Genomic DNA, 100972 nt, shown 5'->3' on the forward strand with positions numbered 1-100972 from the left:
CAAGGCCGGGCTGTTGGCAATCACACCGCCCTGCATGCCTTCGACCAGCGCCGATGCCACCTGCCATAACGGGCTCAGGGGCGCGTTGCCGCACAGCGCTTCGAGGCGGGTGAAGACCTTGGCCAGGTAATCGAGGTTGGTGTCGTTGTCCTGCTCGCGCAGGAATCCGACCAGCGCCAGTTGCAGCATCTGCCGCAGCTTGCGCAGCACATTGGGCAATTCGTCCGGTTCCAGTTGCGCCAGTATTTCTGCGTCCAGCGCCGGCAACTCGGGCAATTGCGGGCTGAACAGGCTGGTTTCCGACAGCAGGCTTTCGCCTCGGGCGCTGCGCAGGTCGTTGATCAGGGGCAACACCACCAGTGGCAAGTCGCGGCGCGCGCCTTGCACCCGGTCCAGATAAATCGGCAGTTGCCCGAGGGCCTGCATCAGCAGGTGCAGTGCCTCGTCGCGATGGCTGACACGGTTGCCCTGCAAGGCCATGGCCAGTTGTTCCATCTCTTCGGCGAGCAGCGCCGCGCCGTAGAACTCGACCATCTGCAGACTGCCGTGGACCTGATGGATGCACGCCAGGCAATCATCCAGCGCGTGCGTCGCCTGCGGGTCATCGAGCAGGTTTTCGATCGCGTGATGAGCCTGTTTCAGCGTTTCGGCAATCTCGCCCTTGACCCACTCGAGGGCCACATAGTCGTGCCGATCACCCATAACCACTCCAGTTACCATTCATACACCTATGGGCGGTTCAAGCTTTGTCCACAACCTGTGCCTTGGCGTCCGGCAAGGTGAAACCGGACACCGAACGACGCAGCTGACTGGCCATTTTCGCCAGGTTGCCGATGCTTTCGGCAGTGGCGGTGGAGCCCGACGACGTCTGCGAGGTGATCTGCTGGATCACGTTCATCGTCAGGGAGATCTGACCGGCTGACGACGTCTGTTGTTGCGCCGCATTGGAAATGCTCTGGATCAACGCCGCGAGCGTCTTGGAGACGCCTTCGATTTCTTCCAGGGCCACACCGGCATCCTGCGCCAGCCGGGCGCCGCGTACCACCTCGGTCGTAGTCTGCTCCATGGAGATGACCGCTTCGTTGGTGTCGGTCTGGATCGCCCGCACCAGGGTTTCGATCTGCCGGGTGGCGGCGGATGAGCGCTCGGCCAGCCGCTGCACTTCATCGGCGACCACGGCGAAACCACGACCGGCGTCGCCGGCCATGGACGCCTGGATGGCCGCGTTGAGAGCAAGGATGTTGGTCTGGTCGGCAATGTCATCGATCAGGCTGACAATGTCGCCGATTTCCTGGGACGACTCACCCAAGCGCTTGATGCGCTTGGCGGTGTCCTGAATCTGCTCGCGAATGTTGTCCATGCCGTGGATGGTGTTGTGCACCACCTCGTTGCCCTTGTTGGCGATTTCCACCGAGCGCTCGGCAACCGCCGAAGATTCGGCCGCGTTGGCCGACACCTGGTCGATGGACTCGGCCATGTCGTTGATCGCCATGGAAGCCTCGGAAATCTGCTGGGCCTGATGCTCCGAAGCCTGGGCCAGGTGCATGGCGGTGGCCTGGGTTTCCTGCACGGCGGCGGCAACCTGGCCAGCGGTGAGGTTGATGGTCGCGACCAGATCGCGCAGCTGGTCGACGGAGTAATTGATCGAGTCGGCGATGGTCCCGGTAAAGTCTTCTGTCACCGAGGCGGTCACCGTGAGGTCGCCGTCGGCCAGGTCTTCGATCTCGTCGAGCAAGCGCATGATCGCGTTCTGGTTGCGCTCGTTTTTCTCGGCGGTTTCGCGCAACTGACGATTGGTTTCGCGCACCATCACCAGGCCAATCAGGATGATCGAAGCCAGCGCCAACAAGCCCAGCACATAGCCGCCTATGGTGTCGGTGGTGCGCCCGCCGACCATGTTTTCAAAACCGCTGGCCAAGTGCGAGGCTTCGTCGAGCAGGGTTTGCGAAAGGCTGAAAATGTTCGAGGCCGATTCGCGGACCTTGAACAGTTCCGGCGAGGTTTCGAGGATCTCGTCCACCGAGCCCGATACGAACTCGAACAGCTCGGAGATTTCCGCGAGTCGCGCACGGGCGTCGCGGTCTTCGACCTGGCTGACCTTGAGCGCCGGGTCGCCCTGGAGCATGCCGTTGAGCACCTTGCCGAACTGCGTCGCGTCACGTCCGAACGCATCGGCGGCCTGCTGTGAATTTTCGTCCCCGGCCAACACTGTGTTGACCGCGCCGAGGATCCGCTCGGCCAGCAACGACTGGCGCTGAGCCATCGCCACCTGGGCCGCCGGCGCGCCCCGTTGCAGGAGAATCTCGACGACCTTTTCATACTCGACCTGCAACTGAGGCACGGTTTCGGCCAGGGTCGCGGCAACCTGATGCAGCGACAGTACGGTTTGCTCGCTGGAGAGAATCGCGTCGGTGTTTTTCAGCAGGCGTTCCCAGTCCTGTTGCACCGCGCGCATCTCTGCACGCACGGTGGCGGGGGCAGGCGGCAGGCCGGTGGCCGGGTCGCCCTTCTTCAGATAACCCCAGCGCTGGGCAAAATCGTTGCGCGCATCACTGAGCAACTTGAACGCGGCAGCCTTGCCGGCGGCGGCTTCGGTGGCGTTCTTGGCGATACGCTGGGACAGCACGCGCAGCTCGCCGGCGTGGCCGATGTACTGTTTGTCGTAGGTAGCCTGGGTATTGAGGTAGGCGAAGTTGGCGAACAGCAGCATGATGAAGACGATCAGCACGATGAACAGCACGATAATCTGCGACCGGCTGCGCGACCCTTCCATTGGCTTGCCTGCTTTTGCTTTTATCATCGGTCCTCGCCTGTTAACCAACTTTTGGGCCTGCCCGGAAACCTGTGGGAGCGGGCTTGCCCGCGAAAGCGGTAGATCAGCCAATATCAATGTTGAATGGACCGCCGCCTTCGCGAGCAAGCCCGCTCCCACATTGGATCTCTCTTGTTCCTGTCACACCGCGACGTTCATGAACCCCTGCGACTGCGTCAATGTAAACGGGCTGAACACCTGCCAGCACTGTTCACGCTGAAACCGGCCTTTGACAAACGCCGCCATCGTCCCCTTCAGCTCATCTGCCGGCACCGGCTCCAGGCTGTCCTGGGCAAAGTGCTGGAGGCCGAAGACTTCATCGACCAGCATCCCGGTAAACACCTCTTCATGTTCCACCACCAACACCCGCCGCTGACGGCGCACCGCCGAAAGCTCGTGCCCGAAGAAGCCGCACAAGTCCATGACCGGCAGCAAACGCCCGCGCAGGTTGGCGACACCCTTGACCCAGGGTTTGACCCCCGGTAGCTGGGTGAGGCGCGGCTCGTGCAAGACTTCGCTGACTTCGCTCATGGGGCGACATACCAGTGCTCGCCCAGGCGAAAACCGATACCGCTCCAGCTGTCCCGCCGGGCCGGCTGGGACGGCAGGTCCGCCGCCAGCAAACGACAGCGCTGGTCGATTTGCAGCAGCAGCTCGAAAGCCGTCAGCGACTCGTTCATGGCCTGACGATCAACCGGCCAGCACGTTGTTCAGGGTTTTGATCAGGGTGTCTTCATCGACTGGCTTGGTCAGGTAGTCCCTGGCGCCCTGGCGCGTGCCCCAGACCTTGTCGGTTTCCTGATCCTTGGTGGTGATGATGATCACCGGGATATGCCCGGTCTCCGGGTCCTTGGTCAACTGGCGGGTCGCCTGGAAGCCGTTGAGGCCGGGCATGACAATGTCCATCAGGACCGCATCGGGCTTTTCCTGGCGGGCCAGGGCCACGCCGTCGGCACCGTTTTCGGCTTTCAACACTTCATGACCGTGCTTTTCCAGCATGCCGGTCAGTTTGTACATTTCGGTCGGCGAATCATCGACGATCAGAATACGTGCCATGGTCTTCCCCATTCTTGTCGACGCCAGGCCCGGTGGCCGAGCGTCACTGTGCGTGTCCTACTGCGGCAAAACGGCGGCGAAACCAGGAACATGGGCCTGGATCGCATCAAGCAATTCTTCCTTGCTGAAAGGCTTGGTCAAAAACTGGTCGGAGCCGACGATGCGCCCCTTGGCCTTGTCGAACAGCCCGTCCTTGGACGACAGCATGATCACCGGCGTGGACTTGAACGCGCTGTTGTTCTTGATCAGGGCGCAGGTCTGGTAGCCATCCAGGCGCGGCATCATGATGTCGACGAAAATGATGCCGGGGTGGTTGTCGGCAATCTTGGCCAGGGCATCAAAACCGTCGACGGCCGTGATGACCTCACAACCCACGCTCCTGAGCAGCGTTTCGGCGGTACGACGGATTGTCTTCGAATCGTCGATCACCATGACCTTCAAGGCGCTGGGATGCTGTGCCATAAAATGCTCTACCGTCGCCTTTGCGAAACTAATTGTCCGTTTGCCGGTTAACGCGGCTCGAAACCCTTGATGTTCAAGGGCCAGCACGACATGGCAGCCTTTTTAGCACAGTCTCCAAAACCAATCTATCGGCCGGCTCGCAAGGTGGTTTTTCCTTGACCGGGAACACACTCAGCGCCACTCTGACGCCACTTTTATACGCTGATCTTTTGTAGGAGCGAGCTCGCTCGCGATGGTCGTTAACGATAACGCTGGCTGTCTGGATGAGCGCGTTGTCCTGAAGTCCATCGCGAGCGAGCTCGCTCCTACAAAGATCGACATAGCCCCCAAATTTCGAGGAAACACCCATGAGCGTTCGCGTCGGGATTGTCATGGACCCTATCGCCAGCATTTCCTATAAAAAGGATAGCTCGCTGGCCATGCTGCTGGCCGCGCAGAAGCGTGGCTGGGAGCTGTTCTACATGGAACAGCGCGACCTGTATCAGGGCGAAGGCCAGGCGCGGGCGCGGATGCGTCCGTTGCAGGTGTTCGCCAACCCGGAAAAATGGTTCGAACTGGGCGCTGAAAGCGATGCGTTGCTGAGCGATCTGGACGTGATCCTGATGCGCAAGGATCCGCCGTTCGACCTGGAGTTCGTCTACTCCACCTATTTGCTGGAACAAGCCGAGCGCGCCGGCGTGCTGGTGGTCAACAAGCCGCAAAGCCTGCGCGACTGCAACGAAAAGCTGTTTGCCACGCTGTTCCCGCAGTGCACGCCGCCGACCGTGGTCAGCCGCCGCGCCGACGTACTGCGTGAGTTCGCCGCCAAACACGGTGATGTCATCCTCAAGCCGCTGGACGGCATGGGTGGCACTTCGATTTTCCGTCACCGCGCGGGCGATCCGAACCTGTCGGTGATCCTAGAAACCCTCACCGCCCTCGGCGCCCAGCAGATCATGGGCCAGGCCTACCTGCCAGCGATCAAGGATGGCGACAAGCGCATCCTGATGATCGACGGCGAGCCTGTGGATTATTGCCTTGCGCGGATTCCGGCCCAGGGCGAAACCCGCGGCAACCTGGCCGCCGGTGGCCGTGGCGAAGCCCGCCCGCTGACCGACAAGGACCGCTGGATCGCCGCACAAGTCGGCCCGACCCTGCGTGAAAAAGGCCTGTTGTTCGTGGGCCTGGACGTGATCGGCGAGCACCTGACCGAGATCAACGTCACCAGCCCGACCTGCATTCGCGAGATCGATAATGCATTTGGCACCGACATCGCTGGCCTGTTGATGGATGCCATCGATCAGAAGCTCAAGGCACGTTGATTAGCCAAACCAACATTGCGTTATCATGCGCGGCCTGTGAAAAACGCGATGTTGGTTTCCTTGTCATGACCCTCCCGTCCGATCTGCCTGCCGAACTCGCCCACCGTGGCGTGCGCCCGGCCGATCGCCTCGGTTTTACCCTGTTTCTGGCAGCGCTGATCCACCTGGCCTTGCTGTTGGGTGTCGGGTTTGCAGTAGTCGAGCCCAAGCAGATCAGCAAAACCCTGGAAATCACCCTCGCTACCTTCAAAAGCGAAAAAAAGCCTGAGAAAGCCGATTTCCTGGCCCAGGAGAATCAGCAAGGCAGCGGCACCCTGGATAAAAAGGCGATCCCCAAGACCACCGAGGTCGCGCCCTTCCAGGACAACAAGGTACAGAAGGTCACGCCACCGCCGGCCGCCAAGCCTGATGTGCAGGAAGCGCCACCGAAGGCAGCCGTGACCACCGTGGCGCCGAAGCCGAAAAAAGCCCCTGCCAGGACCGAGGAGCCCAAGACCGAGGTCAAACCCCAGGTCCAGGCGCCGACGTTCGACAGCGAGCAGCTGTCCAGCGACATCGCCAGCCTCGAAGCGGAACTGGCCGCCGAACAACAGCTGTACGCCAAGCGTCCGCGTATTCACCGCCTGAGCGCGGCCTCGACCATGCGCGACAAGGGCGCCTGGTACAAGGATGAATGGCGCAAGAAGGTCGAGCGCATCGGCAACCTCAACTACCCCGACGAAGCGCGGCGCAAACAGATCTACGGCAATTTGCGCTTGATGGTCTCGATCAATCGCGACGGTTCGCTGTATGAAGTGCTGGTGCTGGAGTCTTCCGGCCAGCCGCTGCTGGACCAGGCCGCCCAGCGGATTGTCCGGCTGGCGGCGCCATTCGCACCGTTTACCGGGGATTTGTCGGATATTGACCGGCTGGAGATCATCCGCACCTGGAAATTTGCCCGTGGGGACAGACTTTCAAGTAATTGAACACCGCCTAAACCCTGTGGGAGCGGGCTTGCCCGCGATAGCGGTCTGTCTGACACTTCAACTTTGAATGTTCCACCGTCTTCGCGGGTAAGCCCGCTCCCACAGGGATCTGAGTTATTGGCGGGTTTCGGGGAATTTCCCATGCATCCCCAGCTTGTCAGTTCGCCCCCCGAACGCCACACTAGCGCACATGAAAAACGTCAGCCCTACCTACCTCAAGCATCAATTCCTGATCGCCATGCCACACATGGCCGACCCGAACTTTGCGCACACCTTGACCTACATCGTCGAGCACACGGCCAATGGTGCCATGGGGCTGGTGGTCAACCGTCCGCAAGAGCTGAACCTGGCCGATATCCTCGAGCAATTACGCCCGGATGTCGAACCGCCGGCGCTCTGCCAGCATGTGCCGATCTTTATTGGCGGCCCGGTGCAAACCGATCGCGGTTTTGTCCTGCACCCTTCGGGCAAGACTTTCCAGGCAACCGTTGATCTGGAAGACGAATTATCCCTGTCGACCACCCAGGACATATTGTTTGCCATCGCTGACGGCGTTGGTCCGGAAAAAAGCCTGATTGCCCTCGGCTATGCCGGTTGGGAAGCCGGGCAACTGGAGGCCGAACTGGCGCAGAACGCCTGGCTGACCTGCCCGTTTGACGCCGACATCCTGTTCAACACCAGCAGCGAGCTGCGCCTGGAAGCGGCGGCCAAACACCTTGGCATCAACCTCAGCCTGCTCACCAGCCAGGCGGGGCACGCCTGATGGCCCTGCGGCTGATTCTCGGATTCGACTACGGCACCAAACAGATCGGCGTTGCGGTCGGCCAGGTGGTGACCGGCCAGGCCCGCGAGCTGTGCACCCTGAAAGCGCAGAACGGCATTCCTGACTGGAACCAGGTCGAAGCCCTCATCAAAGAGTGGAAACCCGATGCCGTGGTAGTCGGCCTGCCGTTGAACATGGACGGCACGCCCAGTGACATGTGCGCCCGCGCGGAAAAGTTCGCCCGGCGCCTTAACGGACGCTTCAACCTGCCCTTTTATACCCACGATGAACGCCTGACCACCTTCGAGGCCAAGGGCGAACGCCTGGCTCGTGGCGGCCAGAAAGGCAGTTACCGCGATAACCCGGTCGATGCCATCGCTGCCGCCCTGCTGCTGCAAGGCTGGCTCGACGAGAATGGCGCACTGTTCGAATCCTGAAGAGCCGCCATGCGACTCTATTAGCTACAACCCGAGCCACCTGCAGCAGCTTTAACCCAAAAGCAGGGCCCGGGCCCAAGAAGGAGCAACCATGAGCCTGCCCAATCCCGCCGAACTGATCAGCCAGATGGCGACCCGACTTGACGCTTATCTGGCCAAACGAGGCATCAGCGACCCGCGTTTCATCGGCATCCGCACCGGTGGAGTCTGGGTGGCTCAGGCCCTGCTCAAGGAGCTGGGCAGCGCGGAGCCCCTCGGCACCCTGGACGTGTCCTTCTACCGCGACGATTTCAGCCAGAGCGGCCTGCACCCGCAGGTTCGCCCTTCGGCGCTGCCGTTCGAGATCGAAGGCCAGCACCTGGTGCTGATCGACGACGTGCTGATGAGCGGCCGGACCATCCGCGCCGCCATGAACGAACTGTTCGACTACGGCCGCCCGGCCAGCGTGACGCTGGTGTGCCTGCTGGACCTGGACGCCGGCGAGCTGCCGATCCGCCCGAACGTGGTTGGCGCCACCCTGTCGCTGGCGGCCCACGAACGGGTGAAGCTGTCCGGACCGGAGCTCGCGCTCGAACTGCAAGACCTCGCCCTTTAATTTGCCCTATTGAGAGTCCCCCTTGCGATGACGCCTCTAGAAACCAAGCGCCCGCTGCAGCTCAATGATCAGGGCCAGCTGCGCCACTTCCTATCGCTCGACGGTTTGCGCCGCGAGTTGCTGACGGAAATCCTCGACACCGCCGACTCCTTCCTCGAAGTCGGCGCCCGGGCCGTGAAGAAAGTCCCGTTGCTGCGCGGCAAGACCGTGTGCAACGTGTTCTTCGAGAACTCGACCCGCACCCGCACCACCTTCGAACTGGCGGCCCAGCGGCTCTCGGCGGACGTGATCACCCTCAACGTGTCCACATCGTCGGCGAGCAAGGGCGAAACCCTGCTCGACACCCTGCGCAACCTGGAAGCCATGGCCGCCGACATGTTCGTCGTGCGCCACGGTGATTCCGGTGCCGCGCACTTCATCGCCGAACACGTTTGCCCGCAGGTGGCGATCATCAACGGCGGCGACGGTCGGCACGCCCACCCGACGCAAGGCATGCTCGACATGCTGACCATCCGCCGGCACAAGGGCGGTTTCGAGAACCTTTCGGTGGCCATCGTCGGCGACATCCTGCATTCGCGGGTCGCGCGCTCGAACATGCTGGCCCTGAAAACCCTCGGCTGCCCGGACATCCGCGTGATCGCGCCGAAGACCCTGCTGCCGATCGGCATCGAGCAATACGGCGTGAAGGTCTACACCGACATGGCCGAAGGCCTGAAAGACGTCGACGTGGTGATCATGTTGCGCCTGCAACGCGAACGCATGACCGGCGGCCTGCTGCCGAGCGAAGGCGAGTTCTACCGCCTGTTCGGCCTGACCACCGCGCGCCTGGCCGGCGCCAAGCCCGATGCCATCGTGATGCACCCGGGGCCGATCAACCGTGGCGTGGAAATCGAGTCGGCAGTGGCCGACGGCCCGCACTCGGTGATCCTCAACCAGGTGACCTACGGGATCGCCATTCGTATGGCGGTACTGTCCATGGCCATGAGCGGGCAGACTGCGCAACGCCAATTCGAGCAAGGCCAATTCGAGCAGGAGAAAGCCCAGTGAAGCTCAGCATTCTCGGCGCCCGCGTGATCGATCCGGCCAGCGGCCTGGATCAAGTGACCGATATCCATATTGAAGCCTGCAAAGTCGTTGCCCTTGGTGCTGCGCCAGCCGGTTTTGTCGCCGTCGACACGATTGACGCCAAAGGCCTGGTGGCCGCCCCCGGCCTGGTCGACCTCAACGTTGCCCTGCGCGAGCCGGGCTACAGCCGCAAAGGCTCGATTGTCAGCGAAACCCGCGCGGCGGCGGCTGGCGGCGTGACCAGCCTGTGCTGCCCACCGAAGACCAAACCGGTACTGGACACCTCCGCGGTGGCCGAACTGATCCTCGACCGCGCCCGTGAGGCCGGCAACACCAAAGTCTTCCCGATTGGCGCCCTGAGCAAAGGCCTGGACGGTGAACAGCTGGCAGAGCTGGTGGCACTGCGAGATGCCGGTTGCGTGGCCTTCGGCAATGGCCTGGAGAGTTTCCGCAATACCCGCACCCTGTGCCGGGCGCTGGAATACGCAGCGACTTTCGACCTGACAGTGATCTTCAACTCCCAGGATCACGACCTGGCCGAGGGCGGCCTGGCTCACGAAGGCCCTACCGCCAGCTTCCTTGGCTTGCCGGGCATTCCGGAAACCGCTGAAACCGTGGCTCTGGCCCGGGACCTGCTGCTGGTTGAACAGACCGGTGTGCGCGCACACTTCAGCCAGCTCACCAGCGCTCGCGGCGCAGCCCTGATCGCCCAGGCCCAGGCCCGGGGCCTGAAGGTGACCGCGGATGTCGCCCTGTACCAGTTGATCCTGACCGACGAAGCGCTGATCGATTTCAGCAGCCTGTATCACGTCCAGCCACCGCTACGTACCCGCGCCGACCGCGAGGGCCTGCGCGCCGCAGTGAAATCGGGCGTGATCTCGACCATCTCCAGTCATCATCAACCCCACGAGCGTGACGCCAAACTGGCACCGTTCGGCGCCACCGAACCGGGCATCAGCAGCGTCGAACTGCTGTTGCCACTGGCAATGACCCTGGTCGAAGACGGTTTGCTGGACCTGCCGACGCTTCTGAAACGCCTGAGCGTCGGCCCTGCCGAGGCCTTGCGCCTGCCGGCCGGCAAACTGGCGGTGGGTGGTGCGGCGGACATCGTGCTGTTCGACCCGACGGCCTCGACCGTGGCGGGTGAAAGCTGGCTGTCCAAAGGCGAAAACTGCCCGTTCATTGGCCACAGCCTGCCGGGCGTGGTGCGTTACACCCTGGTGGATGGCCGCATCAGCCACCAGGCGTAACTCCGCGTCGCCTGCATTCGCGAGCAGGCTCGCTCCCACATTGCAATGCATTCTCCTGTGGGAGCGAGCCTGCTCGCGAAGACTTACTAAAAGGCGCCGCGACTCTGTGCATTACGCAGTGAAACCTGGTCATTCGACGTCCAGAAGTCATATAGCCCTCCTGCCCCATCCTCCACTGCCTTTCCCAAAACAGCACAGCCGCATCAAGAACATTTCTACAAGCGATGGCGAAAAAAATTACCCAACAAACAGAAGCTTCTGACTTCTCATCATCTGTACGAAAGGAACTTCGCAACATACAGAAACAGCCTACAAAGTTATTGAATACAAATTCAACATCCATCATTTAGAATAATTACAGCGCAAGGGAAAACCTCTACAAATACCCTGAACACAAAGGCTGTACAAACAAGGAGCAACACATGAAAAATGGACTTACACTACCTCCAATCATAACGAAAGGAACAATGGGAAACTCAGGCGGATATACAGTTAACCCCGGGTTCAGCTGGGGAGTCTATGCGACTGCAGATTGGCAGGGCGCAGGTGAGGCCATCATCACCAACGACGGACAAACTTACTCACTCCCACTGTGCGATGGCCCTGTCATTTCCTCAGCCGAAATGGATATGTTCCATGATTGGCTAGAAATGAAAAGCGGTATAAAAGCCTTTACCTATGAGTTGCAAATGGCAGGCAGAGCAATTAATAACGATGCCCTTGGTGCTATTCAGGACCTTTGGAAAATCACGGAGAGTGACAACTACCTACTAAACAGCTCTTCGATCGTTACTCATGCCTATTTCAAGAGCAAACTCGTAAACTTCAGTCTTGCCGACGCCTTCGCTGCGCAACAAAAATTAAGCAGCCTAGACGCCCTGATCAAAGTAGCATCGGCAAATCTGTACAACATCAAGTATGAAACACAAACAACTGAACTATCAGGGGGAACATTTAGCCCTGTCAAAGCATTTGCTCACTACCTATGGGGCAATGGAGAGAAGCTGCGAGTCGACATAAACAATATAGGCCTTAACGTAAAGGCGAATGAAATTCCGCTATTAGCCAACAGCATAGCCAGCACCAGAGAATCCGGAAGGTATTATTTATCTGATCCCAAAGTACCTTATGCCACTATTGACGACAGCAATGTCACAGGAGCCTATCTAGGGCGGATAACATTGAAAATCGAAGGTGACTTCACTAGAGAAGAAAACGGATCCTGGGTTTTTGATGGAACTGCGAAAGCTTATACAGACACATACGACTTCGACAAAAGCAACAGATCAACACTACTCGAAATTTTAACCACAGCAGGCAGGGTGTTCTCAGGAACGAGTTATGAAATCGACATAGCTGGAGAACAAAAAATAAGACTGACTGGAACTGGCTTTCAGTCGGACCCGCACTAGAAAAATCCTTTAGAGTTTTCGACTATCGACTGCACTCAGGAAGAGCCAACATGAAGCCCTTTACAAACATCTTAACTACACCTACCCAGTGCTTTTAGTTATCACATCCAGCGTAGCGATATTTACAATATTTAAAAATTTGAGCGCAGGTATTTACAACACTGATCGAGACTCAATCGGAATACCAATAGGTGCAATCCTGATTGCGGGCTTAGTGCTATTCATATTTCACCTAATGCAAATATTTTTATACAGAAAAGCCCACCACACCAATTCAACCTTGATAAAAATATCAGCATTAATAATTGCAATTGCATCGCTTGCGATTCTCACCGACAGCATAAATTACTGGGCCACCCCAAACCACCTCATCATTTCAATATTCTACAGCTTCAGCACAATGGCATTTTTAACGCTTCAACTTCAATTACTGAAAGTATTTCAGTAACCACTCATAGGCCTTAACTCAAGCAAACGGATAGCTGGATCAGTCACCAGACAAAAACCCTGCAGCGAGAGGGCCAGCCCCTCGCCGCAGAAATCAGCGACTCTGTGCGTTACGCACGGAAACCTGATCATTCAACGTCCAGAAGTCATACAGCACACCAATAAAGAACAACCCGCCCGTCAGCAGGTACAGCAGCCCACTGATCCATTTCCCCTGATACATCCGGTGCACGCCAAACACCCCGAGAAACGTCAGCAGAATCCACGCCACGTTGTATTCGATCGGCCCGGCGGTGAACCGCAGGTCCGCTTCACGGTCCATGGACGGGATCAGGAACAGGTCGATCAGCCAACCGATCCCCAGCAAGCCAAAGGTGAAGAACCAGATCGTCCCGGTCACCGGCTTGCCGTAATAGAAGCGATGAGCGCCGGTAAAACCGAAAATCCACAGCAGGTAACCGATCACTTTGCTGTGGGTGTCTTGCTGCTGGACAGCCTGTTGATAGGGGTTCATGAATGACCTCGATTCGCACGATAGATAAATATTCTTCATTTCTTTGTGACTTTTATACAGGCACCCGACGTATGGCAGGTGCTACCTTCACGCCTGTCAAAGCCTTGTAACACCGGGCTTCTGTCGGACAATTGCGCCAATTTGCCGCTATTTTGCCGCCATTGTCCCCCAGGTTGAATCGACCAACGGCCTCGGAAGCGGCAAAAAAGCTGTTATAAAGTTGCGCGCTAACTTATTAAGAGCCTTGCCTAATGCGTTCATTTTTCAAGACATGGCTAACCATTTGCCTTTTGATGCCACTGGCCGCCCACGCCACCAATCGTGAGCAACGTCTTCCTAACGTTAATGGTTACACCCCAAAATCCCATGCCTCTGCTCCTTCGAGCAAAGACAAAAAATCCACCAAATATGCTCCGACCCTGGCCAGCGACAACAGTGGCCTGGTTCCACTGATGGGCACCAAGGAAAGCAGCAACGTGCTGAGTCGCGCTGTGAACGTTCTTGGCACTCCCTATCGTTGGGGCGGCAGCAGCCCAAGCAAAGGCTTCGATTGCAGCGGCCTGGTGAAATACGCGTTCAACGACGCCACGTTCGACCTGCCACGCACCTCCAACGCCATGGCCAGCGGTCATGGGGAGAAAGTCGATCGCGACGACCTGAAGCCGGGCGACCTGATTTTCTTCAATATCAAGAGCCGTCGGGTCAATCACGTTGCCATTTACCTGGGCAACGACCGCTTCATCCACGCGCCACGTCGCGGCAAGTCGGTGTCCATCGACACTTTGAAGAAACCGTACTGGGAAAACCACTACGTGGTTGCCAAGCGGGTTCTGCCGAAAGAGCCGAATCAGTTGCGGGTTGTTCAGCGCTGATTGGCTAGTGCTCACCTGAAGGTGAGCACTAGTGGCGAGGGAGCTTGCTCCCTCGCCACAGGTTGCATTGCAATCCTTAGAAGTCATCCGGCGACCGCGCCTTCTCCTGGGCATGATCACGACTGATCAAGCCCTTGGCCACCAAGCCCTTCAAGCTCATATCCAGCGTCTGCATTCCCAGCGCCCCTCCCGACTGAATCGCCGAGTACATCTGCGCCACCTTGTCCTCGCGGATCAGGCTCCGGATCGCCGATGTCCCCAGCATGATTTCGTGGGCCGCGATGCGCCCGCCACCGACCTTCTTCACCAGCACCTGGGACACCACCGCCAGCAGCGACTCGGAGAGCATCGAGCGCACCATCGACTTCTCGTCCCCCGGAAACACGTCGACCACCCGGTCGATGGTTTTCGCCGCCGATGTGGTGTGTAGCGTGCCGAACACCAGATGGCCGGTTTCAGCGGCGGTCAGCGCCAGGCGAATGGTTTCCAGATCGCGCATCTCCCCCACCAGAATCACATCCGGGTCTTCCCGCAGCGCCGAACGCAACGCGGTAGCGAAACTACGGGTATCGCGATGAACTTGACGCTGATTGATCAGGCATTTGCGCGACTCATGAACGAACTCGATTGGGTCTTCGATGGTGAGGATGTGGTGATGGCGATGGGTATTGAGGTAATCGATCATCGCCGCCAGCGTGGTGGATTTGCCGGAACCGGTCGGGCCGGTCACCAGCACCAGCCCACGGGGAGCGTCGGTCATTTTGCGAAACACTTCCCCCATGCCCAATTCGTCCATGCTCTGCACTTTTGACGGGATGGTGCGAAACACGGCGCCCGCGCCACGGTTCTGATTGAACGCATTGACGCGAAACCGTGCCACACCGGGCACCTCAAAGGAAAAGTCGGTTTCCAGGTGTTTTTCGAAGTCCACCCGCTGGGTGTCGTTCATGACGGAATGAATCAGCGCCTGCGTCTGCTGGTGATCCAGGGCTGGCAGGTTGATGCGCCGCACATCGCCATCCACCCGAATCATCGGCGGCAGGCCGGCAGACAAGTGCAGGTCGGATGCCCCCTGTTTGGCGCTGAATGCCAGCAGTTCGGTGATATCCATAGCGTCTCTCAATTCCAGTAGAATGCCGCGAACCTTCAGACCGCTGGCGCCTCTTGATGTCCACCATAGCAGACAACATTCTCGAAGTTAGTTCGCGCATCCATGCCGCTACGCTCGCTGCCAACCGCGCCGAAAACAGCGTCCAGCTGCTGGCCGTGAGCAAGACCAAACCCGCACAAGACCTGCGTGAAGCCTACGCCGCCGGCCTGCGCGACTTTGGCGAGAACTACCTGCAGGAAGCATTGGGAAAACAGCTGGAACTGGCCGACCTGCCCTTGATCTGGCACTTCATCGGCCCCATTCAATCGAACAAGACTCGTGCTATCGCCGAGCACTTCGACTGGGTGCATTCCGTGGATCGCCTGAAAATCGCACAACGCCTGTCCGAACAACGTCCCGCCGATCTGCCGCCGCTGAACATCTGCATTCAGGTCAACGTGAGCGGTGAAGCCAGCAAATCCGGTTGCACCCCGGCCGACCTGCCGGCCCTGGCCAACGCCATCAACGCCTTGCCGCGCTTGCAGTTGCGTGGATTGATGGCGATCCCCGAGCCGACTGAAGATCGCGCCGCCCAGGATGCCGCGTTTGCTGCCGTACAGAGCCTGCAAGCCAGCCTGAACCTGCCACTCGACACACTTTCCATGGGCATGAGCCACGACCTTGAGTCGGCCATTGCCCAGGGTGCCACCTGGGTCCGAATCGGCACCGCTCTGTTCGGCGCTCGCGGCTCTTCACCAATGCACGGCCAGCCATGAACCATGGCTGACACACTTCTGAATAAGGACCTGACATGAGCAAGACACGTATTGCCTTTATCGGTGCCGGCAACATGGCCGCCAGCCTGATCGGTGGCCTGCGGGCCAAAGGTCTGGAAGCCGCACAGATCCGCGTCAGCGATCCGGGCGAAGAAACCCGCGCCCGCGTGAGCGCTGAACACGGCATCGAAACCTTCGCCGACAACGCCCAGGCCATCGTTGGCGCCGACGTCGTCGTCCTCGCGGTCAAGCCCCAGGCGATGAAAGCCGTGTGCCAAGCCCTGCGCCCAAATCTCAAGCCCGACCAACTGGTGGTTTCGATTGCCGCAGGCATCACCTGCGCCAGTATGAACAACTGGCTCGGCGCCCAGCCGATCGTGCGCTGCATGCCCAACACCCCGGCGCTGCTGCGTCAGGGCGTGAGCGGTTTGTTCGCGACAGCCGAAGTGACAGCCGAACAGCGTCAGCAGGCCCAGGCGCTGCTGTCCGCGGTCGGCATAGCCCTATGGCTCGATGAAGAGCGGCAACTGGACGCCGTCACCGCCGTTTCCGGCTCGGGCCCGGCGTATTTCTTCCTGCTGATCGAAGCCATGACCGCCGCCGGCGTGAAACTCGGCCTGCCAGCGGACATCGCCGCGCAACTGACGCTGCAAACCGCACTGGGCGCCGCACACATGGCGGTCTCCAGCGACGTCGATGCTGCCGAGTTGCGCCGCCGTGTCACTTCGCCTGCAGGCACCACGGAAGCAGCGATCAAGTCCTTCCAGACCGGTGGCTTCGAAGCCCTGGTCGAAACGGCACTCGGCGCCGCCGCGCACCGCTCGGCCGAGATGGCTGAGCAACTTGGCCGCTAATCAGCTCTTACAAAGGACTCAATAATGCTAGGACTCAACGACGCTGCCGTTTTCATCATTAAAACCCTGGGCAGCCTGTATCTGCTGATCGTGTTGCTGCGTTTCATCCTGCAACTGGTTCGGGCGAATTTTTACAACCCGCTCTGCCAGTTCATCGTCAAAGCCACCCAACCACTGCTCAAGCCGCTACGCAGGGTCATCCCGAGCATGTTCGGGCTGGACATGTCGTCGCTGGTGCTGGCGCTGATCGTGCAGATGCTGCTGATGGCGGTCATCCTCACGCTCAAAGGCTTCGAGGTTGACTGGCTGCTGTTGGTGCCATGGTCGGTGATCGCCCTGTTCTCGCTGTTTTTGAATGTGCTGTTCTACGCGATGATCATCAGCGTGATTCTGTCCTGGGTTGCCCCGGGCAGCCACAACCCGGGGGCTGAGCTGGTTGCGCAGATTACTGAACCGGTACTCGCCCCGTTCCGCCGCATCATCCCGAACCTGGGCGGCCTCGATATTTCGCCGATCTTCGCGTTCATCGCGCTCCAGTTGCTGCAAAGCTGGCTGATCCCGCGTCTTGCGTACTATGCCTTCATGCCACAGGGCCTGCTCGGCCTGATCTGATGAGTTACTTCCGCTGGGACGGTGAAGATCTGATTCTGGAGTGTCACCTGCAACCGGCAGCCCGTAGCGATGATTTCTGCGGGCTGCACGGCGATCGCCTGAAAATCCGCCTGACAGCACCACCAGTCGAGGGCAAGGCCAACGCGTACCTGATGGCCTTTCTGGCCAAGGCCTTTGGCGTGTCCAAGAGCCAGGTCAGCTTGATCAGTGGCGAGTTGAACCGACAGAAACGGGTGCGAATCTGCTCACCGAAGATGTTGCCGGATTTGCCTGGACTGGTGCGCCCGACCTGACCTCAATGTGGCGAGGGGGCTTGCTCCCGCTGGGCCGCGAAGCGGCCCCAGACAAGTCGCCACAAGATCCCTGACAGACTCGGGCACCAGCTTTCAGGGCCGCTTCGCGCCCCAACGGGAGCAAGCTCCCTCGCCACAGGTACATCGGGGAAAAATCAGGCCCGGCCTTTGCTTGCCGCTAACCCCAGCGGTCTTTAGACTTACGCCTCATTTCAATGAGAGCAGGGTCGATGCCAGCTGCCTTCCCCCCCGATTCTGTTGGTCTGGTGACGCCGCAAGTGGCGCACTTCAGCGAGCCGCTGGCTTTGGCCTGTGGACGTTCGCTCCCGGCCTATGACCTGATTTACGAAACCTACGGCACGCTGAACGCCACGGCGAGCAACGCTGTGCTGATCTGCCATGCCTTGTCCGGGCACCACCACGCCGCCGGCTATCACAGCCCCGACGACCGCAAGCCCGGTTGGTGGGACAGCTGCATCGGCCCCGGTAAACCGATCGACACCCGCAAGTTCTTCGTGGTCAGCCTGAACAACCTCGGCGGCTGCAACGGCTCCACCGGCCCGAGCAGCACCAACCCCGAGACCGGCAAGCCGTTCGGCGCCGACTTCCCGGTCTTGACCGTCGAGGATTGGGTGCACAGCCAGGCGCGCCTGGCAGATCGTCTCGGCATCGCCCAGTTCGCGGCCGTGATCGGCGGCAGCCTCGGCGGCATGCAGGCGATGCAATGGAGCATCACCTACCCTGACCGCATCCGTCACTGCCTGGCCATCGCCTCGGCACCCAAGCTGTCGGCACAGAACATCGCGTTCAACGAAGTGGCGCGCCAGGCAATCCTCACCGACCCTGAATTCCACGGCGGTTCGTTCCAGGAACACAACGTGATCCCCAAGCGCGGCCTGATGCTGGCGCGGATGGTCGGGCACATCACCTACCTGTCCGACGACTCCATGGGCGAGAAATTCGGCCGCGGGCTGAAGAGCGAGAAGCTCAACTACGACTTCCACAGCGTCGAGTTCCAGGTTGAAAGCTACCTGCGCTATCAGGGCGAAGAGTTCTCCGGACGCTTCGATGCCAACACCTATCTGTTGATGACCAAAGCGCTCGATTACTTCGATCCGGCGGCGAACTTCGACGATAACCTGGCAAAAACCTTTGAAGGTGCCAAGGCCAAGTTCTGCGTGATGTCGTTCACCACCGACTGGCGCTTCTCCCCTGCCCGCTCGCGGGAACTGGTGGATGCACTGATGGCCGCACGCAAGGACGTCTGCTACCTCGAGATCGACGCACCGCAAGGCCACGACGCCTTCCTGATTCCGATCCCGCGCTATCTGCAGGCATTCGGCAATTACATGAACCGCATTACGTTGTGAGAAAGCCATGAGAGCTGATCTGGAAATCATCCAGGAATGGATCCCCGCCGGCAGCCGCGTGCTCGACCTCGGGTGCGGCGATGGCGAACTGCTGACCTGGCTGCGCGATAACAAGCAAGTCACCGGTTATGGCCTGGAAAACGACGCCGACAACATCGCCGAGTGCGTGGCCAAGGGCATCAACGTCATCGAACAGGACCTGGACAAGGGCCTGGGCAACTTTGCCAGCAACAGTTTCGACATCGTGGTCATGACCCAGGCGCTGCAAGCGGTGCACTACCCGGACAGGATCCTCGACGAGATGCTGCGCGTCGGTCGCCAGTGCATCATTACCTTCCCCAACTTCGGTCACTGGCGCTGCCGCTGGTACCTGGCGAGCAAGGGCCGGATGCCGGTTTCCGAGTTCCTGCCGTACACCTGGTACAACACGCCCAACATTCACTTCTGCACCTTCGCGGACTTTGAAGCCTTGTGTCGCGAACGTGAAGCGAAGGTCATTGATCGACTTGCCGTGGATCAACAGCATCGGCACGGGTGGGCCAGTAAGCTATGGCCTAATCTGTTAGGTGAGATCGGAATCTACCGCGTCAGCAGTCCGGGACTTTCCGACCACAAGGTCGCGGTCTGATCCACCCTATTGCAAGGAGAACGATCATGGGTCGTCTAGCGTTGTTTCTACTCACTGCCTGCCTGAGCGTTACCGCTATGGCCGCCGACGTCATCAAGGGCGAGCGCAAGGAAACCTTCGGTGACGTGACGGTGCATTACAACACCTTCAACTCCACCTACCTGACCCCGGACATTGCCAAGTCCGCCGAACTGATCCGCAGCAAGAACCAGGGCGTGATCAACATTTCGGTCATCAAGGAAGGCAAGCCACTGATGGCCCAGGTGAGCGGCTCGGTCAAGGACCTGACCAGCCAGACCGTGCCACTGAAATTCAAACAGATCACCGAACAAGGCGCGATCTACTACATTGCGCAATACCCGGTGGATCAGCAGGAAATCCGCACCTTCGATATCAAGGTGCAGACCGGCGACAAAATCAACACCATCAATTTCAACCAAGAGCTTTTCCCCGGCGAATGATTAACCTCACCCAACTCGTACTCGCCAGCCATAACGCCGGCAAACTCAAGGAACTCCAGGCCATGCTCGGCGAGTCGGTGCAACTGCGCTCGATCGGCGAGTTCAGCAGCGTCGAGCCTGAAGAAACCGGTCTGTCGTTCGTCGAGAACGCCATCCTCAAGGCCCGCAATGCCGCGCGCATTTCCGGCCTGCCGGCACTGGCCGACGATTCCGGGCTGGCGGTGGATTTCCTCGGCGGTGCGCCAGGCATCTACTCGGCGCGTTATGCCGACGGCCAGGGCGATGCGGCGAACAACGCCAAGCTGCTCGACGTGTTGAAAGACGTACCTGAAGCCGAGCGCAGCGCGCAGTTCGTCTGCGTACTGGCGCTGGTGCGCCACGCCGATGATCCGTTGCCGATCCTCTGCGAAGGTTTGTGGCACGGACGCATCCTGACCCAGGCCAGCGGCGAACACGGTTTCGGCTACGACCCGCTGTTCTGGGTGCCGGAGCGCGATTGCTCCAGCGCCGAACTCAAGCCCGGCGACAAGAACCAGATCAGCCACCGCGCCCGCGCAATGGATCTGCTGCGCCAGCGTCTGGAATTGAAATGACCTCTGAATCATCCGCGTCGCCGCTGATTTTCGGCGGCGCCGCGCAATCGCCCCGGGCGGCCTTGCCTGTGCTGCCGCCCCTGGCGTTGTACATCCACATCCCGTGGTGCGTACGCAAATGCCCTTATTGCGACTTCAACTCCCACACCGCCAGCCCCGTGCTGCCGGAAGAAGAGTACGTCGACGCCTTGCTGGCCGATCTCGATCAGGACCTGCACGCCGTCCATGGTCGTGAGCTGAGCTCGATCTTCTTCGGCGGCGGCACGCCAAGCCTGTTCAGTGCCGGTTCGCTGGGTCGCTTGCTCAAGGGCGTCGAACAACGCATCCCCTTTGCCAGCGACATCGAAATCACCCTGGAAGCCAATCCGGGGACGTTCGAGCAAGACAAGTTCGTGGCGTACCGGAAACTGGGGATCAATCGCCTGTCGATCGGCATCCAGAGTTTTCAGCAAGAAAAGCTTGAGGCCCTGGGGCGGATTCACAACGGTGACGAAGCCGTGCGCGCCGCCGGCATGGCGCGGCAGGCCGGGTTCGACAACTTCAACCTGGACTTGATGCATGGCTTGCCGAATCAGTCCCTGGACGATGCCTTGGCCGACCTGCGCACAGCCATTGCCCTGAAACCAACACACCTGTCGTGGTATCAACTGACCCTGGAACCGAACACGGTGTTCTGGAACCAGCCGCCAACGCTGCCGGAAGACGACACGCTGTGGGACATTCAGGAAGCCGGACAAGCGCTGCTGGCCGAACACGGTTACGTGCAATACGAAGTCTCGGCCTATGCCCTGCCCGGTCGCCCGGCGCGCCACAACCTCAATTACTGGAGTTTTGGCGACTTCATTGGCATTGGCGCCGGCGCCCACGGCAAGCTCAGTCACCCGGACGGACGCATCATCCGCACCTGGAAGACCCGCCTGCCCAAGGATTACCTGAATCCGGCGAAAAGCTTCAAGGCCGGAGAGAAAGCGCTGAGCAATGAAGAGATGCCGTTCGAATTCCTGATGAACGCGCTGCGCCTGACCGAAGGTGTCGAGTCGCGGCTGTACCCGGAACGCACGGGCATGACGCTGGACAGCCTCGCCGAAGGTCGCCGCGACGCAGAACAAAGCGGCCTGTTACAGGTCGAACCGTCACGTCTGGCGGCCACCGAGCGCGGACAGCTGTTCCTCAACGACTTGCTGCAGAAATTTCTGACATAAGGAAATCGAATGGATCTGATACTCGACCTGCTGGCCACAGTATCCCGCTGGAGCCGCAGCAACCTCTCGGAAATCGCCCTGGCCCTGGTGGGCTGCCTGCTGGTGCTGTTTGGTGCGGATTTCAAAGGCTGGGTCGAGCAGCGCCTGGGCAGCATCGCCGGTGCCTTGCGCGTGCCACTGATGTCCCTGCTGTGCATGATCGGCAGCGGTGCAGCGCTGATCTATGCCACGCCATGGGTCGTGCGCGGCTTGAGCCAGTTCAACAACTACAGCCTGGCGCCGGTGTTGCTGGTGGTGCTGGTGTTGATTGGCGTGGTAGCCGACCGCCGCTAATCCCGAAGACGCCCTAAAACAACTGTGGGAGCGAGCTTGCTCGCGATGAGGCCATCACATCCAACATCTCTGTTGACTGTCAGGCCGCCATCGCGAGCAAGCTCGCTCCCACAGGTTTACGCCAGCTTCTCGAACTTCAAATCCCACACACCATGCCCAAGACGTTCGCCACGGCGTTCGAACTTGGTGATCGGGCGCTCGGCCGGGCGTGGTACGCACTTGCCGTCTTCGGCAAGGTTGCGGTAACCCGGCGCAACGTTCATCACTTCCAGCATGTATTCGGCGTACGGCTCCCAGTCGGTGGCCATGTGCAGAATGCCACCGACCTTCAACTTGCTGCGCACCAGCTCGGCGAAGGACGCCTGAACGATGCGGCGCTTGTGGTGACGGCTCTTGTGCCACGGGTCCGGGAAAAACAGCATCAGGCGATCGAGGCTGTTATCGGCCACGCAGCGGTTGAGCACTTCGATGGCATCGCAATCGTAGACCCGCAGGTTGGTCAACCCCTGGGTCAACACGCCATTGAGCAGCGCCCCGACACCCGGACGGTGCACTTCGACACCGATGAAATCCTGATCCGGAGCTGCCGCTGCCATTTCCAGCAGCGAATGGCCCATGCCGAAACCGATTTCCAGCGAGCGCGGTGCCGAGCGACCGAACACCTGGTCGAAATCCACCGGCGCGTCGGCCAGCGGCAGCACGAACAGCGGCGCGCCCTGCTCCAGGCCGCGTTGCTGGCCTTCGGTCATGCGCCCGGCGCGCATCACGAAACTCTTGATGCGGCGGTGTTGGCGCTCGTCGCCTTCTTCCGTCTGGATAGGCGTGTCGTTCGATTCAGTCATCAATGGCTCTTACTTGATCAGACCATCCAGCGGCGAAGAGGCGCTGGCATAGAGTTTTTTCGGCATACGGCCGGCGAGGTAGGCCAGGCGGCCTGCGACGATCGCATGTTTCATGGCTTCAGCCATCATGACCGGCTGCTGGGCGTGGGCGATGGCCGAGTTCATCAGCACCGCATCACAACCCAGCTCCATGGCAATGGTGGCGTCGGAAGCGGTACCGACACCGGCATCCACCAGCACCGGAATTTTGGCTTCTTCGAGGATGATCTGCAGGTTGTACGGGTTGCAGATCCCCAGGCCCGAACCGATCAGACCGGCCAGCGGCATGACCGCGATGCAGCCGATTTCCGCCAGTTGCCGGGCAATGATCGGATCGTCACTGGTGTAGACCATCACGTCGAAGCCTTCCTTGACCAGCGTTTCGGCGGCCTTGAGGGTTTCGATCACGTTGGGGAACAGGGTTTTCTGATCCGCCAGCACTTCCAGCTTCACCAGGTTGTGGCCATCGAGCAGCTCACGGGCCAGACGGCAGGTGCGCACGGCCTCGATAGCGTCGTAGCAACCGGCGGTGTTCGGCAGGAAGGTGTAGCGATCCGGCGACAGCACTTCAAGCAGGTTCGGCTCGCCTTCGATCTGCCCGAGGTTGGTGCGGCGCACGGCGAAAGTGACGATTTCGGCACCCGAGGCTTCGATGGCCTGGCGGGTTTCTTCCATGTCACGGTACTTGCCGGTACCGACCAGCAAACGCGACTGGTAAGTACGACCGGCCAGAACGAAAGGCTTGTCGCTACGAACGATGCTCATGGGAAATCCTCTGTAGGGGTGAGGTTCTTGCAGAATTCCTTATTAACCAAACGCTGTGAAAACGTCGCGAGCGAAGGAAAGACAAGGCAAAAACAGGCGAGGAAGCGGAGTTTACGGGTTGTAAATGAGCATTCCGAGCCTGTTTTTAACGCAGTATTTCCGAGCGCAGCAGTTTTCACAGTGTTTGGGGCTAGCCGCCGCCGATGGCGTGCACCACTTCGACGTTGTCGCCGTCGTTCAACGTGGTGTCTGCGTGCTGACTGCGCGGGACGATATCCAGATTGAGTTCGACCGCCACCCGGCGTCCGGTCAGGTCCAGACGGGTCAGCAGGGCCGCAACGGTTTCACCGTCGGGCAGTTCAAAGGATTCGCCGTTCAACTGAATGCGCATGCCGGATGCCGCCATCATTTTTAGGGGCAGGCATTCTAGCCCGATCATGACCTAAAGGTCAGCAACAAGCGTCAGGCGGTCAGTGGCAAGCGCCAGGCGGCAAGGCCCAGGCAGAGCCAGCCCAGCAGAAACGCCAGGCCGCCGAACGGCGTGATGATGCCGAGCTTGCTGATACCTGTCAGCGTCAGCACGTAAAGACTACCGGAGAACAGCAGGATGCCGACTGCAAAGGATGCGCCGGCCCAGGCGTGCAAACGACCGGGAACCTGCGTGGCCAGCAGCGCCACGCCCAGCAGCGCCAGGGTGTGCACCAGTTGATAGGTGACGCCGGTATGAAAAATCGTCAGATATTCAGGTGACAGACGGCTTTTCAGGCCGTGGGCGGCAAAGGCCCCAAGGCCGACACCGGTGAAGCCGAAAAAAGCGGCCAGCATCAGAAAGCCACGCAGCATGCAGAACTCCAGTCAGACTCGATCAACAGGGTCTGTATAATGGCCCGCTCAACAGGTTCGGCCAAGCCATCTCTATGCTGCGTATCTATTTTCGTCTTTTCACCAAGGCCGTGCTCTGGTTCATGGGTGGCAGCGTATTGCTGGTGCTGATCTTTCGCGTGGTACCGCCACCAGGGACGGCGCTGATGGTCGAGCGCAAGATCGAATCCTGGATCGATGGCGAACCCATTGACCTGCAACGGACCTGGAAACCCTGGGACGAGATCTCCGATGACCTGAAAGTCGCCGTGATTGCCGGGGAAGACCAGAAGTTCTCCGAGCACTGGGGCTTCGATATCGGCGCGATTCAGGCGGCGTTTGCCCATAACGAGCGCGGCGGCTCGATCCGCGGCGCCAGCACCCTGAGCCAGCAAGTCTCGAAAAACCTGTTTCTGTGGTCCGGCCGCAGCTGGCTACGCAAAGGCCTGGAGGCCTGGTTTACCGCGTTAATTGAAGTGCTCTGGCCCAAGCAGCGGATTCTTGAGGTTTATCTCAATAGCGTCGAGTGGGATGAAGGGGTGTTTGGTGCAGAGGCAGCAGCCCGGCATCACTTCGGTGTAAGCGCCCGCTCCTTGTCCCGCCAACAGGCCAGCTTGCTGGCGGCAGTGTTGCCAAACCCGCGAGTGTGGAGCGCCAGCCATCCGACCTCTTACGTCGCACGGCGTGCGGGCTGGATACGACGGCAGATGAGTCAGCTAGGTGGCGATGACTATCTGGCAGGCCTCAACGATTCACGCCGGGCGCCGTGGTCTCAATAACACGACGCTCTCCCCTGTAGGAGCGAGCTTGCTCGCGAAAAACCCAAGTGCGCCGCCGGGCATCTGGTTTTACGCGTTATCGTTCACGACCATCGTCGGAACGCCGCCCGGAGCAGGCTCGCTCCCACAGGGATTGGGGCGTGAATCAGGAATAGCAGGCACAAACAAAAACGCCCCGATCAATGATCGGGGCGTTTTTTATTGCTTGCTCGCCAGTTACGCGGCGATCGACAACTTGAGCTTGTTCATCGCGCTCTTCTCAAGCTGGCGAATACGCTCGGCCGACACGTTGTACTTCTGCGCCAGGTCGTGCAGCGTGGCTTTTTCTTCCGCCAGCCAGCGCTGGTAGAGGATGTCACGGCTGCGGTCGTCCAGCACTTCCAGCGCTTCGTGCAGGTTGTGGTTGGAGTTGTCGCTCCAGTTGGCGTCTTCCAGTTGACGCGCCGGGTCGTACCGGTGGTCTTCCAGATAGTTGGCCGGCGACTGGAATGCACTGTCGTCGTCCGCTTCGGCAGCCGGGTCGAAGGCCATGTCATGGCCGGTCAGGCGACTTTCCATCTCGCGCACTTCCCGAGGCTCTACACCCAGGCTTTCCGCTACGCGATGGACTTCCTCGTTATTCAACCAGGCCAGACGTTTCTTCTGGCTGCGCAGGTTGAAGAACAGCTTGCGCTGGGCCTTGGTGGTCGCGACTTTCACGATGCGCCAGTTGCGCAGGATGAACTCGTGGATTTCCGCCTTGATCCAGTGCACGGCAAAGGACACCAGGCGCACGCCCATTTCCGGATTGAAGCGCTTCACGGCCTTCATCAGGCCGACGTTGCCTTCCTGGATCAGGTCAGCCTGAGCCAGACCGTAGCCGGAATAGCTACGGGCGATATGTACGACAAAACGCAGGTGGGCGAGCACCATCTGCCGAGCCGCCCCCAAATCCTGCTCATAATAGAGACTCTCGGCCAGTTCACGCTCCTGCTCCGGCGACAGCAATGGAATGCTGTTGACGGTGTGCACATACGCCTCCAGGTTCGCACCCGGGACCAGAGCATATGCAGGTTGCAAAGAATTGGTCATACGAAAAAACCTCCGACTTACAAACTCGTGCAGTTCAGCACTGCGAAAATTGACCGGAAACCGAAAGACAAGTTCCCAAAACCCATAAACGCTGAAAGGTCAATACGAGCAAAATGATACTACTTAGGCGCAAGCTCCCTCAGGTGGCGTGCGACTGCAATCCATGCACCGATATACCCCAACAGCACCGCGCCAAGCAAGAGAGACAGACCGTCGGCAACTGGCACTCCAGCCAGCGCAAAGTCACTGCCATACAAACCGGCCAGCCCCACCACCGCGTCGTTCAGCCAGTCAAGGCCGAACGCCAGTACGCCCCAAGACAGAATCCCCGCACCGAAGCCGTACAGCGCGCCCATATATAGAAAGGGCCTGCGTACATAGCTGTCAGTGCCGCCGACCAGTTTAATCACTTCTATCTCTGTGCGGCGGTTTTCAATATGAAGACGAATGGTATTGCCTATCACCAAAAGTAATGCAGAAACCAGAAGCACGGTCAGACCGAAGACAAAACGGTCACCCAGCTTGAGGATGGCGGCCAGACGCTCGACCCAGACTAAATCAAGTTGCGCCTGCTGTACCTTCGGCAACTCGGAAAGTTTTTGTCTTAATGCTTCAAGGGCCGGCTTGTCGACTTCGGTCGGCGTTACCAACACCACGCCCGGCAAAGGGTTTTCCGGCAGCTCCTTGAGCGCCTCGCCCAGACCGGACTGTTGCTGGAACTCTTCCAGCGCCTGCTCCCGGCCAACATATTCGGCATCGGCAACGCCAGGCATGCCCTTGATCTGCTCGCGCAACGCCTCGCCTTGCGCCGGGCTCGCCTCGATTTCCAGATACAGGGAAATCTGTGCCGCGCGCTGCCAGGAACCACCCAGACGCTCGACGTTACTTAGCAAAAGTGACAGGCCCATGGGCAAGCTCAGGGCCACCGCCATCACCATGCAGGTGAAAAAGCTGCCGATGGGTTGTGTGCCCAAGCGCCGCAGGCTGTCCACCAGGCTGGCGCGATGGCTTTCGATCCAGGCACGGAACAACGTGGCGAAGTCCGGCCCGTCGTCATCGTCGTGTTTTTTCTTTTGCGGCTGCGGGTCGGCGGCTTTCGGGGCCACGCGCTCGGAAACCTTCGGGCTGCGGGTAGCACTCATACGGCCGCCTCCCCGTCGCCAATCAATCGGCCGCGTTGCAGGGTCAGCATGCGGTGACGCATGCGGGCGATCAGGGCCAGGTCGTGACTGGCGATCAGAACACTGGTACCCAGACGGTTGATGTCTTCGAACACCCCCATGATTTCGGCGGCCAGACGCGGGTCGAGGTTACCGGTCGGTTCGTCCGCCAGCAGCAACGCCGGGCGATGGACAATGGCGCGGGCGATACCGACGCGCTGTTGCTGACCGGTGGACAGGTCGCCCGGGTACAGATCGGTTTTATCCGACAGCGCCACGCGCTCCAGCGCCGAATCCACGCGCTTGGCGATCTCGGCCTTGGATAGGCCCAGGATCTGCAAAGGCAACGCGACGTTATTGAACACCGTACGATCGAACAGCAACTGGTGATTCTGGAACACCACGCCGATCTGCCGACGCAGAAAAGGAATCTGCGCGTTGCTGATGGTGCTCAGGTCTTGCCCGGCGAGCAGCAACTTGCCGCTGGTCGGGCGCTCCATGGCCAGCAACAGGCGCAACAGTGTGCTTTTACCGGCGCCGGAATGGCCGGTGACAAACAGAAACTCGCCACGACGGACTCGAAAGCTCAGCTCATGCAAGCCGACGTGACCGTTCGGGTAGCGTTTACCGACCTGTTCGAAACGAATCATGAACGCTCCCGTTCGGCAAACAATGCCTGGACAAAGGGTTCTGCTTCAAAGGTACGCAAATCGTCGATGCCTTCGCCGACGCCGATGTAGCGGATCGGCAGGCCGAATTGCTTGGCCAGGGCGAAAATTACCCCGCCTTTCGCGGTGCCGTCGAGCTTGGTCAGCGCCAGGCCAGTCAGTTCGACGGTCTGGTTGAATTGCTTGGCCTGGTTGATGGCGTTCTGGCCGGTGCCGGCGTCGAGCACCAACAGCACTTCGTGAGGCGCATCGGCGTCGAGCTTGCCGATCACCCGGCGAACTTTTTTCAGCTCTTCCATCAGGTTGTCTTTGGTGTGCAGGCGACCGGCAGTGTCAGCGATCAGCACATCGATGCCACGAGCCTTGGCGGCCTGCACGGCGTCGAAGATCACCGAAGCCGAGTCAGCGCCAGTGTGCTGCGCGATCACCGGGATCTTGTTGCGCTCGCCCCAGACCTGCAACTGTTCCACCGCCGCCGCACGGAAGGTATCGCCGGCCGCCAGCATGACTTTCTTGCCTTCCAGCTGCAGTTTCTTCGCCAGTTTGCCGATGGTGGTGGTCTTGCCAGCACCGTTGACGCCGACCACCAGAATCACGAACGGCTTGTTCTGCGAGGTGACTTTCAGCGGCTGCTCGACAGGCTTGAGCATGGCGGTCAGCTCGGCCTGCAGGGATTTGTACAGGGCATCGGCGTCGGCCAGCTCTTTGCGTGCGACCTTCTGCGTCAAACGCTGAATGATCACCGAGGTGGCTTCTACACCGACATCGGCGGTCAGCAAACGGGTTTCGAGGTCTTCGAGCAGCTCGTCATCAATGACCTTCTTGCCCAGAAACAGGCTGGCCATGCCTTCGCCGATACTCGCGCTGGTCTTGGACAGGCCCTGCTTGAGGCGGGCGAAGAAACCGGCCTTGGTTTCTTCGGTGCGTACCGGCTCGGCCGGGGTTTCGACCGGAGCGGGGACGGAAGCAGCCGCTGCAACAATCGGGACTACCGGGGCTACGACGGGCGGGGCAACCGGTGCAGGTGCAGGCTCAGCCACAACGACGGGGCCCACCACCGGCTCGACCACAGGCGCATGGACCGGTGCCGGCTTGAACGCTGCCGGGGCCGGAATCGGCGGGGTCACATGAGGTGCCAGGTCATTCTCGACCAGCGCCACCGCCTCTTCCGCCACGGGCAAGGTCAGCCATGGCTCGGCAGCGGTAGTCAGCGGCTGCCCGATGATTTCGCGGGCAGGTTCGGCGACGACTTCGGCCTGCGATTGCAGCACCGGCTCGGCAGTCGGCAAGACCGCCGGCGCGGGCGCTTCATCTATTACCGGAGCCGCGGCAGGCGCTGGCTCAGGAACGGGTTGCGGCTGTTCGACGGCGGGTTCCTGCGGCTTTTTGCGCAGCCATCCGAACAGGCTTTTCTTCTCGCCAGCCGCAGCTGGGGTCTTCTTGTCGTCGTTGGAACCAAACATGGAGGACGGCTATCTCACGGTAGCGACGCGCCAATGGCGCCCCGGCAAATAAATATTCGATGCAGAACAGACTGCGATTGACCCAGCTTGTTCACGCGCAACATTTTGTCGAGGTGCTCATCGGCGCCTCAAGAAATCGACTTCTCATAGGACTAAAGCAGCAAAATCGGCGAAAAAGCAGAATTTAGTTGATAAATATCCACCTTCCGTCGCAAACCCATACAACCTGATCAAGCATAAAGGCCTGATAGGCGTGGCCGCCGCTAAAACGGATCAGTATCCTAGCACCCTCTCGCCCGCTGACGCTAAGAACAAGCGGGCAGCCCCAAAGGTTTGAAAACGAATGAATGCTCTTGCCCGCCGCGCCGCAGGCCTGCTGCTCAGCACAGTTTGCCTGCCCCTTTCGGCCCTGGCTGCCGACCCGCAACCCACCCACGAATTCACCCTCGACAATGGCCTGAAGGTAGTCGTGCGTGAAGACCACCGTGCGCCCGTGGTGGTTTCCCAGGTCTGGTACAAGGTTGGCTCCAGCTACGAGACACCGGGTAATACCGGCCTGTCCCACGCTCTGGAACACATGATGTTCAAGGGCAGCGAAAAAGTTGGCCCCGGCGAAGCCTCGCTGATCCTGCGCGACCTCGGTGCCGAAGAGAATGCATTCACCAGCGACGACTTCACCGCGTACTACCAGGTGCTGGCCCGCGACCGCCTGGGCGTGGCCTTCGAGCTGGAGGCCGACCGCATGGCCAGCCTGCGCCTGCCGGCCGACGAGTTCGCCAAGGAAATCGAGGTCATCAAGGAAGAACGTCGCCTGCGCACCGACGACAAGCCGATGTCCAAGGCCTACGAACGCTTCAAGGCCATGGCCTACCCGGCCAGCGGCTATCACACGCCGACCATCGGCTGGATGGCCGACCTTGAGCGAATGAACGTCGAAGAGCTGCGCCACTGGTACCAGACCTGGTACGTGCCGAACAACGCCACATTGGTGGTGGTCGGCGACGTGACGCCTGACGAAGTCAAGGTTCTGGCCCAGCGCTATTTCGGCCCGATCGCCAAGCGTGATGTGCCAGCCGCGAAAAAACCGCTGGAACTGGCCGAACCCGGCGAGCGCCAGATCACCCTGCACGTGCAGACCCAACTGCCCAGCCTGATGCTGGCCTTCAACGTGCCGGGCATAGCCACCACCGACGACAAACGCCTGGTCAATGCCCTGCGCCTGATCTCGGCGTTGCTCGATGGCGGCTACAGCGGGCGCATCCCGACGCAGCTGGAGCGCGGAGAAGAACTGGTGTCCGGCGGCTCGTCGAGTTACGACGCCTATACCCGTGGCGACAGCCTCTTCACCCTGTCGGCATCCCCAAACTCACAGAAACACAAAACCATCGCCCAGGCGGAAGCCGGTTTGTGGAAGCTGCTCGACCAGCTGAAAACCACGGCGCCTACCGCCGAAGAACTGGAACGGGTTCGTGCACAAGTCATTGCCGGCCTGGTTTACGAGCGCGACTCGATCACCAGCCAGGCCACCGCCATCGGCCAACTGGAAACCGTCGGCCTGTCATGGAAGCTGATGGACACCGAACTGGCCGACCTGGAAAGCGTGACACCGCAAGACATCCAGAAAGCCGCCAAGCTGTATTTCACCCGCGAACGTCTCAGCGTCGCCCATGTACTGCCTTTGGAGACGACTCATGAGTGAGCGTAAACCCTCCCGCCTGGCCTTGATCGGTCTGGTCGCCGTTGCCGTTATCGGTTCCGCCGCGTTCTATTTGTCTCGCCCTGGCCAAACCAATGCCAGCGAAGCCCTGGACAAGGCCAAGGCCAGCCAGAAACTGCAATCGCTCACCGAACTCAACGGCAAGGCACCGGACCACCGCAAGCTCGACGTGCAGACCTGGAACACCGCTGAAGGCACCAAGGTGCTGTTTGTCGAAGCCCATGAGCTGCCAATGTTCGACATGCGCCTGATCTTCGCCGCCGGCAGCAGCCAGGACGGTGATGCACCGGGCGTGGCGGTGTTGACCAACGCCATGCTCAACGAAGGCGTGGCCGGAAAAGATGTCGGTGCCATTGCCCAGGGCTTCGAAGGCCTGGGTGCCGATTTCGGCAACGGTGCCTATAAGGACATGGCAATCGCTTCGCTACGCAGCCTGAGTGCCAAGGACAAGCGCGAGCCGGCCCTGAAGCTGTTTGCCGAAGTCATCGGCAAGCCGACTTTCCCTGCCGATTCGCTGGCCCGCATCAAGAACCAGATGCTCGCCGGTTTCGAATACCAGAAACAGAACCCCGGCAAACTGGCCAGCCTGGAACTGATGAACCGCTTGTACGGTGATCACCCGTACGCGCACTCCAGCGACGGCACGGCGAAAACCGTACCGGCGATTACCGCGGCACAACTGCGTGCTTTCCACGAGAAAGCCTACGCAGCGGGTAACGTGGTGATCGCGCTGGTCGGTGACCTGTCCCGTGCGGAAGCCGAGACGATTGCCGCGCAGGTTTCCAGCGCCCTGCCCAAAGGCCCGGCCTTGCCGAAAATCGCGCAACCTGTCGAGCCCAAGGCTGGCATCAATCACATCGAGTTCCCGTCCAAGCAGACCAACCTGATGCTCGCGCAACTGGGCATCGACCGCGACGACCCGGACTACGCGGCGTTGTCCATGGGTAACCAGATTCTCGGTGGCGGCGGCTTCGGCACCCGCTTGATGAGCGAAGTGCGCGAGAAGCGTGGCCTGACTTACGGCGTGTATTCAGGCTTCACGCCGATGCAGGCGCGTGGCCCGTTCATGATCAACCTGCAAACCCGTGCCGAGATGAGCGAAGGCACCCTCAAACTGGTGCAGGATGTGCTGGCCGACTACCTTAAAACCGGCCCGACCGAAAAAGAACTCGACGACGCCAAGCGCGAACTGGCCGGCAGCTTCCCGCTGTCCACCGCCAGCAACGCCGACATCGTCGGCCAGCTGGGCGCCATCGGTTTCTACAACCTGCCGTTGAGCCACCTGGAAGACTTCATGCAACAGTCCCAGGACTTGACCGTCGAGCAGGTCAAAGCCGCCATGAACAAACACCTGAGCACGGACAAAATGGTCATCGTCAGCGCTGGCCCGACCGTGCCGCAACAGCCGTTACCGGCCCCTACTGATAAACCTTCCGAGCAGCCGCTCGGGGTTCCGGAGCATTAATGGCCCATCCTAAAAAACCCGCCAAAAACGTCCACAACGGCGTGAACCAGCTACGCATCATCGGTGGCGAATGGCGCAGCCGGAAGCTGAGCTTCCCTGACGCCCCGGGTCTGCGCCCGACGCCGGACCGCGTGCGTGAAACCCTGTTCAACTGGCTCGCGCCGTACGTGCCGGGCGCCAAGGTGCTCGACCCGTTCACCGGTAGCGGCGCGCTGTTCCTCGAAGCGCTGTCCCGTGGTGCGGCCATGGGTCAGGCGCTGGACGCCAGCAGCCTTGCGGTATCGAGCCTGAAGGAACACCTGGGCACACTGCGTTGCACCAACGGCCAGGTCCAGACCGCCGATGCCCTGCGCTATCTGGAAACCCAGACCGCAACGGCCTACGACCTGGTGTTCCTCGATCCGCCGTTCAACCAGAATCTGTTGCCCGCCGTTTGCAAGTTGCTCGAAGAGCGCCAATGGCTGGCCGAAGATGCCTGGGTGTACACCGAAAGCGAGTCCGCGCCTTCAACCCTGGGCCTGCCGCAGAACTGGCGCCTGCACCGGGAGCAGAAATCCGGGCGCGTCTACTACTCGTTGTGGCAACGTATGGCAGAGATCGCCGGTTAACTGACCGGCCTGAAAAAGGTGCGTACCCGCTACGCACCGCTGCATCGAGAATGATCGTGTCTCATCCGCCAGAACGCTTCACCCCCGCCTTCGGCCTCGGCAACCCGCACTTGCAAACCTTGTGGGGGCCGCTGTGGCGTAAAACCGTGCACATCGGCCGCGAACGCGAACGCCTGTGGCTTGAAGATGGCGACTTTCTCGATCTGGACTGGCACGGCCCGCACAGCGCCGACGCGCCTTTGGTTCTGATATTGCACGGGCTCACCGGTTCGTCGAATTCGCCTTACGTGGCCGGTATGCAAAAAGCCCTGGGCGACCGGGGTTGGGCCAGTGTCGCGCTGAACTGGCGCGGTTGCTCGGGCGAACCCAATCTGCTGCCGCGCAGTTACCATTCCGGCGCCAGTGAAGACCTGGCCGAAGCCATCAGGCACTTACGGGCCAAACGGCCTCTCGCACCGCTGTATGCGGTGGGTTACTCCCTGGGTGGCAATGTCCTGCTCAAGCACTTGGGCGAAACCGGCAGCGACAGCGGTGTGACAGGCGCCGTGGCGGTGTCGGTACCGTTCCGCCTGGACCAGTGCGCCGATCGCATCGGCCAAGGCTTCTCCAGGGTTTACCAGGCGCACTTCATGCGCGAGATGGTCGCCTACATCAAGAACAAACAGCGACAGTTCCAGCACGACGGACACGAGGAGGGCCTGGCAACCCTGGCGGCCCTCGGATCACTGGAGAACATGCGCACGTTCTGGGATTTCGATGGCCGGGTAACCGCGCCGCTGAACGGCTTCGCCGATGCCGAGGATTACTATCGCCGGGCCTCCAGCCGCTATTTCCTTGGCGAAATTCGTACGCCGACCTTGATGATCCAGGCCGCCGACGACCCCTTCGTGTTTCCCCACAGTCTGCCGCACGTCGATGAGTTATCCGCCTGCACGCAATTCGAACTGCAAGCCAAGGGTGGGCATGTCGGTTTCGTCGACGGCACGCTCAGGCAACCGGGTTACTACCTTGAACGGCGCATCCCCGAGTGGCTGGCCGCCGTAGGGCGCACTTGAATCATGGACGCGGACCAGGGCGAGTCGATCCACTTCTGGCAAACCCCGCCACTGGCCGGGGTCGAGTTGTTGTCCGCCCGTTACATCGATCATCGCTTCGCTCCCCATGTGCATGACGGCTATGTGATCGGCATGATCATGGCCGGCGCCCAGCGCTACCGCTATCGCGGCGCCGAACATCTGGCAGGCAGTGGCACGCTGGTGCTGATCAACCCCGATGAATTGCACACCGGTCACAAAGGCACCGAGGATGGCTGGCTGTACCGGGCGTTTTATCCAGACAGCGAACAGATACTCTCGCTATTGGCCGAGCTCGATCTGCCAACCCACAACCCGCCAGCCTTCGGCGCCACACTGTATCGCGACCAGGATCTGGTGAACGGTTTCTGTCAATTGCACCGCTTGCTGGAAAGCCCCGCCACCGCGCTGCAACAGCAAACCGCCTGGCGCGAGCTGATGCTGTCGCTGTTACAACGCCACGCGGCAGTCCCCGATGCCGCCAAACCCGGCAAGGAACATCGGGCCGTGAGCCTGGCCAAGGAATTGTTGCACGCGCAACTGGCATCACCGCCTTCACTGGAGACGCTGGCCGCGGCGGTCAACCTTTCGCCCTTCCATTTCGCCCGGGTGTTCCGCCGCGCCACCGGCATGCCGCCACACACCTGGCTGATGCAGCAGCGCATCGCCCGGGCGCGAAGGTTATTGCAAGGTGGTTGTTTGCCGCTGGAGGTCGCGACGCAACTGGGGTTTGCCGACCAGAGCCATCTGAGTCGGCAGTTCAAGCAGGTATATGGGGTTGGGCCGGGGGCGTATCGCAGTGCAAAACGGGGGCTTGAGGCTTAACGAGATCTCACAAACACCATCCATCCCTGTGGGAGCGAGCTTGCTCGCGATGGCGGCTTAACAATCAGCATCAATATTGAATGTAATGGCCCCATCGCGAGCAAGCTCGCTCCCACAAAGTTATGTGGTGTTTATTCGCCTGTGGCGATGCCTCGCGCAGGCTCATTGATCCATTCGCTCCACGACCCGGCATACAACGAACCCAACGGATATCCAGCCAGACACAACGCAAACAGGTTGTGGCACGCCGTCACGCCGGAACCACAGTACGCCACCAGCTCATTCGGCGAACGATCACCCAGTTTGGCTGCGAAGCGCTGCTTGAGCTGAGCGGCCGGCAGGAAACGCCCGTCACTGCCCAGATTGTCGGTAAATGCCGCGCACTGGGCTCCGGGAATATGCCCGGCTACCGGATCGATCGGCTCCACTTCACCCTTGAAACGCGGCAGTGCACGGGCATCGAGCAGGGTCAGTTCCGGCCTGGAGAGACGCTTTTGCAGCTGCTCGGCACTGATCAGCAACGCCATGTCGGGACTGCCGGTGAAGGAGCCACGGGCGATCGCCGGCGCATCCAGACTCAGTGGCAAACCGGCCGCATGCCAGGCCTTGAGACCGCCATCGAGGATGAATACACCGTCGCGCTTGCCCAACCATGCCAGCAACCACCAGGCCCGCGCCGCATAGGCACCCGGACCGTCGTCATACAGAACCACTTCGCTATCGGTATCGATACCCCAGGCTTGCAGGCGCTCGATCAACTGCTCCGGCTCGGGCAACGGATGACGCCCGGTCACGCCCTTGACCAAGGTGCCACTCAGATCACGCTCAAGGTCGGCATAGCTCGAACCGGCGATGTGCCCTTCGGCATAGCTGCGCTGGCCGTAATCCGGGTCTTCGAGGGCAAAACGACAATCCAGAATCACCAGCCCCGGCTGGTCCTTTTTCAGGTCCAGTGCTTGCGGGCTGATCAATTGCGCAATGGGCATAGCGGGCTCCTGTGATTTTTATCGGCTTTAGATCCTACGACACTTCCTCAAGTGCCTGGGCCAAGGGCACGTAAAACTCTTCGAACAAGGCGTTGACCGCATCGCGGGACAGATCCGTGACAAACCCGGCTTCCAGCACCAGCACCTGATACACCCCGCGCTTAATGGCCTGTTCGCTCAAGTGGCTGGAGTTCTCCCGCGTGGTGCACAGGAAACGTACCCAGGACGTGAGGATGATCCAGGCATTGAGCGTCAGGGATTCGATCTGCACCTTGTCCATCTTCAGGATGCCGGCAGCGACAAAACCTTCGTAGATCGCCGAACCCTGGATCAGGCAGCGCTGGGAGAAGCGTCGATAGCGGTCGGCCAGGTCCGGATCACTGTCGAGCAAATGTTCGAGATCGCGATGCAGAAACCGGTAGCGCCACATCGCCGCCAGCAGCTCCTTGAGGTAGAAGCGCTTGTCTTCCACCGTGGCGGCGCGCCCCTGGGGCGGGCGCAGGAAGCTGTCCACCAGGCTTTCGTACTCGCTGAACAGCACGGCGATGATCGCCTGCTTGTTCGGGAAGTGGTAGTACAGGTTGCCCGGGGAAATGTCCATGTGGGCAGCAATGTGGTTGGTGCTGATGCTGCGCTCGCCCTGTTGATTGAACAGTTCCAGGCTGTTCTGCACGATGCGCTCGCTGGTTTTGATCCGTGGGGCCATGGCTTGAGCTTTAATTCAGAGTGCGTTGACGAGCATCTTAGAGCTATCCGCGAGCGGATAAAACAAAGCTGTTCCAGGATGTCATTTGACTTTTTAGAGCATGGACTCTAAAAATTGCTTCATTACAATAAATCCGGAGCCGACCATGACTGCTGACATTTCCTACCTGCAGAACCAACAGCAGTCGCTGGAAGAGCTTCAGGCCCTGTTTGTCGCCCAGCGTGCCGCGTACGCCGCCAACCCTATGCCACCCGCTGCGCAGCGTCAGCAATGGCTCAAGGCGCTAAAGGATTTATTGAGCAATGAACGCCAGGCCCTGATCGATGCGATCAGCCAGGACTTCAGCCATCGCAGCGCCGATGAAACCCTGCTCGCCGAACTGATGCCCAGCCTGCACGGCATCCATTACGCCAGCAAACACCTCAAGGGCTGGATGCGCGCTTCACGGCGCAAGGTCGGTGTTGCCTTCCAGCCGGCTTCGGCGAAAGTGGTTTACCAGCCGCTGGGCGTGGTCGGGATCATCGTGCCGTGGAACTACCCTCTGTACCTGGCCATCGGCCCGTTGGTCGGCGCGTTGTCGGCGGGCAACCGGGTGATGCTCAAGCTCAGCGAATCAACGCCCGCGACCGGCCTGCTGATGAAGCAGCTGCTGGCGCGGATCTTCCCCGAAGACCTGGTTTGCGTAGTCCTGGGCGAGGCTGACATGGGCGTGGCGTTTTCACGCCTGCCGCTCGATCACCTGCTGTTTACCGGCGCCACCAGCATCGGCAGGCACGTGATGCGCGCCGCCGCGGAAAACCTTACCCCGGTGACCCTGGAACTGGGCGGCAAATCCCCGGCCATCGTTTCTCGCGACGTACCGCTCAAGGACGCCGCCGAACGCATCGCCTTCGGCAAGACCCTGAACGCCGGCCAGACCTGCGTGGCCCCGGACTATGTGCTAGTGCCGGAGGATCGCGTCGGAGATTTCGTCGAAGCCTATCGCACTGCCGTCCGCGGGTTTTATCCGACGCTGGCCGACAACCCGGACTACACCGCGATCATCAATGAACGACAACTGACGCGCCTCAATGGTTACGTCAGCGACGCCACCAGCAAGGGTGCGCTGCTGATGCCACTGTTCGACCAGGGCCAGGGCCGCCGCATGAGCCATAGCCTGCTGCTCAATGTCACTGACGACATGACGGTGATGCAGGACGAAATCTTCGGGCCGCTGCTGCCAATCGTGCCGTACAAGGATCTGGACCAGGCATTTGCCTACATCAACCAGCGCCCTCGCCCACTGGCGCTGTATTACTTCGGCTACGACAAGCGCGAACAGCAGCGCGTGCTGCACGAAACCCATACCGGTGGCGTGTGCCTGAACGACACGTTGCTGCACGTCGCCCAGGACGACATGCCGTTCGGCGGCATCGGCGCCTCGGGCATGGGCCATTACCACGGCCATGAAGGCTTCCTGACGTTCAGCAAAGCCAAGGGCGTGTTGATCAAACAGCGGTTCAACGCGGCGAAGCTGATCTACCCGCCGTACGGCAAATCCATCCAGAAGCTGATCCAGAAGCTGTTCATCCGCTAACGATCATCACCGTCGGGTAATAACAATAATGAACCCAAGCCTGTCCGATTCACCCGCGCTGTCACGGCGCGGGTTGCTTAAATTCAGCCTCGGCGCCACAGCTTTCCTTGCCACCGCCGGGCTCGGAGCCAGCCTCAGCGGCTGTTCGTCGAGCGTCCCGGCCAGTGGCCTCACCACGTTACGCAGCGGCGACCTGCTGTTTTTGCGGGCGTTGATTCCGGTCATGCTCGAGGGTGCCGTGACCTCCGAACGGATGCCCGAGGCTGTCGAAGGCACACTGAAAAGCCTGGATTACAGCCTCGCCCACCTGTCGCCGGAAATGCTCAAGCTGACCCGGCAACTGTTCGATGTGCTGGGCATGGCCGTGACCCGCGGACCGTTGACCGGAATCTGGGGCAGTTGGGAAAACGCCAGCGCCGACGATATCCGGCATTTTCTCGATCGCTGGGAAAACAGCTCGTTGAGCCTGTTGCGCATGGGCCACAGTTCCTTGCTGCAACTGGTGATGATGGCCTGGTACGGGGGCAAGGAGTCGTGGGCGCATTGCGGGTATCCCGGGCCTCCGACTGTCTGAAATCGAGTTGACCCCTTCGCGAGCAAGCCCGCTCCCACATTGACCGCGTGACCCTGTGGGAGCGGGCTTGCTCGCGAAGGCGTCAGTCCAGTCACCCCCAGTACCCAGACCACAATAAAAAGAGAACCCGAAAATGCCCGTACCCGATCCGTTCCGCGAAGGCATGGCCCGAGGCTGGAAAACCTACGACGGCTCGCAACTGACCCAGGACCTGACACTCGAAGCGGACGTGGCGATCATCGGCAGCGGTGCCGGCGGCGGCACCACGGCTGAAATCCTCAGCGCGGCCGGCTATAGAGTGCTGCTGATCGAGGAAGGCCCGCTCAAGACCAGCAGCGACTTCAAGCTGCTCGAAGACCAGGCCTACAGCAGCCTCTATCAGGAAGGCATCGGCCGCATGAGCAAGGACGGGGCGATCACCATCCTCCAGGGCCGGGCGGTGGGCGGCACCACACTGATCAACTGGACCTCCAGTTTCCGTACCCCGGAGCCGACCCTGGAACACTGGGCCAAAGAGCACAACGTCAAGGGCCACAGCCCGGCGGAAATGGCGCCGTGGTTCGAGAAAATGGAGCAGCGCCTGGGCGTCGCGCCGTGGATGGTGCCACCCAACGCCAACAATGACGTGATCCGCAAGGGCTGCGAGGCGCTGGGCTACAGCTGGCACGTCATCCCGCGCAACGTTCGCGGCTGCTGGAACCTCGGCTACTGCGGCATGGGCTGCCCGACCAACGCCAAGCAATCGATGATGGTCACCACCATTCCAGCCACCCTGGAAAAGGGCGGCGAACTGCTTTACCTGGCCCGCGCCGAAAAACTCATGATCAGCGGCGACCGGGTCACCGGCCTGCAATGTTCGGCGATGGATGAACGCTGCGTCGCACCGACCGGGCGCACCATCACGGTCAAGGCGCGGCATTTCGTGCTGGCCGGTGGCGGCATCAACAGCCCGGCCTTGCTGATGCGCTCCGCGGCACCCGACCCGCACAAGCGCCTTGGAAAACGTACGTTCCTGCACCCGGTGAACATGTCTGCCGCGCTATTCGACGAAGTGGTCAACCCGTTCTACGGCGCGCCGCAGTCGATCTATTCCGACCACTTCCAATGGCAGGACGGCACCACCGGCAAGATGTCCTACAAACTGGAAGTCCCGCCCCTGCACCCGGCGCTGGCCACGACACTGCTCGGTGGTTTCGGCCAGGAAAACTCGCAGCACATGGCCAATCTGCCCCATACCCACGCCATGCTGGCGCTGCTGCGGGACGGTTTTCACCCGGACAGCCCCGGTGGCAGCGTCGAATTGCGCAGCGACGACACGCCGGTGCTGGATTATCAGCTCTCGCCTTACGCCTGGGACGGATTGCGCCGGGCGTTCCATACCATGGCCGAGATCCAGTTTGCCGGTGGCGCCAAGGCCGTCATGCCGATGCACGCCGATGCCCGTTACGTGAAGACCCTCGCCGAAGCCCGCACGCTGATCGACGGCCTGAGCCTGGAGTTGTATCGCACACGCCTGGGCAGCGCCCATGTGATGGGCGGTTGCGCCATGGGCGAAAGCCCGGAAACTGCGGTGACCGACAGCCTCGGCCGGCATCATCAACTGGGCAATCTGTCGATCCACGACGGCTCGCTGTTCCCCACCAGCATTGGCGCCAACCCGCAGCTGTCGGTCTACGGACTGACGGCGCAACTGGCGACATCCCTGGCCGAACGTTTGAAAAATCCATGAAAATGACGATTATTCCCATCGTCTATAGTGCTTTCTTACCCAACAGGCGACTTGGCCGACCGGGAAGGCTGCGATACCATCCGACTCCCCAACGGATTCCCGCCAGGACGACGCGATGAACCGAGTGTTGTACCCAGGTACCTTCGACCCTATTACCAAGGGCCATGGCGATCTGGTCGAACGCGCCTCGCGCCTGTTCGATCACGTGATCATCGCCGTTGCCGCGAGCCCGAAGAAAAATCCGCTGTTTCCTCTGGAACAACGGGTGGAACTGGCGCGCGAGGTCACTAAACATCTGCCGAACGTTGAAGTCGTCGGCTTCTCGACGCTGCTGGCGCACTTCGCCAAAGAGCAGAATGCCAACGTGTTCCTGCGTGGTTTGCGCGCGGTGTCGGACTTCGAATACGAATTCCAGCTGGCCAACATGAACCGCCAGTTGGCGCCGGATGTGGAAAGCCTGTTCCTGACCCCGTCCGAACGTTACTCGTTCATCTCCTCGACGCTGGTCCGTGAAATTGCGGCCCTGGGCGGTGATATCACCAAGTTCGTGCATCCTGTGGTGGCGGACGCCCTGACCGAACGCTTCAAGAAATAAATCTGCATAACTGTAGGAGCGAACTCGCTCGCGAAGATCGTCAACGATGACGCTGGAAGCCTGGCACCCCGCGGCGCTCTCAGGTTTTTCGCGAGCAGGCTCGCTCCCACAGCGCCAATGCGGCACAATTAAGCGCATTGGTTTATTACGCCCGGGCCTGCCGCCCCGGCTGGAGTTAGCATGTCCCTGATCATCACCGACGATTGCATCAACTGCGACGTCTGCGAACCCGAGTGCCCGAACGCCGCCATTTCCCAAGGCGAAGAGATCTATGTGATCGACCCGAACCTGTGCACCCAGTGTGTCGGCCACTACGACGAACCGCAGTGCCAGCAGGTCTGCCCGGTGGATTGCATTCCACTGGACGAAGCCCATCCGGAGACTCAAGAGCAGTTGATGGAGAAGTACCGCAAGATTACCGGTAAGGCTTAAGTCATTCGGCGACTTTCAGGCCGCCTTCGCGAGCAAGCCCGCTCCCACATTTGGAATGCGCTCCCCTGTGGGAGCGGGCTTGCTCGCGAAGGCGTCATCAGCCTCACTGAAGCTGTAACTGACGATCAGCTCTGACAGCGTGGGCAAAAAACGCTGGCGCGCTGCCCAAGCTTCACTTCCCGCAGGCCCGTGCCACAGACTTTGCAGTGCTCGCCGCCGCGACCGTACACGAACAGTTCCTGCTGGAAGTAACCTGGCTGACCGTCACCACCGATAAAGTCCCGCAGCGTGGTACCTCCGCGTTCGATGGCGGCCGCCAGGATGCGCTTGATCTCGATTGCCAGCTTCAAGTAACGCGCACGGGAAATGCTCCTGGCTTCGCGGCGCGGGTCGATTCCAGCGGCGAACAACGCTTCGGTCGCATAGATATTGCCGACGCCCACCACCACCGCGTTATCCATGATGAACGGCTTGACCGCCATCGAACGTCCACGGGACAGCTGGAACAGGCGCTCGCCGTCAAACAGGTCGGTCAGGGGCTCCGGCCCCAGGCGGATCAGCAATTCATGATTGAGCGGATCAAGGCTCCAGAGCATTGCACCGAAGCGCCTCGGGTCGGTGTAACGCAGTGCCAGGCCCGATTCCAGTTCGATGTCCACATGCTCATGCTTGGCCGCTGGCAACCCGGCCTCCACCAAACGCAAATTGCCTGACATGCCCAAGTGGCTGATCAAGGTGCCGACCTCGGCATTGATCAGCAGGTACTTGGCGCGCCGCTCCACCAGTACGATGCGCTGCCCGGACAACCGAACATCGAGGTCTTCGGGGATTGGCCAGCGCAAGCGACGGTCACGCACGATCACCCGGCTGACACGCTGGCCTTCCAGGTACGGCGCGATGCCGCGACGGGTGGTTTCGACTTCTGGCAATTCAGGCATGGTGCTCTCGGATCAGGCTCATGGCCTGGAAGGTTCCGACACTCAGCGATGAGTGCCGAGGTCGCGGATCGTCTGCTTGAGGGTCTCGAAGTCGTAGTCCGAGAGGCCGACATAATCGAGCACCAGCGGCGCGATGCTGTTCCACTCGTGATCTTCGGTCTGATTGCCCAGCACCCGGTGCGACGCGCAAATGTGCTCGGCCATCTTCAGGATCGCCAGCAGGTTCTTCAACGAACTGTTGCGCGAAGATTCATCGCTGAAGATCGCCAGGGCATTGTGGTGATTGGCGATCGCAGCACTCACGTGCTCCGGCAGGCGCCAGGACTTGGCGGTGAAATACCCGACCACCGAATGATTGGTATTGAACACCTGATTCTCCGTATCCACCACCCGGCATTCGGCACTGGCGTTGGCATAGGCCTGCTCCAGAACACCCATATACTCGGGAAAACGCTGGAGCATCAAGGGTACGCCACAGTCGTGGAACAAACCCAGCGCGTAAGCTTCATCGCCGTTTTCAACGCCGATGCGCTTGGCCAGGGTCAGGCAGGTCATTGCCACGTCCTGGGCGGTGTCCCAGAAACGGTTGAGGGTGACAATGGTGTCGTCGTTCATCTCGCCCTTGATCGACTGCGCGTTGATCAGGTTGATGACCGACCGGCTGCCCAGCAGATTCACCGCACGCTGGATCGACGCGATCTTGTTGCTCAGCCCGTAATACGGCGAATTGACGATTTTCAGCAAGGAACCGGAAAGGCCCGGGTCCTGGGAGATCAGTTTGGCGATGACTTCCAGATCCGGGTCGGGCATGTACTGCTCCATCTGCAAATCCACCATGATTTGCGGCTGGGCCGGTACGCTGATGCCCTGCAGGGCTAGTTGGATCTGTTCGGAAGTCAGCTCTTGGGACATAAGTACACACTCTGGGTCAGGCGCAGATTCTAGCTTCTAACAGTTGGATCCGAAACCTTGTACGGCCCTTCGCCTGAAGTTTCATCCTGGCGGGCCCTGCCCACCGCATGTCCATCCACCATGCCGTGGCCTTGCGCAACACGCTATACTCCCGCTCTTTTTTCCGGAGCGACGTCATGTCCCTGCCTAGCCTGCGCCTCAAAGCCAACGCCGACCGCCGTCTGCGCAACGGCCACTTGTGGGTCTACAGCAACGAAATCGATGTAGCCGCTACGCCTTTGCACGGTTTCAAGGCCGGCGACCAGGCGATCCTCGAAGCCGCCGGCGGCAAGCCGCTGGGCATCGTTGCCATGAGCCCGAACAACCTGATCTGCGCCCGTGTGCTGTCGCGCGACATCAAGCTGCCGCTGGACAAATCGCTGCTGGTGCATCGCCTGAACGTGGCCCTGTCCCTGCGCGAGCGCCTGTTCGACAAGCCGTTCTATCGTCTGGTCTACGGCGACTCCGATCTGTTGCCAGGCCTGGTGGTCGACCGTTTCGGCGACATCCTGGTGGTCCAGATCGCTTCGGCGACCATGGAAGCCCATAAAGACGACGTGATCGCGGCGCTGACCCAAGTGCTCAAGCCAAGCGGCATTCTGTTCAAGAACGACTCCGCCGCCCGTGACGCCGAAGGCCTCAACCGCTACGTCGAAACCGTATTCGGCCTGGTGCCGGAGTGGGTTGCTCTCGAAGAGAACGGCGTGAAATTCGAAGCCCCGGTCATCCAGGGTCAGAAAACCGGCTGGTTCTACGACCACCGCATGAACCGCGCACGCCTGGCCCCTTACGCCAAGGGCAAGCGCGTACTGGATCTGTACAGCTACATCGGCGGCTGGGGCGTGCAGGCTGCCGCGTTCGGCGCCAGTGAAGTGTTCTGCGTCGACGCCTCGGCCTTCGCCCTCGACGGCGTCGAGCGCAACGCCGCGCTGAACGGCTTCGCCGAAAAAATGACCTGCATCGAAGGCGACGTGTTCGAAGCCCTCAAAGAGCTGAAAGCCAGCGAAGAACGCTTCGACGTGATCGTGGCCGACCCGCCGGCGTTCATCAAACGCAAGAAAGACATGAAGAACGGCGAAGGCGCCTACCGTCGTCTGAACGAACAAGCCATGCGCCTGCTGACCAAGGACGGTATCCTGGTCAGCGCATCCTGCTCGATGCACCTGCCGGAAGACGACCTGCAGAACATCCTGCTGACCAGTGCCCGTCACCTGGACCGCAATATCCAGATGCTGGAACGTGGCGGTCAGGGTCCGGATCATCCGGTGCACCCGGCGATTGCCGAGACACGTTATATCAAGAGCATTACCTGCCGGTTGTTGCCAAACAGCTAACAACACAAACCCCTGTAGGAGCGAGCTTGCTCGCGATGGTCGTCAACGATAACGCGGGAAGCCTGGTGCCCCGCGGCGTTGTCGGGTTCATCGCGAGCAAGCTCGCTCCTACAGTTGCACGACACATCCTGACCCACAGTCGAAGCGACAACCTCCCATCCCATGCCTACCGTTTCTCTTCTAACCACAGAAGAGGACAACGGAATGTCCAGCACGCCGAAAGCTCACCGCTTACGCGCAGGCCGCCGCCCGGAACCCGGGCGCATCTATCTCCTGACCGCAGTCACCCATGAACGACAACCGATCTTCAATGATTTGTACGTTGGACGCTTGGTAGTAAACGAATTCAGAAGAGCTCATGAAGCCGGCAATGCCACCTCGATAGCGTGGGTCGTCATGCCGGATCACTTTCATTGGCTGGTTGAATTGCACAACGGTGATTTGCCGAAACTGATGCAGGCGGCCAAATCCAGAAGTGCTCGCGTCATCAACCAGCAAAGAGGTCGCCACGAAACGCTATGGCAAAAGGGTTACTTCGATCGGGCCTTGCGCCACGAGGAAGACCTGAAAGCAGCCGCCCGATACATCATTGCCAACCCTTTGCGCGCCGGACTTGTGACTCGGGTTGGAGACTACCCGCTGTGGGATGCCATGTGGCTCTGATGCACAACGCAAATCCTTGTAGGAGCGAGCTCGCTCGCGATGGTCGTCAACGATGACGCGGGGGAACCTGATGCCCCGCGGCGCTCTCGGGCTCATCGCGAGCGAGCTCGCTCCTACAGGGGTGGTCGCCGAACGTCTTGTGAATGCTTGCAGCCATTCCCTCCAGCCGCCAGCCGTGTAGAATCGCGAACATTCATCGCCAGTCATCCCCGGCGGGTTTATGAGCTCAAGCTGAAGCGCGCGGCGATCCCGCAAAGTTATCGGCAACTTCCGGACACGCGGCCATTTCTGAGTGTTCCAGACGTCAATAGAAGCTCACTTCCCTTTTGATACCTGATTAGCCGCCCGGAGTGCTTCATGCCTGATTACCGCTCGAAAACATCCACCCACGGCCGCAACATGGCCGGTGCCCGCGCACTGTGGCGCGCCACGGGGATGAAAGATGACGACTTCAAGAAGCCGATCATCGCCATTGCCAACTCGTTCACCCAGTTCGTACCGGGCCATGTGCACCTCAAGGACCTGGGCCAACTGGTCGCCCGCGAGATCGAACGCGCTGGCGGCGTGGCCAAGGAATTCAACACCATCGCCGTGGACGACGGCATCGCCATGGGCCACGACGGCATGCTGTATTCGCTGCCGAGCCGCGAAATCATCGCCGACTCCGTCGAGTACATGGTCAACGCCCACTGCGCCGACGCCATCGTCTGCATCTCCAACTGCGACAAGATCACCCCTGGCATGCTGATGGCCTCCCTGCGCCTGAACATCCCGGTGATCTTCGTTTCCGGCGGCCCGATGGAAGCCGGCAAGACCAAACTCGCATCCCACGGCCTCGACCTGGTCGACGCCATGGTGATCGCCGCCGACTCCAGCGCTTCTGACGAGAAGGTTGCCGAGTACGAGCGCAGCGCCTGCCCGACCTGCGGTTCGTGCTCCGGCATGTTCACCGCCAACTCGATGAACTGCCTGGTCGAAGCACTGGGCCTGGCATTGCCGGGCAACGGTTCGACCCTGGCCACCCACAGCGACCGCGAGCAACTGTTCCTACAGGCCGGCCGCACCATCGTCGAGCTGTGCAAGCGTTACTACGGCGAGAACGACGAGTCGGTGTTGCCACGCAATATCGCCAACTTCCAGGCGTTCGAGAACGCCATGACCCTGGACATCGCCATGGGCGGTTCCACCAACACCATCCTGCACTTGCTGGCCGCCGCCCAGGAAGCCGAGATCGATTTCGACCTGCGCGACATCGACCGTCTGTCCCGTCACGTGCCGCAACTGTGCAAGGTTGCGCCGAACATCCAGAAGTACCACATGGAAGACGTGCACCGTGCCGGCGGCATCTTCAGCATCCTCGGTTCGCTGGCCCGTGGTGGCTTGCTGCACACCCAGCTGCCGACCGTGCACAGCCGCAGCATGGAAGAAGCCATCGCCAAGTGGGACATCACCCAGACCACCGACGAAGCCGTGCACCACTTCTTCAAGGCCGGTCCTGCGGGCATCCCGACGCAAACCGCGTTCAGCCAGTCGACCCGTTGGGAAACCCTGGACGACGACCGTGAAAACGGCTGCATCCGCAGTGTCGAGCACGCTTACTCGAAAGAAGGCGGCCTGGCCGTTCTCTACGGCAACATCGCCCTGGACGGCTGCGTGGTGAAAACCGCTGGCGTCGACGAGTCGATCCACGTGTTCGAAGGCAACGCGAAGATCTTCGAAAGCCAGGACAGCGCCGTACGCGGCATCCTTGCTGACGAAGTGAAGGAAGGCGACATCGTCATCATTCGCTACGAAGGCCCGAAAGGCGGCCCGGGCATGCAGGAAATGCTCTACCCGACCTCGTACCTGAAATCCAAAGGCCTGGGCAAAGCCTGCGCCCTGTTGACCGACGGCCGTTTCTCCGGCGGCACCTCGGGCCTGTCCATCGGCCACGCTTCGCCTGAAGCCGCTGCCGGCGGCGCGATCGGCCTGGTGCAGGACGGCGACAAAGTGCTGATCGACATTCCGAACCGCTCGATCAACCTGTTGGTCAGCGACGAAGAACTGGCCGCACGCCGTGTCGAGCAGGACAAGAAAGGCTGGAAACCGGTGGAAGTGCGTCCACGCAAAGTGACCACCGCCCTGAAAGCCTACGCCCTGCTGGCGACCAGCGCCGACAAGGGTGCGGTGCGTAACAAGGCAATGCTCGACGGACTGTAACGCTTAACCGTTGAACATGAAAATGCCCCGCCATGTGCGGGGCATTTTTGTTTCTACCGGTCACCATTCACCTGTAGGAGCGAGCCTGCTCGCGATGGACGACAGAGCGCCGCGGGGTATCAGGCAGCCAGCGTCATCGTTAACGACCATCGCGAGCAGGCTCGCTCCTACAGTGAATCAAAACCCTTACTGGATTTCTTCAGGCTTCACGATCACCCAGTTCTTGTCGGCAGTCACGGTGAGCCCTTCCTTGGCCTGGGCCGCAGCGTGCTTGGCCATCATGCCGTTGATCTGGGTCATGTATTTGTCTTTGCGATTGACCCACAGGTGGATGCCGCCCTTGGCCACGTCGACACTGTGGAACAGCATGTAACCGTCGCTGCTCGGGGTGTCGCCGCCGACCAGTACCGGTTTTTTCCACTCGTCGATGTAGGTCAGGATTGCCGCGTGCTTGCCGGCCATCCAGGTTGCCGGGGTCCACAGGTACGGGGTCACTTCAAGGCCAAGGTTGGCCTTCTCGTCATACTTGCCGGCGGTGATCTGCTTGCGCGCGGTGGTCAGCTCGCCCGTCTTCGGGTCCTTGAGCAGCAACGACACGCCGATCACGTTCTGCGGCTTTACGTTGTAGCCGTACTTCGGATCGGCCGCGACCATGCGCACCAGTTCTTCGGAGGCGGCGGTCATCACATAGACCTCGATGCCGTTCTCCATCAGTTTGTTGTACAGCTCTTGCTGGCCGGTGAAGATTTTCGGCGGGTTCACGTCGAGCTTCTTGACCACATCGCCTTCGTAATAAGTGGCCGGCACCGGTTTGCCAGACGCCATCATCTCGTCGACGTAGCCCTTGAGTTCCTTGAGTGTAAAGCCGGAGAACACCTGGGCGACCCATGGATAGCAAACCATGTCGTCGACTTCGCAGAGGCGGTAGTAGTAGCTGAACAGACTTTCCTTGTGGTCGGCGGTGTCCTTGAACGGCATCAGCTTCAGGGAGGGATCGAGCTTGTCGCGGGTGATCAGGCCCTTGTTTTCCATGAATGGCAGCAACGACTCTTCCAGGTCATAGCGGTAACTGGTGTTGTCCATGTCGAACACCGCGTAGTTACCCTTGTTGGCGTTGGCCGCGATCATCGCGTCCAGTGCCTTGGCCTGATCGGCTGGCCAGTGTTTCAAATCCGTTGCGAAAACCTGGCCGGCAAGGCCCAGGCAAAGTGCTGCAGCCAGTAATTTCGGTGCGAACTTCATCGGCGTTTCTCCCTGAATGTGAAAGACATCGACGCTAACAAATAAGTGTGACAGTCCTCGTCTGTCAGCGACCGTCCGCGTCCCTTTCGCGTCAGTTGCATTTCTGACAGCGACATCCGCTTATTCCAAAAACGACGGACACCATACGTTTTTGATATTAATTCATTAGTTTTCAAGCTGTTAGGCTTGCCGGTTCGCAGCTGCCCCGGCGATTCGAAACGAAAAGTCGCCGAGCGATGATCAGGCAAGGCAAAAACAGGCGAGAAAGCGGAGTTGACTTTAGTCAATGAGCATTTCGAGCCTGTTTTTAACGCAGCATGATCGAGCGCAGGCACTTTCCGTTTTGAATCGGGTGGCTGGCACAAGTCTTTTTCGGAGTCCCAATGAATCTGCCGCTGATTCTCAATCTGCTGGTGTTCCTCGCTTTGCTCTTCGGCCTGGCGCAAACCCGCCACACCACATGGAGCCTGGCGAAAAAAGTCCTGCTCGCGCTGGTGCTGGGCGTGGCGTTCGGTGTGGCGTTGCACACGGTCTACGGTGCCGGCAACCCGGTGCTGAAAGCCTCGATCGGCTGGTTCGATCTGGTGGGCAACGGTTATGTGCAATTGCTGCAAATGATCGTGATCCCGCTGGTGTTCGCCTCGATCCTCAGCGCCGTGGCCCGTCTGCACAACGCTTCGTCGCTGGGCAAGATCAGCTTCCTGACCATCGGCACGCTGCTGTTCACCACGGCCATTGCGGCGCTGATCGGCATCGGCCTGACCAACCTGTTCGGCCTGACCGCCGAAGGCCTGGTGGCCGGCACCCAGGAAATGGCGCGCCTGCAAACCATCCAGACCGACTACGCCGGCAAGGTCGCCGACCTGAATGTGCCGCAGCTGTTGCTGTCGTTCATTCCGCAAAACCCGTTCGCCGATCTGGCGCGGGCCAAGCCGACGTCGATCATCAGCGTGGTGATTTTCGCCGCGTTCCTGGGTGTCGCTGCGCTGCAACTGCTCAAGGATGATGCCGAGAATGGTCAGAAAGTGATCAACGCCATCGACACCCTGCAAGCCTGGGTGATGCGCCTGGTGCGCCTGGTGATGAAGCTGACCCCGTACGGCGTGCTGGCGCTGATGACCAAGGTGGTCGCCGGTTCCAACCTGCAAGACATCATCAAGCTCGGCAGTTTCGTGGTGGTGTCCTATATCGGCCTGGGCCTGATGTTCGTGGTGCATGGCGTGCTGGTGTCGGTTGCCGGGATCAATCCGCTGCGCTTCTTCCGCAAGGTCTGGCCAGTGCTGACCTTTGCCTTCACCAGCCGCTCCAGCGCAGCGACGATTCCTTTGAGCATCGAAGCGCAAACCAGTCGTCTGGGCATCCCGCAGTCCATCGCCAGCTTTGCCGCCTCGTTCGGCGCGACCATCGGCCAGAACGGCTGTGCCGGTCTGTACCCGGCGATGTTGGCGGTGATGGTGGCGCCGACCGTGGGCATCAACCCAATGGACCCCTTGTGGATCGCGACGCTGGTGGCGATCGTCACGCTGAGCTCGGCCGGCGTGGCCGGAGTGGGTGGCGGTGCGACGTTTGCCGCGTTGATCGTGCTGCCGGCGATGGGCTTGCCGGTGTCACTGGTGGCGTTGCTGATTTCGGTCGAGCCGTTGATTGATATGGGGCGTACGGCGTTGAACGTCAGTGGTTCGATGACGGCGGGGGCGATTACCAGCCAGGTGATGCAGCAGACCGACAAGGCGCTGCTGGATGCGGATGAGCATTCGGAGTTGGTGCAGGCTTAGGTTTTTCTGCGACTGAGCGGGCCTCTTCGCGAGCAAGCCCGCTCCCACATTGGATCTGTGAGCGACACAAATCCCCTGTGGGAGCGGGCTTGCTCGCGAAGCTTTTAGGCTTTTTCCCAGACTTCGAAGCTGTACGCCGGCTTGTCACCTTCGGCCGGATTCGGCACATCCGACACCAGCTTCCACTCGCTCAAATCAAACTCCGGAAACCATGCATCCCCTTCCGGGCTCAGCGCCACGCGGGTCAGGTACAACCGATCGGCCTGCGCCAGCCCTTGCGCATACAACTGCGCACCGCCAATCAGCATCAGCTCGTCGACACCCTGTTCCTTCGCCCATGCTTCAGCACGAACGACGGCGGCTTCCAGCGACAGATAAACCTCCGCACCTTCCAGCACCAGATCCGCCTGACGGCTGACCACGATGTTCAAGCGGCCCGGCAACGGACGACCGAGGGAATCCCAGGTCTTGCGACCCATGATGATCGGCTTGCCCAGGGTGGTGGCCTTGAAATATTTGAAGTCCCCCGGCAGGTGCCAGGGCATGCTGTTGTCGACGCCGATCACACGGTTTTCACCGAGGGCTGCGATCAGGCTGAGGGGGAGTGATTTAGTCATGCCGGCGAGGATACCAGAGCCTCGCTTTCGCCGATAAGCGCCACAGCGGTTATGCTCTCAGCTCAATGAAGCGACGGGATGCCGCGTGACTGAACTCAATACCCTCTGGCTGACAGAAACCATTCGACTGCGCGAAGAACACGCAGGTCCCCTGGAAGACCTTGAAGCCAACCGGATGGCCCGCAGCGCCGGCGGCGATTTGCCGTCGCGCATTCAACGCCGGGCCCTGTGGCTGGCTGAACGCGATGGTCTGGCCGCGGCCCTCAAACACTGGCTGCAAGGCGCACGACTGGCGCTGATCGTTATGGCGGTGCTGGCCGTGATCAGCGGCGCCGGCCTGGCCTTTGCGGCAATGGGCGGTGGCCTGCACCCGGTGAATGTGTTCTGGGCCCTGGGCAGCCTGCTCGGGCTGAATCTGATCCTGCTGCTGAGCTGGGCCTTGGGACTGGTGTTTGCCGGCGAACATGGCGCCAGTCTCGGGCGACTGTGGCTATGGCTAAGTGAAAAACTCGCTCGTGACGCCAAAGCCGCACAGCTGGCACCGGCCCTGCTCCTGTTGCTGCAACGCCAGAAACTCAATCGCTGGGCCATCGGCGTGCTGGTCAACAGCCTGTGGTTGCTGGTGATGCTCAGCGCCCTGGTCATTCTGCTGACGCTGATGGCGACCCGACGCTACGGCTTCGTCTGGGAAACCACGATCCTCAGTGCCGACACCTTTATCGCCGTCACTCAGGCGCTTGGCGCGCTGCCGGCCCTGTTCGGCTTCAGCGTGCCGACCGAGGAGATGATCCGTGCCAGCGGCGATGCCGCACTGAACATCGAAAGTGCCCGTCAGGCTTGGGCCGCCTGGCTGGTGGGGGTACTGCTGGTCTACGGCGTTTTGCCGCGCCTGCTGCTCGCGCTGTTTTGCCTGTGGCGCTGGAAGACGGGGCAAATGGCGCTGCGTCTGGATTTGAACCTGCCCGGTTACGCGCAACTGCGCGAACGCCTGATGCCCACCAGCGAACGCCTTGGCGTCAGCGATGCGGCACCGGCCCAACTGCATCGCGTGGAAAGCGGTGTCACCGAGCAGCAAAGCGACGGCGCGCTGCTGGTGGCCATCGAACTGGACGACCAACGCCCTTGGCCACCGCAATTGCCGAAAAACGTGAGCAACGCCGGCATCCTCGACAGTCGCGAATCGCGGCACAAACTCCTCGAACAACTGAGCCGCTTTCCTCCGGCACGCCTGGCCATCGCGTGCGATCCACAGCGCTCGCCGGATCGCGGCAGCCTGGCCTTGATTGCCGAACTGGCCCGCAGCGCCAGCGCCACCCGCGTGTGGTTGTTGCAGGCACCGCCCGGTGAAGCACTGGACGCCGAACGTCTCGGCGACTGGCACCTGGCACTACAACAACTTGAGCTGACTTTCGCCGATTGTGCGCCGATGAACTGGCTGGAGACGGGTCATGACTGATACCCGCAAGCAGCCTCTGAAACTCGCCGTCGTCGGCCACACCAATGTCGGCAAGACCTCTTTGCTGCGCACCCTGACCCGCGACGTCGGCTTCGGTGAAGTGTCCCATCACCCCAGCACTACACGGCACGTCGAAGGCGCGCGTCTTTCGGTGGACGGCGAGCCACTGCTCGATCTCTACGACACCCCTGGTCTGGAAGACGCCATCGCCCTGCTCGATTACCTCGAACGTCTGGAGCGTCCCGGCGAACGCCTCGACGGCCCGGCTCGCCTGGCGCGTTTCCTTGAGGGTAGCGAAGCCCGGCAACGGTTCGAACAGGAAGCCAAAGTGCTGCGCCAGTTGCTGGCGTCGGACGCCGGGCTCTACGTGATCGATGCCCGGGAACCGGTGCTGGCCAAGTATCGCGACGAGCTGGAAGTGCTGGCCGGTTGCGGCAAGCCCTTGCTGCCGGTGCTGAATTTCGTCAGCAGCGCCAACCACCGCGAACCGGCGTGGCGTGAAGCGCTGGCGCGGCTGGGCTTGCATGCCTTGGTGCGCTTCGACAGTGTCGCGCCGCCGGAGGATGGCGAGCGTCGTCTCTATGAAAGTCTCGCCCTGCTGCTGGAAACGGCCCGGCCGCAACTCGAACGCCTGATCGCCGATCAGCAAGCCCAGCGTCTGGCTCGCCAGCAAAGCGCCGAGCAATTGATTGCCGAATTGCTGATCGATTGCGCGGCTTGCCGGCGCAGTGTGGTCAGTGAAGCCGGGCAGGAACAACAGGCGATCAGCGAACTGCGCAAAGCCGTACGCCAGCGTGAGCAGCGTTGCGTCGAGGCCCTGCTCAAGCTCTACGCCTTCCGCCCGCAGGACGCGGCGGCCAATGATTTGCCCTTGCTCGACGGTCGTTGGGGCGATGACCTGTTCAACCCGGAAACCCTCAAGCAACTGGGTGTGCGCGTGGGTGGCGGTATCGCCGCGGGTGCTGCTGCGGGGGCCGGGGTCGACCTGCTGGTGGGCGGGATTACCCTGGGTGCGGCGGCACTGGCGGGGGCCATCGCCGGCGGCGCTCTGCAAACCGCACGCAGTTATGGCGGCCGCTTGCTCGGCAAGATCAAGGGCCAGCGCGAACTGACGGTGGATGACAACGTGCTGCGCCTGTTGGCGCTGCGCCAGCGGCAATTGCTGCAAGCGCTGAACACCCGTGGACATGCGGCGATGGACAGCATTCAGTTGGCCACGCCTCAGGACAAGAGCTGGCGCGAAGGCAAACTGCCCGAGGCCCTGAACAAGGCACGGGCACATCCGCAGTGGTCGTCGCTCAATCCTCATCCCAAACTGAATCAGGCGGAGCGGCAGGAGCAGGTTGAGGCGTTGGCACAGCAGCTTTAGTGGCTTGATTGATGATGCGTGGTGTCAGCGCTGGCCTCTTCGCGGGCAAGCCCGCTCCCACAGGGTTTTGTGTCGGAACATCCATCTGTCACCGGACGCAGATTCAATGTGGGAGCGGGCTTGCTCGCGAAGGCCGCAACTCGGTGCCGAGGCTTTACGCAGCCAACAAGCGCACCGCCTTGTCCTTCAACACCGCCAGATCAATCACCGGCACATGCATCTCTTTCGCCAGCTCATCCCACTGGCGCATGCGCAAACTCACGGCACACAGCGGGTCCTGCTCGAACGCCTCAGCCTCTTCAGCCGTCATCACCCCGCCCTGATATTCCAGGGTCCGGCGGCTGGCTACGCTCAAGCGCTCGAAGTACCCGGGCTCTTTGAGCGTCAGGTAACGCTTGGCCTGCACGTGGCATTCGACCAGCCGCGCCATGCGTTCGCCAAAGCCCACGCGGCGCAGGTAGTCGGCGCCGAGTCGTTCATGGCTGACCACACCGAAGCCGCCCATGTTCTCCGCGCTTTCAGCGCAGATATGCCCGATGTCGTGGAAGAACGCCGCCAGCACCACCTCATCGTCGAAGCCTTCGGCCATCGCCAGTTCCGCCGCCTGGGACATGTGTTCGATCTGCGACACCGGCTCGCCGATGTAGTCGCTGTCGCCAAAGCGCTCGTACAAACCGAACACCTCGGCAATCACCTGCTCATTGCGCTCCATCAGATTTCCTCCAATACGGTGGCAACGTTGCGTTCAGCCATCGCCGGCCCGACGCTCATGCCGACACCGGTGTGCATCAACGCCACACTGACTCCCGGCATCGGGCGCAGGAACGAGAACGGTCCCGGCCCCCGTGAACCATAGACACCCTGCCAGCGTTCGACCACCTGCACCTTGCAGCCCAGGGTTTGCTCGGCCAGCTCGATCATCCAGTCGTCGACCTGCTCGGCATTGAAGGGCGACGGATCGCGACCGTAATGATGCGAATCGCCAATGATCAACTCGCCATAGGGCGTCGGGCTGATCAGCAGGTGGATGCCGTTTTCGTGCAGGTGCGGCGCGTGCCGCAGAATCTCGGCCTGCACCGCCGCGGCTTCCGGCAAGTCGGCGAAGGCGCCGTAGTGCACGCAACTCAAACCGGTGAGCAACGCGTGTTGCAGGTTGAGGTTGATGTGCGGTCGGGCGCGGAGCATTTGCAGGCGGCAGATTTGCGGGTCGAGTTCGGCGATCTGCCCGGCCAGCAAGGTCTGATAATCGTGTCCGGAGCAGACGATGATCTGCTCGGCACTGAAGCTGCCGGCGGTGCTGTACAAGCGGCCCGGTTCGATATCGCGGACCAGGGTAGAGAAGTGAAACTCGACGTCCAGGTCGCGGCGCAGGAAATCGATCAACGCCGGTATCGCTTCGCGCGAATACAGCTGCTGGTCGTCCATGCCATGCAGCGCCGCGCGGTGATGGCGGAACTGGCCGCCATACAAATCGCGCAAGGCGCCACCGCGCAGCAGCTCGACACGGTAACCGTGCTCCACCGCGCGGCCGTCGCAGAAGGCTTCCAGCAACTGTTCTTCCGCCTCGGTGCGGGCGAACAGGTACGAGCCATTGCGCTTGAGTTGCAGGCCGGCGAGCTGCGCCCAATCGCCCCAGATTCCGCGACTGGCGCGGGCCAGCTCCAGCATCGGGCCCGGCGGTTGGCCGGTGACCAGTGCCTGGCCGAAGTTGCGCACCGAAGCGCCGACCGGCGTTTCGCTGCGCTCGAAAACCGTGACCTTGAGACCGCGTTTGGCGGCGGCATACGCGTGGGACAAACCCAGGATGCCGGCGCCGACGATCAGCATGTCGTTGTGTTGTGTCATCTAGAGGTGCTCTGAATGAGAGACCGCTATCGCGGGCAAGCCCGCTCCCACAGGTTTCGAGGTGTTCACAAAATCTGCATCCACCGTAGTTCCCTGTGGGAGCGGGCTCGCCCGCGATGGGGCCCTGTCAGCCGATAAAGATCTTACTTGGCCGCCACTTTCTCGGACTTGCCGTCATAGCGCTTGCGCCATTCGGTGAGGATCTCGTCGCGGTTCTTCGAGGCCCAGGCGAAGTCGTTCTTGATCAGACGCTGTTCGTAGTCGGCCGGCAGTTCGGTTTGCGGCTTGGCGATGCCAGGCTGGGCGAGCACGGCGAAGTTTTCTTTGTAGAGTTCCATCGCCTCGGGGCTGGCGGAGAAGTCAGCCAGTTTCTTCGCGGCTTCCTCGTGGGCAGTGCCCTTGATCACGGCAGTCGCTTCGATCTCCCAGCCCAGGCCTTCCTTCGGCAGGATGATGTCCAGCGGTGCGCCCTGGCGCTTCAGTTGAACCGCTGGGTACTCGAAGGAAATGCCGATCGGGAACTCACCTGCAGCGGCCAGTTTGCAAGGCTTGGAACCGGAATGAACGTACTGGCCGATGTTCTGGTGCAGGCCGTCCATGTACGCCCAGCCCTGCTTCTCGCCGAAGGTTTGCAGCCAGGCGCTGACGTCGAGGAAACCGGTGCCGGACGATGCAGGGTTCGGCATGACGATCTTGCCTTTGTACTCAGGCTTGGTCAGGTCTTGCCAGCTTACTGGCTTGGTCAGGCCCTGCTTCTCGGCTTCGACGGTGTTGAAGCAAATGGTCGCGGCCCAGACGTCCATGCCAACCCAGGCTGGTGGGTTGGCGGCGTCGCGGTAGTTGGCGCCGATCTTGCCAAGATCTTTGGGTGCGTAGCTTTGCAGCATGCCTTGCTGATCGAGGATCGCCAGGCTGGAAGCCGCCAGGCCCCACACGGCGTCAGCCTGCGGGCGGGCCTTCTCGGCCAGCAGTTTGGCAGTGATGATCCCGGTGGAGTCACGCACCCACTTGATCTCCACATCGGGGTTAGCCTTTTCGAAGGCGTCCTTGTAGGTCTTCAGCTGTTCGGCTTCGAGGGCGGTGTACACCGTCAACTCGGTTTTCGCCGCAAAGGCGTTCAGGCTGAAAGCGGTGAGGACAGCAGCGGCCAGGGCCATAGGCTTGAACATGATCTTTTCCTGTTTTTGAGTTGAGGGACTTTGGCTTTTTTTTGGAGCAGCGGATCAATGGCCGGGCGCGGTCTGCCGCCAGGCCTGGGAGCGGCGCAGCAAGCCGCGCGAAGCCCAGGCCAGCAGCAGGGAAACGCCCGCCGAGGTGAACAGAATCAGGGTCGACATCGCTGCCGCGCCGCCGACGTTGCCGGCGTCGTCCATGTTCAGCACCGCCACCGCCGCAAGGATGGTGTCGGGGCTGTAGAGGAAGATCGCCGCCGAGACGGTGGTCATGGCCGAGACGAACAGGTAGCGCACGATGTCCAGCAACGCCGGCAGGCAGATCGGCACGGTGACGCGCAGGTAATGGCGGTACAGCGGCGCCTTGAGCGACAGCGCGGCGGCTTCGAACTCGGCATCGAGTTGACGCAGTGCAGTGGTGGCGGTCATTTGCGCGGTGGTCAAATAGTGCGCAATGGTGCAGACGATCAGCAGCGTCATGCTGCCGTAGAGCACGTGCAGCGGGTTGCCGGTGAGGTTGAAAAAGAAGACGTAACCCAACCCCAGCACCAGGCCTGGCACCGCCATCGGTACGAAACTGAGCATGCGCAAGGTCAGGTTCAGGCCGCGCTGCCCCTTGGTTTTTTCCATCAGGTAGGCGCCGGTAAAGATCAGCATGGAGCCGATCAGCGCGGTGCCCAAAGCCATCTTCAGGCTGTTGCCGTAGGCCAGCCAGCCACCGCCGGCGGTTTCGTTGAACTGATAGTGGTTGAGCGACAGCGACAGGTTGTACGGCCAGAACTTCACCAAAGACGAGAACACTGCCATGCCGAACACCAGCAGCAAAGCCGCGCTGATCAGCAGCACGATGGCCAGGTAGCAACCATCGCGCAGTTTCGATGGCGCGGGTTTGAACACTTGGGCGCGGCCGCTCATGGAGTCGCCGTGACGCCGACGCAACCAGGCATCGACCCCGAAGCTGAACAGCGCCGGCAGCAGCAACACCATGCCAATCAAGGCCCCGCGGCCGAACTGCTGCTGACCTACCACAGCCTTGTAGGCCTCCAGCGCCAGCACCTGATAGTCACCACCGACCACCACGGGCACACCGAAATCGGTGATGGTCAGGGTGAACACCAGGCAGAACGCAGCGAACACGGCCTGACGGGTCGCCGGCCAGGTGATGCTGCGGAAGGCTTTGGCGGGGCTGGCGCCCATGCTTGAAGCGGCATCGAACAGTCGCGCATCCGCCAGGGACAAGGCTGACAGCAGAATCATCAAGGCGTGCGGGAAGGTGTAGATCACCTCACCAAGCACAATGCCCCAGAAGCCGTAGATGTTGTCCGAAAGCAGACCACGCAACATGCCCTGGTTGCCGAACAGGTAAACCAGCGCAATACCGGGCAGCATCGACGGCGCCATCAATGGCAGCAGCGAGATGCCGCGCCAGATGCCTTTGGCCGGAATCAACGTGCGTTGCAGGGCGTAGGCAAACAGGTAGGCCAGCGGCACGACAATGGCCGCGACGCTGAGAGAAACCTTGAGGCTGTTACCCAGCAACCAGTGGAAGTTCTCGCTGGTCACCAGCTCTTTTGCTGCGACCCAACCACCGCCCTGCCCGGCTTCGGCGCTGAAACCACGCCAGAAGATCGCCAGCAACGGCATCAACACGGCAACGCCGAGCAACACCAGCAGGAGGACTTTGCCACCGACCACGAACAACCGGTCACCGATCTCGGCGCGGGAGGTCTGCCGAACCTGCCTTTGCGGCAGCGGCAGCGCGATGTTCGCGCTCATCAGGCAAATACCTGCAGGCTGCGCGGCGGCAAGGCGACCATGATCTGCTGAGCGCCAAGACGCGGCATGGCTTCCGGCGCCAGTTCCGCCAACAGTGCATGGCCCGGCAACTGATCGAGTTCGAAGCTCATGCGGCAGCGGTTGCCGAGGAAGGTGATTTCGCGAACCTTGGCCGGGAACAGGTTTTCCTCGTGCACCAGCGGGTTGATGCTGATCGCTTCCGGGCGGCAGAACAAACGGCCCGACGCGGTCCTGGCGCCGCCATCGGCCAGACGCATGCTCATTCCGCCGACCTGGGCGTGGCTGTCGCTGCTGCGCTGGAACGGCAACCAGTTACCCTGGCCGACGAACTCCGCCACGAAGGGCGTGGCCGGGCGGTTGTAGATCTCCTGCGGCGTAGCGTACTGCTCGACCTTGCCGTTGTTCATCACGGCAATGCGGTCGGCCATCAGCATGGCCTCGTCCTGATTGTGGGTAACCATCAGCGTGGTGATGCCGAGGTTGCGTTGCAGCTGGCGCAGTTCGGTGCACAGGTGCTCGCGTACCCGGGCATCGAGGGCCGACATCGGCTCGTCGAGCAGCAACAGCGAAGGCGCCGGGGCCAGAGCGCGAGCCAGTGCAACCCGCTGCTGCTGGCCGCCGGACAATTGACCGGGATACTTTTTCTCGCTGCCGCCCAGGCCGACCAGTTCCAGCATCTGACCGACGCGTTGGCGAATCTGGTCGCGGCCATTGCCGGCGAGGCCGTAGGCAATGTTCGCTTCGACGGTCAGATTGGGGAACAACGCATAGGACTGGAACAGAATGCCGTAGTCCCGCGCCTGGGGTGGCAGGTGGGAAACGTCGCGGTCGCCCAAGTACAACTCGCCACTGTCCTGCTTTTCCAGACCGGCGATACAGCGCAGCAAGGTGGTCTTGCCGCAGCCCGACGGGCCCAGCAGACACACCAGCTCACCGGCCGCCACGTCGAGGGAAACGTTATCCAGCGCCGTGAAGGCACCAAAACGTTTCTGTACGCCGCGCACCTTCATCGGCGCGCCGGGGTTGGTCAGGGCAGTTGTGATCGGGTTGTTCATGGACGGACCTCATCGAGCAGATGGGGCCATCCTAGGGTTGTAATGAGTCCGTCATGTGGCAGTAAGGCAAAAACTGCCGATAGTGGTATTCGAGGATTTTGGTTTAAATCTTGTGTTGCCTGAACTGATGCCATCGCGGGCAAGCCCGCTCCCACAAGGACAGCGCAATATCTGTGGGAGCGGGCTTGCCCGCGAAGGGGCCGGCAGCATCACCGCAGACCTCAAGCCGGGGCCATTTCCTGCGCCAACCCCAGAAACGCCGCCGGCAGCCGCGCGTTCTTACGCTCCTTGAGGCAATACAGGTATTCCGGGATTTGCGGCGCATTCTCGATGGTCAGCACCCGCAACTGCGGATCATGGGGCACTTCCTGGCGGGCAATGATGCTGATACCTATGTTGCGCAACACCGCTTCGCGGATCGATTCGCGGCTGCCGATTTCCAGCAGCGGGCCGAAACACACCCCGGCACTGGCCAGCAATTCTTCGGTCAGGCGACGGGTGGTCGAGCCCGGTTCGCGCATCAGCAGGGTATGCCCGGCCAGCGCACTGAGCGGCACATGATCGTGAACCGCCAGCGGATGATTGCGATGCACCGCCAGCACCAGCGGATCGCTGCCGAGCACCCGGCGAATCAGCCGCGCGTCATCGAGCAATTGCGATGACGCCGCGACATCGACCCGGTACTCCTCCAGCGCTTCGAGCACTTGCTGGGAGTTGCCGATTTCCACCGAAACCTCAACCTGCGGCAGTCGCTCGCGGAAGGTTTTCACCAGGTCGAGGATGTAATACGGCGCCGTGGCGGCAATACGCAATGTGCCCTGGACCTGGCCGCAGTTACGCAGGAAAAACTCGATGTCGGCTTCCTGCTGCATCAACACCTTGACCATCGGCAGCAGCCGCGCGCCCTCCTCGCTGACGCTCAGACGCCGGCCGCCACGGTAGAACAACTCGACCGAGTACTGACTTTCGAGGTTGCGGATCTGCGTCGTCACCGTCGGCTGGCTCAGGCCAAGCTTTTTTGCAGCCTGGGTAATGCTGCCCAGGCGGGCCACCATGTAAAACGCCTTCAGCTCGGCACTCAGCACAACCGTCCCTCATCCTTTACTTGCGCAGCAGGCGCAATCCGTTGAACACCACCAGCAAACTCACGCCCATATCGGCGAACACTGCCATCCACATGGTAGCGACCCCGGCGAAGGTTACCCCAAGAAAGACAGCCTTGATGACCAAAGCCAGGGCGATGTTCTGCTTGAGAATGCTCGAGGTCTGCCGTGACAGGCGAATGAATGCCGGAATCTTGCGTAGATCGTCGTCCATCAGGGCAACATCGGCGGTTTCGATCGCAGTATCGGTGCCGGCGGCGGCCATGGCGAAACCGATCTCCGAACGCGCCAGTGCCGGGGCGTCGTTGATGCCGTCCCCCACCATGCCGACCCGATGCCCTTGGGCATAAAGGGCCTCGATGGCCTGCAATTTGTCACCCGGCAACAGGTCGCCCCTGGCCCCGTCGATGCCGACTTGTGCAGCGATAGCCTGCGCGGTGTGGACGTTATCGCCGGTGAGCATCAGGGTCTTGATGCCCAGGTCATGCAGTTGCCGGATAGCTTCGCGGCTGCTCGCCTTTACCGTATCGGCGACAGCGAACAACGCCAGCGGACCAGACGAATCAAGCAGCAGCACCACCGACTTGCCCTGCTTTTCAAGGGCAAACAGCTTTTCTTCCAGCACCGGCGAACACAAGCCCAGATCCTCCACCAGACGATGGTTGCCCAAATGGTAGAGCTGGCCGTTGATCTCGCCGCGCACGCCACGCCCGCCCAAGGCTTCGAAGTTATCCACAATCAGCGCCGCAGTTTTTTTATCCACAACCGCTGTGGCGATGGCCAGGGAAACCGGGTGATCCGAACGCCCGGCCAGTGCGGCGGCAATGGCTGGAGCCGATTCATCGACGGTCGGGTCCAGCGACAGATAATCGGTCTGCACCGGTTTGCCGTGGGTGATGGTGCCGGTCTTGTCCAGAGCCAGGTAGTCGAGCTTGTAACCGCCCTCCAGATAGACGCCGCCCTTGACCAGAATGCCTTTGCGCGCTGCCGCCGCGAGGCCACTGACGATGGTCACCGGCGTGGAAATCACCAGCGCACACGGGCAGGCCACCACCAGCAGCACCAGCGCCCGATAAATCCAGTCGAACCACAACGCGCCCATGAATATTGGCGGGATCACCGCCACCGCCAGGGCCAGGACGAACACCGCCGGGGTGTAGATTTTCGAGAAGCTGTCGACGAAGCGCTGGGTCGGCGCCCGCGCACCCTGAGCCTGCTCGACGGCGTGAATGATGCGGGCCAGGGTCGAGTTATCCGCCGCGGCGGTCACCGCGTACTCCAGGGAACCGGCCTGGTTGATGGTGCCGGCGAATACTTTGTCGCCGACGGTTTTCTCCACCGGCAGGCTTTCACCGGTGATTGGCGCCTGATCGATGGTCGAGCGACCGGACAGCACTTCACCGTCCATGCCGATACGCTCACCGGGACGCACCCGTACACGCGTACCGAGCCCAATGGTTTTGACATCCTGCTCAAGCCAGGTCCCGTCAGCCTGCAACACCGTTGCAGTGTCCGGGGTCATCTGCATCAGGCCGCCGATGGCATTGCGCGCGCGATCGAGGGATCTGGCTTCGATCAATTCGGCCACGGTGAACAGGAACATCACCATGGCCGCTTCCGGCCACTGGCCGATCAGCACCGCGCCGGTCACGGCAATGCTCATCAGCGCATTGATGTTCAGGTTGCGGTTCTTAAGGGCGATCCAGCCTTTTTTGTAGGTACCGAGGCCGCCACTGAGGATCGAGACCAGTGCGATAACCGCCACCACCCAGTTCGGTGCGGAACCGGTGAAGTGGATAACTTCTGCCAGCAACGCACCAACACCGGACAGCGCCAGGGGCCACCACGGCTTTTTCCGGGGCGCAGGCCCCGGGGTTTCAGCACCCTGATCCATCGGCTCGGCCTGCATGCCCAAGGACTTGATGGCCTCGACGATAGGCTCGATATCGGGCAAATCGTGGGTCACGCCGAGCACCCGATTAATCAGATTGAACTCCAGCTGCTGCACCCCGGTCAGTTTGCTTAGCTTGTTCTGGATCAGCGTCTGTTCGGTTGGACAGTCCATGGCCTCGATGCGAAAACTGCTCAATCGGGCCCCGGGCGTCGGCGATTCGCTCAGTTTTACCAGCGCAGGCGCTGCCGCTTTAGATGAGCAGCAAGAGTCGCCGTGACCGCCATGGTCATGTTTTGGCACGGGTTTGAGCTTGTGGCTGTGCTCGTGCTCAGCCCCGGGTTTGTGGGAATGCAGGGAATCGCTCATTGGTTGCGTCCATAAGAGTGCCTGTTGCCAAGTAAAGACCCTGTAGCCACTATAGGGTCAAGCACCCTTTCTGGAGTTTTGGAGATTGGCGTCATGAAAATTGGAGAATTGGCGAAACTCACGGACTGCGCCGTGGAAACGATCCGCTACTACGAGCGCGAGAACCTTCTGCCGGAACCGGCCCGCAGTGACGGCAATTATCGCGTCTACACCCAGGCCCACGCCGAGCGCCTGACGTTCATCCGCAACTGTCGCACCCTCGACATGACGCTCGAAGAAATCCGCAGCCTGCTGGCGTTTCGCGACAGTCCGCAGGATCAGTGCGAAAGCGTCAACGCGCTGATCGACGAGCACATCCATCACGTCAAGGCGCGGATTGACGGCTTGCTGGCCTTGCAGACACAACTGTTCGACCTGCGCCAACGCTGCGGCGAGCGGCCGGGTGTCGATCAATGTGGGATTTTGCAGCGGCTGGAAGTAAGCGGCGGGGTTGTGGCGACGGAGGTGGAGCATTCTCATATAGGCCGCAGTCACGGCCATTGAGATCACCACCTCCCCCCTGTAGGAGCAAGCTTGCTCGCGATGGTCGTGAACGATGACGCGTTTTGTCTGATAAAACGCGTCGTCCTTGAGTTCATCGCGAGCAAGCTCGCTCCTACAGGGGGGGATGGTGTGAAGCGTTAGACTGCCATCGGCGCAGTCATCGGCGCGTGGTGTTCGTAGCCTTCCAGCGAAAAATCACTCGGCTCCACCAGCTCCAGCCATTCCGGCTGATACACACCCGTCTTGGCAAACTCCGGCACACGGTCGGAAATCACCAGTTTCGGCATCGGGAACGGCTCGCGCTTGAGCTGTTCGTTGAGCATGTCCAGGTGGTTTTCGTAGACGTGGGCATCACCGATGAAATAGGTGAACCAGCGCGGCGTGTAGCCCGTCAGACGACCGATCAGGCTCAGCAGCGCTGCACCTTCGGTGAGGTTGAACGGCGTGCCAAGGCCCAGGTCGTTGGAGCGGATGTAGAGCGTCAAGGAAATCTCCCTGGTCTCGACATTCGGGTGGAACTGGTACAGCAGGTGGCACGGCGGCAGGGCCATTTCATCAAGCTGGGCGCAGTTCCAGCCGTGGAACAGGATGCGACGGCTGCCCGGATCCTTGATGATGGTATCGACGCACTGACGGACCTGATCGATGGCCTTGTACAGCACCACGTAGGCCTGGCCGTCTTCCTCACCTTCGGCGATCTGACGGTAGCCTTGCTTCAGGGTCTGCTCGATGGCGGCCTGGTTGCTGACCGGGATCTGCTTGTACGCCGGCCATTTGCGCCATTGCACACCGTAGATTTCGCCGAGGTCGTCTTCGCCCTGACGGAACGGGTTGGCCAGCCACTGGGCGTTTTCGTTGGCGTTCTGGTCCCAGACCTTGCACCCCAGGGCGCGGAATTCGGCGGCGTTATTCACGCCCCGCAGAAAACCGCACATTTCGCCGATGGCCGATTTGAATGCCATTTTGCGCGTGGTGATCGCCGGGAAACCTTCCTGCAGGTCATAACGCAGCATAGCGCCAGGGAAACTGATGGTGTTCACGCCGGTACGGTTGGCCTGCTTGGTGCCGTTCTTGATGACGTGGGCGACCAGTTCGAGATATTGCTTCATGAGTTACCTGTTTCCTTGAACCCGCAGCCATCGCTACGGGATTCGAATTTATACGGCTGCCGCTGGAGATGCCGGGGCGCGGTGATACGCCAGCCAGATCAGCAACAGACCACCGACGATCATCGGCACGCACAGCACCTGGCCCATGGTCAGCCAGTTCCAGGCCAGATAGCCCAGTTGCGCGTCCGGTACGCGGACGAACTCGACGATGAAACGGAAGATGCCATAGAACAGCGCGAACATCCCGGAGACCGCCATGGTCGGCCGTGGTTTGCGCGAGAACAGCCAGAGGATCAGGAACAGCGCCACGCCTTCGAGGGCGAACTGGTACAGCTGCGAGGGGTGACGCGGCAGCTGCGCCGGGTCGCTGAACGGCGGGAAGATCATCGCCCAAGGCACGTCGGTCGGCTTGCCCCACAACTCGGCATTGATGAAGTTGCCGATACGCCCGGCACCCAGGCCAATCGGCACCATCGGCGCGACGAAATCCATCAGCTGGAAGAACGACTTGTTGTTCTTCTTGCCGAACCACAACGCCGCCAGCATCACACCGATGAAACCACCGTGGAACGACATGCCGCCCTTCCACACTTCGAAAATCAGTGTCGGATTGGCGAGGTAGGCATGCAGATCGTAGAACAGCACATAACCCAGTCGCCCGCCGACGATCACCCCCATCGACATCCAGAACACCATGTCGGAGAGTTTCTCCTTGGTCCAGGTCGGGTCGAAGCGGTTCAAGCGGCGGGACGCCAGCAGCCAGGCGCCGCCGATGCCGATCAGGTACATCAGACCGTACCAGTGGATTTTCAGCGGACCGATGGCCAGGGCCACCGGGTCGATCTGCGGGTAAGGCAGCATTGCGACTCCTCGTTAGAGTTCAAATCTTAAAAATTCCCGGGCGACGCTGCCACCTCAGGATTAAGCCAGGATTGCGCTGTGCGTCAGAGCAGATGCTTCAGACTAGAAAGTTCAGGCCGACGCAGAACAGCAAAGCGGCAAACAGCCTTTTCAGCAACTTCGGCGACAACCTGTGGGCCAGTCGCGCGCCCAATCGGGCGAACACCATGCTGGTCAGGGCAATGCCCAGCAACGCCGGCAAATAAATGAAACCGAGACTATGGGCCGGGAGCAACGGATCGTGCCAGCCCAGAATCATGAAACTTAATGCACTGGCCAGGGCGATCGGCAGACCGCAGGCCGATGAGGTGGCCACGGCTTGCTGCATCGGCACACTGCGCCAGGTCAGGAATGGCACGGTCAACGAACCGCCGCCAATGCCGAAAATCGCCGAAGCCCAGCCAATCACGCTGCCGGCCAGGGTCAGACCGAGTTTTCCCGGCACGGTTCGGCTGGCCTTGGGCTTGACGTCCAGCGCCAGCTGAGCAGCAATCACCAGGGCGAATACACCAATGAGTTTCTGCAGGTTGGGGCCGGAAATCGCTTCCGCCGTCAGGGCGCCTAACCCGGCACCGAGCAAAATGCCGACGGTCATCCACATGAAGATCGGCCAAAGCACGGCGCGACGGCGGTGATGCTCACGTACCGCATTGACCGAGGTGAAGATGATCGTCGCCAGGGAGGTACCCACTGCCAGGTGCGTGAGGATCGACGGATCGAACCCTTGGGCCTTGAAGCTGAACACCAGCACCGGGACGATGATGATCCCGCCACCCACGCCAAACAGCCCGGCGAGTACACCTGCACAGGCACCGAGCGCCAGATAGAGCAGAAATTCCATGGTTGTCCCGCCCGCATCCCCAAAACCGGAGCGGCATGGTAACGGATGCATGGCCTCAAGCTCCACTGTGCAAGGCGATGGATCGATGAGCGATGTCTGCGTAGAGTGGGCAAAAAACACACAAGGACTCCCTTATGTGCCTGATTGTTTTTGCCTGGCGCCCGGGTCATGCCCAGCCGCTGGTCGTGGCGGCCAATCGCGATGAATTCTACGCCCGCCCCAGCCTGCCTCTGGCGCCATGGCCTGAAGCGCCGCACGTACATGCGGGACGCGACCTCGAGGCCGGTGGCACCTGGCTCGGTGTCGGCGCCAACGGACGTTTTGCGGCGCTGACCAACATCCGCGATCCCCATCGACCACCAGGGCGCAAGTCTCGTGGAGAACTGGTGGCGCGATTTCTCACCGGGGAAATGCCAATTGACCACTATTTAGCCGACGTTGTCGACCGATCGACGGAATATGGTGGTTTTAACCTACTGATTGGCAACACCCACGAGCTCTGGCACTTCAACGCCCGGGAATCGAACGCGGTGATGCTGGCGCCGGGGATCTACGGGTTATCCAATGCCGGGCTGGATACGCCCTGGCCGAAGTTGCTCAAGGCCAAGGCTGCATTGCGCGAGGTGCTGGATGATCCGCAGCCTCAGGCGCTGTTGGCATTATTGAGCGATGCGCAGACCGCACCGTTTGCCGAGCTGCCGGATACCGGAGTGGGGCTGGCCACCGAGACGTTGCTGTCGAGCGTGTTCATTGCCAGTCAGAGTTATGGAACGCGGGCGAGTACGGTGTTGATTGTGCAGGCGGATGGGGCGCGGCATATGGTCGAGCGCAGTTTCGGGCCGTATGGGGGGCACCTGGGGGAAGTGGAGATCAGGCTTTAGATTTGTAGCATCTTGACGGACGCCATCGCGGGCAAGCCCGCTCCCACAGTAGATTGTGTAGATTCATAGTTTTGTGAACACCACAAAACCCTGTGGGAGCGGGCTTGCCCGCGATGGGCACACCGCAGATTTAGAGGGGCTTGACCGAAGCCGGATTGATCATCCGCGCCAGCCCGAGGTTCTTCAGCGCCAGCTGCAACGAGCTGTGAATCACTTGCGGGTTGTCGATGGTCATCAGTTCCGCCAGCAACTCCTTGGCCTTGCTCAGATTGATCTGACGCAGCATCCACTTCACTTTCGGCAAGTTGGTGGCGTTCATCGACAGGCTGTCGAAACCCATTGCCATCAACAGTACGGCCGCCGCCGGGTCACCGGCCATTTCGCCGCAGATGCTCACCGGCTTGCCTTCGGCATGGGCGTCGCGCACGACGGTTTGCAAGGCTTGCAGCACCGCCGGGTGCAGGTAGTCGTAAAGATCGGCCACCCGCGGGTTGTTGCGATCCACTGCCAACAGGTACTGGGTCAGGTCGTTGGAACCGACCGAAAGGAAGTCCACTTGCCGCGCCAGTTCCTTGGTCTGATACACCGCCGCCGGAATCTCGATCATCACGCCAACCGGCGGCATCGGTACGTCGCAGCCTTCGTCGCGCACTTCGCCCCAGGCCCGGTGGATCAGGTGCAGGGCTTCTTCCAGCTCATGGGTGCCGGAGATCATCGGCAGCAAAATCCGCAGGTTGTTCAGGCCTTCACTGGCCTTGAGCATGGCCCGGGTCTGCACCAGGAAAATTTCCGGGTGGTCGAGGGTGACGCGAATGCCGCGCCAGCCGAGGAACGGGTTGTCTTCCTTGATCGGGAAGTACGACAGCGACTTGTCGCCGCCGATGTCCAGGGTGCGCATGGTCACCGGTTGCGGGTGGAACGCGGCGAGTTGCTCGCGGTAGATCGCCAGTTGTTCCTTTTCGCTCGGGAAGCGCTGGTTGATCATGAACGGCACTTCGGTGCGGTATAGCCCGACGCCCTCGGCACCACGCTTCTGCGCCCGCGCCACGTCGGCCAGCAAGCCGGTGTTGACCCACAGCGGCATGCGGTAGCCATCGACCGTGATACACGGCAGATCGCGCAACGCATCCAGCCCCAGGGCCAGTTGTTTCTCTTCCTCGACCACTTCGGCGAACTGCTTGCGCAGCACGTCACTGGGGTTTGTATAGACCTCGCCCCGGTGCCCATCGACGATCATGTCGATGCCATCGACTTTGGAATACGGCAGATCGACCAGGCCCATTACCGTCGGAATACCCATGGCGCGCGCCAGGATCGCGACGTGGGAGTTACCCGAGCCGAGTACCGAAACCAGGCCCACCAGCTTGCTTTCCGGAACCTCGCCGAGCATCGCCGGCGTCAGTTCCTCGCTGACCAGAATGGTGTTGTCGGGGTAGACCAGGGTTTGCTGGCGCTCTTCCTGCAAATAAGCCAGCAAGCGCCGACCGAGATCCTTGACGTCCGAGGCACGCTCGCGCAGGTAAGCGTCGTCCATCAATTCGAAACGGTTGACGTGATCGGTGACCACCTGGCGCAACGCGCCCTGTGCCCACTGACCGGTCTTGATCACCGTGGTGACTTCGTTGCCCAGCGCGGCATCGTCGAGCATCATCAGGTAGACGTCGAACAAGGCCCGCTCTTCCGGGCGCAACTGCGTGGCAAGCTTGGCGGACAAGGCGCGCATGTCGGCGCGTACGCCTTCGATCGCGGTCTTGAACAGCCCCAGCTCGGCTTCGATGTCAGAGATGCTCTTGTCGGGCACCACGTCCAGGTCCGCCGGTGGCAGCATGACCACCGCGGTGCCGACCGCCGCACCCGGCGAACCCGGCACGCCGATGAACTTGGCTTCCTGGATGCCTTTGCCCTGACGGCCCAGGCCGCGGATCGAACCGGTGGCTTCGGCGTGGGCGATAACCCCGGCGAGCTGCGCGCTCATGGTCACGAGGAAGGCTTCTTCACCCTCATCGAACTGGCGGCGTTCTTTTTGCTGGATGACCAACACGCCGACGACGCGGCGGTGGTGAATGATCGGCGCCCCGAGGAACGAGGCGTAGCGCTCCTCGCCGGTTTCGGCGAAGTAGCGGTAGCGCGGGTGATCCGCGGCGTTCTCGAGGTTCAGGGGTTCTTCACGCGTGCCGACCAGGCCGACCAGACCTTCATTGGGGGCCATGCTGACCTTGCCGATCGAGCGCTTGTTCAAGCCCTCGGTGGCCATCAGCACGAAACGGTTGGTCTCGGGGTCAAGCAGGTAGACCGAGCAGACCTGGCTGCCCATGGCCTCTTTGACGCGCAACACAATAATCCCCAACGCCGCCTTGAGATCCTTGGCGGAGTTAACTTCCTGGACGATCTTGCGCAGCGTATTGAGCATGGCTCGGGGTCGAACTCCGTCGTCAGTCGCGCGCTAAAAGGCGCGGGGCAAGCTCTTTGAGAGCGCGTCGATACACCTCGCGCTTGAATGTCACCACCTGGCCCAACGGATACCAATAGCTGACCCAGCGCCAGCCATCGAACTCCGGTTTACCGGTCAAATCCATCCGCACCCGCTGCTCGTTGGAGATCAGGCGCAGGAGAAACCATTTCTGTTTCTGGCCGATGCACAGCGGTTGGCTGTGGGTACGTACCAGACGTTGCGGCAAACGATAGCGCAACCAGCCCCGGGTGCAGGCGAGAATTTCAACATCTTCGCGCTCCAGGCCTACTTCTTCGTTCAGCTCGCGGTACAAGGCGTCTTCCGGCGTCTCTTCGGGGTTGATTCCCCCCTGCGGAAACTGCCAGGCATCCTGATTGATTCGGCGAGCCCATAGCACCTGGCCGGCGTCATTCGTCAGAATGATCCCGACATTGGGGCGAAAACCATCGGGGTCGATCACGGCAACAACCTCGCAAACGCATGTCGCCGCATTGTTCCACAAAGGTCGTGAAGGCGGCAACGAAGGTTCCTACCTTATGTGCACTCTTGTGAAAAGACCGTATTCTTGTCGCCTTTTTACTGACTTTTCAGCGGGTAACTGCAATGCGCCTGGCTTTATTCGATTTGGACAACACCCTTCTGGGCGGTGACAGCGATCACGCCTGGGGCGATTACCTGTGCGAGCGCGGCTTTCTCGACGCCGTTGCCTACAAGGCTCGCAACGATGCGTTCTATCAGGATTACCTGGCCGGCAAACTGGATAACGCTGCTTATCTGAACTTCTGCCTGGAAGTCCTCGGTCGCACCGAAATGGCCACGCTGGATCAGTGGCACAGCGATTACATGCGCGACTGCATCGAACCGATCGTGCTGCCCAAGGGACTTGAGCTGCTGAAGAAGCACCGCGATGCCGGCGACAAACTGGTGATCATCACGGCGACCAACCGCTTCGTCACAGGTCCCATTGCCGAGCGCCTGGGCGTCGACACCCTGATCGCCACCGAGTGCGAAATGGTCGATGGCCGCTACACCGGACGCAGCACCGATGTGCCGTGCTTCCGCGAAGGCAAGGTGACAAGGCTCAATCGCTGGCTGGAGGAAACCGGGTATACGCTGGAAGACAGCTATTTCTATAGCGACTCGATGAACGATTTGTCGTTGCTGGAGCAGGTGACTAACCCGGTGGCGGTTGATCCGGACCCGAACCTGCGGGCCGAGGCGGAGAAGCGTGGCTGGCCGGTGATTAGCCTGCGCGGCTGATATCGCCTTACTGTAGGAGCGAGCTTGCTCGCGAAAAACTCTAGATTGCTGCGGGGAGCCAGGCGCCCCGCGTTATCGTTAACGAGCATCGCGAGCATCGCGAGCAATCGAGCGTCGACCGGCTGCTCCTACACAGGCTTGGCGCCCATCAACCCGGCAATGGCGACAAAGCAGACAAAGCTGAACAACGCCAAGGCAAAGGTGAATTTACCCACGCTCCCCGGCGCCTTGCGCAACTTGTTCAGCCGCACCAGCAACCAGAACCACGCCAGCGCCGCCACGGTGTAAAGCACGCTGGAGGCCAGCAACCAGGTCTGACCCAGCGGCCAGCCCACCAGATGCACCATCCACCAGCCGCTAAACGGCATGCTCAGCAGCGCCAGCCCCATCAACAGCCAGACAAATACGCGTGGCCGTTGCAGGGTGCGGCTTCCCGCCGTCGCATCACCGTTGCGCCGCGCAAGCAAAACCCAGACTCCCAGACCCAGCGCACAAGCCAGCAGTACAACCGTTGCCACCATGTGCGCCGTTTTCAGGGCAGTTAACGTTTCCATTGTTCGATTTCCTTATGACCTGCCCATCAGCGTAGCCCTTCAGCCAAGAAACAGCTGATAGGCCGGGTTGTCGCTTTCGTCCCAATACGGGTAGCCGATTTCTTCCAGCGCCGCCGGCACCAGGTGGCGCTCGTCGTGGGGCACTTGCAGGCCCGCGACGACCCGGCCATCCGCCGCGCCATGGTTGCGGTAGTGGAACATCGAGATGTTCCAGCGCCCGCCGAGCTTGTTGAGGAAGTTGAACAGCGCGCCCGGACGCTCCGGGAATTCGAAACGCAGAATCACTTCATCGACCACATGCGCTGCACGCCCGCCCACCATGTGGCGGATGTGCAGCTTGGCCAGTTCGTTGTCGGTCAGGTCCAGCACCGGAAAACCTTGCTCGCTCAGGCTGGCGATCAGTGCGCTGCGCGGGTCGTTTTCCGGGTGGGTCTGTACACCGACAAAGATGTGCGCTTCGCTGCCGGTGTTGTAGCGGTAGTTGAACTCGGTGATCTGGCGCTTGCCGATAGCCTCGCAGAACGCCTTGAAGCTGCCCGGTTTCTCGGGAATGGTCACGGCGATGATGGCTTCGCGGCCCTCGCCCAGCTCCGCACGCTCGGCGACGTGGCGCAGGCGATCGAAGTTGACGTTGGCCCCGGAGTCGATGGCCACGAAGGTCTGGCCGCTGACACCGTACTGCTCGACATACTTCTTGATCCCGGCCACGCCCAAGGCGCCGGCAGGCTCGGTGATCGAACGGGTATCGTCGTAGATATCCTTGATGGCAGCACAGATTTCGTCGGTGCTGACGGTGATCACTTCATCGACATGATCTTTACAGATGTCAAAGGTGTGCTGACCGATCTGGGCCACCGCAACACCGTCGGCGAAGAGGCCCACGGTCGGCAACACCACGCGCTCGCCCGCCGCCATGGCGGCTTGCAGGCAATTGGAGTCATCCGGTTCGACGCCAATGATCTTGATGTCCGGGCGCAGGTACTTCACGTACGCGGCGATGCCGGCGATCAGGCCGCCGCCGCCGACCGGGACGAAAATCGCATCCAGCGGCGCCGGATGCTGGCGCAGAATCTCCATGGCCACGGTGCCCTGCCCGGCAATGGTGTGGGGATCGTCGTAGGGGTGAATGTAGACGTAGCCTTTTTCATCGACCAGTTTCAGCGAGTAAGCCAGGGCTTCCGGGAACGAATCGCCATGCAGCACCACTTTACCGCCGCGGGAACGCACGCCTTCGACCTTGATCTCCGGGGTGGTCTTGGGCATGACGATGGTCGCCTTCACACCCAGCACCTTCGCCGCCAGGGCCAGGCCTTGGGCATGGTTGCCCGCCGACGCGGTGACCACGCCGCGAGCGCGCTCTTCGTCGCTCAACTGGGTCAACTTGTTGTAGGCGCCGCGAATCTTGAACGAGAACACCGGCTGCAAGTCTTCGCGCTTGAGCAAAATACTGTTGCCCAGCCGCTCGGAGAGCTGACGGGCAGTCTGCAACGGGGTTTCTACGGCAACGTCATAAACGCGCGAGGTGAGGATCTTTTTGACGTACTGTTCAAGCATCGGAAAGCATCACTGAGCGGGTTGGGCAGGACCACGGAGTCTAACCCGGCTTTTGTCCGCACGACCACCTGTTGTAGGAGCGAGCTTGCTCGCGAGAAACCCAAAGGCGCCGCGGGGTACCTGGTTTTACGCGTTATCGTTCACGTCCATCGCGAGCGAGCTCGCTCCTACAGGGAACGGTCACGAACCGCCAATCGGGCAATGACCTTCCCCGCCCCGAAGCCTATAATGCCGGCCTTTCGTTCTCTCTTCGGCACCTCGGAGCCCGCATGAACCAGGATCAACTCAAACAGGCAGTGGCTCAGGCCGCCGTCGACTTCATCCTTCCGAAACTCGACGACAAGAGCATCGTCGGGGTCGGCACCGGCTCCACCGCCAACTGCTTCATCGATGCCCTGGCCCGACACAAGGGCGCATTCGATGGCGCCGTCGCCAGCTCCGAAGCCACCGCCGCGCGCCTCAAGGGCCACGGGATTCCGGTGTACGAACTGAACACCGTCAGCGATCTGGAGTTCTATGTCGACGGCGCCGATGAAAGCGACGAGCACCTGAACCTGATCAAGGGCGGCGGCGCTGCCCTGACCCGCGAGAAGATTGTCGCGGCCGTGGCCAAGACGTTCATCTGCATCGCCGATGCCAGCAAACTGGTGCCGGTCCTCGGTACCTTCCCTCTGCCGGTGGAAGTGATCCCGATGGCCCGCAGCCACGTGGCCCGGGAGCTGGTAAAGCTCGGTGGCGACCCGGTTTACCGCGAAGGCGTGCTGACCGACAACGGCAACATCATCCTCGACGTGTTCAACATGCAGATCACCCATCCGGTGGAGCTGGAGACGCAGATCAACGCGATCGTCGGCGTGGTCACCAATGGTTTGTTCGCGGCGCGTCCGGCGGATCTGTTGCTGCTGGGTACGAGCGAAGGCGTGAAGACACTGCGCGCTGAGTAACCAAGACCGCCCACATTTTTGTGGGCAGATGAAAAAACCTGTGGGAGCGAGCTTGCTCGCGATTGCTGACGATCAGTTGATATCTATGTCGACTGATACGCCGCTATCGCGAGCAAGCTCGCTCCCACAGTGTTTTGTGGTGTTGGTTAGGGCTGCGCCGGTTTCTTGAAGACGTAAAACAGGTTCGGCTCACTGACGAGGTACAACGTACCGTCGTCATCAACGGCGATCCCCTCCCCTTGCGGCACGTTTTTTTGCAGACCCTGGCTCCCCTTGCTCAATGACATTGTGCTCAGCGGACGCCCATCCACATCCAGCTCCAGAATCAACCGCGACTCATCCGACAGCGCCAGCAAATGCCCGCTGCGTTCGTCGTATTGCAGGCTCGACAGGTCCCGTACAAACAACCCGGCATCACGCTTGGGGTCGTTGATCACGTGCACCGAGTAGGACTCTTCAGGGTTGAAGCGCGGAAAGCCGTGCACCTCGTAGATCAGCATCGGATCGCGCTCCTTGGCCACGAACAGGCGCTTGCCCGCTGAATCGTAAGCCAACCCCTCGAAGCCCTTGTTGCTGCCCATGTGTATGCCGATGGTCATTTGTTCGGCGTCTGCCGCGTCGACGAAGGTCGTGTCCTGCTCCAGATGAATCCTGATAAGCCGCTGCTGGCTTTCGTCGGTGACCACGTAGGTGTCAGCACTGATGAACTCCACCGCCTCCGGATCGCCGAAACCGACCAGTGCCACGCGGCGCAAAACCCTGCCATCGAGGGACAACTCGATCAACTCGCTTCGCTTGTTGGTCACGGTGAACAGGCTTTTGCGTACAGGGTCGTAGGTCAGTGCTGAAACGTTGTCAGCCAGGCCATCGATCACCAGCGCTTCAGTCACGACCTGGTATTGGTCCAGGTCCATGGACCGGGAACTCACCGGCTGCCATAGCGTATGCAGATTGAACCAGGCGCGCTCGAACAGGCGCTGGTACTGGGCGATCGCTATCAACGCGATCAGCGAGACCACCAACAGGATCAGAATCAGGGATTTGGGGCGGGCAAATCGACGCATTCGGGCGGGCTCAGGGTAAAGACAGGCGGATGAAATATCACGCCTGTCTGAACTGAAGCTTAATGGCCACGGGCCCGATCCTACAACCGAGCACAGGCAATCCTGTAAATCGTAAACGTCAGTGCTGTTTTTCGAAGCGATAAAACAGGTTCGGCTCACTCACCATGTACAGCGTGCCCGCCTCATCCATAGTCACGCCTTCGGCACGCGGAATGGTATTTTTCAAGCCGTTGAAGCCACGCAACAGCGTCATGAAACTGACCTGTTCACCCTTCTTGTCCAGCTCCAGCAACAGGTGCGAGTCGGCGGACAGCACCAGCATGTGGCCGGTCCGCGGGTCGATGGCCAGTGCCGACAGGTTGCGCATATCCAGTGCATGACTGGCCAGCTTCAGCTTGTCACCGGTAAGGACCTTGCCGTCACCTTTCCAGGTAAACAATGCCGGCGGACGCTCTTCGCCAAGCACCAGTTGCTGATTGAGCGGATCCCAGGTAACACCCTCAAAGGCTTTGTTCTGGTCTTTGGAAGGGCCGAGGTCGTACTTCGGGAAATCGGCGATGTTCAGTTCGCGGGTGTCGGCATCAACCTTGACGATCGCGATCAGATGGTCGCGCTCATCGACAATGGCCAGTCGGCCGTCGCCCAGCACGGTGACACCCTCGGGGTTGCTCCAGCCAACCAATGGCATTTTGCGCAGCACATCGCCCTGCAAGTTCAACTCGACCAGGAACGGGTTCTTGCCCATGACCGAAAACAGGGTTTTGGTCTGGGGGTCATAGGCAAGGTCCGATGCTTCGTCCTTCTCCATCCCCGGCAACTGCTTGGCGTCGATCACTGCCCGATAGTCCGGAAGCCAGATACTGGCCTGGCGCTCGGCCGGGCTTTTGAACTGCTCTTTCACCCAGAGCACGCCCCGCGCATCCCAGTGCATGGCAAATGCAACGCCGTAGGCGACAACGGCCACCAGCAGTAGCCAGATTTGCCAACGCAGGGCGAAGCGTGAGCGGTGGGCAGGTTTAAGCGTGGAAAGCGGAGGAGTGGCCATTGGGGAATGCGTTCCAGAAATTCAGGCTAGGGGTAATAGCACAGTTTGCGGCCGGCTCAGAGGCCGAATGCCCTGAAATTATCCAGACAGGATGTGAAAAAAACGGGAAATGACAGGGTGAGTCTTTTACAGGCCACCACAAAACCAATGTGGGAGCGAGCTTGCTCGCGAAGAGGGAGTGACGGTCAACATAGGTGTTGCCTGACACACCGCTTTCGCGAGCAAGCCCGCTCCCACAGGGTACAGCGGTGTTACAACTAGCGAACGCTGCTGGTAAACCGGCTGGCGCCCGGCAACTCCAGAACGATCTCATCACCGACATTCAGCGGCCCAACGCCTACTGGCGTGCCGGTAAGGATCACGTCCCCGGCCTGCAACGAGAAGCAGCCGGCCATGTGCTGGATCATCGGCACGATCGGGTTGAGCATGGCGCTGCTGTTGCCGTCCTGGCGCACTTCGCCATTGATGGTCAGGCGGATGCCGATGTCGGTCAGGTCGGCAAAGGTGCTGCCGGACACGAACGGAGCAATCACTGCCGCACCGTCGAAGGACTTGGCGATTTCCCAAGGCAAACCCTTGGATTTCAGCTCGGCCTGCTTGTCGCGCAGGGTCAGGTCCAGGGCTGGAGCGAAACCGGAAATGGCGTCGAGTACTTCTTCACGACTCGGCTTGGTCGACAACGGTTTGCCGATCAAGACCGCGATTTCCGCTTCGTAATGCACCGAACCGCGCTCGGTCGGAATACTGAAACCGCCTTCCAGCGGCACCACGCAACTGCCCGGTTTGATGAACAGCAGCGGCTCGGTCGGCACCGGGTTATCCAGTTCCTTGGCGTGTTCCGCGTAGTTACGGCCGATGCACACCACTTTCCCCAACGGGAAATGAATACGCGTACCGTCGACATACTGGTGCTGATAGCTCATTACCGACTCCTGCCTTCATTGATGCTTAAGGGGTGCAGCTCAAACCGCGAAGATCTTGCCCGGGTTCATGATGCCGTTCGGGTCGAACACCGCCTTGACCGCTTTCATGTACTCGATCTCGACGGGTGAACGGCTGTAGGTCAAGTAGTCACGCTTGGTCATGCCCACGCCGTGCTCGGCGGAGATCGAACCGTTGTATTTCTCGACGGTTTCGAACACCCACTTGTTGACGGTGGCACACTTGGCGAAGAACTCATCCTTGCTCAGGTTATCCGGCTTGAGGATGTTCAAGTGCAGGTTGCCGTCGCCGATGTGGCCGAACCAGACGATTTCGAAGTCCGGGTAGTGTTCGCCGACGATCGCGTCGATTTCCTTCAGGAACGCCGGGACTTTCGACACGGTGACCGAGATGTCGTTCTTGTACGGCGTCCAGTGGGAAATGGTTTCGGAGATGTATTCGCGCAGCTTCCACAGGTTCTGCAACTGGGTTTCGCTCTGGCTCATCACGCCATCCAGCACCCAGCCCTGCTCGACGCAGTGCTCGAAGGTCTCCAGGGCGTGGTTGGCCACTTCTTCGGTGGTCGCTTCGAATTCCAGCAGCGCATAGAACGGGCAGTCGGATTCGAACGGCGCCGGCACATCGCCACGGGCCATGACTTTGGCCAGGGCCTTGTCGGAGAAGAATTCGAAGGCGGTCAGGTCGAGCTTGCTCTGGAAGGCGTGCAGCACCGGCATGATCGAGTCGAAATCGGCGGTACCAAGGACCATTGCAGTGAGGTTTTTCGGCGCGCGGTCCAGGCGCATGGTCGCTTCGACCACGAACCCGAGGGTGCCTTCGGCACCGATGAACAGCTGGCGCATGTCGTAGCCGGTGGCGTTCTTGATCAGGTCGCGGTTCAGCTCCAGTACATCGCCCTTGCCGGTGACGACTTTCATGCCAGCCACCCAGTTACGGGTCATGCCGTAACGAATCACCTTGATCCCGCCGGCATTGGTGCCGATATTGCCGCCAATCTGGCTGGAACCTGCCGAAGCGAAGTCCACCGGGTAGTACAGGCCTTTTTCCTCGGCCGCGTTCTGCAGCTGCTCGGTGACCACGCCCGGCTGACACACGGCGGTGCGGTCAGTGAGGTTCACGTCGAGGATCTGGTTCATGTAGTCGAACGACACGACCACTTCGCCATTGGCCGCCACGGCAGCGGCGGACAACCCGGTACGACCGCCGGATGGCACCAGCGCCACCTTGTGCTTATTGGCCCACAGGACAATGGCCTGGACCTGCTCGGTAGTCTTGGGGAACACGATGGCGGTCGGGGCCGGGGCGAAATGCTTGGTCCAATCCTTTCCGTAAGCATTCAGGGAGTCGGCATCGGTCAGCACCTTGCCAGGCTCAACCAGGGTCTTCAGCTCATCAATCAGGGCAGGATTGGTCATCGACAGAACTCTCGAACAATTCATGGTCATCCTGAGAACGCTTCACGTCGCAGGAATGAGTGTTTAGCGGGGCGCATATGCTAGCATACCGACCCCGCAGGATAGTGCCCAACGGCTGTTCTGCGGCGACGGCTTTCCTGCCGTCCGGGTCAGCTCCCGTGCCCTGTTTCACACCTACGTTCCTCTTTTGACGAGTGGCTGTTGTCGTCAAGCAAGGCGCCGCGACGAGTCATAGCCCGCTATGGCGAGGAGCGACAACGCAGCTTGACGGCAACAGACGCCGTCAAAAAGGGACAGTAGGTGTGAAACAGGGCGCCCGCTCCCTTCCCTGCCATTTTTCTCCGGGATACAGGTTTACGCAGATGAGCAAGACTTCTCTCGATAAGAGCAAGATCAAGTTCCTTCTTCTCGAAGGCGTCCACCAATCGGCTGTCGACGTCCTCAAGGCGGCGGGCTACACCAGCATCGAGTACCTCACTGGTTCTCTGCCGGAAGCCCAGCTCCAGGAAAAGATCGCTGATGCTCACTTCATCGGCATTCGCTCGCGCACTCAACTGACCGAAGAGATCTTCGATCACGCGAAGAAGCTGGTGGCTGTAGGGTGTTTCTGCATCGGCACCAACCAGGTCGACCTGGACGCTGCCCGCGAACGCGGCATCGCGGTGTTCAACGCTCCGTACTCCAACACCCGCTCCGTAGCGGAACTGGTGCTGGCCGAAGCGATCCTGCTGTTGCGCGGCATCCCTGAGAAGAACGCTTCCTGCCACCGTGGCGGCTGGATCAAGAGCGCGGCCAACTCCTTCGAAATCCGTGGCAAGAAGCTGGGTATCGTCGGCTACGGCTCGATCGGTACTCAACTGTCGGTCCTGGCGGAAGGCCTGGGCATGCAGGTGTACTTCTACGACACCATCACCAAGCTGCCATTGGGTAACGCCACTCAGGTAGGCAACCTGCACGAGCTGCTGGCGATGTCCGACATCGTTTCGCTGCACGTACCGGAAACCGCCGCCACCCAGTGGATGATGGGCGAGAAGGAAATCCGCGCGATCAAGAAAGGCGGCATCCTGATCAACGCCGCCCGCGGCACCGTGGTCGAACTGGACGCCCTGGCGGACGCGATCAAGGACAAACACCTGATCGGCGCGGCCATCGACGTATTCCCGGTGGAGCCACGCTCCAACGACGAAGAGTTCGAAAGCCCGCTGCGCGGCCTGGACAACGTGATCCTGACCCCGCACATCGGTGGCTCTACCGCTGAAGCCCAGGCCAACATCGGTCTGGAAGTGGCGGAAAAACTGGTCAAGTACAGCGACAACGGTACTTCGGTATCGTCCGTGAACTTCCCGGAAGTGGCCCTGCCGGCTCACCCTGGCAAGCACCGCCTGCTGCACATCCACGAAAACATCCCGGGTGTGATGAGCGAGATCAACAAGGTCTTCGCCGAAAACGGCATCAACATCTCCGGTCAGTTCCTGCAGACCAACGAGAAGGTCGGCTACGTGGTGATCGACGTCGACGCCGAGTACTCGGACCTGGCGCAAGAGAAGCTGCAACACGTCAAGGGCACCATCCGTAGCCGGGTGTTGTTCTGATCGCGACTTGAGCGACAAAAAAAGGGAGCCTTCGGGCTAATGCCGATCAGTTAAGCCTCGTCGCTTGACCTTTGGCCGCAAGAAATCAAAATCCGATGCCTGAATAGGCATCGGATTTTTTTATGCGTCTGGCTCGGGCACTGGAACTAACCCACAACTTCGTCTCGACTCCCAATTCCATTGAGGGATTGACTCGTTGCTTGATCCCTCTCTGGTCGAGCAAGCGTTGGAACAGGCCGGCGTAGCCACCCTTCGCAAGCGGCGTCTGCCCTTGGAAATGATGCTCTGGTGCGTCATCTCCATGGCGTTTTTCCGGCGCATGTCGGCGTGGGATGTGGTCAGTCGCATGAACATCATGCTGCCCGGGCAACGCCCACTGGTCGCACCCAGCGCCGTAGTCCAGGCCCGTCAACGATTGGGTAGCGAGGCCGTACGACAAGTCTTCGATCTGACGCAGAAAAGCTGGCATGAAGGCCGGCCATCCGACCTGGGCCGGATTGCGTTTACTGGGGTCGACGGTGTCGTCTGGCGAACGCCCGATACACCCAAAACCGTGCGCGTTACGACTCCGCCAGCAACCAGCATGGCGATACCGGTTTTCCTCAGGTGCGCATGGTTTGCCAAATGGAGTTGACCAGCCATTTGCTGATCGGCAGTGCTTTTGATGGCTATCGCAGTAACGAAATGAAACTGGCAGAGCAACTGATCGACACCACGCCAGATCACTCGCTGACGCTGTTTGATCGCGGTTTCTACTCCTTGGGGTTGCTGCACCAATGGCAGCAGGTCGGCACTGAGCGGCATTGGCTGATGCCGCTGCGTAAAGGTGCGCAGTACGAAGTGATTCAGCGCTTGGGGCGTCAGGATGCGGTGGTCTCGCTCAGCACTTCGCCGCAGGCCCGCAAGCAGTGGCCAGGCTTGCCAGAGCGCCTAACCGCAAGGCTCCTAAGCAAGACCGTAAAGGGCAAGGTCTGTCAGATTTTGACGTCGATGGTCGATCCGCTGCGTTTCCCATCCGATGAAATCGTCGACCTATACAGCCATCGCTGGGAAATCGAATTAGGATTCAGGGAAATGAAACAGACACTGCTCAACAGCAGCTACACGTTGCGTAGCAAGACGCCCGAGATGATCGAGCAAGAGTTGTGGGGCGTGTTGCTGGGCTACAACCTGTTGCGTTATCAGATGGTGGAAATGAGCCGCCATTGTCCGGGCATCCATCCGTGCGAGCTAAGCTTCACCGCGTGTACTTGGGCGATCCTGGGTTTTATCAATGGCGTTTCTGCGGATCGCTCAGGGAACATCCCCAAATACCTCGCCGAATTGCATGCCTCGGCCCCGCACTATGTACTGCCGCATCGCCGGGAAGAGCGGGTTTATCCGCGAGCTATCAGGCTGAAATCCCCGAAGTATCCGATCAAAAATAAAAATGCCAGTCAGCTTAACTGACTGGCATTAAGCCTTCGGGCTCCCTTTTTCATTCACGTAACAACGTTATTTGACGTTGACGGTGATCTTCTCGGAAACGATCGGCGGATCGAACGGCATGTGGTTGCTATCGCCCAGTTCAAGCTGCAGGGTGTGCTTGCCCGGCGTGAGCGTTATTTCAGCCTGGGTCTGCGCACCGCCGAAATGCAGGTGGTTGGCATCCTTGGGGATCGGCGCACCGGCGGCTGGCAGCTCATCGACGTCGATCAGCACGTGGTGATGACCGGTGTTCTTGGTGGTATCGCCCGCCGGTGCCAGGGCAATGTTCTCGACCGCGAACTTGACGACGACTGTTTGTGGAATCGTCGCACCGTCCTTGGGAGAAACGATGGACACTTCGGCGCCTTTCGGAGCTGGCGTTGCAGCACTGGCCAGCACTGAAACACCCATCAACAGGCCAGCCAAAGCAGCACGTGACATAAAGGTTTTCATTCTCTTCTCCAGTTTTTCCGTAAAATCCGCGTGGTCATGACAACTTCAGAGCCATTTGTTGTCGAAGGCACTCGACAACCATAGCAAAGCGAGCCTGAATCAGAGGGTCGCGATAAAAATTCAAAGGAGTGACCATGCGCTTTCTGCCTGGCCTGATCTGCCTGCTACCCCTTTTGAGCCCTTTGGCTCATGCCGAACTGATTGACGACGTGAACGACCGCGGCGAATTGCGCATTGCCCTTGAAGCCAATACACCCCCCTTCAATTTCAAGGAAGACGGCAATCTTGCGGGCTTCGAAGTCGAACTGGGTCAAATGCTGGCCAACGAACTGGATGTGCGCGCTGACTTTGTCGTCACCGATTCCAACGATCTGTTGACCGGTGTTGAAAGCGGCAAATACGACATCGCCATCAATCACATAGCAGAGACCCCCGATCTAAAGGATCGTTTCGATTTCAGCGAGCCTTACATTCAAACCCATGCGCAGTTGATCGCGCAGAAAGAAGAGCCGCGCTCCATTCTGCTGGTGCAGTCGCTGACAGAAGAGAAACCCAAGACCAACCCGGCCGTGAACCTGGCGATTCCGTTTCAGAAGGGTAATCCGGCGTTCCATGCCAGCCTGGAAAACGCATTGCAGCGGATCAAGGATGATGGGCGACTGCAAGCACTGGAGCAGAAGTGGTTGGGGGCGGATGCGGGGGTTGCACCGAAGCCATGAATTACGAGTTAAACCTGTGGGAGCGGGCTTGCCCGCGATGAGGCCAGCAGCTCCAACACACATGCTGAATGTGCAGCCACCATAGAGGGCAAGCCCGCTCCCACAGGGTTTACAGTGATTGTAAATCCTGCGCAGCCAGGGCCTGAGCGGCTTCAATCAGTTCCTGCTCGCTGAAGACTTGAACGCCATGGCGCTTGAGCAGCGCCGCCGTCACGCCTTCGCCACTGACCTTCACGCCGCTGAACGTCCCGTCATAGGTCAGCAGATTGCCGCAGGACGGGCTGTTGGCCTTGAGGACGGCAATGCGGATGTCATGCTTTTGCACCAGCTCCAGAGCCTGATACGCCCCCGACAAAAACGCCGTACTGACGTCCTCGCCTTCGGTAGTGATCACCAACGCCTGGCCATCGAGGACTTGCGCGCCCTGCCCGCCTGGAATTTCCGCTGCGGGTCGTGGCGTTGGCAAGCCGCCGGCGACCTCCGGGCACAACGGCACGACCCGCCCCTCATCAAGCCACTGCTGAAGCTGATCGAACGGCCCGCTGGCCCCGCCGTCGTAACGCACGCGGTGGCCCAACAGGCAGCGGCTGACGAGAATTTTTCGCATGATCAGAACGGCTCGTTGCCGCGCCGGCGGAACCAGCCGGTCAGCGACAGGCGATCCCGGGTCGCGGGCAGGACTTCGTGGGGAACCTCTCCGGAGAGAAACACCACCAGACAGCCGCCGATAGGTTGCACATCGTGGACGCGATCATTGTCGAGGTACATGCGTAACTGGCCGCCGTGTTCGGGAAGCCAGCCGTCATTAAGGTAAACCACCGCCGAAACCATGCGCCGGTCGTCATCGCGAAAGCGGTCGACGTGCTGCAGGTAGAACGCCCCGGGTGGGTACATCGCAAAATGGCTTTCGAAATCCTCCAGGCCGAGAAACAGGCCGCGATTGATCGCCTCGCGCAGGCTGTCCATCAAACTCAGATAGCTGTCGCAAGCCTCGGCCTGGCCGGGGTCGATCCACTGGATATGGTCGCCACGAATCCCTTCGCGGATCTCCGATGAGGGCCCGCGGCCCACCGCGGCAGGAGCCAGCTCACCCTCGGCAGCACGTTTACGACACTCGGCCGCCAGCGCTCGGGTCAGGTCCTGAGGCAGGAAAATATTCTGCTGCGACCAGCCGTGCTCGGCCAGGTCGTCGACGATTCGTAACAGCAGCGGGTGATCAGAGGATATTTGCATGCCGCGCATAGTATTCCTGTGCCTGAAAATCCGACAGAGCCGCGCAGCGGGTTGATACGAATTCTCGACAAGTACGGATGCCGCACGGAGAATAGTCGCCTGCTGACTGGAGTCCCTATGCGCCGTTTGCTTTTATCACTGCTGATGTTCTGCGTTTTGCCCGCCTGGGCAGACGGCCACGACCAGTTGTACAAGGTCGCCGGCTGGCCGGAACAACGCGCGCACTTCAACGACGCCCTCTCGGCTGCTCAGCAACGCTACCAGGGCAGCCTGCCACCGGCGGTGTTTCAGGCACTGGTCAGTAACAGCAATCAGCGTTTTTCCCCCCAGGCCGTGGACCGGCGCGCCGAAGCGCAATTGCGCAAGAACCTCGCCGACCCCAAACCCGCGCTGACATTTTTCCAATCACCCCTGGGCAAGAAAATCATCGCCGCCGAGTTGCTGGCGACCCGTCGCGACCAACTGGCGAAAAACGCCAAGGGCCTGCCGAAAATGCAGGCCAGCGACAGCCGCATGCTGATCATCGGCCATTTGGCACAAGCCCTGCCCGCTCGCGAGGCCGGCGCCGAAGTCAGCCTGGCGATTGCCGGTGTTGCCGCCGACAGCTTGAGCTCGATGATCCCGGGGTTGCTCGCTGCCGGTCAGGCCCAGGGCATGCTCAACGGCCAGCGCCAGCGCCTGATGGACCAGATCGGCAGCGATCTCAACAACACACTGCTGTATGTCTATCGCGACCTGTCGGACGACGAGCTGGAAGAGTTCGCGACCTTTGCCGAATCGGCAGAAGGCCAGGCTTATTATCAAGCTGCGCTGGCGGCGATTCGGGCGGGTTTGGCGGTGGGGCAGAGCAATTCGAACCTGACCCAGTGATTTTCGGCACCTGACAGATCGCTATCGCGAGCAAGCTCGCTCCCACAGTGTTTTGAGTCAACCCAGAATTTTGTGATCACCGCAAAACCTGTGGGAGCGGGCTTGCCCGCGATGGGGCCGGAACAGTCACTAAGAATTTCGGCCCTTGATCCGCCGGGTCAAAAACCCGAAATACTCCTGCCGCATCACCAACGTTTCATTCGCCAGATGATGCCGTGCCTCGGGCAGCATCAGCACCTGCGGCCGATCAAACTTGCCCCGCAACACTTCCAGGTTGTGCTCCCAATCCACCGTCATATCGGCCTGCCCCTGCACGATCAGCGGCCGGCGGGTACTCATGGGGGCGGCCTCGATGCGTTTGATCCAGCGTGCCAACGCGCCCACCCAGGCTGTCGGCAAGCGCAGCGGCTGCAACGGATCGGCCTGCAGGAACGGCAGAAAGGCCGGGTCGTTGGAGTTCTCGCTGAAACGCCGGGCAATGGCTTTGACGAAAGGCTTGAGCAAGTAGTAACTCAGCTGCGACCAACCCCACGCCCGCGGCCGCACCAACGGCGACAGCAGAATCACCTGGCCCTGGGCCGGGCTGTTCGCCCCCGCATTCAACACATGATCGATCACGATCGCCCCGCCGGTACTCTGCCCGCACAGGTGCCACGGTTGCGGCAAGTCGAGGGATTGCGCCTCGCGGAACAGCCCTTGCAACGCGTCCTGATACTCGGCGAAATCCTTGATGCTCGCCCGCTCACCACTGGACAAGCCATGCCCCGGCAAATCGCAGGCAATCACCGCAAAGCCCTGGTCCAGCGCCCACTCGATCACATGCCGGTAGAGCCCGGTGTGATCGTAGAAACCGTGGATGACAAACAGCGTCGCCTTCGCCTGCTCGGGCCACCAGAACTGGCTGACCAGTTCATAACCATCGACATCGAATCGCCCAAGACCGCTGCGCACCTGACGCGACGCAAAATCCAGCCCGTAGAACTGCTGGTAAGCCTGCGCTTGCGCCGACAACGGCTGCCCGGCCGCCAGCGGCAGCAAGCCTGCACGTAGAAGATCGGGGTCGAAAGTAGCCGGCATGGACGATTCCAGAGCGTGAAACGGACTTTATAGGCCTGCGATATTCTTCTGTCGCGGCAAGCATGGCAAGCTAGCCGGCCTTCGAGGACTGAACCGATGCGCCCGCCCTTTCGCACCACCCTGTTTGCCAGCCTGCTCGCCGTGGTGTGTGCCGGCGTGTTGTGGGCGGCCTACGACTGGTTCCAGGGGCGTTACCTGCGGGCGTTCAGCGAGCACACGGCGATGTTTTCCGGTGATCCGCTGCGCCTTCCCGAATCCCTCGCCGGTCCCGGCGCCATCCGCCTGGTGCATTTCTGGGACCCGGCCTGCCCGTGCAATGTCGGCAATCAACAGCACCTGGCCGAACTGGTCGAGCGCTATGCACCCCATGGCGTTGAGTTCTATGCCGTGCAAAAACCCGGTAGCCATGGCCAGTTGCCAAGCACCTTGAGCAGCCTCAAGACCATCGACATCCTGCCCGGCTCCGAGCAGATCCCCGCCAGCCCGGCCGTGGCGATCTGGGATCGCAGCGGCAAACTGGCGTACTTCGGCCCGTACAGTGAAGGCCTGACCTGCAACTCCAGCAACAGCTTTATCGAGCCCATCCTGCAAGCGCTGGACGAAGGCCGTGCAGTGAGTGCCACGCACACACTGGCCGTGGGTTGTTACTGCCCGTGGCCTGTCGATCCAGCGAAGCAGGGAAAGACGCGGTAAAACGAATCCCTCCTACGGGCGATGCGCCAAATCGGCGCGCCGTGTTACACAGTGGCCCCTGGAATCACAATAAAAACAAGGAGTCGCCATGAAACGCAGCCTGACCGCTCTCGCTCTGTTGATCGTCGTGCTGGCCGCCGGGGCCAGCGGGTACCTCTACAGCAAGCAGCCGTCACGCCAGGGCATGGTGGAACTGCAACACCTGCAAGGCTCCGTCACCGTGCGCTACGACGAGCGTGGCGTCCCGCACATCCGCGCCGACAACGAAATCGACCTGTACCGCGCCCTCGGCTACGTGCATGCCCAGGACCGCCTGTTCCAGATGGAGGTCCTGCGTCGCCTGGCCCGTGGCGAACTGGCTGAAGTGCTCGGGCCGAAACTGCTCGACACCGACAAACTGATGCGCAGCCTGCGCATTCGCGAGCGTGCCGAAACCTATCTGGCGAATCTCGACAAACAATCGCCCTCCTTCATCGCCATGCAAGCCTATCTGGACGGCATCAACCAGTATCAGGACAGCCACGCCAAACCCGTGGAATTCGATGTGCTGGGTATTCCCAAGCGCCCATTCACCGCCCAGGACACCATCAGTATTGCCGGGTACATGGCCTACAGCTTTGCCGCGGCCTTTCGTACCGAACCCCTGCTGACATTCGTACGCGATCAACTGGGGCCCGAATACCTGAACATCTTCGATCTCGACTGGCAGCCAAAAGGCGTGCTCAACGGGCCCGCGCCCGCCTTGGCCAGCGCCGACTGGAAAGACCTCAACGCCCTCGCCCGCCTGAGCGAACAGGCCTTGGCTGACAACGGCCTGCCACAGTTCGAGGGCAGCAACGCCTGGGTTGTCGCGGGCAGCCAGACCCAAAGCGGCAAGCCGCTGCTGGCGGGTGATCCGCATATCCGTTTTTCCGCGCCGTCGGTGTGGTACGAAGCACACCTCTCGGCACCGGGCTTCCAACTCTACGGCCACTATCAGGCTTTGATGCCGTTCGCCTCCCTGGGCATGAACCACGATTTCGGCTGGAGCATCACCATGTTCCAGAACGACGATCTCGATCTGATTGCCGAGAAGGTCAATCCGGACAACCCCAACCAGGTCTGGTATCGCGGCAATTGGGTGGACATGACGACCAGCGAGCAGCAGATCGCGGTCAAGGGTCAGGCCCCGGTCACTCTGGTGCTGCGCCAGTCGCCTCACGGCCCGATCGTCAACGATGCCTTGGGCAGCGCCGTCGGCAAAACACCGATTGCCATGTGGTGGGCTTTTCTCGAAAGCCAGAACCCGATCCTGGAGGGCTTCTACCAGCTCAATCGCGCCGACACCCTGGCCAAGGCTCGCGGTGCCGCGGCAAAAATCCAGGCCCCGGGCCTGAACGTTGTCTGGGCCAATGCCAAGGGTGACATCGGCTGGTGGGCGGCGGCGCAATTGCCTAAACGCCCGGCGGGTGTACGCCCGTGGTTCATCCTCGACGGCAGCACCGCCGAGGCGGACAAGGATGGCTTCTACCCATTCAGCGCCAACCCCCAGGAAGAAAACCCGGCGCGGGGCTACATTGTCTCGGCCAACTTTCAGCCGGTATCACCGACCGGCATGGAGATTCCCGGTTATTACAACCTTGCCGATCGCGGCCAGCAGCTCAATCGCCAGCTCAGCGACAAAGCCATGAAGTGGAATCTGGAAAACAGCCAGAAGCTGCAACTGGGCACCACCACCGCCTACGGCCCGCGCCTGCTGGCACCGCTGTTGCCTGTGTTGCGCGAAGTGGTGAAGGATCCCGCCGAACTCAAACTGGTGGAGCAACTGGCCCAGTGGAAAGGCGATTACCCGCTCGACTCGAGCAGCGCCACGCTGTTCAACCAGTTCCTGTTCAACCTGGCTGACGCGACGATGCGCGATGAGCTGGGTAACGACTTCTTCGAAACGCTGCTCTCGACCCGGGTGATCGACGCTGCGCTCCCCCGCCTGGCCGCCACTGCCGATTCACCGTGGTGGGACAACCGCAGCACCCTCGGCAAGGAAACCCGTGCCGATACGGTGAAGGCTGCCTGGCAAGCCAGCCTCGCGCACCTCAAGAGCACCCTCGGCGCCGACGCCTCGCAATGGCAGTGGGGCAGCGCGCACACGTTGACCCATGGCCATCCGCTGGGGCAGCAAAAGCCGCTGGACCTGTTCTTCAATGTCGGTCCCTTCGCCGCACCCGGCAGTCATGAAGTGCCGAACAACCTCTCGGCGAAAATCGGACCGGCACCCTGGCCCGTCACCTACGGCCCCTCGACCCGACGCCTGATCGACTTCGCCGACCCGGCCCACAGCCTGACCGTCAACCCGGTTGGCCAGAGCGGTGTACTGTTCGACCGTCACTTCGACGATCAGGCCGAAGCCTATATCGAAGGGGTTTACTTCCAGGCACATCTCAATGATGAAGAGGTCTCGGCCAATACTCGCAGTACCTTGAAGCTGCTTCCGGCGCGGGCTGCGCAGTAAATCTTCGCCGGGCGGGCCGGCCCCTTCGCGAGCAAGCCCGCTTGTATGGTAGGACTTGAAGGGAGGAGGAGGGACAAAGCCCGATTCTGACTGTTGACGCAGTACAGATCCGTGGGAGATTTCGCCCCTCCTCCTTTCACCCAAGCGCCGATAAAGAATGCATCTGGCTAGACCGACGATAGGAACAAGCCTGCGCCTCTGGGTGAGCCCTTCAAGTGCTCAAAACCATATCCCGGAGGAAATTTAATGGCAATGCCGGTTTCTGTCTCAAAGCCGATCGCAGGCGTGGATGTCGCCAAGAATGAACTGGTGATTTATCACGCCGAACTTGACCTGCTTGAAACGATTCCCAACAACAAGGCAGCCATCAAGCAGTGGCTGAAGGACTTGCCGAGGACAGTGGCCATCGCCATTGAGTCGACCAATATCTATCACCTGGAGTTCGCCGATCTGGCCTACGAGGCCGGCTGCGTGATTTACATGGTGGGTGGCTATGAGCTGAGCCATTACCGCAAAGGGGTGAATGTCCGCGCCAAAACCGACGCGCTGGATGCCAGGCTGCTCGCTCGCTACCTGAAGAACGAAGGTGACGATCTTCATCCCTGGACCCCGCCATCACCGCTGTACCGTCAGCTCTTGAGCCTTTTTCGCCGCCGGGCGGCTCTGGTTCAGGCACGAGTGGGCCTGGTGCAAAGCTGGGCGAATGAACCGCTGTTGAAGACCGCTTTCGCCGAGCAAGTGAAATCCATGCAACAGCTTGAGGCGCTGGTCGAAAAGACGATTAAGGATTATCTGAAAGAAGCCGGTTTGCTCGGTCAGTTGAAGCGCTGTCTGAAAGTTGAAGGCATCGGATTTTTGACCGGAGCCCGCTTGATCGCAGCATTCCAGCGAGGCGATTTCAGAAACGCAGATGCCTTCATCGCCTTTCTGGGAATGGATTTGCGGGTGGCGAAGTCAGGACAAAAAGACGGTCGCCGAAGCTTGACCAAACGAGGTGATCCGGAAGCTCGCCGACTTCTGCACAACGCAGCCATGTCGGCCAGTCGTACACCAGCCTGGAAAGATTTTTACGCGGCACAAAGAGCTCGAGGGTTCAGCACCACTCAGGCACTGGTGATACTGGCTCGCAAACTTGCTCGGGTCGTATTCGCCTTGCTCAAGGGGCAAAGCGAATACCAGCCAAAAGTCGGTTGAGGGCTTCCCTCAACCATAGAATCTCCCACAGTTGAAATGCATTCCCCTGTGGGAGCGGGCTTGCTCGCGAAGAGGCCCTCACAGGCAACAAAAATGTCAGTTCAAACCATCGCCGCAAAGTTCAGCCGGAACTGCTGAGGCGTCACCCCCAGCCTGCGATTGAACACACTGCGCATGTGCTGGGCATCGCGAAAACCGCATTGATAGGCCACGGTCTTGAGCGGCGCACGAGTGCTTTCGAGCATCACCCGCGCCGCATCGACCCGCGCACGTTCGACGAACTCGGCCGGAGTGATTTTCGCTTCCCTGGCAAATACCCGGGAAAAATTGCGCGCGCTCATGTTGGCGGCGTTGGCCAGATCAGCAATGGTCAAGTCACCGGTCAGGTTGGCCAACACGTAATGCTGGACCATCGCCACTGCCGAGTCCGGTTCGGCGTGAGGCGTGAGGAACGGGCTGAACTGTGATTGCCCGCCCGAACGCTGGGTGAACACCACCAGCCGCTTGGCGACATTCAGCGCCACTTCCGACCCGTGATCCCGCCCCAGCAGGTACAAAGACAGATCAATCCCCGCCGTGACCCCGGCCGAGGTGAACAGCTCCCCGTCCTCTACGTAAAGGCGATCCGCTTCAACCCGGGACGAAGGGCACAGCGCCGCCAGATCCGATGCGTCCTGCCAATGCGTGGTGACCGTGCGCCCCTCCAGCAACCCCGCCCGGGCGAGCATGAACGCCCCATTGCAGATCGAGCCAAAGCGCCTGGCCCGCGCACAGGCATCGCGCAACCAGACATCGAACGCGGCACCGAAATCCATGAACGGTAACTGTGGACCGCCGGCCACCAGCAGCAGGTCATAGGCCTGTAACGCATCGCTGAAATGCCGATGGGCGTTCAGCGCCAGACCGTTGGAACACGCCATCACCCCGCGCTCCACGCCGATCACCTCCAGCCGATAGTGATCCTTGGGCGCGAGGAAACGATTGGCCTCGGCAAACACATCCATGGGACCGGTGACGTCCAGCGACTGGACGCCGGCGAACACCACGATGGCGACGGCTTTACTCATGACGTGAATCGCCTCCTATGGATCTGATTGCACCGTCCCCCTTGTAGGAGCGAGCTCGCTCGCGATGTACGCAAGAGCACCGCGTTCATCCAGGCAGCCCCCGTCATCGTTGACGTCCATCGCGAGCAAGCTCGCTCCTACAGGAACTGCGTGCACCCTATCCAATCCCCGCCCAACAAGCGAGGGTGGCGCGATATGCACGCTCATTGGCCGGGATCGCAGCCATGGATCGATTGTCCGGCTTCGGGGGCCGGAACACACTGAAACCCTCAGCGCCACCAGCGCGTTCACGACGAGGAAAACTCCATGAGCACCACCATCGCCGGCATCAAGATCCCCGACAGCGCATTGGCCAGGGCCACCACCGAATACATCCGCGACATCGAATCGGACTTGCTCTACCACCACTCGCGCCGGGTATTCCTGTTCGGCGCACTGAGCGGTGAGCGCAAGCAACTGGCCTACAACCCGGAGTTGCTGTACGTCGGGGCAATGTTCCATGACCTGGGCCTGGTGGAAGGTCATCGCAGTGACAACCAGCGCTTCGAAGTCGATGGGGCCAACGCCGCAGCGGCGTTCCTCAAGCCTTACGGGCTGAGCGATGACGATATCGAACAGGTCTGGCTATCGATTGCCCTGCACACCACACCGGGCGTGCCCCGGCACTTGCGGCCCACCGTGGCGCTGGTAACGGCGGGGGTCGAGATGGACGTGCTGGGCATGGACTACGCGGCGTTCTCCACCGTGCAGCGCGAAGCAGTGGTGCATGCGCATCCACGGGGCGAGGGATTCAAGGAATGCATCATCTGCGCGTTTGCCGACGGTTTGCGCCATCGTCCGCAGACCACGTTCGGTAATGTGAAGACCGATGTGCTGGTGGATCAGGAGCCGGGGTTCAAGCCGATGAACTTCGTCGAAGTCATCCGCCAATCACCCTGGATCTCCTGACCGCCAAAGAACCTGTGGGAACGGGCTTGCTCGCGAATACGGTGTGTCAGGCGACCATGAAGTCGACTGATACTCCCCCCTTCGCGAGCAAGCCCGCTCCCACATTGGTTTTGGGTTGGCCACAGAGCTGTGGCCAGCCCGACTTCAGGCTCAAGCCGCTTCCGGTGCCTGCGCGCGACGCACGTCCGGTTGCTTCCACGAATCGGCTGCCGCTTCTTCGATCGCTTGCTGGATCGCACGCTTGCGGCTTTCTTCGGCACGACGGCTGAAGAACCAGACCATGAAGGTCACGATCGACACCGCCAGCAGAATCAGGCTGGCCACGGCGTTGATCTCGGGTTTGACCCCCAGACGCACCGCCGAGAACACTTCCATCGGCAGGGTCGTGGAACCCGGGCCGGACACGAAGCTCGCCAGCACCAGGTCGTCCAGCGACAGGGCGAACGACATCATGCCGCCGGCCGCCAGTGACGGCGCGATCATCGGAATGGTGATCAGGAAAAACACCTTGAACGGCTTCGCACCCAGGTCCATGGCCGCTTCTTCGATGGACAGGTCCAGCTCGCGAAGGCGGGCGGAGACAACCACCGCCACGTAGGCCGCACAAAACGTGGTGTGGGCGATCCAGATGGTGACGATGCCGCGTTCCTGCGGCCAGCCGATCAACTGCGCCATGGCCACGAACAGCAGCAACAGCGACAGACCCGTGATCACTTCAGGCATCACCAGCGGCGCGGTGACCAGGCCACCGAACAGGGTACGACCCTTGAAGCGCGTGACGCGCGTCAACACGAACGCTGCCAATGTACCCAGGGCCACCGCCGCGACGGCGGTGTAGCAGGCGATTTCCAGCGAGCGCACCACCGAGCCCATCAGTTGGGTGTTGTCGAGCAGGCCGACGTACCACTTGATCGACCAGCCACCCCACACCGTTACCAGTTTCGAGGCGTTGAACGAGTAGATCACCAGGATCAGCATCGGCAGGTAGATGAACAACAGACCCAGTACCAGCATCAGGCTGGAGAAACGGAAGCGCTTCATTCTTTACCCTCCATTTCCTTGGCCTGACTGCGGTTGAACAGGATGATCGGCACAATCAGGATCGCCAGCATCACCACCGCCAGGGCGGACGCCACCGGCCAGTCACGGTTGTTGAAGAACTCTTGCCAGAGCACTTTACCGATCATCAGGGTTTCCGGACCGCCGAGCAGTTCCGGGATCACGAACTCGCCCACCACCGGGATGAACACCAGCATGCAGCCGGCGATGATGCCGTTTTTCGACAGCGGCACGGTGATTTTCCAGAAGCTGTTGAAGGTGCTCGAACCCAGGTCCGACGCGGCTTCCAGCAGGCTATGGTCGTGTTTCACCAGGTTGGCATACAGCGGCAGGATCATGAACGGCAGGTAGGAATAAACCACGCCGATGTAGACCGCCAGGTTGGTGTTGAGGATCTGCAGCGGTTCGTCGATCCAGCCCATGCTCATCAGGAAACCGTTGAGCAGGCCGTTGTTGCTGAGGATGCCCATCCATGCATAAACGCGGATCAGGATCGCGGTCCAGGTCGGCATCATGATCAACAGCACCAGCACCGTCTGCACTTCCTTGCGGGCAACGGAGATGCCGTAGGCCATCGGGTAGCCGATCAACAGGCAGAGGATGGTGCTGAAAAGCGCCATCTTCAACGAGCCGAGGTAAGCGGCGATGTACAGCTCGTCACCGCCCAGCATTGCGTAGTTGCCCAGGTTCAGCAGCAACTGCAGCTTCTGCTCGGCGTAGCTGTAGATTTCGGTATACGGCGGAATGGCCACGTCTGCTTCGGCGAAGCTGATCTTCAGAACGATGAAGAACGGCAACATGAAGAACAGGAACAGCCAGATGAATGGAATGCCGATGACCATCTGACGGCCACCGGGAATTATTCGACTGAGACGGCGTTTGAGTTTGCGCATGTTCATGAGCGAAGTACCACGCCGCTGTCGTCTTCCCAATACACGTAAACCTGATCACCCCAAGTCGGCCGCTGGCCACGGCGCTCGGCGTTGGCGACGAAGGACTGGACGATCTTGCCGCTCGGCAATTCGACGTAGAACACCGAGTGACCGCCGAGGTAGGCAATATCGTGCACCTTGCCACTGGACCAGTTGTATTCGCAGGTCGGCATGGTCGGGGTCACGAGCAGTTTTTCCGGGCGGATCGCGTAGGTCACGGATTTGTCTTGCACCGAGGTGCTGATGCCGTGGCCCACATAGATCTTCCGGTCGAGGTCCTTGCAGGTGATGATCGCGTGGCCCTCGGCATCGTCGATCACTTCACCGTCGAAGATGTTGACGTTACCGATGAATTCGCAGACCAGGCGGCTGGTCGGGGTTTCGTAGATGTCGATCGGGCTGCCGATCTGGGCGATCCAGCCCAGGTGCATGATCGCGATGCGCTCGGCCATGGTCATGGCCTCTTCCTGGTCGTGGGTCACCATGACGCAGGTTACGCCGACGCGCTCGATGATCTCCACCAGCTCCAGTTGCATCTGCGAACGCAGTTTCTTGTCCAGTGCACCCATCGGTTCGTCGAGCAGCAACAGCTTCGGCCGCTTGGCCAGCGAACGAGCCAAGGCCACACGCTGACGCTGGCCGCCGGACAGCTGATGCGGCTTGCGCTTGGCGTACTGGCTCATCTGTACCAGCTTGAGCATGTCGGCCACCCGCGCATCGACTTCGGCGGCAGGCAGTTTGTCCTGCTTGAGGCCGAAGGCGATGTTCTGCGCCACGGTCATGTGCGGGAACAAGGCGTAGGACTGGAACATCATGTTGATCGGCCGCTCGTAGGGCGGCATGTCAGTGATGTCTTCGCCATCGAGGAAAATGCGCCCCTCCGTGGGCCGTTCGAAACCTGCGAGCATGCGCAGCAAAGTGGACTTGCCCGATCCCGAACCGCCGAGCAGGGCGAAAATTTCGCCTTTCTTGATTTCCAGGGACACATCGTCCACGGCAATCGTCTCGTCGAACTTCTTCGTGACCCGGTCGATTTTGACCAGCACCTGTTTAGGTTGCTGGTCGCCCTCGAGGGCTTTCTTATAGGCGCCGGAGGCAACTGCCATTTACGAAACTCCCGAAAAAAAAGAGTGCAGTTCGCTCAAGGTGAGCCAACCTTGGATAGTTTGAGCCTTGAAACTATTTACCCGACTTGACCGTGGTCCAGCTGCGGGTCATCAAACGTTGAATCTTTGGTGGTAACTCGACGGACACGTAGGTCTTGTCGAGCACCTCTTGCGGTGGGTAAACCGCTTCGTCGGTGCGAATGGACTGTTCCATCAGTTTGTCCGAACCCGGGTTAGGGTTGGCATAGCCGACGTAATCACTGACCTGGGCAATCACCTCAGGCTTCAGCAAATAGTTGATGAAGGCGTGGGCCTCCTTGGGGTTGGCCGAATCCTTCGGAATCGCCAGCATGTCAAACCAGAGCGCGCCGCCTTCTTTCGGAATGGCGTAGGCGATGTTGATGCCTTTCTTGGCTTCCTGGGCACGGTTGCGCGCCTGGAAGATGTCGCCGGAGAACCCGACCGCCACGCAGATATCGCCGTTAGCCAGGTCGGTGATGTACTTGGACGAGTTGAAGTAGGTGACGTAGGGCCGCACGGCCAGCAACTTGGCGGTCGCCTTCTTGTAGTCTTCCTCGTTGGTGCTGTTGGCGTTCAGGCCCATGTAGTTAAGGACCGTCGGCATCATTTCATCAGCGGAATCGAGGAACGCCACGCCGCATTTGTGCAGCTTCTTGATGTTCTCGGGCTCGAACAGCACGCTCCAGGAATCAATCTTGTCGACGCCCAGCACAGCCTTGATCTTGTCGACGTTGTAGCCGATACCGTTGGTGCCCCACAGGTACGGCACGGCGTACAGGTTGCCCGGATCGTTCTGCTCCAGGCGCTTGAGCAGTACCGGGTCGAGGTTCGAGTAATTCGGCAACTGCGACTTGTCGAGCTTCTGGAAAGCACCGGCCTTGATCTGCTTCCCGAGGAAGTGATTCGACGGCACGACCACGTCATACCCGGTATGCCCGGCCAGCAACTTGCCTTCCAGGGTTTCGTTGGAGTCGAAGACGTCGTAGACCGGTTTGATCCCGGTCTCTTTCTGGAAGTCCGCCAGGGTGGTCTGACCGATGTAGTCGGACCAGTTATAAATATGCACGCTACCGGCCGCCTGGGCACTGACAGCAAACGTCAGCCCGGCGCCGACCAGCACGGCATTGCGCAACAAAGAAAAAATAGGCAAGTGGAGGTCCTCTAAAATTAGTTGGGCCCAAGTTGCCCCGCGTTACATGACAACCGTGGTTGCCCAGCAACAAAACCGGCGCGCAACTTACCCTCGAAAAACCGTTCCAGCAAAACTTTTGTCATTTAATTCAACCTGTTGCCGCCACCGCGCCGGTGGTGACAACAGGCTGTTGCATCAAACCGGCTTATTTACCGGATTTGATCTTGGTCCAGCTGCGGGTCATTTCACGCTGGGTTGCCGCTGGCAGGTCGGCGATGGCATACAACTTGGCCTGCACATCGGCTGGCGGGTAGATGCCTGGATCGCTGGTGATGTCTTTTTCTACCAGAGCTGTTGCAGCGGCGTTACCGTTCGGGAAGCGTACGGCGTTGGTGATACCGGCCATGACTTCAGGCTTCTGCAGGAAGGTCATGAACTTGTAGGCGCCCTGAACGTTCTCGGCATCCTTGGGAATCGCGACCATGTCGAAGAAGCTGCCAGCGCCTTCTTTCGGAATGGCGTAGCTGACTTTGACCTTGTCACCCGCCTCTGCGGCACGGGACTTGGCCTGCTGAACGTCACCCGAGTAGCCAACCGCTACGCAGATGTTGCCGTTGGCCAGGTCCGAGATGTACTTGGAGGAGTGGAAGTAGGTGATCGAAGGACGAATCTTGAGGAACAGGTCCTCGGCTTTCTTGATGTCTTCTTTCTTCTGGCTGTCGGTTGGCAGGCCCAGATAGTGCAGCGCGACCGGGAGCATTTCGGTCGGCGAATCGAGGAAGCTCACACCGCAACCCTTGAGCTTGGCGATGTTTTCCGGCTTGAGCAGCACGTCCCAGGAGTCGATGGTGTCGACGCCCAACGCAGCCTTGACCTTCTCCGGGTTGTAACCGATGCCGATCGAGCCCCACATGTACGGGAAGGCATGCTTGTTGCCAGGGTCACTGACCGAAACGGCCTTGAGCAGATCCTGGTTCAGGTTTTTCCAGTTAGGCAGCTTGGACTGGTCCAGCTCCTGATATACGCCGGCCTTGATCTGCTTGGCCAGGAAGTTGTTCGACGGCACGACCACGTCGTAGCCGGACTTGCCCGCCAGCAGTTTGGCTTCCAGGGTCTCGTTGCTGTCGAATACGTCGTAAACGACCTTGATCCCTGACTCTTTCTCGAAGTTCGCGATGGTGTCCGGAGCGATGTAGTCGGACCAGTTGTAGACGTGCAACACCTTGTCGTCCGCCTGAACCGCACCCGCCATCATGCCCGCGACGGACAGGGCGAGAAGTGTCTTGCCAGCAAGCTTTTTACCTAATGCCTTCATGCGTCATGCTCCAAATTTTTCTTTTTTGAACCACTTTGTTCAGCGGCCGAACCCGGGCAACTGGAACTGCGGCTAGTCTGGCAAGATCCGAGGCGGTCTTTCAAGAAAAGACCGGCCTTTGTGACAGCTTTGAGCGAGAACGCCGCAGCTCCCTCGCTCTGAGCCTAGCACTTAGCCCTGCAATGCACTCAGGGTCAGGTCAAGGCACTTGCGAGCCTTGGTCACCAGCTCATCGATTTCCGCCGGCGTGATCACCAGTGGCGGAGCGATGATCATGGTGTCGCCGACTGCGCGCATGATCAGGCCATTGTCGAAGCAGAACTGACGGCAGATCATGCCGACGCCCTTGCCCTCGTAACGCTTGCGAGTGGCCTTGTCCTGGACCAGCTCGATGGCCCCCAACAGCCCTACCCCACGAACTTCACCCACCAGCGGGTGATCGTTCAGTTCCCGCAGACGCTTTTGCAAATACGGTGCCGTTTCGGACTTCACGCGCTCGACAATCTTTTCGTCGCGCAGGATGCGGATGTTTTCCAGCCCCACAGCCGCCGCCACCGGGTGCCCGGAGTAGGTGAAACCGTGGTTGAAGTCGCCGCCCTCATTGAGCACGTCCACCACTTCGTCACGCACAATCAGGCCACCCATCGGGATATAGCCCGAGGTCAGGCCCTTGGCGATGGTCATCATGTCGGGCTTGAGGCCGTAGAAATCGGTACCGAACCACTCGCCGGTACGGCCGAAACCGCAAATCACTTCGTCAGCCACGAACAGGATGTCGTACTTGGCGAGGATTTCCTTGATGCGCGGCCAGTAAGTCTCTGGCGGAATGATCACGCCGCCGGCGCCCTGGATCGGCTCGGCAATAAAGGCACCGACGTTGTCGACGCCGACTTCAAGAATCTTTTCTTCCAGCTGGTTGGCCGCCCACACACCGAATTCTTCCGGGGTCATGTCGCCGCCTTCGCCGAACCAGTACGGCTGGGCAATGTGGACGATGCCCGGGATCGGCAAGTCGCCCTGTTCGTGCATGTACGTCATGCCACCCAGGCTCGCGCCGGCCACGGTGGAACCGTGATAGCCGTTCTTGCGGCTGATGATGACTTTCTTGTTCGGCTGGCCCTTGATCGCCCAGTAGTGACGAACCATACGCAGCATGGTGTCGTTGCCTTCAGAGCCGGAACCGGTGAAGAACACATGGTTCATGCCTTGCGGCGCGATGTCGGCGATGGCCTTGGCCAGCTCCAGTACCGGCGGGTGTGCCGTCTGGAAGAACAGGTTGTAGTAAGGCAGTTCGCGCATCTGTTTGCTGGCGGCATCGGCCAGTTCATCGCGACCATAACCAATCGCGACACACCACAGGCCGGCCATACCGTCGAGGATCTTGTTGCCTTCGCTGTCCCAGAGGTAAACGCCCTTGGCGTTGGTGATGATCCGCGGGCCTTTCTCTTTCAGCTGCTTGAAGTCGCTGAACGGAGCCAGGTGGTGATCACTGCTCAAGGTTTGCCATTCACGGGTTTGCGGATTGTTGCTGGTCATACGAATCTCCTAAAAAAATCAGGTGAAAGCGCCGCCAGGCAACGGCGGCGCCCAGCGTATCAGACGGCAAAGAGCAGGAATTCCCTTTCCCACGAACTGATGACGCGCTTGAAGTTTTCATGCTCGGCCCGCTTGACCGCGACGTAGCCAGTGATGAAATTTTTGCCCAGGTAACGTTCGATGGTCGCACTGTTTTCCATGCGTTCCAGCGCGTCCTCGATGGTTAGCGGCAGGCGCAGGTTGCGGCGTTCATAGCCGCGCCCCACCACCGGCGCACTCGGGTTCAGACCTTCGACCATGCCGATGTAACCGCAGAGCAGGCTCGCGGCAATCGCCAGGTAAGGGTTGGCATCGGCGCCCGGCAGGCGGTTTTCCACCCGACGGTTTTGCGGCCCCGCATCCGGTACCCGCAGGCCCACCGTGCGGTTTTCTTCGCCCCACTCCACGTTCACCGGCGCCGAAGTGTCCGGCAGGAAGCGGCGGAACGAGTTCACGTTCGGGGCGAACAGCGGCAGCAATTCGGGAATGTGTTTCTGCAAGCCACCGATGTGGTGCAGGAACAACTGGCTCATGGTCCCGTCGTCGTTGGAGAAGATGTTCTTGCCGGTCTCGATGTCGATGATGCTCTGGTGCAAGTGCATGGCACTGCCTGGCTCGCCGGTCATCGGCTTGGCCATGAAGGTCGCGGCCACG

The 100972-nt window shown here is 60.5% G+C and carries 95 protein-coding genes and 4 pseudogenes (1 of these 99 cut by a window edge); 48 read left to right on the top strand and 51 right to left on the bottom strand.

What is annotated here, in order from left to right; translation table 11 throughout:
• The 5 genes and pseudogenes from RS887_RS09720 to pilG form a co-directional block, all read right to left on the bottom strand.
• Positions 1 to 702, bottom strand: a pseudogene (locus tag RS887_RS09720) (Hpt domain-containing protein); it reaches 5318 nt to the left of the window's first position.
• Positions 703 to 739: 37 nt separating this feature from the next.
• On the bottom strand, positions 740 to 2800 hold the full coding sequence (locus tag RS887_RS09725) for a methyl-accepting chemotaxis protein (protein ID WP_416339943.1): 2061 nt from the start codon (positions 2798 to 2800) through the stop codon (positions 740 to 742).
• Positions 2801 to 2953: 153 nt separating this feature from the next.
• Positions 2954 to 3492, bottom strand: a pseudogene (locus RS887_RS09730) (chemotaxis protein CheW).
• A gap of 10 nt (positions 3493 to 3502) precedes the next feature.
• Entirely contained in the window at positions 3503 to 3868 is a 366-nt protein-coding gene (pilH, locus tag RS887_RS09735; RefSeq protein ID WP_007987790.1) for a twitching motility response regulator PilH, read from the bottom strand.
• Between the two features lie 57 nt (positions 3869 to 3925).
• On the bottom strand, positions 3926 to 4330 hold the full coding sequence (pilG, locus tag RS887_RS09740) for a twitching motility response regulator PilG (RefSeq protein ID WP_322615281.1): 405 nt from the start codon (positions 4328 to 4330) through the stop codon (positions 3926 to 3928).
• A gap of 347 nt (positions 4331 to 4677) precedes the next feature.
• On the opposite strand from pilG, the gene gshB reads away from it, so the two are divergent.
• The 8 genes from gshB to RS887_RS09780 all read left to right on the top strand — a co-directional run bounded on the left by gshB (position 4678) and on the right by RS887_RS09780 (position 12118).
• A complete protein-coding gene (gshB, locus tag RS887_RS09745; protein ID WP_111285427.1) occupies positions 4678 to 5631 on the top strand; it encodes a glutathione synthase in 954 nt (317 codons plus the stop codon).
• 65 nt (positions 5632 to 5696) lie between these two features.
• Positions 5697 to 6596: an energy transducer TonB gene (locus RS887_RS09750; protein WP_322615172.1), complete on the top strand. Its 900-nt coding sequence runs from the start codon at positions 5697 to 5699 to the stop codon at positions 6594 to 6596.
• Positions 6597 to 6786: 190 nt separating this feature from the next.
• Positions 6787 to 7359, top strand: coding sequence for a YqgE/AlgH family protein (locus tag RS887_RS09755; RefSeq protein WP_322615173.1), 573 nt, complete (start codon positions 6787 to 6789; stop codon positions 7357 to 7359).
• The gene (gene ruvX, locus RS887_RS09760) at positions 7359 to 7796 is read left to right on the top strand and encodes a Holliday junction resolvase RuvX (protein ID WP_057398155.1); all 438 of its coding nucleotides are present in this window, start codon (positions 7359 to 7361) and stop codon (positions 7794 to 7796) included. The genes RS887_RS09755 and ruvX overlap by 1 nt, the downstream gene beginning before the upstream one ends.
• Positions 7797 to 7887: 91 nt before the next feature.
• A complete protein-coding gene (gene pyrR, locus RS887_RS09765; RefSeq protein ID WP_008019953.1) occupies positions 7888 to 8391 on the top strand; it encodes a bifunctional pyr operon transcriptional regulator/uracil phosphoribosyltransferase PyrR in 504 nt (167 codons plus the stop codon).
• A 27-nt stretch (positions 8392 to 8418) separates the two neighbouring features.
• The gene (locus RS887_RS09770) at positions 8419 to 9438 is read left to right on the top strand and encodes an aspartate carbamoyltransferase catalytic subunit (RefSeq protein WP_322615174.1); all 1020 of its coding nucleotides are present in this window, start codon (positions 8419 to 8421) and stop codon (positions 9436 to 9438) included.
• The gene (locus tag RS887_RS09775) at positions 9435 to 10706 is read left to right on the top strand and encodes a dihydroorotase (protein ID WP_111285419.1); all 1272 of its coding nucleotides are present in this window, start codon (positions 9435 to 9437) and stop codon (positions 10704 to 10706) included. The genes RS887_RS09770 and RS887_RS09775 overlap by 4 nt, the downstream gene beginning before the upstream one ends.
• A 422-nt stretch (positions 10707 to 11128) precedes the next feature.
• Positions 11129 to 12118, top strand: a complete 990-nt coding sequence (locus RS887_RS09780) for a lipid II-degrading bacteriocin (RefSeq protein WP_322615175.1) — start codon at positions 11129 to 11131, stop codon at positions 12116 to 12118.
• A 541-nt stretch (positions 12119 to 12659) separates the two neighbouring features.
• Here the strand turns inward: RS887_RS09780 and RS887_RS09785 are convergent.
• Positions 12660 to 13079 (bottom strand): NINE protein, encoded by a 420-nt coding sequence (locus RS887_RS09785; RefSeq protein ID WP_218431212.1) that lies wholly within the window; start codon positions 13077 to 13079, stop codon positions 12660 to 12662.
• Between the two features lie 251 nt (positions 13080 to 13330).
• Between RS887_RS09785 and RS887_RS09790 the strand changes: the two genes are divergently transcribed.
• Entirely contained in the window at positions 13331 to 13951 is a 621-nt protein-coding gene (locus RS887_RS09790; RefSeq protein WP_322615176.1) for a C40 family peptidase, read from the top strand.
• Positions 13952 to 14027: 76 nt separating this feature from the next.
• On the opposite strand, the gene RS887_RS09795 is transcribed toward RS887_RS09790, so the two are convergent.
• Complete coding sequence (locus tag RS887_RS09795) at positions 14028 to 15062, bottom strand: type IV pilus twitching motility protein PilT (protein ID WP_322615177.1); 1035 nt, start codon at positions 15060 to 15062, stop codon at positions 14028 to 14030.
• 56 nt (positions 15063 to 15118) lie between these two features.
• On the opposite strand from RS887_RS09795, the gene RS887_RS09800 reads away from it, so the two are divergent.
• From RS887_RS09800 to RS887_RS09845, 10 genes are all read left to right on the top strand, one after another.
• Positions 15119 to 15817 carry a YggS family pyridoxal phosphate-dependent enzyme gene (locus RS887_RS09800; protein WP_322615178.1) on the top strand — a complete coding sequence of 233 codons (699 nt, stop codon included), beginning with the start codon at positions 15119 to 15121 and terminating at the stop codon, positions 15815 to 15817.
• 35 nt (positions 15818 to 15852) lie between these two features.
• On the top strand, positions 15853 to 16671 hold the full coding sequence (gene proC, locus RS887_RS09805; RefSeq protein WP_322615179.1) for a pyrroline-5-carboxylate reductase: 819 nt from the start codon (positions 15853 to 15855) through the stop codon (positions 16669 to 16671).
• Positions 16672 to 16695: 24 nt separating this feature from the next.
• Positions 16696 to 17283: a YggT family protein gene (locus RS887_RS09810; RefSeq protein ID WP_322615180.1), complete on the top strand. Its 588-nt coding sequence runs from the start codon at positions 16696 to 16698 to the stop codon at positions 17281 to 17283.
• Positions 17283 to 17576 (top strand): DUF167 domain-containing protein, encoded by a 294-nt coding sequence (locus RS887_RS09815; RefSeq protein WP_322615181.1) that lies wholly within the window; start codon positions 17283 to 17285, stop codon positions 17574 to 17576. Before RS887_RS09810 ends, RS887_RS09815 begins: the two co-directional genes overlap by 1 nt.
• Before the next feature lie 230 nt (positions 17577 to 17806).
• Positions 17807 to 18946, top strand: a complete 1140-nt coding sequence (gene metX, locus RS887_RS09820) for a homoserine O-succinyltransferase MetX (RefSeq protein ID WP_322615182.1) — start codon at positions 17807 to 17809, stop codon at positions 18944 to 18946.
• A 7-nt stretch (positions 18947 to 18953) separates the two neighbouring features.
• Positions 18954 to 19574, top strand: a complete 621-nt coding sequence (metW, locus tag RS887_RS09825) for a methionine biosynthesis protein MetW (protein WP_057398144.1) — start codon at positions 18954 to 18956, stop codon at positions 19572 to 19574.
• A 26-nt stretch (positions 19575 to 19600) separates the two neighbouring features.
• Positions 19601 to 20035: a DUF4426 domain-containing protein gene (locus RS887_RS09830; protein WP_322615183.1), complete on the top strand. Its 435-nt coding sequence runs from the start codon at positions 19601 to 19603 to the stop codon at positions 20033 to 20035.
• Positions 20032 to 20628: an RdgB/HAM1 family non-canonical purine NTP pyrophosphatase gene (gene rdgB, locus RS887_RS09835; protein ID WP_322615184.1), complete on the top strand. Its 597-nt coding sequence runs from the start codon at positions 20032 to 20034 to the stop codon at positions 20626 to 20628. Before RS887_RS09830 ends, rdgB begins: the two co-directional genes overlap by 4 nt.
• Positions 20625 to 21830 (top strand): radical SAM family heme chaperone HemW, encoded by a 1206-nt coding sequence (gene hemW / locus RS887_RS09840; protein ID WP_322615185.1) that lies wholly within the window; start codon positions 20625 to 20627, stop codon positions 21828 to 21830. The genes rdgB and hemW overlap by 4 nt, the downstream gene beginning before the upstream one ends.
• Positions 21831 to 21839: 9 nt before the next feature.
• The gene (locus tag RS887_RS09845) at positions 21840 to 22163 is read left to right on the top strand and encodes a DUF3392 domain-containing protein (protein ID WP_008019970.1); all 324 of its coding nucleotides are present in this window, start codon (positions 21840 to 21842) and stop codon (positions 22161 to 22163) included.
• A gap of 116 nt (positions 22164 to 22279) precedes the next feature.
• Here the strand turns inward: RS887_RS09845 and trmB are convergent, their stop codons facing one another.
• The 4 genes from trmB to RS887_RS09865 all read right to left on the bottom strand — a co-directional run bounded on the left by trmB (position 22280) and on the right by RS887_RS09865 (position 24652).
• Positions 22280 to 23005 (bottom strand): tRNA (guanosine(46)-N7)-methyltransferase TrmB, encoded by a 726-nt coding sequence (trmB, locus tag RS887_RS09850; protein WP_057398140.1) that lies wholly within the window; start codon positions 23003 to 23005, stop codon positions 22280 to 22282.
• Positions 23006 to 23014: 9 nt separating this feature from the next.
• On the bottom strand, positions 23015 to 23809 hold the full coding sequence (locus RS887_RS09855) for a thiazole synthase (protein ID WP_008019974.1): 795 nt from the start codon (positions 23807 to 23809) through the stop codon (positions 23015 to 23017).
• Between the two features lie 190 nt (positions 23810 to 23999).
• Positions 24000 to 24200 carry a sulfur carrier protein ThiS gene (gene thiS, locus RS887_RS09860; protein WP_007953386.1) on the bottom strand — a complete coding sequence of 67 codons (201 nt, stop codon included), beginning with the start codon at positions 24198 to 24200 and terminating at the stop codon, positions 24000 to 24002.
• Between the two features lie 71 nt (positions 24201 to 24271).
• Complete coding sequence (locus tag RS887_RS09865; RefSeq protein ID WP_322615186.1) at positions 24272 to 24652, bottom strand: DUF423 domain-containing protein; 381 nt, start codon at positions 24650 to 24652, stop codon at positions 24272 to 24274.
• A 74-nt stretch (positions 24653 to 24726) separates the two neighbouring features.
• Between RS887_RS09865 and mtgA the strand changes: the two genes are divergently transcribed.
• Positions 24727 to 25449, top strand: coding sequence for a monofunctional biosynthetic peptidoglycan transglycosylase (gene mtgA, locus RS887_RS09870; protein WP_322615187.1), 723 nt, complete (start codon positions 24727 to 24729; stop codon positions 25447 to 25449).
• A 216-nt stretch (positions 25450 to 25665) separates the two neighbouring features.
• Here mtgA and rpoH read toward each other — a convergent pair whose 3' ends face one another.
• The 4 genes from rpoH to ftsY all read right to left on the bottom strand — a co-directional run bounded on the left by rpoH (position 25666) and on the right by ftsY (position 29811).
• Positions 25666 to 26520 (bottom strand): RNA polymerase sigma factor RpoH, encoded by an 855-nt coding sequence (gene rpoH, locus RS887_RS09875; protein WP_322615188.1) that lies wholly within the window; start codon positions 26518 to 26520, stop codon positions 25666 to 25668.
• Between the two features lie 119 nt (positions 26521 to 26639).
• Positions 26640 to 27662: a permease-like cell division protein FtsX gene (ftsX, locus tag RS887_RS09880; protein ID WP_322615189.1), complete on the bottom strand. Its 1023-nt coding sequence runs from the start codon at positions 27660 to 27662 to the stop codon at positions 26640 to 26642.
• A complete protein-coding gene (gene ftsE / locus RS887_RS09885; RefSeq protein WP_007975383.1) occupies positions 27659 to 28330 on the bottom strand; it encodes a cell division ATP-binding protein FtsE in 672 nt (223 codons plus the stop codon). The genes ftsX and ftsE overlap by 4 nt, the downstream gene beginning before the upstream one ends.
• Entirely contained in the window at positions 28327 to 29811 is a 1485-nt protein-coding gene (gene ftsY, locus RS887_RS09890) for a signal recognition particle-docking protein FtsY (protein WP_322615190.1), read from the bottom strand. The genes ftsE and ftsY overlap by 4 nt, the downstream gene beginning before the upstream one ends.
• 343 nt (positions 29812 to 30154) lie before the next feature.
• Here ftsY and RS887_RS09895 point away from each other — a divergent pair, with 343 nt between their 5' ends.
• From RS887_RS09895 to RS887_RS09915, 5 genes are read left to right on the top strand one after another with little or no spacing between them, the layout of a single operon-like run.
• Positions 30155 to 31510, top strand: a complete 1356-nt coding sequence (locus RS887_RS09895; protein WP_322615191.1) for a pitrilysin family protein — start codon at positions 30155 to 30157, stop codon at positions 31508 to 31510.
• On the top strand, positions 31503 to 32993 hold the full coding sequence (locus tag RS887_RS09900; protein ID WP_322615192.1) for a pitrilysin family protein: 1491 nt from the start codon (positions 31503 to 31505) through the stop codon (positions 32991 to 32993). Before RS887_RS09895 ends, RS887_RS09900 begins: the two co-directional genes overlap by 8 nt.
• Positions 32993 to 33601, top strand: coding sequence for a 16S rRNA (guanine(966)-N(2))-methyltransferase RsmD (rsmD, locus tag RS887_RS09905; protein ID WP_008019983.1), 609 nt, complete (start codon positions 32993 to 32995; stop codon positions 33599 to 33601). Before RS887_RS09900 ends, rsmD begins: the two co-directional genes overlap by 1 nt.
• A 56-nt stretch (positions 33602 to 33657) precedes the next feature.
• Complete coding sequence (locus tag RS887_RS09910) at positions 33658 to 34656, top strand: hydrolase (RefSeq protein WP_322615193.1); 999 nt, start codon at positions 33658 to 33660, stop codon at positions 34654 to 34656.
• A 3-nt stretch (positions 34657 to 34659) separates the two neighbouring features.
• Positions 34660 to 35499 (top strand): AraC family transcriptional regulator, encoded by an 840-nt coding sequence (locus tag RS887_RS09915; protein WP_322615194.1) that lies wholly within the window; start codon positions 34660 to 34662, stop codon positions 35497 to 35499.
• Positions 35500 to 35630: 131 nt separating this feature from the next.
• Here RS887_RS09915 and RS887_RS09920 read toward each other — a convergent pair whose 3' ends face one another.
• Complete coding sequence (locus tag RS887_RS09920; RefSeq protein WP_322615195.1) at positions 35631 to 36485, bottom strand: sulfurtransferase; 855 nt, start codon at positions 36483 to 36485, stop codon at positions 35631 to 35633.
• Positions 36486 to 36519: 34 nt separating this feature from the next.
• A complete protein-coding gene (locus RS887_RS09925) occupies positions 36520 to 37191 on the bottom strand; it encodes a TetR/AcrR family transcriptional regulator (RefSeq protein ID WP_322615196.1) in 672 nt (223 codons plus the stop codon).
• Positions 37192 to 37336: 145 nt separating this feature from the next.
• Between RS887_RS09925 and RS887_RS09930 the strand changes: the two genes are divergently transcribed.
• The 5 genes from RS887_RS09930 to RS887_RS09950 all read left to right on the top strand — a co-directional run bounded on the left by RS887_RS09930 (position 37337) and on the right by RS887_RS09950 (position 42097).
• Positions 37337 to 38767, top strand: coding sequence for a coniferyl aldehyde dehydrogenase (locus RS887_RS09930; RefSeq protein ID WP_322615197.1), 1431 nt, complete (start codon positions 37337 to 37339; stop codon positions 38765 to 38767).
• A 28-nt stretch (positions 38768 to 38795) separates the two neighbouring features.
• Positions 38796 to 39341, top strand: coding sequence for a twin-arginine translocation pathway signal protein (locus RS887_RS09935; RefSeq protein ID WP_322615198.1), 546 nt, complete (start codon positions 38796 to 38798; stop codon positions 39339 to 39341).
• Between the two features lie 133 nt (positions 39342 to 39474).
• On the top strand, positions 39475 to 41070 hold the full coding sequence (locus RS887_RS09940) for a GMC family oxidoreductase (protein ID WP_322615199.1): 1596 nt from the start codon (positions 39475 to 39477) through the stop codon (positions 41068 to 41070).
• A 115-nt stretch (positions 41071 to 41185) separates the two neighbouring features.
• Entirely contained in the window at positions 41186 to 41665 is a 480-nt protein-coding gene (coaD, locus tag RS887_RS09945; RefSeq protein ID WP_007939322.1) for a pantetheine-phosphate adenylyltransferase, read from the top strand.
• A 180-nt stretch (positions 41666 to 41845) separates the two neighbouring features.
• Entirely contained in the window at positions 41846 to 42097 is a 252-nt protein-coding gene (locus RS887_RS09950; RefSeq protein WP_003176712.1) for a YfhL family 4Fe-4S dicluster ferredoxin, read from the top strand.
• 125 nt (positions 42098 to 42222) lie between these two features.
• Here the strand turns inward: RS887_RS09950 and mutM are convergent, their stop codons facing one another.
• Positions 42223 to 43035: a bifunctional DNA-formamidopyrimidine glycosylase/DNA-(apurinic or apyrimidinic site) lyase gene (gene mutM / locus RS887_RS09955; RefSeq protein ID WP_008019995.1), complete on the bottom strand. Its 813-nt coding sequence runs from the start codon at positions 43033 to 43035 to the stop codon at positions 42223 to 42225.
• A gap of 42 nt (positions 43036 to 43077) precedes the next feature.
• Entirely contained in the window at positions 43078 to 43947 is an 870-nt protein-coding gene (locus tag RS887_RS09960) for an HDOD domain-containing protein (RefSeq protein WP_322615200.1), read from the bottom strand.
• Positions 43948 to 44123: 176 nt separating this feature from the next.
• Here RS887_RS09960 and RS887_RS09965 point away from each other — a divergent pair, with 176 nt between their 5' ends.
• From RS887_RS09965 to ilvD, 3 genes are all read left to right on the top strand, one after another.
• On the top strand, positions 44124 to 45320 hold the full coding sequence (locus tag RS887_RS09965) for a class I SAM-dependent rRNA methyltransferase (RefSeq protein ID WP_204929505.1): 1197 nt from the start codon (positions 44124 to 44126) through the stop codon (positions 45318 to 45320).
• 204 nt (positions 45321 to 45524) lie between these two features.
• On the top strand, positions 45525 to 45983 hold the full coding sequence (locus RS887_RS09970) for an REP-associated tyrosine transposase (protein ID WP_322615201.1): 459 nt from the start codon (positions 45525 to 45527) through the stop codon (positions 45981 to 45983).
• A gap of 357 nt (positions 45984 to 46340) precedes the next feature.
• Positions 46341 to 48182 (top strand): dihydroxy-acid dehydratase, encoded by a 1842-nt coding sequence (ilvD, locus tag RS887_RS09975; RefSeq protein WP_111285359.1) that lies wholly within the window; start codon positions 46341 to 46343, stop codon positions 48180 to 48182.
• A gap of 186 nt (positions 48183 to 48368) precedes the next feature.
• Here ilvD and RS887_RS09980 read toward each other — a convergent pair whose 3' ends face one another.
• Positions 48369 to 49424 (bottom strand): hypothetical protein, encoded by a 1056-nt coding sequence (locus RS887_RS09980; protein ID WP_008020000.1) that lies wholly within the window; start codon positions 49422 to 49424, stop codon positions 48369 to 48371.
• A 383-nt stretch (positions 49425 to 49807) separates the two neighbouring features.
• On the opposite strand from RS887_RS09980, the gene RS887_RS09985 reads away from it, so the two are divergent.
• Entirely contained in the window at positions 49808 to 51199 is a 1392-nt protein-coding gene (locus RS887_RS09985) for an L-cystine transporter (protein ID WP_322615202.1), read from the top strand.
• 104 nt (positions 51200 to 51303) lie between these two features.
• Here the strand turns inward: RS887_RS09985 and RS887_RS09990 are convergent, their stop codons facing one another.
• The gene (locus RS887_RS09990; RefSeq protein ID WP_322615203.1) at positions 51304 to 51816 is read right to left on the bottom strand and encodes a dihydrofolate reductase; all 513 of its coding nucleotides are present in this window, start codon (positions 51814 to 51816) and stop codon (positions 51304 to 51306) included.
• 85 nt (positions 51817 to 51901) lie between these two features.
• On the opposite strand from RS887_RS09990, the gene RS887_RS09995 reads away from it, so the two are divergent.
• Both RS887_RS09995 and RS887_RS10000 read left to right on the top strand, forming a co-directional pair.
• Positions 51902 to 53272, top strand: coding sequence for a DUF2868 domain-containing protein (locus RS887_RS09995; RefSeq protein WP_322615204.1), 1371 nt, complete (start codon positions 51902 to 51904; stop codon positions 53270 to 53272).
• Entirely contained in the window at positions 53265 to 54641 is a 1377-nt protein-coding gene (locus tag RS887_RS10000) for a GTPase/DUF3482 domain-containing protein (RefSeq protein ID WP_322615205.1), read from the top strand. Before RS887_RS09995 ends, RS887_RS10000 begins: the two co-directional genes overlap by 8 nt.
• Positions 54642 to 54795: 154 nt before the next feature.
• Here the strand turns inward: RS887_RS10000 and RS887_RS10005 are convergent, their stop codons facing one another.
• The 7 genes from RS887_RS10005 to RS887_RS10035 form a co-directional block, all read right to left on the bottom strand.
• Positions 54796 to 55353 (bottom strand): phosphonate degradation HD-domain oxygenase, encoded by a 558-nt coding sequence (locus RS887_RS10005; RefSeq protein WP_322615206.1) that lies wholly within the window; start codon positions 55351 to 55353, stop codon positions 54796 to 54798.
• The gene (locus tag RS887_RS10010) at positions 55353 to 56486 is read right to left on the bottom strand and encodes a TIGR03364 family FAD-dependent oxidoreductase (RefSeq protein WP_322615207.1); all 1134 of its coding nucleotides are present in this window, start codon (positions 56484 to 56486) and stop codon (positions 55353 to 55355) included. The genes RS887_RS10005 and RS887_RS10010 overlap by 1 nt, the downstream gene beginning before the upstream one ends.
• A 143-nt stretch (positions 56487 to 56629) precedes the next feature.
• A complete protein-coding gene (locus RS887_RS10015; RefSeq protein WP_322615208.1) occupies positions 56630 to 57655 on the bottom strand; it encodes a putative 2-aminoethylphosphonate ABC transporter substrate-binding protein in 1026 nt (341 codons plus the stop codon).
• Between the two features lie 54 nt (positions 57656 to 57709).
• On the bottom strand, positions 57710 to 59434 hold the full coding sequence (locus RS887_RS10020) for a putative 2-aminoethylphosphonate ABC transporter permease subunit (RefSeq protein WP_322615209.1): 1725 nt from the start codon (positions 59432 to 59434) through the stop codon (positions 57710 to 57712).
• Positions 59434 to 60510: a putative 2-aminoethylphosphonate ABC transporter ATP-binding protein gene (locus tag RS887_RS10025; RefSeq protein WP_322615210.1), complete on the bottom strand. Its 1077-nt coding sequence runs from the start codon at positions 60508 to 60510 to the stop codon at positions 59434 to 59436. The genes RS887_RS10020 and RS887_RS10025 overlap by 1 nt, the downstream gene beginning before the upstream one ends.
• 221 nt (positions 60511 to 60731) lie before the next feature.
• Positions 60732 to 61595: a LysR family transcriptional regulator gene (locus RS887_RS10030; protein ID WP_322615211.1), complete on the bottom strand. Its 864-nt coding sequence runs from the start codon at positions 61593 to 61595 to the stop codon at positions 60732 to 60734.
• A gap of 16 nt (positions 61596 to 61611) precedes the next feature.
• Positions 61612 to 63873 (bottom strand): heavy metal translocating P-type ATPase, encoded by a 2262-nt coding sequence (locus RS887_RS10035; protein ID WP_322615212.1) that lies wholly within the window; start codon positions 63871 to 63873, stop codon positions 61612 to 61614.
• Between the two features lie 93 nt (positions 63874 to 63966).
• Between RS887_RS10035 and cadR the strand changes: the two genes are divergently transcribed.
• On the top strand, positions 63967 to 64416 hold the full coding sequence (cadR, locus tag RS887_RS10040; protein WP_322615213.1) for a Cd(II)/Pb(II)-responsive transcriptional regulator: 450 nt from the start codon (positions 63967 to 63969) through the stop codon (positions 64414 to 64416).
• Between the two features lie 137 nt (positions 64417 to 64553).
• On the opposite strand, the gene RS887_RS10045 is transcribed toward cadR, so the two are convergent.
• From RS887_RS10045 to RS887_RS10055, 3 genes are all read right to left on the bottom strand, one after another.
• Positions 64554 to 65525, bottom strand: coding sequence for a thymidylate synthase (locus tag RS887_RS10045; RefSeq protein ID WP_322615214.1), 972 nt, complete (start codon positions 65523 to 65525; stop codon positions 64554 to 64556).
• A gap of 48 nt (positions 65526 to 65573) precedes the next feature.
• A complete protein-coding gene (gene lgt, locus RS887_RS10050; protein WP_085716334.1) occupies positions 65574 to 66386 on the bottom strand; it encodes a prolipoprotein diacylglyceryl transferase in 813 nt (270 codons plus the stop codon).
• Positions 66387 to 66483: 97 nt separating this feature from the next.
• The gene (locus tag RS887_RS10055; protein ID WP_043302498.1) at positions 66484 to 67266 is read right to left on the bottom strand and encodes a sulfite exporter TauE/SafE family protein; all 783 of its coding nucleotides are present in this window, start codon (positions 67264 to 67266) and stop codon (positions 66484 to 66486) included.
• Between the two features lie 134 nt (positions 67267 to 67400).
• Between RS887_RS10055 and RS887_RS10060 the strand changes: the two genes are divergently transcribed.
• Entirely contained in the window at positions 67401 to 68147 is a 747-nt protein-coding gene (locus RS887_RS10060; protein ID WP_322615215.1) for an NRDE family protein, read from the top strand.
• 130 nt (positions 68148 to 68277) lie between these two features.
• Here the strand turns inward: RS887_RS10060 and ptsP are convergent, their stop codons facing one another.
• Both ptsP and RS887_RS10070 read right to left on the bottom strand, forming a co-directional pair.
• Complete coding sequence (gene ptsP, locus RS887_RS10065) at positions 68278 to 70557, bottom strand: phosphoenolpyruvate--protein phosphotransferase (RefSeq protein ID WP_111285321.1); 2280 nt, start codon at positions 70555 to 70557, stop codon at positions 68278 to 68280.
• A 22-nt stretch (positions 70558 to 70579) separates the two neighbouring features.
• The gene (locus tag RS887_RS10070; RefSeq protein WP_003229203.1) at positions 70580 to 71059 is read right to left on the bottom strand and encodes an RNA pyrophosphohydrolase; all 480 of its coding nucleotides are present in this window, start codon (positions 71057 to 71059) and stop codon (positions 70580 to 70582) included.
• A 143-nt stretch (positions 71060 to 71202) separates the two neighbouring features.
• Here RS887_RS10070 and RS887_RS10075 point away from each other — a divergent pair, with 143 nt between their 5' ends.
• The gene (locus RS887_RS10075) at positions 71203 to 71859 is read left to right on the top strand and encodes an HAD family hydrolase (protein ID WP_111285319.1); all 657 of its coding nucleotides are present in this window, start codon (positions 71203 to 71205) and stop codon (positions 71857 to 71859) included.
• Between the two features lie 128 nt (positions 71860 to 71987).
• Here RS887_RS10075 and RS887_RS10085 read toward each other — a convergent pair whose 3' ends face one another.
• Both RS887_RS10085 and ilvA read right to left on the bottom strand, forming a co-directional pair.
• Positions 71988 to 72413: a DUF2269 domain-containing protein gene (locus RS887_RS10085; RefSeq protein ID WP_322615216.1), complete on the bottom strand. Its 426-nt coding sequence runs from the start codon at positions 72411 to 72413 to the stop codon at positions 71988 to 71990.
• Between the two features lie 39 nt (positions 72414 to 72452).
• Positions 72453 to 73967 (bottom strand): threonine ammonia-lyase, biosynthetic, encoded by a 1515-nt coding sequence (ilvA, locus tag RS887_RS10090; protein ID WP_322615217.1) that lies wholly within the window; start codon positions 73965 to 73967, stop codon positions 72453 to 72455.
• A 269-nt stretch (positions 73968 to 74236) separates the two neighbouring features.
• Between ilvA and rpiA the strand changes: the two genes are divergently transcribed.
• Positions 74237 to 74911, top strand: a complete 675-nt coding sequence (gene rpiA, locus RS887_RS10095) for a ribose-5-phosphate isomerase RpiA (protein ID WP_111285313.1) — start codon at positions 74237 to 74239, stop codon at positions 74909 to 74911.
• Positions 74912 to 75057: 146 nt separating this feature from the next.
• Here the strand turns inward: rpiA and RS887_RS10100 are convergent, their stop codons facing one another.
• The 4 genes from RS887_RS10100 to RS887_RS10115 all read right to left on the bottom strand — a co-directional run bounded on the left by RS887_RS10100 (position 75058) and on the right by RS887_RS10115 (position 79377).
• Complete coding sequence (locus RS887_RS10100; RefSeq protein ID WP_322615218.1) at positions 75058 to 75975, bottom strand: SdiA-regulated domain-containing protein; 918 nt, start codon at positions 75973 to 75975, stop codon at positions 75058 to 75060.
• Positions 75976 to 76093: 118 nt separating this feature from the next.
• Entirely contained in the window at positions 76094 to 77020 is a 927-nt protein-coding gene (locus RS887_RS10105) for an SdiA-regulated domain-containing protein (protein WP_322615219.1), read from the bottom strand.
• A 257-nt stretch (positions 77021 to 77277) separates the two neighbouring features.
• The gene (locus tag RS887_RS10110) at positions 77278 to 77943 is read right to left on the bottom strand and encodes a fumarylacetoacetate hydrolase family protein (RefSeq protein WP_007995532.1); all 666 of its coding nucleotides are present in this window, start codon (positions 77941 to 77943) and stop codon (positions 77278 to 77280) included.
• A gap of 39 nt (positions 77944 to 77982) precedes the next feature.
• Positions 77983 to 79377, bottom strand: coding sequence for an FAD-binding oxidoreductase (locus RS887_RS10115; RefSeq protein ID WP_057398791.1), 1395 nt, complete (start codon positions 79375 to 79377; stop codon positions 77983 to 77985).
• Between the two features lie 362 nt (positions 79378 to 79739).
• Here RS887_RS10115 and serA point away from each other — a divergent pair, with 362 nt between their 5' ends.
• Both serA and RS887_RS10125 read left to right on the top strand, forming a co-directional pair.
• The gene (gene serA / locus RS887_RS10120; RefSeq protein WP_322615220.1) at positions 79740 to 80969 is read left to right on the top strand and encodes a phosphoglycerate dehydrogenase; all 1230 of its coding nucleotides are present in this window, start codon (positions 79740 to 79742) and stop codon (positions 80967 to 80969) included.
• A gap of 122 nt (positions 80970 to 81091) precedes the next feature.
• Positions 81092 to 82418, top strand: a pseudogene (locus RS887_RS10125) (IS4 family transposase).
• A 45-nt stretch (positions 82419 to 82463) separates the two neighbouring features.
• Here the strand turns inward: RS887_RS10125 and RS887_RS10130 are convergent.
• Positions 82464 to 82889 (bottom strand): DUF4399 domain-containing protein, encoded by a 426-nt coding sequence (locus RS887_RS10130; RefSeq protein ID WP_008015365.1) that lies wholly within the window; start codon positions 82887 to 82889, stop codon positions 82464 to 82466.
• A 134-nt stretch (positions 82890 to 83023) separates the two neighbouring features.
• Here RS887_RS10130 and RS887_RS10135 point away from each other — a divergent pair, with 134 nt between their 5' ends.
• Positions 83024 to 83608, top strand: a complete 585-nt coding sequence (locus RS887_RS10135) for a transporter substrate-binding domain-containing protein (RefSeq protein ID WP_322615221.1) — start codon at positions 83024 to 83026, stop codon at positions 83606 to 83608.
• Positions 83609 to 83717: 109 nt separating this feature from the next.
• On the opposite strand, the gene RS887_RS10140 is transcribed toward RS887_RS10135, so the two are convergent.
• Positions 83718 to 84215 carry a DUF523 domain-containing protein gene (locus RS887_RS10140; protein ID WP_322615222.1) on the bottom strand — a complete coding sequence of 166 codons (498 nt, stop codon included), beginning with the start codon at positions 84213 to 84215 and terminating at the stop codon, positions 83718 to 83720.
• 2 nt (positions 84216 to 84217) lie between these two features.
• Complete coding sequence (locus tag RS887_RS10145) at positions 84218 to 84850, bottom strand: 2OG-Fe(II) oxygenase (RefSeq protein WP_322615223.1); 633 nt, start codon at positions 84848 to 84850, stop codon at positions 84218 to 84220.
• A 108-nt stretch (positions 84851 to 84958) separates the two neighbouring features.
• Here RS887_RS10145 and RS887_RS10150 point away from each other — a divergent pair, with 108 nt between their 5' ends.
• Positions 84959 to 85711: a DUF2059 domain-containing protein gene (locus RS887_RS10150; protein ID WP_322615224.1), complete on the top strand. Its 753-nt coding sequence runs from the start codon at positions 84959 to 84961 to the stop codon at positions 85709 to 85711.
• A gap of 129 nt (positions 85712 to 85840) precedes the next feature.
• Here RS887_RS10150 and RS887_RS10155 read toward each other — a convergent pair whose 3' ends face one another.
• A complete protein-coding gene (locus RS887_RS10155; RefSeq protein WP_322615225.1) occupies positions 85841 to 86788 on the bottom strand; it encodes an alpha/beta hydrolase in 948 nt (315 codons plus the stop codon).
• Between the two features lie 96 nt (positions 86789 to 86884).
• Here RS887_RS10155 and RS887_RS10160 point away from each other — a divergent pair, with 96 nt between their 5' ends.
• The 3 genes from RS887_RS10160 to RS887_RS10170 all read left to right on the top strand — a co-directional run bounded on the left by RS887_RS10160 (position 86885) and on the right by RS887_RS10170 (position 91163).
• Complete coding sequence (locus RS887_RS10160; protein ID WP_322615226.1) at positions 86885 to 87481, top strand: DUF6436 domain-containing protein; 597 nt, start codon at positions 86885 to 86887, stop codon at positions 87479 to 87481.
• Positions 87482 to 87569: 88 nt separating this feature from the next.
• Positions 87570 to 89969, top strand: a complete 2400-nt coding sequence (locus tag RS887_RS10165; protein ID WP_322615227.1) for a penicillin acylase family protein — start codon at positions 87570 to 87572, stop codon at positions 89967 to 89969.
• A 246-nt stretch (positions 89970 to 90215) separates the two neighbouring features.
• Positions 90216 to 91163 carry a transposase gene (locus RS887_RS10170; RefSeq protein ID WP_322614560.1) on the top strand — a complete coding sequence of 316 codons (948 nt, stop codon included), beginning with the start codon at positions 90216 to 90218 and terminating at the stop codon, positions 91161 to 91163.
• 101 nt (positions 91164 to 91264) lie between these two features.
• Here RS887_RS10170 and RS887_RS10175 read toward each other — a convergent pair whose 3' ends face one another.
• Complete coding sequence (locus tag RS887_RS10175; RefSeq protein WP_322615228.1) at positions 91265 to 92230, bottom strand: GlxA family transcriptional regulator; 966 nt, start codon at positions 92228 to 92230, stop codon at positions 91265 to 91267.
• A gap of 306 nt (positions 92231 to 92536) precedes the next feature.
• On the opposite strand from RS887_RS10175, the gene RS887_RS10180 reads away from it, so the two are divergent.
• Positions 92537 to 93178 (top strand): HD domain-containing protein, encoded by a 642-nt coding sequence (locus RS887_RS10180; RefSeq protein ID WP_322615229.1) that lies wholly within the window; start codon positions 92537 to 92539, stop codon positions 93176 to 93178.
• A gap of 150 nt (positions 93179 to 93328) precedes the next feature.
• Here RS887_RS10180 and RS887_RS10185 read toward each other — a convergent pair whose 3' ends face one another.
• From RS887_RS10185 to RS887_RS10215, 7 genes and pseudogenes are all read right to left on the bottom strand, one after another.
• Positions 93329 to 94219: an ABC transporter permease subunit gene (locus RS887_RS10185; protein WP_322615230.1), complete on the bottom strand. Its 891-nt coding sequence runs from the start codon at positions 94217 to 94219 to the stop codon at positions 93329 to 93331.
• Positions 94216 to 95097, bottom strand: a complete 882-nt coding sequence (locus RS887_RS10190) for an ABC transporter permease subunit (protein ID WP_323131752.1) — start codon at positions 95095 to 95097, stop codon at positions 94216 to 94218. The genes RS887_RS10185 and RS887_RS10190 overlap by 4 nt, the downstream gene beginning before the upstream one ends.
• 35 nt (positions 95098 to 95132) lie before the next feature.
• The gene (locus tag RS887_RS10195; RefSeq protein ID WP_322615232.1) at positions 95133 to 96275 is read right to left on the bottom strand and encodes an ABC transporter ATP-binding protein; all 1143 of its coding nucleotides are present in this window, start codon (positions 96273 to 96275) and stop codon (positions 95133 to 95135) included.
• A gap of 73 nt (positions 96276 to 96348) precedes the next feature.
• Positions 96349 to 97446, bottom strand: coding sequence for a polyamine ABC transporter substrate-binding protein (locus RS887_RS10200; protein ID WP_322615233.1), 1098 nt, complete (start codon positions 97444 to 97446; stop codon positions 96349 to 96351).
• 187 nt (positions 97447 to 97633) lie between these two features.
• Positions 97634 to 98743, bottom strand: a complete 1110-nt coding sequence (locus tag RS887_RS10205; protein ID WP_111282847.1) for a polyamine ABC transporter substrate-binding protein — start codon at positions 98741 to 98743, stop codon at positions 97634 to 97636.
• Positions 98744 to 98914: 171 nt separating this feature from the next.
• Positions 98915 to 100279: an aspartate aminotransferase family protein gene (locus RS887_RS10210; RefSeq protein WP_008015391.1), complete on the bottom strand. Its 1365-nt coding sequence runs from the start codon at positions 100277 to 100279 to the stop codon at positions 98915 to 98917.
• A gap of 59 nt (positions 100280 to 100338) precedes the next feature.
• A pseudogene (locus RS887_RS10215) lies at positions 100339 to 100972 on the bottom strand (glutamine synthetase); the annotation flags it as partial.

It is taken from the genome of Pseudomonas sp. BIC9C (assembly GCF_034541995.1).
Classification (GTDB): domain Bacteria; phylum Pseudomonadota; class Gammaproteobacteria; order Pseudomonadales; family Pseudomonadaceae; genus Aquipseudomonas; species Aquipseudomonas fluorescens_CC.

Excerpts from the sequence above, each read along its gene's own strand:
- RS887_RS09950 (WP_003176712.1), top strand. The coding sequence starts at position 41,846 with ATGTCCCTGATCATCACCGACGATTGCATCAACTGCGACGTCTGCGAA.
- gshB (WP_111285427.1), top strand. The coding sequence starts at position 4,678 with ATGAGCGTTCGCGTCGGGATTGTCATGGACCCTATCGCCAGCATTTCC.
- RS887_RS10170 (WP_322614560.1), top strand. The coding sequence starts at position 90,216 with ATGGCAATGCCGGTTTCTGTCTCAAAGCCGATCGCAGGCGTGGATGTC.
- ftsY (WP_322615190.1), bottom strand. The coding sequence starts at position 29,811 with ATGTTTGGTTCCAACGACGACAAGAAGACCCCAGCTGCGGCTGGCGAG.
- lgt (WP_085716334.1), bottom strand. The coding sequence starts at position 66,386 with ATGCTGCCTTACCCGCAGATCGACCCGGTGGCCCTGGCCATCGGTCCG.
- RS887_RS10015 (WP_322615208.1), bottom strand. The coding sequence starts at position 57,655 with ATGTTCAAGCCTATGGCCCTGGCCGCTGCTGTCCTCACCGCTTTCAGC.
- ilvD (WP_111285359.1), top strand. The coding sequence starts at position 46,341 with ATGCCTGATTACCGCTCGAAAACATCCACCCACGGCCGCAACATGGCC.
- RS887_RS10155 (WP_322615225.1), bottom strand. The coding sequence starts at position 86,788 with ATGCCGGCTACTTTCGACCCCGATCTTCTACGTGCAGGCTTGCTGCCG.
- RS887_RS09790 (WP_322615176.1), top strand. The coding sequence starts at position 13,331 with ATGCGTTCATTTTTCAAGACATGGCTAACCATTTGCCTTTTGATGCCA.
- RS887_RS09855 (WP_008019974.1), bottom strand. The coding sequence starts at position 23,809 with ATGAGCATCGTTCGTAGCGACAAGCCTTTCGTTCTGGCCGGTCGTACT.
- RS887_RS10135 (WP_322615221.1), top strand. The coding sequence starts at position 83,024 with ATGCGCTTTCTGCCTGGCCTGATCTGCCTGCTACCCCTTTTGAGCCCT.
- ilvA (WP_322615217.1), bottom strand. The coding sequence starts at position 73,967 with ATGCTTGAACAGTACGTCAAAAAGATCCTCACCTCGCGCGTTTATGAC.
- RS887_RS09920 (WP_322615195.1), bottom strand. The coding sequence starts at position 36,485 with ATGCCCATTGCGCAATTGATCAGCCCGCAAGCACTGGACCTGAAAAAG.
- proC (WP_322615179.1), top strand. The coding sequence starts at position 15,853 with ATGAGCAAGACACGTATTGCCTTTATCGGTGCCGGCAACATGGCCGCC.
- RS887_RS10000 (WP_322615205.1), top strand. The coding sequence starts at position 53,265 with ATGACTGATACCCGCAAGCAGCCTCTGAAACTCGCCGTCGTCGGCCAC.
- RS887_RS10035 (WP_322615212.1), bottom strand. The coding sequence starts at position 63,873 with ATGAGCGATTCCCTGCATTCCCACAAACCCGGGGCTGAGCACGAGCAC.
- thiS (WP_007953386.1), bottom strand. The coding sequence starts at position 24,200 with ATGCGCATTCAGTTGAACGGCGAATCCTTTGAACTGCCCGACGGTGAA.
- RS887_RS10085 (WP_322615216.1), bottom strand. The coding sequence starts at position 72,413 with ATGGAAACGTTAACTGCCCTGAAAACGGCGCACATGGTGGCAACGGTT.
- metW (WP_057398144.1), top strand. The coding sequence starts at position 18,954 with ATGAGAGCTGATCTGGAAATCATCCAGGAATGGATCCCCGCCGGCAGC.
- RS887_RS10045 (WP_322615214.1), bottom strand. The coding sequence starts at position 65,525 with ATGAAGCAATATCTCGAACTGGTCGCCCACGTCATCAAGAACGGCACC.
- rpoH (WP_322615188.1), bottom strand. The coding sequence starts at position 26,520 with ATGACCAATTCTTTGCAACCTGCATATGCTCTGGTCCCGGGTGCGAAC.
- RS887_RS10025 (WP_322615210.1), bottom strand. The coding sequence starts at position 60,510 with ATGAACAACCCGATCACAACTGCCCTGACCAACCCCGGCGCGCCGATG.
- rsmD (WP_008019983.1), top strand. The coding sequence starts at position 32,993 with ATGGCCCATCCTAAAAAACCCGCCAAAAACGTCCACAACGGCGTGAAC.
- RS887_RS09815 (WP_322615181.1), top strand. The coding sequence starts at position 17,283 with ATGAGTTACTTCCGCTGGGACGGTGAAGATCTGATTCTGGAGTGTCAC.
- RS887_RS09830 (WP_322615183.1), top strand. The coding sequence starts at position 19,601 with ATGGGTCGTCTAGCGTTGTTTCTACTCACTGCCTGCCTGAGCGTTACC.
- RS887_RS10210 (WP_008015391.1), bottom strand. The coding sequence starts at position 100,279 with ATGACCAGCAACAATCCGCAAACCCGTGAATGGCAAACCTTGAGCAGT.
- RS887_RS09965 (WP_204929505.1), top strand. The coding sequence starts at position 44,124 with ATGTCCCTGCCTAGCCTGCGCCTCAAAGCCAACGCCGACCGCCGTCTG.
- RS887_RS09935 (WP_322615198.1), top strand. The coding sequence starts at position 38,796 with ATGAACCCAAGCCTGTCCGATTCACCCGCGCTGTCACGGCGCGGGTTG.
- RS887_RS09900 (WP_322615192.1), top strand. The coding sequence starts at position 31,503 with ATGAGTGAGCGTAAACCCTCCCGCCTGGCCTTGATCGGTCTGGTCGCC.
- RS887_RS09915 (WP_322615194.1), top strand. The coding sequence starts at position 34,660 with ATGGACGCGGACCAGGGCGAGTCGATCCACTTCTGGCAAACCCCGCCA.
- RS887_RS10140 (WP_322615222.1), bottom strand. The coding sequence starts at position 84,215 with ATGCGAAAAATTCTCGTCAGCCGCTGCCTGTTGGGCCACCGCGTGCGT.
- pilH (WP_007987790.1), bottom strand. The coding sequence starts at position 3,868 with ATGGCACGTATTCTGATCGTCGATGATTCGCCGACCGAAATGTACAAA.
- RS887_RS09930 (WP_322615197.1), top strand. The coding sequence starts at position 37,337 with ATGACTGCTGACATTTCCTACCTGCAGAACCAACAGCAGTCGCTGGAA.
- RS887_RS09755 (WP_322615173.1), top strand. The coding sequence starts at position 6,787 with ATGAAAAACGTCAGCCCTACCTACCTCAAGCATCAATTCCTGATCGCC.
- RS887_RS10160 (WP_322615226.1), top strand. The coding sequence starts at position 86,885 with ATGCGCCCGCCCTTTCGCACCACCCTGTTTGCCAGCCTGCTCGCCGTG.
- RS887_RS09785 (WP_218431212.1), bottom strand. The coding sequence starts at position 13,079 with ATGAACCCCTATCAACAGGCTGTCCAGCAGCAAGACACCCACAGCAAA.
- RS887_RS10180 (WP_322615229.1), top strand. The coding sequence starts at position 92,537 with ATGAGCACCACCATCGCCGGCATCAAGATCCCCGACAGCGCATTGGCC.
- RS887_RS10185 (WP_322615230.1), bottom strand. The coding sequence starts at position 94,219 with ATGAAGCGCTTCCGTTTCTCCAGCCTGATGCTGGTACTGGGTCTGTTG.
- hemW (WP_322615185.1), top strand. The coding sequence starts at position 20,625 with ATGACCTCTGAATCATCCGCGTCGCCGCTGATTTTCGGCGGCGCCGCG.
- RS887_RS09985 (WP_322615202.1), top strand. The coding sequence starts at position 49,808 with ATGAATCTGCCGCTGATTCTCAATCTGCTGGTGTTCCTCGCTTTGCTC.
- RS887_RS10105 (WP_322615219.1), bottom strand. The coding sequence starts at position 77,020 with ATGGCCACTCCTCCGCTTTCCACGCTTAAACCTGCCCACCGCTCACGC.
- RS887_RS10020 (WP_322615209.1), bottom strand. The coding sequence starts at position 59,434 with ATGAGCGCGAACATCGCGCTGCCGCTGCCGCAAAGGCAGGTTCGGCAG.
- RS887_RS09940 (WP_322615199.1), top strand. The coding sequence starts at position 39,475 with ATGCCCGTACCCGATCCGTTCCGCGAAGGCATGGCCCGAGGCTGGAAA.
- ptsP (WP_111285321.1), bottom strand. The coding sequence starts at position 70,557 with ATGCTCAATACGCTGCGCAAGATCGTCCAGGAAGTTAACTCCGCCAAG.
- RS887_RS10010 (WP_322615207.1), bottom strand. The coding sequence starts at position 56,486 with ATGACACAACACAACGACATGCTGATCGTCGGCGCCGGCATCCTGGGT.
- ftsX (WP_322615189.1), bottom strand. The coding sequence starts at position 27,662 with ATGAGTGCTACCCGCAGCCCGAAGGTTTCCGAGCGCGTGGCCCCGAAA.
- RS887_RS10165 (WP_322615227.1), top strand. The coding sequence starts at position 87,570 with ATGAAACGCAGCCTGACCGCTCTCGCTCTGTTGATCGTCGTGCTGGCC.
- RS887_RS09895 (WP_322615191.1), top strand. The coding sequence starts at position 30,155 with ATGAATGCTCTTGCCCGCCGCGCCGCAGGCCTGCTGCTCAGCACAGTT.
- pyrR (WP_008019953.1), top strand. The coding sequence starts at position 7,888 with ATGAGCCTGCCCAATCCCGCCGAACTGATCAGCCAGATGGCGACCCGA.
- RS887_RS09845 (WP_008019970.1), top strand. The coding sequence starts at position 21,840 with ATGGATCTGATACTCGACCTGCTGGCCACAGTATCCCGCTGGAGCCGC.
- RS887_RS10195 (WP_322615232.1), bottom strand. The coding sequence starts at position 96,275 with ATGGCAGTTGCCTCCGGCGCCTATAAGAAAGCCCTCGAGGGCGACCAG.
- metX (WP_322615182.1), top strand. The coding sequence starts at position 17,807 with ATGCCAGCTGCCTTCCCCCCCGATTCTGTTGGTCTGGTGACGCCGCAA.
- RS887_RS09770 (WP_322615174.1), top strand. The coding sequence starts at position 8,419 with ATGACGCCTCTAGAAACCAAGCGCCCGCTGCAGCTCAATGATCAGGGC.
- RS887_RS10075 (WP_111285319.1), top strand. The coding sequence starts at position 71,203 with ATGCGCCTGGCTTTATTCGATTTGGACAACACCCTTCTGGGCGGTGAC.
- serA (WP_322615220.1), top strand. The coding sequence starts at position 79,740 with ATGAGCAAGACTTCTCTCGATAAGAGCAAGATCAAGTTCCTTCTTCTC.
- RS887_RS09795 (WP_322615177.1), bottom strand. The coding sequence starts at position 15,062 with ATGGATATCACCGAACTGCTGGCATTCAGCGCCAAACAGGGGGCATCC.
- RS887_RS10110 (WP_007995532.1), bottom strand. The coding sequence starts at position 77,943 with ATGAGCTATCAGCACCAGTATGTCGACGGTACGCGTATTCATTTCCCG.
- RS887_RS09980 (WP_008020000.1), bottom strand. The coding sequence starts at position 49,424 with ATGAAGTTCGCACCGAAATTACTGGCTGCAGCACTTTGCCTGGGCCTT.
- RS887_RS10130 (WP_008015365.1), bottom strand. The coding sequence starts at position 82,889 with ATGAAAACCTTTATGTCACGTGCTGCTTTGGCTGGCCTGTTGATGGGT.
- RS887_RS09800 (WP_322615178.1), top strand. The coding sequence starts at position 15,119 with ATGTCCACCATAGCAGACAACATTCTCGAAGTTAGTTCGCGCATCCAT.
- ruvX (WP_057398155.1), top strand. The coding sequence starts at position 7,359 with ATGGCCCTGCGGCTGATTCTCGGATTCGACTACGGCACCAAACAGATC.
- mutM (WP_008019995.1), bottom strand. The coding sequence starts at position 43,035 with ATGCCTGAATTGCCAGAAGTCGAAACCACCCGTCGCGGCATCGCGCCG.
- ftsE (WP_007975383.1), bottom strand. The coding sequence starts at position 28,330 with ATGATTCGTTTCGAACAGGTCGGTAAACGCTACCCGAACGGTCACGTC.
- RS887_RS09865 (WP_322615186.1), bottom strand. The coding sequence starts at position 24,652 with ATGCTGCGTGGCTTTCTGATGCTGGCCGCTTTTTTCGGCTTCACCGGT.
- RS887_RS10150 (WP_322615224.1), top strand. The coding sequence starts at position 84,959 with ATGCGCCGTTTGCTTTTATCACTGCTGATGTTCTGCGTTTTGCCCGCC.
- rdgB (WP_322615184.1), top strand. The coding sequence starts at position 20,032 with ATGATTAACCTCACCCAACTCGTACTCGCCAGCCATAACGCCGGCAAA.
- RS887_RS10205 (WP_111282847.1), bottom strand. The coding sequence starts at position 98,743 with ATGAAGGCATTAGGTAAAAAGCTTGCTGGCAAGACACTTCTCGCCCTG.
- RS887_RS09925 (WP_322615196.1), bottom strand. The coding sequence starts at position 37,191 with ATGGCCCCACGGATCAAAACCAGCGAGCGCATCGTGCAGAACAGCCTG.
- RS887_RS09970 (WP_322615201.1), top strand. The coding sequence starts at position 45,525 with ATGTCCAGCACGCCGAAAGCTCACCGCTTACGCGCAGGCCGCCGCCCG.
- mtgA (WP_322615187.1), top strand. The coding sequence starts at position 24,727 with ATGCTGCGTATCTATTTTCGTCTTTTCACCAAGGCCGTGCTCTGGTTC.
- RS887_RS10100 (WP_322615218.1), bottom strand. The coding sequence starts at position 75,975 with ATGCGTCGATTTGCCCGCCCCAAATCCCTGATTCTGATCCTGTTGGTG.
- RS887_RS10055 (WP_043302498.1), bottom strand. The coding sequence starts at position 67,266 with ATGGAATTTCTGCTCTATCTGGCGCTCGGTGCCTGTGCAGGTGTACTC.
- trmB (WP_057398140.1), bottom strand. The coding sequence starts at position 23,005 with ATGACTGAATCGAACGACACGCCTATCCAGACGGAAGAAGGCGACGAG.
- RS887_RS09725 (WP_416339943.1), bottom strand. The coding sequence starts at position 2,800 with ATGATAAAAGCAAAAGCAGGCAAGCCAATGGAAGGGTCGCGCAGCCGG.
- RS887_RS09990 (WP_322615203.1), bottom strand. The coding sequence starts at position 51,816 with ATGACTAAATCACTCCCCCTCAGCCTGATCGCAGCCCTCGGTGAAAAC.
- rpiA (WP_111285313.1), top strand. The coding sequence starts at position 74,237 with ATGAACCAGGATCAACTCAAACAGGCAGTGGCTCAGGCCGCCGTCGAC.
- RS887_RS09780 (WP_322615175.1), top strand. The coding sequence starts at position 11,129 with ATGAAAAATGGACTTACACTACCTCCAATCATAACGAAAGGAACAATG.
- RS887_RS10115 (WP_057398791.1), bottom strand. The coding sequence starts at position 79,377 with ATGACCAATCCTGCCCTGATTGATGAGCTGAAGACCCTGGTTGAGCCT.
- RS887_RS10175 (WP_322615228.1), bottom strand. The coding sequence starts at position 92,230 with ATGAGTAAAGCCGTCGCCATCGTGGTGTTCGCCGGCGTCCAGTCGCTG.
- RS887_RS10005 (WP_322615206.1), bottom strand. The coding sequence starts at position 55,353 with ATGGAGCGCAATGAGCAGGTGATTGCCGAGGTGTTCGGTTTGTACGAG.
- RS887_RS09960 (WP_322615200.1), bottom strand. The coding sequence starts at position 43,947 with ATGTCCCAAGAGCTGACTTCCGAACAGATCCAACTAGCCCTGCAGGGC.
- RS887_RS10145 (WP_322615223.1), bottom strand. The coding sequence starts at position 84,850 with ATGCGCGGCATGCAAATATCCTCTGATCACCCGCTGCTGTTACGAATC.
- pilG (WP_322615281.1), bottom strand. The coding sequence starts at position 4,330 with ATGGCACAGCATCCCAGCGCCTTGAAGGTCATGGTGATCGACGATTCG.
- RS887_RS09810 (WP_322615180.1), top strand. The coding sequence starts at position 16,696 with ATGCTAGGACTCAACGACGCTGCCGTTTTCATCATTAAAACCCTGGGC.
- RS887_RS09750 (WP_322615172.1), top strand. The coding sequence starts at position 5,697 with ATGACCCTCCCGTCCGATCTGCCTGCCGAACTCGCCCACCGTGGCGTG.
- RS887_RS10060 (WP_322615215.1), top strand. The coding sequence starts at position 67,401 with ATGTGCCTGATTGTTTTTGCCTGGCGCCCGGGTCATGCCCAGCCGCTG.
- cadR (WP_322615213.1), top strand. The coding sequence starts at position 63,967 with ATGAAAATTGGAGAATTGGCGAAACTCACGGACTGCGCCGTGGAAACG.
- coaD (WP_007939322.1), top strand. The coding sequence starts at position 41,186 with ATGAACCGAGTGTTGTACCCAGGTACCTTCGACCCTATTACCAAGGGC.